Consider the following 115,343-nt stretch of genomic DNA (forward strand, 5'->3'; position numbering starts at 1 on the left):
TGTCACCGTCATCCCACGAGACGAGCCTGCCCGCATCGTCATAGCCGTACGAATTCCGCCCCGCACCAGCCACACCACTGGTGTCCTTCGACCTCAGCCGCCCAGCCTCGTCATAGCCATAGGCGATGGAGCCGACTTCGCCCTCGCCGGTGGTGAACTCGTCAGCGACCAGCCTGCCCGCCTCGTCGTAGGCGTGCGAGCGGGTCACGCCGCCGTAGTCGATCGTGCTGACCCGGCCTGCGTCGTCGTAGCCGTACGAGGCCGCGGCACCCGACACCGGGTCGTCGGCCGTGGCCAGCCTCCCCGTGGTGTCGTAGGAGTAGTCGGCCCTGCCCGCCTCGGTGGTGGCCTGAATCAGGTAACCGGCGTCGTCCCAGGCGAACTCGGTGACACCCGAGGGCCCCTCCGCCGAGATCAGGTTGCCCCGGTCGTCGTAGTCGTAGACGTTGTCCTCGCCCGGTGCTGAGGCACGGACCGTGCGGCCCGCCTCGTCGTAGGCGAATTCCCGGTCCGGGGTTTCCGCCTCGGCGCCCTCTGCCGTCTGGGTTGTCACGTTGCCCAGCGGGTCGTAGGTGTTGCTGATCTCCACCCCGCCCGGCTTGGCCAGCGTGTCCACATTGCCCCGCGCGGTGTAGGACACCGTGTAGCTGCGGTCCGCCACCTCCGGGGTCTCGTCGGTGGCGGGCTCGATCGTGGACTCCGGCAGCCCCCAGGAGTTCACCGTGAACACCGTGGTATTGCCGTTGCCGTCGGTGGCCCTGGTGATGTTGCCCGCCACGTCATAGCCGTAACCGCTGGCGATCGACGTGTCGTCGTCCACCGGGCGGGTGATCGACCGCAGCTGGTCGTGCGCGTCGAACTCGTAGGTGGTGGTGTTGCCCAGCTCGTCGGTCGCGGCGACGCGGTTGCCCGCCCCGTCGTAGTCGAAGCTGCGGCTGGCCAGCTTTTCACCATCGGAGTCCACATCGGTCTCCGAGAGCACCCGGCCGGCCAGGTCGTACTCCAACCTCGTCGTGGTGCCCGCCGGGTCGTGCAACTCCACCGGCCGCCCCACCCCGTCGTAGGTGGCGGTGGTCTCCACCCCTGCCGGATCGGTGATCGACACCGGGTCGCCCAGGTCGTTGTGCTCCAGCGTGGTGGTCCGCCCCAGCGGATCCGTCTCGCTGGCCGGGTTGCCGAGCTCGTCGTAGGTGAACTCGGTGGTGAGGTAACGCTCCTGCGGCTGACGTTCCACCACGGTCTCGGTGATCTGCCTGCCGAACCCGTCGTAGGTGGCGTGGGTCTGAGCCCCGGTCGGGTCGGAGACCAGCAGCCGCAGCCCGGTCGCCGTGTAGTTCGCGATGGTGGTGCCACCGGCCTGACCCGTCACGCTCGGCGGGTCGGTGACCCTCCGCAGGTGGCCCAGCTCGTCGTAGCCGTAGGTGGTCTCGTGCCCGGCCGCGTCGACCTCGGCGACCACCCGGCCCGCGTCGTCGTACTCCCTCGTGGTGGTGGCCGTGATCGGCTCGTCGGCACCCGGCGGCGTGTAGTCCGGGCGGGTTTCCGACACCAGCCTGCCCGCGCGGTCGTAGTCGTAGCGGGTGACGTTGCCGTTCGGGTCGACGTCGGCGACCACATCGCCGAAGGTGTTGTACCCGGTCTCGGTCACCGGCCGGGTGCGCTCCGGCTCATCACCCTCCGATTCGACCTCCACCGGCGGCGCGATCTCGCGGATCTGCCTGCCGAAGCGGTCATAGGCGAACTCGACCGTGTAGTCGGCCGCATCGGCACCGTCGGCGCCGCGCGGGTCGGTCACGGCCAGCCGCAGCCCCCGCTCGTCCCGCTCGATCTCGGTGTGCAGCAGGTCCGCGCCCTCGGCCACGGACTCGCGTGTCACCCGACCCACCGGGTCACGCTCGTACTCGATGTGTTCGAGCAGGTTCCCGTCACCGTCGAACGTGGCCTCGACCAGAATGTCGTCCACCGCGTTGAGGTTCTTCCTGGTGGTGCGCAGCTCCTCGTCACCGTCGTAGTCGGTGATCCGGTCCGCGCGGCCACCCGGGTCGTAACCGATCTCGGTGGTGTACCGGCCGTCGCCGGTGATCTCGGTGTTGACCTGCCCATCCCTGGTGTAGCCGTAGGCGGCCACCTGGAAGTCCCGCGTCTCGCCGGTGGCCGGGTCCTCGTAGTCCAGCAGGTGCTCGGTGGCCAGCAGGCCGTCGTTGTAGTAGCTGTACGCGGTGGTGTTGCCCATCGCGTCGGTGACCTCGGCCAGCCTGCCCGCCGGATCGTAGGCGCGGGACTCCAGCACCACGTCGCGCTCGCTACCGTCGCCGCTGAAGTCGTGCACCGTGGTGGTGGCCGGGCGGCGACCGGCGTCGGTGTAGGTGTAGGTGAACCGGGTTCCCACCTCGTCGACGCGCTCGACGACCTCGCCGAACTCGTCGTAGGTGACGGTCACGGTGCCACCCTCCGGTCCGGTCTCGCCGACCTGGCGGCCCAGCTCGTCGTAGGAGTACGTGGTGGTGCGGGACGGGTCGTCCCCGGCGATGTCCTCCACCGTTTCCGAGGCGAGCCTGCCGTCGGCGCGGTAGGCGCGCACCGTCCGCTGCTGGTGCTCCTGCCCTGTCACCGGGTCGGTTTCCGGTGAGCGGGTCTCGGTGAGCTGCCTTCCCGCACTGTCGTAGGTGTAGCTCGTCTGCGCGGCGTAGGCGCCTTCCGAGGACTCGACCGTCTCGGTGACCACCCGGCCGATCTCGTCGTGGTTGTACCGGGTCACCTTCCCCGCCGGGTCGGTCTCGGTGACCAGGTCCCCGGCGCTGCTGTAGGCGTAGGTCTGTTCCTCGCCCTCGGGGTCGGTCACCGAAGCCAGCAGACCCGGTGGTTGCGTACCGCCGTCCGGGGCTTGCTCGCTACCGTCGGTGTAGGCGCGTTTCTCGGTACGTCGCGAGTCGAGGTTCCGTCCCGGTGAGGTGACTTCGGCCAGCTGGCCGTCCTCTGTGTAGGAGTACTCCGTGAGGAAACGATCATCCCCCGCTGAGGCAGACCGTGCGCTGCGATACTCGGTGACCTTGTCGTTGCGCGGGTCCAGCGGGTCGTCCTCGTTGAGGAAGTACGACCAGTAGCTCGCGTGGCACGCCTCGGTCCCGTCCGTGCGGCACCGCATGCGGGACAGCATGTTGCCCCGCTCGTCGTGCGACATCCACGTCACGTTCCCGTTCGGATCCGTCACGGTGTGCACGAAACCGCCGGTGTCGTAGCCGTAGACGGTGGTCGCTCCCGCCGGGTCCGTCTTGGACACCAGCCTGCCGCCGCTGGTCGGGTCGTAGGTCCGGGTGGTGACATTGCCGTCGGGGTCGATCACATCCACCGTGTGCGCGGCCACGCTGGCCGCGTAGTGATCGGAGATCTCGCCCGGGGCGATACCGCGTTGGTAGACGGCCACGTCGGCGATGTCGCCGTCGAAGAATCCCCAGTCGTCCTCGGGACGCGCGACCCACTCGCCACCGGACAGCGTGAACTTGCCGGTCCCGACGAAGTGGTGCCGACGCTTGCTGTCGATCTCCCCTTCCTGCGTGCCGACCAGGCTGCCGTCCAGGTAGAGCCACTGCCGCGTCCGGTCGGCCCGCAGCACCACGTGACGCCACTCGCCGTCGTCGACGCGCCCGTCGCTGCTGATGGGCTCGACGCTGCCGTTCCAGAACTGCCCGTGCAGCTTGCCGTCGGTGCCGACATACAGGATCGGCATCGCGCCAGGCGTCTCGGTGTCACCTGGCAGCGAATCCGCGTTGGCGAACAGCGCGCCACCGTCATCCGATGTGGTGCGGAACCACATCTCGACGGTCTTGCGGGTGCGGTTCTGCACCAGGCTGTCCGGCAGCCGGACGTACGAGCTCTCCCCGTCGAAGCCCACGGCACCGGACCCCGCCATCGGCGGGGTCACGTCGTGGTCGACGTCGTGATACTCGCCTTGCGACAGCTGCGGATCGGAATCCGCACGGTGTGCCATGCCGTCTTCCTCGAGACCCCACAGGCCTGCCGGGCCGGACTCGCGCACCGTCTCGCGGTAGCCGTCCCGGTCGTCGCGCGCCCCGTAGTGGGCACCGACCTCGTCCCCGGTCACCGGGCGCTGGTACAGCGCGACGTGGCTGATCGCGCCGTCGAAGTGACCCCAGTCGTCCGCCGGCCGCGCGGGCCAGTCCGCCGTGGTCAGCACCCCGGTAGCGACATAGTTGTACCGGTAGTCGGTGCTGATCTCACCGGACTGGGTGCCGACCTGCTCGCCGTCCAGGTACAGCGTCTGGTGGTCGTTGGTGGCCGAGAGCACCACGTGGTGCCACTCGCCGTCGGTGACGGCGTCGTCGGTGACGATGCCCTCGACCTCGCCGTTCCAGAAATGCCCGTAGAGCTTGCCGTCGGTGCCGACGTAGAGCACCGGCATCGAGCCGGTGCCCTCCAGCTCGTCGTCGCGGGTGAAGTTGCCGGTGGAGAACAGCACCCCACCGTCGTCGGATGTGGTACGGAACCACATCTCGACGGACATCTCGTTGTTGGAGATGGTCTGGTGCATGGGAAGCCGGGCGTGGCTCGACTCCCCCTCGAACTCGCGGGCGTGCGATCCGGGGAACGGGCCGTCCACCCGACCGCCGCCCGCGCGGTGGTACTCGCCGCGCCGCAACTCGGGGTGACCGTCCGCGATCACGCCCTCCGACTCGTCCAGCCGCCAGAACGCGTCGGGCCGCGCGTCGGTCACGGACTCGCCGTAGCGGTGGCCGTCGCCGCTGATCTCCGGCTCGGAGATGCGGTACGTCCCGCCGTGCTCGTCGGTGTGCTCGGCAACACGCGCGGTCGCGTCGTCGTAGGTGATCTCCGCCAGCGGTTCCTCACCGGGGCCGGTGACACCGGTCAACCGCTCCGAGGCCTGCCGGGCCGCGTAGTGCTCGGCGACGGTGAGCTCACCGAGCGGGCGGTGGTGGACCGCCACCTCGGCGATGCTGCCCGAGAAGTGGCTGACCGGCTCGGAGCCGGGCTGGCCCGGCCAGCCCTCCACCCAGGCGGCGCCGATCTGATTGGACGTCATGTCCAGGTGGTCGATGGCGCCGCTGCGGCTGCCCACCTCGACACCGTCCAGGTACAGCGTCTGCGTGTCCCCCGCACCGGAGAGCACCACGTGGTGCCATTCGTCGTCGGTGACCGCGACATCGGAGGTGATGGGGTCGTCGTCGCCCATCCACCACTGGCCGCGCAGCTTGCCGTCGGCACCGACATACAGCGCGGGAACGTAGCCGGTCTCCTTGCCGTCACCCAGCCGCCAGTTCTGGTAACCGAACAGCGCCCCTGGCTCGCCGGTCCGGAACCACATCTCCACCGAGAGGTGGTCCCGGCCGTGGATCACCTCATCCGGGATGCGCACCATGCTGGACTCGCCGTCGAACCCGGCTGCGCCGGAATCGGCGCCCTGGATCGGGCCGTCCTTGCCGTGCTCGATGTCGACCAGCGTGCCGTCCTTGCTGGACCAGTAACCCGGCTGCTCGCTCTCGGCTGTCTCGCCCTCATCCTCGGCCAGCCGCCAGTAGGCGTCGGGGTTGGCGTCCAGCACCGTGGTGCGGTAACGGTCACCCAGCTCGTAGTCGTACTCGGTGCAGACCCCGGTGGGGTCGCACGCCTCGACCAGCCGAGGCCCGTCGTAGGAGTAGGTCCAGGTGGTTTCCGGATCCGGCCCGGTGGTCACCTCGGTGACGTTCCCGTTCGACCAGCCGAAGTCCAGGTAGCGGCCGGATGCGTCGTCGGTGGCGCGGACCAGCCTGCCCTCGTCGTCGTGGTCGAGCCGCTGCTCGCGACCCGCCGCGTCGATGATCTCCACGAGCAACCCGTCACCGTCGAAGCGGTACCGGCTGCCGCCCTGTGCGCGTAGCACCCACCCGTGGCCGTCGTCGACCAACGTGGCCGCCTGACCAGCTGGGGTGGCGTAGCTGCCGTCAGGGTCCTTGCCGTAACGGGCCTGCTTGCCGTCGGGGTAGGTCACGACCACGTTGCCGGATCCGTCGTCATCCGGCACCACGCGCATGTCCCAGCGGGTCGTCCACCCCGCGCCGAAAGCCAGGTCGTCACGAGGATCCAGGCTGTTGTAGGTGCGGCGCACCGACAGCGACGGACCCACGGTACTCACGTCGGCGTCGATGGCGGCCCTGGTGTAGTTGCCGACCGCGGGATCGACCTTGCCGTCCTCTTCGGACGCCGAGGCCAGCCTGCTGGTGATGGCAGGCTGCGCCACGTGGGTGCTGAGGTACGAACGCTCGGTCCACGGGCTGGCGTCCTCGGTGTCGCTGATGCGGCCCTGCCAGCTGTAGGTCTCGCCCCAGGCCAGCGTGCCCTCCGGCACCGACCACCGCGACGTGGATTGCCAGTCCGAGGTGGTGCAGTCGTCGCCGGATGCGTCACAGATCCGGAACTGGTACCGCAGACCGTCTCCCGGCCACTCGTCCGGGTCGCGCCCCTCCAGCATCAACGTGGGGGTCACCGTGCCCGATTCGAAGTTGCTCGGCGGGGACATGGACTCCACCACCGGCTTCTGGTTCGGGATCGTGAAGGTCACCGGCGCCGAGGCCGGGATGTCGGCGCCCGAGTACCAGCCGGTTCCCACCTTGGCCATGTCCCAGCGCAGCGTGTACTCGCCGGGCGGCAGATCGCGGATCTTCGCGTCGAGAGTGACGGTGTCCCCGGTCTCCACCGTGGTGGGCATGTCGGTGAACTCGGTGTACTCCCGCCACGGCAGCTTGTTGCCGTCGGAGTCCCAGAGCTGGTAGCCGAGCTTGTAGTCGTTGTCCGGGGTCCAGGTGTCCTTACCCTCGTTGGTGACGGTGACCCGCAGGGAGCCGGGATCGGTGCTGGTGACCATCTCCGTCATGTCACCGACGGAGTACTCGGCCCAGTGCCGCATGTAGGTCACGTCCAGGTACGGCGGGTTGGCCGAGGCCGCGCTGGAGAACTTCTTCCAGCCGAACGAGTCCGACATGGACGCACTGATCCGCAACCCGTGGTTCGGCTCGCCGCGCACCCATCCCTGCACCAGGTCGCGGCCCGCGTCGTCGAGGTCGAAACCGACCCAGCGCGAACTACAGCTGTCGCTGTAGCCGTAGGCGAAGCTCGGCTGCACCAGCACACTTCCCCAGTCGGGACCAGGGAACGACTTGTTGCCGGACACCGACCACGACTCGGTGATCGGACGTACCGTGATCCGGCGGCTATTGCACGAGTACGACCAGATGTTGTGCAGGTTGAGCCGCGCCCCCAGGATGTACATGCCGTCCAGGTCCCTGGTGACGTCATCGAACTTGATGAGCGACACCGCCCGGTTCTCGCCACCGTTCCAGGTGCCGACTCGCAGTTCCGGCTCTCCCGAGTAGTCGTTGTGGTACGGGTGCATGACGAACGTGGATCCGTTGGTCTCCTTGCTCACCACGGTCGGATCCACATAGACCGGCCACTCCCGCTCCTCGTCGGCCAGCCACTCGGCATCGGCCGACACGTGAAGCACCTGATCGCCCGGCTCGCCGGTGAGTTCGTAGTCCACGTCGTAGGAGCGGACGCCGTCGCCGGAACGCTCGTCGACGTTCGAGTCCTCCATGAACCCGGGCGGGATCGCGCCTTGCACCTCGCCGTCGCCGCCGAGGAGCTCGACGGCACCGTCGTCGTTGAGCTGCGCGGTGAGGCCCTTCAGGTCGAGCGTGAAGGACCACTCCGTCGGCGCGTCCTCCGAGTGCAGCACCATGACTTCCTTGACACCGACCGGCGTGGCCTGGAACTCGAGGTCGGCGTCGGGGCGCACGTCGGGATAGGTCACGGTGTCCCCGGAGACCTCGCCCACCGACGGCTGGGCATCCTCCAGGCCGAAGCCCACCGAGTGCTCGTCGTCCAGGTCGACCCGCACGATGGTGTTCGCCCTCGCCGAGCGGGCGAAGCGCTTGTCCTGCGAGTCGGCGGCCGCGCTCCAGCCCTGGCCATTGCGTTCGAGGTCGGTGTCGATCGGCTGCCAGTCGCCGTCGGCGTCCCGGAAGTGCTTGCGGCCCTGGTAGTGCCGCACGGTCATGGTGCCGTCGCCGTTGTCGAAAACGGCGCGGCTCTCGTCGCGCTCCTCGAGGACCTCCTCGCTGCGCTCCGGGTCGAAACCGAGCGCCTCGGCATGCTCCGGCGGCTCCGGATCGCCGACCTGGACACCGGCCTCATCCTGCGGATCCCCACCCAGCCGGGGAACCGGATGCCGCTCATCCGCGTCGAGCCCGTCCGCCAGCTCCGCGTCGTGCTCCCCGGCCAGGCCCGCTCGCTCCTCGGTCGCCGAGGACGGCACCTCGTGGGAACGGCCCTCGGCAGAGCCTTCCCGCTGCTGCGGTATCTCGCCCGGATCGGCCACGGCCGGGCGCGGATGGTGCGCCAGCAGCCCCGCCGTCACCACCACCGCCAGCAGGATGGACAGCAATTGAGCAGCGCGAAGCAAGCCGCCGCGCGGCATGGACATCCCCTCGCAATCCCCCGGCCACCCCGTGAACCGGATCAACCGTACAGAAGACGCTTATCGGTTGTTCGACGTTAATCAGACAGATCGTGACGAAAACACGAAGAGGCAACCTAGCTCGAAAGTGTGATGATCGGCAAGGGGGCTGGTTGCGATCTTCGGGTGTGAGGAATCCCAACCGGGTCACCCTGGGTAGCATCCTCGACGGCGCTACTCCGTACGCAGCAGGACCATGGAGCGCGCAGGGCAGCGTGTCCACTAACGACTGTTATCCCGTGCGGAACCTTCCGTGCCGGTTACGGGAATGACAGCAGGCCGCGGAAGTGGCCATCACCGGAACATGGGCATCGCACCGGCTGCCGTGCACAGTCCGATCACGCCGGACCACCGAGCCTGCGAACCTGCACCAAGGCGACAACGCAGGGAACGAGCAGTGCGACTGTGGCCACCACCATCAGCGTGACCTGCACCGGGAAACGGTCGGACAGCACCATACCGAGAAGCGCGCAGAAGGTCACAGCGCTACCCGCGAACTGCCACGGGGCGTTGGCGTGATGGACCTGGTACCACAGCTGGCGATCCTCCAGTGTCCGCGGCGTGCGGATACCGACCACGGCGTTGGGCTGCAACGCACCCTTGCGTCCCAGCCAGGCCACAGCGGCGAGCAGCACGGCGGCCACACCCAACGCGACAACCACCACCGCGAGCCCAGCCGGATCGAACGACTCGGGAGCCGCGACCCACAGCACCCCCAACTGTCCCTCCCACAAGAATCGTCACCGCGAATCGTCACCGCGCGCGGCGTGTGACCACTGATCAGCTACCCGGCCGGGCCGGCTCAGGCCTCGTCCCGACCCTCTTCCCACTCGCGTTCGGCCTCATCGACCGCGTCGGCCTCCTCCGTGCGCGCACGAGCGATCTCCAGCGCGCGCTGGGCGGTCTCCCTGTCCGGGTACGGCCCGAGGCGGTCGATGGCACGCGACAGCTCGCCGTGCTCCACTTCCCCGGTGCGGGTGTTGTAGTACCAGCCCGGGTCCGGCTGCGGATCCTTGTCACGAGCGGTCATGCCCCCAGTATCCCGGTTGCGGATCACTCACGAAACCGGAACGGCCGCTCGATCGGTTCACCGGTCGGCCCGAAGTCGGTCGCCTCCTCCCGCGGAGTGGACTCACCTTGGTGCTGTTCACCCGCATCAGCGGAGGTGCCCGCCGACGGCTCCGCGGTCTCCTCCGCGGTGTCGACGAACCAGTCGTCGGGCCGCCACCCGGCGGCATGACGACCCTCCTGCTGCTCGGGACGGCGACCTTCCCGCTGGGGTTCCCACACCGGCTCCGGCCCGACGTTCATCGGAGCGGGCCCGCCAGCCCGGGGGCTGGGCTCCCTGCGCTGCGGCGCCACCCGGCGCGCGATCGGGTCGAGGCAGGTCACCGGCACCGTCGTCGCCTCGGGGTCGGCCACCACCCGCCCGTTGCGCTCGCGGTAGACCAGCTCACCCTCGGCGTCGAGCTCCACCAGGTACCCCGCCTCGGCGAGCTGCTCCTCGTCGAGGTCGGTGAGCCGCTCCCGGCGCGAGGGCAGCACCCGGTATTCCGGCCAGGACAGCCGCCGGTGCTCGTTGTGGAACTGCGCGAGCAGGTTGGTGATCTGCTGCTGCCACGGGATGGGCATCTGCTCGACCAGCGAGCGCGGCAGCACCACGTAACCGTCGGTGACCCCTGGGCCGCCCTGCTGCAGGTAGTCGGCGAGCGGGGTGCTGGACGCAGGCGGCCCCGACTGCCTGGGGATCGGGGTGGTGGCGAACTCCAGCTGCGGATCGAACGACTGGGCCTTCTTGCCCTTACCGAAGAGCCTCACCGCTGATCATCCTCCTTCTCGCGACACGCCGTGACACTCCGCCCTACACGCCGGGCCGGACGGCCTCGGCCATCAACCCGTCCTCGTCCCAGGAGATGTCCCTGGTGTGCACCGGAACGCCGGTCTGCTGCGCCTCGACGATCTCGCCGTCGCCGATATACATGGCCACGTGGTGAATGGTGTTCGGGTCGGACGTGTCGTGCGCCCAGAACACCAGGTCACCCGGCGCTGCCTGTTCCACGGGCAGCATCGCACCCGCCCGGTACTGATCCCGCGAGACACGCGGCATCGTCACCCCGGCGGCTTCGTACGCGCGCAGCAGCAGCCCGGAACAGTCGTAGGCGTCCGGTCCCGTCGCTCCCCACACGTACGGCTTGCCCCGCTCGCCGAGAGCGAAGCGGATCGCCGTCTCGGCGGCCCCGTTCGGCGGGACGGTGTTGGCGTGAGCGGCGTCCAGCTCGCCGCAGCCCGCCGGGTCGTCGACCTCGCCGAGCTCCTCGACGAGGTGAACCGCCATGGACTCCCAGTCGTGATAGCGGTCGGGAAACGCCGATCGCTCTACCGCCTGGGCCACATCCCCCGGCCTGCGGTTCTGCCAATCGGGGACGCCCTCCATGACGTCGTAGAACTTGTTGACCTGGTACGGGGGGTCCAGCACCTGCTCCGGCGTCCCCCAGCCCATGGACGGCCGCATCTGGAAGATGCCGAGCGAGTCCCGGTCACCGTAAGGCAGGTTGCGCAGCCGCGACTCGGTCATCCCTGCCTGGATCGCGATCTGCCACGCCCGCGGCGGCAGGTCACGTTCCTGACCGATCGAGATGATCAGCGACACGACGCCGAGCTGTTCCTCGTTGAGGTTCGCGGCCTGGGAGGCACCCTCGCTGCGCTGCCCCGGCTGCGTCGGCCCGATCATCGCCTCGCAGCTGACGTGGTCGATCGCGCCGATCTCGGCCCGTTGCTGGCTGGTGACCGCCGTGATCACCATGACCAGCGTCAGGACCGCCGCGCACGCGACAGCCAGCAGCGCCGTGACGAGCCATCCGATCCGCACGCCGATCAACCTGCCTGTTCATAGTGCGCGACGCGCCAGCCCGCTCCGGTATTCACCACCGTGATCCGCAGCGTCGGACCGTCCGTCGGCACCTCGGCCTCGACAGAGTTGACATACGACGTGGCGGCTTCCGGTTCGCCGGTCACCTCCTCCGCGGGAATGTTGGCCGGATCGACCGACTCCATGACAGCCAGGTACTCCTGCGTGGTGTACGGGCGGAGCCCGGACAGCCACTCCTCGACCGTGTCCCCCTCGGAATGATCCACCCACGCCTCGGCCCACAGACCGGCGATCTCCAGTGCCTCCTGGCTCGGCTCCGCCGGAGTGGGACTCTCCCTGGGCTCGGTCAATCGCGGCGGGGCGGGCTCGGCGGCACCCTGATCTTCGGGCCCGGCCGTGCCACCAGGATCGCCCGCCGCCCCCTGCCGCGTGTCCGAATACCCGTCGCCGGAACCGCCTGCGTCGCCGTCATCGTCGGCCAGCACGTACGGCACCACGAAGCCGATGGCCATCACGACCACGATGCCCGCCGTGATCGTTGCCAGCAGGTGCTTCGGCGACCGCATCGGCGCCCCCCAGATGCGCCGGTACACGGCAGCCCGCCCACGATGCGTCCGGATCGGCATCAGCTCACCTCACCACGGTGTCCGTGTCCCGGTTCTGCTGCACTTCCAGGCCTCGGGACGGCCGGTACAGCACCCGTACCGGGCGCCCGCCGACCACCTCGGTGTCCGCGCGGCGCGCGGCATCGGACTCGTGCCGCACCGGCGGATGCACCGCCCCCGTGGGACGATCCCGCAGCGCGGGTCCGCTGTCGATGCCGCCGCCTGCTTCCGGCGTCGTCGAGGTCCGACCGATCTGGGACGGCACCACCACGCCTTCCGGAGCCGGGCGCGCACCCCCGTCCATGCCTGCACGCGGCCTGCCGTCGCTGCGCGCCGCGTGGCGCTGCTCGTAGCCGCTGCCGCCGCCCGCGCCGCCACCGCGCGCGGCCGACCCGCCGTCGGTGCTGCTACCGAGACCACCAGCCGGGCTGTAGCCGAGACGCGCGGGGTTGGCCGCGAACGGCGTCCGGTCGCCGTCCGCGCTCACCCCGCCGGAGCCGGCCGCACCACCCGCACCGGCGGGCTGCCAGCCACCGGCCTCGCCCGCTCCGGGCGCTCCGGCAGGCCCTGCCCTGTCGAGACGCTGGGCGGTCGCCGCGACCGGGACGCTCGCCTCGGGCCGCACGCGGCGACCGGTGTTCGATCCGCCCGCCGGTTCGCTCTGGTCATCCTCGCGGACGTTGCGCCAGAAGTGATCCTGCGGACCCGGCTCGTGCTGCCTGCGCCGGAAGCGGGAGAACAGTCCTCGCGACGGCGCGGGCAACGCCCCGCCCACCGTCCTTGTGGACATGTCGACCATCTGCCACAGCCGCCGCGCCGGTTTGCCCACCACGAACAGCAGGATCGTCACCAGCGCGGCGATCGCGATCTGCGCCATCATCGACAGCGCCGGTCCCGCGTTGAAGATCGCCTGCAACAGCAGCGCGTGCACCCCGGCCAGCACAGACAGCACCACCAGGTTGAACACCACCGCGCCCGCCACCTTGGCGACCTTGCGCAGGATGTCGTTGTGCAGCATCGCCGCCAGCCCGATGAGTGGCGCGGTCAGCGTCAGCAGCCGCACCACGACCTGCGCCAGCAGGATGGCCGCCTTGGCGAAAAGCTGGAACAGCGCGTACACGATGCTCTGCAGGAACGCGAGGAACCCAGCGCCGGTGCGGCTGCCGTCCTCACCGGTGAAGTAGCCGGTGGCCGGGCCGAGCTCCTCGGCGATCCGCTCGTACTCCTCCTGTTTGGCGGCCACGACCTCCTCGTCGGCGTCGGCTCCCTCGCGGATCTCGGCCCAGGTGAACGCCTGCGCGTCCAGCAGCCGCATGCCGTACTCCTCGGCCTGCGGCGCGTCAGGGGAACCGAACGTCCCCCGCAGCCAGTTGTTGTAGACGATCTCGGTGTGCAGCGCGGTGGGCAGCACGTCCCTTGCGACCCGATCCTCGTCCTCGTCGACGAACCCGGCCTGGATGTTGGTGGTGGTCTGCACGATGGCGCGGTCGATGTCGTCGTGGAACCGCAGCATCGCCAGCGAGGACGCCGCCAGCCACATCGCAGCCAGTGCGAACAGCAACCTCTTGGACACCGCGGGCAGGTCACCCCGCCAGATATGGCGGAACATCATGATCGCCATCAGCAGCGCGACCAGGCCGAACAGCTGGGCGTAGATGTTGTTGTAGACGATCTCCGCCCCGGTCTCGATCGCATCGTGCAGCGGCGCGAACAGCCCGCCCTCCATCACGGTGTAGTGCAGGGCGTTGGTCGCGCCGACGATGTTCTTGCCGAGGTTGAACAGCTGGTTGCCGGTCCAGGTGTCGATGGTGCGGTTCGGGTCGCCGATGCCCGGCAGCGGCCCGCAGTCCATCTCGTAGACGTGCCAGACCATGCCCGCGTAGTTGTAATCCAGGTAGGCGCTGCCGTCCTCACCCCTGCCCTCGGCGGGATCGATCGCGCCAACCATGCCCGAGCCGGGCCGCTCCGGGTTCGGTGGCTCGCACGAGTCCTGCGCCGCCGCCGTCGGGGTCATCGTGAGCGTGGCGACCCCGGCGATCGCGACGACCAACAGCATGGCAGGGCCGCGTCGCGCGCGAGCGCCGCAGGTGACCCGGCGGCGCCGGGCGCGCACCAGCAGCACGGCGGCCAGCGCTAACGAGACCACCAACAGGATGCTCATGCGGCATCGCTTCCCGGATTGTGTCCCCGCGGCGCGGCACCCTGACCGACGCTGCGCGCCTGCTCGGCCACCTCCCTGTCAACCGTGGTGCCCTGCTCACCGGCGAGCGGACCGCCAGCAGCTGCTTCCTCGGTCAACCCGAGCTCCAGCTCGGCGGCCAGCTCGAAATCGTCGCCTACTTCGGCCGGACCGGGCTCGGCGGGTTCCCGTCCCGTCTGCGCGGCATCAGCGGACCCGCCTGCACCCGCCGCCGGGTCGCTGGCCTGCCGCGCGCCCTGGTCGCCCTGCTCACCGTGCCCGCGCCTGCTCCCTGCCTGCTCGGCCTGGGTGGAGCCGGGCGTGGTGTCCAGCACATCCCGCAGGTGTTCCAGGTGCGGGCCGGAGAAGTCGACGGTGATGCGCTCCACCCCGCCGCTGCCGTCGGCGAAGATGAACTGTCGCGGTTCCCGGTCGCGCTCCTGCACGTTGCGCTGCGTGCCGGGGCGCGTTCCGAGCGAGGACACCACCTGCTCGTAACCGACCCCGACCGGCACCTTCAACAACCGCAGCGCGTCCGCCTGCGCGTCCTCGTCGTCCAACCTGCCGATGAACACCGAGTCGAGCAGCGACACGAAACCCTGGATCCGCAGGAAGTCTGCGGGGATCTGCGAGGACAGCAGCACGCGAACGTTCCACTTGCGAGAGTCACGCGCGAACCGGTTCATCAGCACGCGACCGGTCGGCACCTCGGAGAGGAAGAACGCCTCGTCGATCCACACGCCCTTGCGCTCTTCCTTCGGCCGCTGATACACGGTCCGCTGCGTCAGCCAGGCCGCGAGGTTGAGCATCTCCACACCGAGCGCTTCGGCATCGGTCCAGTGTTCCCTGCTCACCCCATCCTTCGGCAGCGTCAAGCCCGCCATGGTCAGCACGGTCAGCCGGTCGTCGCGACCTTCCTGGTACGGATCGGAGTCCTTGTCCGGGATCAGCAACGACATCCGCTCGCGCATCTCGTCGAGGAAGTCGGCGACCACCACCGCGTGCTCGTGATGCTCGCTGGCGTCCCGCCGGAGCGCGTCGATCACCTGCCCCGGGTCGGCATCGCTGCGCCCGCCGACGGCGCGCACCGCGCGTAGCAGCACGATCCTGGTCTGCGGCAGCCGCGCCACCTCGTAAGGCAGCACCCCGGCGAGCACGTCGAGCACCAGCCTGCGCCGCGTCGCTCCGGCCAGCGCGCACTCCCTGCGCCAAGCGCGTTCCGGGTCCTCCTCGTCGGTGAAGTGCTCCAGCCGCGGCTCGGCGACCACGCGGTAAGGGTTGAGGATGCCCGGCTCGGCGTTGAGCAGGTTGATCGGCCGGGCGTACGGCCGCAGCTCCGGCAGCTCGCACAGCCGGGAGAGCGGGCCGGACGGGTCGAGGATGGTCCAGTGCGAGCCCGCCCTGAGCGTCTTGTACACGATGCCGCCACCGAGGAAGGACTTCCCGCCACCGAGGCCGGCCACCATCGCGGTCAACCCGGAGCCGTCCCTGATCTCCTGCGCCATCCAGGGATCCCAGGCCACCGGTTTGCGGGTGGCGGTGCAGGTGTCACCCAGCAGGATGCCGCGCCGGTCACCGACCTCGGCGGTGGCGGTCGGCACCGCCGAGGCTGCCCAGACCACCGAGCCGCGCCGCATGTGCGCGCCGGAGGCCACCGGCTCACCGGGGATGAACTCGCGCGCCAGCGCGTACTGCGCCTCCGGGTGCTCGATCGCGACCTTCGGCTTGTACAGCTCGAGCAGCTGCTGTGCCGTGCGCAGCGCCTCCCGCTCGCTCGGCCCCGACACCGCCATGCGCCACCAGGAGCGCACCCTGGTGGCCAGCGCGGTGAACCCGGAGGTCATCTCGTCGTCGATCTCCAGCACGCGGGATGCCTGCCTGGCCAGCGACTGCGGCGGCTCCAGCTCGTGCTCCTCGGTGTAGTGCTTGACCTGGGAACGGACCTTGTTCATCTGCCTGCCCAGCTCGCCTGCCACCTCCTCGGGGCGGCGGACGTAGATCCGCGCGGACCACTCCACCGGGGCTGGCAGCCGGTCCGAGTGCTGCACCCACGGGTCGTCGACCTCCGGGATCTGCAGCCCATGCATCTGGCCGACGGTCAGCACCGCCACGCTGCGACTGACCCCGGCGTTCGAGCCGGTCCGTCCCCGCACCGTGACCGTGGGGGCGTACGGCTCGGCGTACATATCGGCCACGTCGGTGAACGAGGCGAGGTCCTCCGGCTCCCAGGTGGAGGTCGGGACGGCGGGCATGCTGCGCGGTGCGGGCAGGCCGAGCGCGCACGAGCGGTGCATCAGCCACGACATCTCTTCCGCCCCGGCTGGACGGCCGTCGAGGCCTGCCGAACCCATGATCTGGTCGAGGTGTTCGATCTCGGAGTCCAGCGCACTCAGCTCCGCGTCCACGGCCTCGGGCAGCACCTTGCGCAGCAACGGGGCGGCTGTCTCCACCGCACGGTCGACCACGCTGCGGGTCTGCACCTGCACCCCGAGGTAGACCTCCTTCTCCGCCATGGAACGGCCGAGCAGCTGCTCCTGCTCACCGATCAGGTAGTCGTCGAAGGTCAGCGCGCCGTGGGTGTCCGGCAGCGGGTTCCGCGCGTTGTGCACGTGGGACTCGGCCCACATCCGGATCGGGTACGGCCGGTTGGTCACCCGCAGGTGCAGCCACCTGCCCTGTAGCTCGGCGTACTGCCCCGCAATCGCGGCGATCAGGTCACGGCGCTGTGAGTCGGAGCGGAACGACCACCGCTGGGGGGAGAGCCGGTACCAGGCGTAGACCTCGCCGGTGGTCCGCAGCAGATGCCCGTCGATGCTGCGCGCGGCGATCGACGGGATGTAGGCGGGCATGGCCTGCTCACCGGGCAGGCGACGCGAGCGTTTGCCCGCCCGCACCTCCTTGTCGGACCGCGGCTTCGCGGGTGAGCCAGGCACGGGATCGCCCGGCTCCGTCTTCCGATCGCGGTGACGGAACAACGACACTACCTCCGCGCTGGTTCGCGAGTCGGGTTCGGCACTTCCGGCGGGAAGCCGGTCTGTCGCGGCGGGGTCCGCCGCTGCGGGCGTCTGCCCACCGCCTGCGCGGCATCGCCGGACGCCTCGCGCCCCTTCGATGCCTTGGGCCGTGGGCGCTGCGCACGGACCCGTATCTTGCTCGCGCTCGCTGCTCCCCCGTCGCCCACGGTGCGCTCCCGCGGCGCGGTCAGCTCCCGGTACCACATGGACAGCACCGAACCCAGCGGGCGCTCGTGGTTGATCTTCGCGGTGATCAGCTTGGTCACGATGACGGTGATGACCAGCGCCCACGCGGTGCTGAAGAAACCGAAGCCGATGCCCAGCTGCCGCTCGATGGTCAGCACCAGCAGGAACACCGCGAAGCCGACTCCCCATGCCACGTAGCGCACGCGCCACGGGAAAGTCGCGCGCGGCGGGCCGAGCCACACCGCGTCGACGCGATACACCTCGTCGTCGGTGCGGATACGCACGGTTCAACCAGCCCTTCAGCCAGTGAACAGGCTCGACAGCCAGGTGCCGACTTCGACACCGGCGCCAGACAGGGCGAGCCCGATCACCGCCAGCGCGATTACCACGCCACCGACTCGGCGCATCACCCCTGCGTTGTCGCCTTTGCCGCCACCGAGCCAGAGCAGCAGCACAGCCACGGCCAGCAACAGCAGCGGAATGATGTTATCGACGAGCCAATCACGAAGGCCGCCCGTGGTGATCGGCTGCTCCTGCGCGAGTGTGACAACGGTCAAGGTGGTCATCGTGGACTCCCGGAGGTGAGGAGCTTCCTGGACTGGGGGATCGACTGGGGCATGGCACGCGTTTCGTCGTCGGTCGTATCCATCGGGGCGTCACCTAGCGTAGCGTTCATAGCGCGTTCTGTTGAGTCCTAGCTCGTTGCCAGTCGCAGCGTACGGCTTCATGTGCAGCACGTCTGCGCACCTGGGCATCATGACCGAACGTTACCCGGTGGCCCTCACACTTCCTGGGGAACCATACAGCGACTACCTGCTTCTCACCTGCGACTCAGGCTCACTCACATGCGTTGCAGTACGCCCGAGTGGTCCGAAATGCCGTCACCCGACGCAACAACCGCGAGGACAGCTCGTCCGATTGGGGAATTTCGCTCAGCAGTGCAGTACCGCCGGGACGCGCAAGAGATTGATGTGATTCTCGTCAAAGAACAACCTGAATGGAGCAACGCGAGACCATCCGGCGCGGATGGACGGGCTGTGAGTCACGTTCACAGCGGTCGCTCCCGCAAGCAGCGGGGATCGCCCCGCAGGCATTCGGGGGTGACGACCGGCAGCGGCACCACCGCCACACGCACCCGGCAGCGCCAGCAACGGCGCATACCGCACGCGAGCCAGCTCATCCTGCCGCTATCGCAGCTAGACAGGCCAGCCCGAGCTCGCGCGGCGCTACGGGCTCAACCGGACATCCATCAGCCAGGCGATCGCTCTGCTCGAATCCGAAGGTCTCATCCGCACCGAACACGGACGTGGCCCCTTCATCCGCATCCACGACGGCACTGCACTGCTGGACCCGGCTGGTACCGCCGACAGCGGCCGACCCCACGCGTGACACTGCGCCCGGAGTGGCCAAGCGAGCCTCCCCTCGTATCAAGGGACGGCGCTGGCCCTGCGGTGAACTCGACGCCCGCCGACCGGTGGTCGGGGCGTGGAGCGCGGGCGAGCCGGCATGTAAGCCGGATTCTGTCCCGTGACCGGTGTCACGGTGGCGACCATCCATCTAGGCCTGCCGTTGCCGGCAGGCTCCAGCGGCCTACCCGCAGGCATCGGGCGGGCCACCCTCGAACGCCTGCGCAGGAGCGTGACGCTCCCTCTTGGCCTTGCTCCGGGTGGGGTTTGCCGAGCCACCCCGGTCACCCGGGGTGCTGGTGGTCTCTTACACCACCGTTTCACCCTTACCGCGCGATCCCGCGCGGCGGTCTGTTTTCTGTGGCACTTTCCCTCGGGTCGCCCCGGGTTGCCGTTAGCAACCACCCTGCCCTGTGGAGTCCGGACTTTCCTCGAGGATCACTCCTCGCGGTCGCCCTGCCGACTCGCCCACACCTTCCAGGGTAACCCCTGATGACCGCGGTGATCACGCAAGGTAGGAGGTGTCGTTGACCAGGCGCACCGAGGCGTTGCCGTCCGGGTAGAACTCCACGATCGACAACGAGGCCAGATCGAGGTGGATGCGGTACAGCAGCTCAGGGCCGCCAGCCAGCGCCAGCCGCAACACCGACTTGATCGGTGTGACGTGCGAGACCACCACCACCTCCTGGCCTGCCCGCGCGTCGAGCAGCTCGTCGAGCACGCCGCGTACGCGCCGGTGTACCTGCTCGAAGCTCTCCCCGCCGGGCGGCTCGATGGTCGCGTCACCAAGCCACGCGCGGTGCAGCCGCGGATCGCGTTCGGCGGCCTCGCTGAAGGTCAACCCTTCCCACCGGCCGAAATCGGTCTCCAGCAGGCCGTCGTGGGTGCGCACGCTCCCGCCGAGCATGCCGGTCACCGCTTCGGCCGTGGCCACCGCGCGGCGCAGCGGGGAGGCAATCACCGACACGGACCCGCCGGATTCGCCCGGCAGCAGCCCCGACAGTCGCTTGGCCGCCGCGCTCGCCTGCCAGGCGCCCAGCTCGGTCAGCGGCACGTCCCCGCGCCCCGAGTAGCGGCGGTCCGCCGACAGCTCGGTCTGGCCGTGCCGCAGCAGGTACAGCCGTGTCGGCGCGCCCGCCGCCCCGCTCCACGTCGCAGGCGCGGGCTTGACCGCCCGATCGGTCCCGCAGGTATCGGCGAACAGCGCACCTTGCCGCGCCTGGGTGTCGCCCTCGACGTCGCCGCCTTCGCCGCTGCCGCCCGCGGGCTGCTCACCGGACGTGCCTGCCTCGCAAGGCGCACGGGCGTCGCCTGCTTCGTCTGCCTCCGGCTGCGCACCGTCGGCCTGCCGGTCCATCGCCTCGTTCGCCAGCGCGTCGGCGCGGGTGTTCCGCTCCCGCGCGATCCAACTGTAGGTAACCCGCTCGAAGCCCGCCGCCAGCTCGGCGGCACGCGCGGCGAGCGGGCGCAGCGTCTCGTTCTTGATGCGCCAGCGGCCGTTCATCTGCTCCACGACGAGCTTGGAGTCCAGCCGAACGTCCACGCTGCCCGCCCCCACCTCGGCCGCCGCGCGCAGCCCCTCGATCAGCCCGGTGTACTCGGCCACGTTGTTGGTGGTGGTACCGAGCCCGCCCTGACGCTCGGCCAGCACCTCACCATCGGGACCCAGCACGACCGCGCCGTAGCCCGCGGGTCCCGGGTTGCCGCGCGCGCCACCATCGGCCTCGACGGTGACGTGCCTGCCTGCGGTCACAGTCCCGACTCCGCGGTGCGGACCAGGATCGCGCCGCAGTTGTCGCAGGTGACGACGTCGTCGGCGGCTGCTGCCTTGATCTCCGAGAGCGCGACCCGGTCCAGTTCGAGCTGGCACGCTCCGCAGCGGCGGTAACGCAGCAGGCCCGCCCCCACTCCCCGGGACTGCCGCACCCGGTCGTAGCGGGCGATGAGATCCTCGGGCAGCTCCACGAGCAGCGCGGACCGCTCGGACTCCCGCCGCGCCCGCGTGCTGTCCAGCTCGGCAAGCGCCTCGTCCCGGCGCGCGGTGATCTCGGCGACCGCCTCCTCCTTCGCGGTCACCTCGGCGGCGGCGCGCCGCTCGTCCTCCTCGGTGGCTTCCCTACGCTCCATCAGCTCGAGCAGGTCCTCCTCCAGCGCGTTCTGCCTGCGCTGCAGTGTCTCCAGCTCGTGCTCGACATCGGACAGTTGCTTAGCGGAAACCGACCCGGACTCCATCAGCTTGCGATCCCGCTCGGCACGCGCGCGCACCGACTCGACCTCGCGTTCCTGCCGCTCGACCTCCCTGTCCAGGTCGCCGAGCGCCGTCTTGGCCGCCACGTGCGCGTCCCGCTGCGCCTGCACCGCCTTCTCGGCCTCGGTGAGCTCGGCGTGTTCGGGGAGGTTGCCGCGGCGATGCGCGACGCGGGACAGCTCGGCATCGATCTCGGCGAGGTCCAGCAGCCGTCGCTGCAGTGCGGGATCAACTTTCACGACGTCGCTTCCTCCGGTGTCGCAGCGGTGGCCCTGATCGACCACGGGTCGGTGCACAGGCGGGACACGTGCACGTCGACCGTACCGAGTCGCTCACGGAGGATTCCCGCCACCTGGTCACACCACGGCCACTCGCTCGCCCAGTGGGTCAACCCCACCAGCGCGGGCGCGTCGCGGCCGGTCTCCAGATGCTCGCTCGCGGGATGGTGGCGCAGATCGGCGGTGACGTAGGCGTCGACCCCCGCCGCCGCCGCGCGTGCCAGATAGCTGTCCCCTGCGCCGCCTGCGACCGCCACCCGCCGCACGGGTCGCTCCGGATCCCCCGCGCCAGCCACGCCCGGCTCGGTCTCGGGCACCGCGCGCGCCACCCGCCTGACGAAGTCCCGGAACGGTTCGGCTACGGGCAACTCGCCGATCCGGCCGATGCCGGTGGCACCCTGCTCGTGCGGTGCCAGCGGTTCCGCCACACGCAGCCCGATCGCCTCGGCCAGCGCATCGGATACCCCCGGCCACGCCGCGTCGGCGTTGGTGTGCGCGCAGAACAGCGCCATGCCGTCGCGGATCATCCGGTGGACCAGGTGCCCTTTCGTGGTGTCGGCCGCCACGCCGTGCACCCCGCGCAACAGCAGCGGGTGGTGGGCGATCACCAGCTGCGCCCCGAGTTCGGCGGCCTCGGCGATGGTGTCGCCGACCGCGTCGACGCAGACCAGCACACGGTCGACACGGTCGGCGGGGTCACCACACACCAGACCCACCGCGTCCCAGGACTCGGCGAGCTCCGGCGGGTAGGCCCGCTCGAGCACGCCGCGCACGTCACCGACCGTGGCGGGGGCGTGGACATCCGGCATATCCGTGATCCTCGCACAGCGCACAGCCTGCCGTGCTCCCGGAGGGGCGGCGGGTTGCCGCCTGCTCGTTAGGCTGTGTGGCGTGCATGTCAGCTTCGTGTGTAGCGGCAATATCTGCCGCTCCCCCATGGCCGCGAACGTCTTCCGCGAACACCTGCGCCGCGCCGGTCTCGACGGGCAGGTACGTGTCACCAGCGCCGGAACCGGCCCGTGGCACATCGGCGAACCCGCCGACGAGCGCGCGGCAGCGACGCTGCGCAAGCACGGCTACCCGGACGAACACGTCGCCGCACAGGTCAACCCGGAACACCTGGAAGCGGATCTGCTGCTGGCTGCCGACGCCGGGCACCTGCGGGTGCTACGCAGACATGTCGAGCCCGACCGGGTAGTGCTGCTGCGCAGCTTCGACCCTGCCGCGCCGGAAGGGGCGGAGGTGCCAGACCCGTACTACAGCGGCGGGTTCGACACGGTGCTCGAGATGATCGAAGGCAGCATGCCTGGACTGATCGAGTGGGTGCGCGAGCGGCTATGAGGGGCGCCGACGAACCACACGAGGCCGCCGAGCGCCTGCTGGGCACCGCTGTCAGCCGCGTCGGCCCGCTCGGCGGGTCGCTGTTCGCAGTCACCACCGCCGACGGCGAACAGCTCGTCGCCAAGCGCGCCCCTGGCCCGAACGCGCACGATGCCGAGGCCGCGGGCCTGCGCTGGCTCGCCTCCTCTGGTGATGTCCCGCTGCCGGAGGTACGCGGCCACGACAGCGACTGGCTGCTCATCGAGCGGATCGGTGGGGGAAGGCCCTCGGCGACCGCGGCCCGCGCCTTCGGCGCCGGGCTGGCTGCCCTGCACCTGCGCGGCGCCCCCGCCCACGGCGCACCTCCGCCTGGTGGCCCGGTCGAGGCGTGGATCGGGCTGGCTCGCATGCGCAACGAAACCGAGGCGGACTGGCCCACTTTCTACGCCGCGCATCGGATCGAGCCGTACGTGCGTCAGGCCCGGGATCGCGGGCTGTTCGACACCGGGCAGGCAGCCGTGTTCGACGACGTCTGCGAACACCTCCCCGCGATCGCCGGGCCAGCGGAACCACCAGCACGGCTGCACGGCGACGCCTGGTGCGGCAACATCCACTGGGCTGAGGCCACCGACGGCCGGGTATGGCTGCTCGATCCCGCGGCCCACGGTGGCCACCGCGAAACCGACCTGGCCATGCTGCGGCTTTTCGGCGCTCCCCACGAGGCGGAGATCCTCGCCGCCTACGCGGCGGCAGCCGAGGCCGCTGGGGCGCCACTCGCCGACGGCTGGCGCGACCGGGTGGGCCTGCACCAGCTGTTCCCGCTGCTGGTGCACACCGTGCTGTTCGGCGGCGCCTACGCCGGGCGGGCACTGGCCGCAGCGCGCTCGGCACTGGCGCTGCGCTGACACCCGGTGACGCCTGCCTCAGCGCCGAGCACCGGTGCCCGGCGCACCGGCACCGATGTCCTACCGTGGAGCCGTGCGGTGGAAGCTCCTGCTCCGGCCTCGCTGGCTGGCGTTGACGGCCCTGGTGTTCGTCTTCGCCGCGGCGTGTTTCACCATGCTCGGGCCGTGGCAGTTCGACCGCCACGAAAGCCGCTCCGCCCAGAACGAGGCGGTGCAGGAATCGCTGGAAGCCGAGCCGAGCCCGCTGGACGAGACCCTGCCCGACGGGACCGCACCGGACGAGCGGACGCAGTGGAGCCGCGTCACGATCGCCGGCGAGTACCTGCCCGAGGACGAGGTGCTGGCGCGGCTGCGGACCGTGCAGGGCGAACCCGCCTACGAAGTCCTCACCCCGATGCGCACCACCGGCGGTGAACGCGTACTGATCAACCGTGGCTACGTCCGGCCCGAGCAGGGCTCGGTTCCCCGCTACGACCCACCACCCGACGGGGAGGTCACGGTCATCGCGCGCGCCCGCGTGGACGAACCACCACCCGGTGACCGCGAGGCCATCGACCGGGCGGGCTCGGGGCAGATCGAGGTCTACAACGTCTCCTCGGCGACCGTCGGCGAGGCCACCGGCCTCGACCTGCGGCCCGGCTACTTCCAGCTGGACAACGACCAGCCGGGGGAGGTCAACGCGCTGCCGCTGCCGCGCACCACCGCGGGACCGTTCTTCTCCTACGCATTGCAGTGGTACGCCTTCGGCGTGATGGCGCTGGTGGCGTGGCTGTACTTCACCCTCCGCGAGCTGCGCCCCGGCGGGGCGCTACGCGACGGGTCCGGCCGGGCGGGCTCCGGCGGCTCCGACGGCTTCACCGGCACACGCCGCAAGCGCAAGTCGGTCGCCGAGCTTCTCGCCGAGGACGAGGAGCAGGATTCCGGCAGCGCCGCCGGCGCCGGGCACGCCGCCCCGCAGCCAGAGCGAGCAGCGCGGAACTGACACAGGCGACCCACCCGACGACACGCGACAGCTCGACGGCGCGCGTCACGTGTTCCCCATCGGGGACACGCTCGAAGGCGGGCAGCCGCCGCGCCGCCCCGGCCGGGAGCTGCTCACCCGTATCGTCGGCCCGCAGCCCGAGCGCCCCGGTGAACGCGGCCTCGACCCGTCGCGTGGCGCACCCGGCGCCCGCACCACCGGCCGCCCGGCCCACGGCCAGCCGGGCCCGGCTGCCGGAACCACCCACCACCCACGCACACGCCACGGTGGCGGCGACCGCGCAGTGCGCGGGCAGCTCCTCGACCGGCACCATAGCCCGCACCACCATCGCCGAACCCGGATCGCCCCGCCGCGTTTCCCGCTGTGCTTCCCGCAGCGTGCGCAGCAGGCTGTGACCGAGTATCCCCGGGCTACCAGCGACCGCGCCTGCCAGCAGCGGGGCCACCACCACAGTGGCGGTGCCAGTGGCCACCGACCGCACCGAATCCCGCGCCGCGCCTGCCGGATCACGTGTGCCGAAGCGGGCGCGGACAGCTCCGGCACGCTCCAGCTCCGCGGCCACCCGCAAGGCCCGCGCCGCCACGACGGCGCCGCCGAGCGCGCCCCAGGTCGCCAGCGCCATCCCCGCGGCACGCACCAGGAACCCCGGCGCGCCCTCGACGCGCCGCCCGAGCAGCTCGACCGCCGTGCCCACCACGGTGGCCACCTCCCCGGTGCAGGCGTGCGCCCGCGGGCGCACGCCCCACGCGGCGTCCGCCACCGTGCCCAACACGAGCCCCGTCGCCCTGCTGGCGCTCATTCGCCATTCCCCATAGTTACCCCAGCTGCTCCCTCACCCCGCCCGGCACCCGCGTCCGCCGCCCAGCGGTGCGACGGGCACAACGAGAATAACGGTACGGTGACGGTGCCACGACACCGGTATCACGGTCCGTGAGCCCTGTGCGGCCCGTCAGTCAGGCAACGGCCCAGTCGAACAGCATGACCCGCGCGATCGACGAGTTCCCCGGCAGCCGCAGCTCGCCCTCGCCGTCGAGCGCGGCAAGCACCTGCCGCCTGGTGAACCAGCGAGCGTCGGCGATCTCGCCCGCAGCGGGAACCACGGCCTGCGCGGCATCGGCGCGCGCCGCGAAGCCGAGCATGATCGAGCGCGGAAACGGCCATGGCTGGCTGCCGAGGTAGCGCACGTCCCGGACATCCACCCCCACCTCCTCGGCTACCTCCCTGACGACACACCCCTCCAGCGACTCGCCGGCCTCGACGAAACCGGCCAGCACCGAGTACCCGCCTTCCGGCCAGTACGGCTGCCTGGCCAGCAACACCCGTTCGCCGTTGACGCCCTCGTCATCGTGTACCAGGCAGATCACCGCCGGGTCGGTGCGCGGGTATTCCTCCCTGTCGCACGCGGTGCACCTGGCCACCCAACCGAACTTGGCGAGCTCGTTGGCGCCGCCACAAACCGCACAGAACCGCGTCCGCCGGTGCCAGTTCCGCAACGCGAGAGCGGTGGTGAACAGCCCGGCCCCCGCGTCGTCGAGCAGCGCCCCGTGCTCCCGCAGCCCGACCCACAACTCCCCGTCGGCGAGGACGTTCTCCACAGGGACACCGAACCGACCTGGCATCGTCACCGTCCGGCCATCGGCGGCGTCCCTACCGGTGAGCGCCCAGTAGTCGATGCCGCGGGAGGTGCCCGAGCCGGGCTCGGTGCCGAGGAAGATCGCATCGTCCGGCGGGGCGCTGCCGAAGCTCGTCGCGGGCCGCAACGCCAGCGTGCCTGCCGCGCTGCTGCCGTCGTACGGCACAGGCGCCCTGCCCCTGCTGTCCAGCGGCAGCACCCGTGCCCGCGACCAGCGGGACCGGAGCCGCTCGGTGTCGCCACGCAGCCCTTCCTCCCTGTCCACCGCCGCGCGCGACAGCGCGGGCAGGCGGGACAGCCGGAACGGGACCGCCATCAACCGCCCTCGTCGGCGGTGACCCCGTCGGTGCTGACCCCACCGAGAGCGAGCAGCCCCGGCCGCAGCGTGTCGGGATCGCCCACGACGACCCCGGTGAACCGCGACGGCGCGAAGAACTCCAGGGCCGCCTCGGCGACTTGCTCGGCGGTGACGTCGGCCAACCGTCGCGGGTGCGCGGTGAGCCAGTCGGCGCCCAGCCCGACGTCGGCCAGCGCCACCAGCTGATTGGCCAGGCCAGCCTGCGAGGAGGTGCCGATGAGCAGCGACCCGATCGCGTACTGCCGCACCGACTCGATCTCCGAGCTCGACGGCGGGACCAGCCCGAGACGGCCCAGCTCGTAACGCGTCTCCAGCAGCGCGGCCGCCGTCACCTCGCTGGCGGTGTCGGCGTCGACCACGAGCGTTCCCGTGCCGCCGACGAAGTCGAAACCGGAATGCGCGCTGTAGGTGTACCCCTTGTCCTCGCGGATGTTCTCCACCAACCGCGACGAGAAGTACCCGCCGTAGGCGAGGTTGGCCAGCTGCAGCGCCGCGTAGCGTTCGTCGGTACGCGGCACCGCCTGCGCCGACAACCTGATCTGCGACTGCACCGCCCCGTGCCGCGCCACCAGTTGGATATCGCCGCCGGAGACCTCGGGCACCGGCGGAACCGGCGTCGCCGCGGACTCCGCGTGCCACCCGCGCAACGACCGCTCGACCTCGCCGATCACGGCATCCGGGTCGAGGTCGCCAACCAGCACGAGCACCGAACCAGCAGGCAGTACCGCGGCGTCGTGCAGCGCGCGCACGTCGGCGGCCGTCACCTCAGCGACCTCCTCGGCGAGCGGCACCTCGCGGCTGACCGGGTGATCCCCGTACCGCCTGCGTTGCAACGCCTCCCGCGCGATCACCCGGGGCTGGGTCCTTGCCACCGCCAACCGCTCGGTGAGACGGTCACGTTCCCTCGTCACCTCGATATCGGGGTAGCTGGCGCCGGTGAGCACATCGGCGAGCACGTCAAGCAGCGTGGGCAGCCCGCTGGCCAGCGCGTCACCGCGCAGCGCGAGGTGCTCCGGATCGACCCTGGTGTCGAGCTCGCCGCCGATCAGCGCCAACTCGGTGTCGATGCCCACCCTGTCGCGCCGTGCCGTGCCGGTGAGCATGCTCTCCGCGAGCACCTCGGCGCGCGCGCTGTGCGCCGGGCCCGCACCGCCGAACGGGATGTGCAGTCGCAGCTCCACCATCGGCACGGTCGCCTTGCGCACCGCCAGCACGCGCAGGCCGTTGCCGAGCGTCGTGTCGGTGACGTCCAACCCGGCGCTGGCCACCTGCTCACCGAGCGGCGGCAGCGACCGCGGGCCCAGGTCGGTTGTGCCGATCTGCTCGGCGCTGCGGTGCGTGCCTGATCCGTTGCTGCCTGTACGGGTGCCTGTCGGGGTCGCTGTCACTGCGCTCCTTCCTCGGGGTGAGCACCGCCCTGTGCGCTCGGTTCGACCAGCAGCACGGCACGCGAATCCGGCCGGAGTGCCTTGGCCGCAGCCGCGACGTCCTCCGGGGTGACCGCGCCGAGCCTGGCCGGGAGGTCGTAGATGATCGCGGCATCGCCGTAGAGCAGCTCGAACGCGCCGAGTGCGAGGGTGCGGGAGACGATGCGATCGTGCTCGCCGTGCAGCGCCGCCGTCCACCGGGCGGTGGCCTTGGCCAGCTCAGCCTGCTCCGGCGGGTGGGTAGCCAGCGTGTCCAGTTCCTCGTCCAGCGTGTCGAGCACCCGCTGCGCGGGCACGTCGGTGGGGTGGAAAGCGGTCACCACGAAGGTGTCCGGATCGCGCGCCTCGAACGGCCCGAACAGGCCCGCTTCGGCGTTGATGTCGGAGACCAGCGCGTCGGAGTGCACCAGCCGCTGCTGCAGTCGCGCTCCGTCACCTTCGGTGAGCACGCTGGCCAGCACGAGATTGGCCAGGTAGCTGTCCAGCTCGGCCACCGGATCGGTCATCCGGTAGCCCACCGCGATCGCGGGCAGCGGCGCGTGCGGATCGGGCTGGGTGTCCCGCTTCTCCCCCGCAGGGCGGGGCTCGGCGAACGAGGGGCGCCGCGGCACCTCGCGCGCCGGGACGTCACCGAAGTGCTTGGCGATCAGCTCGCGCGCGGTGTCCGGCTGGAAGTCACCGGTCACGGTGAGCACGGCGTTGGCCGGAGCGTAGTAGGCGTCGAAGAAGGCCGCACAGTCGTCGAGCGTTGCCCGCTCGAGATCGGTGAAGTCGCCGTACCCGTTGTGCGCGTTGGGGAAGGTCTCGTACAGCACCGGCGGGAGCAGGATCCACGGGAAACCACCGTACGGGCGGTTCAGCACGTTCAGCCGGATCTCTTCCTTGACGACGTCGATCTGGTTCGCGAGGTTCTCCTCGGTCAGCTTCGGCGCGCGCATCCGGTCGGCTTCCAAGAACAGCGCCCGCTCCAGCGCCGCAGCGGGCAGCACCTCGAAGTAGTCGGTGTAGTCGGGGTGGGTGGAACCGTTGAACACCCCGCCGCTGCCCTGGATATGCCGGAAGTGCGCCAGCTTCGCCAGGCTCTCACTGCCCTGGAACATCAGGTGTTCGAAGAGGTGTGCGAAGCCCGTGCGCCCCTCGGGCTCGGACCGGAATCCCACGTCGTAGTGCACGCTCACGCCGACCACGCCGGTGGTCGCGGCATCGGGGGCGAGCACGACGCGCAGGCCGTTGTCGAGTCGGAATCGATGCAACTCTCCTGCTCCCATGGCACCCACCCTACTTCGCCGCACACTCGGCACGACGTGCCGTGCCACCCGCCCGGCGACTGGCGCGGCACCTCGGCACCACAGGGCGATACCCTGGAATCCGTCCGACGCTGACCGCGACCACGCCGAGGAACGAGTCGATGCCGAGATCGCCGAGATCGCGCCACGGCAGGCACAGCCGCCGCACCACGACCGGCAACCGGTGGCGCGACCTGCTGTCGCGGCAGCCGCGTTACGGGCTCGCGCTCGGCGCCTGCCTCGCACTACTGGCTTCCGGCGTGGTCGTCGGTGTGCTCGGCGGCGAGGACCGACCCGCGGCGGAGCGGGCGGTACCCGAGGACGGTCCCGTCGAGGCACACCGCGCGCCCGGCGACTCCGGATCCGGCGCCGCGGGGTCACCACCCGACGACGCGGAACCGGTCGAGAAACTCGACGACCACCCGTTGCTCGCCGATCCCGACATCGGCCTACCCAACAGGAAATGCGAGCTGCCCGGCTGGCAGAGCACGCCGGAGGCGGCAGAGGAGTTCTTCCGCGCCGCGACCGAGTGCCTGAACGCGGCGTGGGAGCCGGTGTTGCGGGCGCACGACCTGCCGTTCGAGTCGCCCTCACTGGTCTTTCCCGACAGCTCGCGGTTCACCAGCGAGTGCGGCCAGGTCACGGTCAACGTGGAGACCGCGGCCTACTACTGCAAGGGCGAGATCTTCCTGCCGTTCGAGGGGCTACAGACCCAGCAGTACGGCGACCAGGCCGGTGTGTATCTCGCGCTGCTCGGTCACGAGTACGGGCATCACGTGCAGGAGCTAGCGGGGATCATGGACGCGGTCTGGGACGAGATCTACACCGTCGGCGTGCACAGCGAGGCAGGGCAGGAGATGTCCCGCCGCAAGGAGCTGCAAGCGCAGTGCTTCTCCGGTATGTTCCTCGGCTCGCACGTCGAGCTCGGGTCGGTCAGCCGCGACATGTACGAGCAAGCTTGGGCCGACCAGGAAACTCGGGGCGACGACACCTCCGGCGGTCGCGATCACGGCAGCAACGAGAACTACGCCACCTGGTGGCGGGACGGCGCCCAGCACAACAGCATCGCAGGATGCAATACGTTCACCGCGAGCAGCGAGGCGGTCAGCTGACCGAGCGCCGCGTGATCAGCAACGCGTACACCGCACCGCCGAGGCAGCTCAGCGCCACGAGACCGAGGCCGAGCGGCAGGTACCAGCCGGGGTAGCCAGCCACCGCGTCGGCGCTGTGCACCATCTCGCCCGACTCGGGAACCGCCACCTCGATACGTTCGTCCTCGCCGTGCCCACAGGCGTTGAGCGGCGCCTCACGCTGCTCGGCGCCGTCGCTGAACCGGACCGTGGCCGTGGCTTCCGGCTCGGTGCATGGCGCGGGCTTCACCACCGTGGCTTCCACGACACGATCGCCACTTGCCGTGGGCTGGCCAGCGAAGAGCCCGGGGCCGACCCACCACACCGCGAACACCACGGCGAACGCGAGGAAGCCCGCGGCGAGGAACACCCCGCCCCGCACCCCGCTCTCCTCGCGTACCGCCCCCTCGTCACGCTGCTGCCGATGCACATCCACGATCCTGGCAGAAAACCGGACGCGGCGCCCACTCAGCGGCCCACCTCGTCCTGCCTGCTCACTCGCGTGGGGGTGTGTCCCAGTCCTGCACGTCCTTGCCCGCCTCCCGAGCGAGGATGTCCAGCGCCGCCGTCGCACCCGCCCCCGCGGAGATGATCGCCTGGCTCCGGGTGGGCCGGGTCAACCGACCCGCGGCGTAGAGCCGGTCGGTGGTGGTGCGGTACTCGGTGTCGACCACCACGCGATCGCCGTCGCACTCCGCTCCAAGCGCCTTGGCGAGCCCGCTCGCCCGCTTACCCGCCGCCAGCAGCAGGTAGTCGACTTCGGTGGTGCCTGCCGCGGTGGTCACCACGAACCCGTCACCACGCCGCTCGATGCCGGTGACCTCCTCGTCCCGCAGTTCGGCGCCGAACGCCGCTGCCTGCTCCCGTGCCACGAGCTGGAAATCCGAACCGCTGATGTCGCGCAGCCCGAGGTAGTTGTGCAGCTGCGCGCTGTGCATCGCGGTCTTGTCCTGGCCGTAGACGATCGCGCTGTGGTCGTTCTTGGCCAGCAGCAATGCCGCGCTCAATCCAGCCGGTCCGTCGCCGACGATCGCGATGGTGCTCATCCGTCCTCCATTACGTCCACGTCTCGCGGGGTCCTCCGCAAACCGTAGTAGGTGCCGCAGACGGCGGCGGTGTCACATCATCGACACGCCCACGCGGGCGTGGTTGGATGTCCCGGAACACACACCGGCACGATCTCGGCTTGGGGGCGATGGCACATGCCCACTCGGAGCGGCAAGACGTTGCTGGCCATGGGGGCCGCCGCGGCCCTGGTGTTGGCCGCCTGCAACGGCGACGACGATGCGGAGGGCACAGGCGAGCCAAGCGGTCTGGCCTGGGCGACCTCCGACACCGGATCGGCGGGGCACTCGGCACTGGTGGCGTTGGCGTCGATGCTCAACGACCAGTGGGACGGCCCCGAGATCGACGTACTGCCCACCGCGGGCGCGGTGCAGAGCGTGAACGGCTACGCCATGGGTGAATTCGCCGGGTACTACGGGGCGGATGTGGCGTTCGAGGAGATGGCAGGCGATACGGGCCGCTTCGAGGACTTCTCGGACCGGGCCGAACGCGAGCCGGTGCAGTCCTTCTGGGCGTACCCGATGGAGACCGGTCTCGCGGTGCACGCCCGCGACGCCGACGAACTGAGCGGCTGGGGCGACCTCGCGGGTGAGGAGGTGTTCACCGGCCCACGACCCTGGGATGTTCGCGCCAACCTGGAACGCGCCATGGACGCCGTCGACGTCGGTCACTCCTATGTGGAGGTAGACAACGATGTGGCAGGCAGCGCCCTGGAAGGTGGCGATGTGCGGGCCATCATCGCCTACACCGCAGGCGAGTCCGACCCGCCACCGTGGCTGACCGAGGCCGAGTTGCAGACCGATCTGCACGTCCTCAACCCCGACGAGGGTGAGGTCGACGAGCTCGAACGGCAGGGCTTCGAGCTCGTCGAGGTGGACGCGAGCGTGTTCGGCTCCGACGTCGGCGGCGACACCGCGATGCTCGTGCCGTTCTTCTACGGCTTCCACGTAGGGGTCGACGAGCTCGACGAGGACGCGATGTACGAGAAGCTGACCGTCATCTCCGACAACGTCGAACAGCTCGCGCAAGCGGACGGCTCCTTCGACATTCTCGCCGAGGACATGGCCGAGATGCAGCGGCGAGGGGTCGAGGCGGCGATCGACGACGTGGAGGTCCACCCGGGACTGGCCAGGTGGATGGCCGACGCGGGTGTCTGGGACGAGGCGTGGGACGACCGGATCGCGCAGCCGTGACCGCGACGGGCTGATCCATGCCGGAGCAGGCATCGGCCACTGCGCCGCCGCGGTGGCTGGAGCGGGCGGCGTCCGTCGGGTTCTTCGTGGTCGCCACCGGCTTCACCCTCTACCTGCTGCAGTACTACGCCACCGCGGCAGGCGGGCCGGTCAGGCTCGCAGTGGCACTTGTCCCGGTGGCCTACATCATCGTCACCCTCGACGACCTGCGGCACGGCGCGCTCTACCCGCGGCTGCCACCAGCGGCGCAGGCCGCACTCGCCGTGGTGCTGACCGGCGTGGCCGCCGCGGCGTGCCTGTACCTGCACCGCGAGTTCGACGCGATCCGCGAGGTCAGGGTCGGCTTCTGGAACACAGCGGACCTCGTCGCCGGTGCCGCGCTGATCCTGCTGTTGTTGGAGCACAGCCGGCGCAAGTACCTGCCGCTGTTCGTGCTCAACCTGCTGCTGGTCGCCTACGTGGTTTACGGCGACCAGGTGCCTGGCCTGTTCGGGCACGCGGGACTCCCGTGGGAACGTGTGGTCAGCTCGATGAGCCTGGAGACCACCACCGGTATCTTCGAGCGGCTGTCCCAGCTCGCGCTCACGCTCATCGGCTCGTTCATCCTGGTGCTGGCGGTGCTGCGTGCCTTCGGGGCGATCGATTCCATCCTGGCTGGCGCCTCGCGGCTGGGTGCGCGCTCGCCGCATCTGCTCCCGCAGGCCTCGGTGGTCGGCTCCTTCGGTGTCGCAGCCGTGAGCGGCAGCGGGGCCGCGAATGCCACCACGACCGGTTCGGTCACCATCCCGGCGCTCATCCGGGCCGGATTCCCGAAAGTGCGCGCCGCGGCCACCGAGACCGCGACCTCGCTCGGCGGCCAGCTGATGCCGCCGCTGATGGGCATCGCGGCGTTCCTCATGGCCAACTACATGGGGGTGAGCTACTTCGACGTGGTCGCCCGCGGCTTCGCCCCCGCGCTGATCTACTTCGCGGGCGTCAGCTTCGCGGTCTACCTGGTCTCGCGCAGGCTGGTCGCGCACCACACGACCAGCGGCCCGGCTGGGCACTCGCCACCGGCTCGGCTGGACGTGACCGACCGGATCAACCTCGTCGCCTACGTCGTGGCGATCGGCGGTCTGATCTACCTCATGGGCGTGGCGCACCGGCCAGCCATGCAGGCCGCACAGCAGGTGTTCGTGATGCTGCTCGCCGGGTTGACCGTGCTCCTGGTGGCGCGCGCGCTACGCACCCGGCCGGGCTGGCGAGCGCTGCGGCAGCCCTACACCGGCTTCGTGGCCACGTTCGCGCGGATGACCTCCGAGCTCACCGTGTTGCTCGCGGTTCTCGGGCTGGTGACCGCGTCGTTCACTATCACGGGGGTCCCCACCAAGGTGGGCGTGCTGATGCTGGATGCGGCAGGCGGGCACGTGGCGCTGATCGCGCTGCTGGCGTTCGCGTTCGGTTACGTGGTCGGCATGGGGCTGCCGCCCGCACCGACGTACATCGTCGTGGCGGTGGTCATCACCCCGGTCATGGCCGAGGCCGGTCTGGATCCCTGGGTGGCGCACTTCTTCGCGTTCCTGATCGCGGTCTTCGGTGAGCTCTCCCCTCCCACCTCGCTGACCGCCGCGGTCACCTCCCGTATCGCCGAGACCTCGTTCCTGCGCACCATGGGCCGCGCGCTCGAACTGTGCCTGCCCCTGTTCGTGCTGATGGTCGCCCTGTTCACCTGGCCGGAGGTGATCGTGGAACCGGGCAGTGCGCAGCTGCTTCCCGCGCTGCTGGTCGCGGTCGCCACGATCGGCCTGATCGCCAGCGTGCACGGCTCGTTCGGCGAGCGCGCCACGACGAACCGCATGCTGAAGTTGGTGCTGGCAGCCCTGGCGGTCGCGCTGCTGTCTGGTCCACCGGTGACCCTTGCGCTGGTACTCGCCGCGGCGATCGTGGCGCTGACCGTGGCCGGGTGGTGGCGGACCCGCGCGCTGACGCCATCACTCGCTGCGACCACCGGATAACCACACGTTCAGGCGAGCCCGTTACTCGTTGCCGTGGGTATCTTTACCCAGTTTTCACCCGAATGGGTGTGTGCGTACTTCGCCTGATGGAACACTGCCGGGCATGAACCCAGCACATCGTGATATTCCGCACAAAGCACATGTGAGCAGGCGTGGGTTCCTTTACGGAACTGCGGGGGTGGTGGGCAGCAGCGCGCTGCTGTACGGCAACGCCCGTGCCGGTACCGCGATCACCCCGCATCGCAAGGCACGCACGACCGACAGCAGGTTCTTCAGCAGGCTCTTCGACCTGCCGTCATTCGCCGAACCCACCGACGAGGTGACCAACGCCTTACGACAGCTGGGTGCGCACGGTGGCCTGATGGACGCCGCGGACCCGCTGCACCTGCCGCCAGAGGATCTGATCACCGAACCGGAGCACAGCGAGAACAACCCGGACAATCCGAGCCACACCGCGGGCACGACGTTCTTCGGGCAGTTCATGGATCACGACATGACATTCGACGAGACCTCGGAGCTCGGCAAGCCGACCGATCCGGAAACGTCGCCGAACACCCGCACCCCGTCATTCGATCTGGATTCGATGTACGGGCGGGGCCCCAGCGGCGACCCGCAGTACTACAACCCGCTGGATCCGATCACCTTCCGCATCGAATCGGGTGGCCGGTTCGAAGACCTGCCGCGCGACGACCGCATGGTCGCGATCATCCCGGACGGCCGCAACGACGAGAACATCATGATCTCCGGGCTGCACGTGGCCATGTGCCTGTTCCACAACCGGGTGGTGGAGTGGATCCGGCTACGCAGGCCCGGCGCGGGGGACGAGGAGGTGTTCGCCGAGGCCCGCAAGCAGGTGACGTGGCACTACCAGTGGCTCATCCTGCACGAGTTCCTCCCGCTGTTCGTCGGTCAGCCCATGGTGGACGACGTGTTGAGCAACGGCAGGCAGTTCTTCCGCCCTGATCGGCCGGTGATCCCGGTGGAGTTCCAGGCGGCCGCCTACCGGTTCGGGCACAGCATGGTGCGTCCCTCCTACCTCGCCAACGACGACCACGACCCGGACAACCCGTTCTTCGGGTTCATCTTCGAGCCCACCAACAGTCCGGGACAGGACCCGGAGGACCTGCGTGGTTCGGCACGCGCGCCGCGCCGGTTCATCGGTTGGCAGACGTTTTTCGACTTCGACGACGGCGGGGTACGGCCGAACAAGCGGATCGACACCAAGATCTCCACCCCGTTGTTCCGGTTACCGCTGCTCACGATCCCGCCGCAGGAGCCACCGATCTCGCTGATGGAACGCAACCTGCTACGGCACCTCACATGGGAGGTGCCGTCGGGACAGGCGATCGCCGAGACCATGGACGCACCCGAGCTGCCACCCTCGCAGCTTCAGGATCTCACGCAGTTCCGCGTGGGGTTCGAACGCCACACGCCGCTGTTCTTCTACATCCTGCGGGAGGCGGAGTTCTTCGCCGACGGGCTGCACCTCGGCCCGGTCGGTGGGCGCATCGTCGCGGAGGTGATCATCGGCCTGCTGGAGACCGATCCGGACTCCTATCTCTCGCAGGACCCCAGCTGGCGCCCGGAACTGCCCAGCCGGAATCCCGGCGAGTACACGATGACCGATCTGCTCCGGTTCGCCGGGGTGCACCCCCGCAGGTAACCCCCTGCGCCGTTGGCGGCGGCTGTGCCCGCTGCCTCGGTACCTCGCGTTGCCACGCGGGCACCAACCAGGACGGCGGGATCCAGTGCGGACGACCGTCCGTTCCCATGCGGATCTCCCACTCGGAGTGGTGGATCAGCCGATGGTGTTCCGTACACAGTAGAGCGAGATTCCGTGTGTCGCTCCGCCCTCCGCGGGCCCAGTGTTCGAGGTGATGCGCCTGGCACCACCGCTTGGATCGGGTGCAGCCGGGGAAGGCACAGCCCCCGTCGCGCAGCAGCCAGTGCCCGCCGCTGGGCCGGGTCGCGCTCATCGCGCGTATCGCCCTCGGCAGGCTGCGGTTGGGCCAGCGGGCTCAGCACCGATTCCAGTGCCTTGCCTGCCTCGGCGTCCAGCGTGCCCGTCAGCCCAAGCCGCCCGTCACGGCGCCAGGACAGCCGCAACTCCCGTTCCGGGCGAGTCAGTTCCCGATCGCCCTCGGGTGGCGGTGTGCCGTCCTGGTCGAAGGAGTTCACGATGTGCCGCCCGGCCTGCCGCAGCGCGGGAGCCGTCCGCGATTCCGCCAGTGCCAGCAGCTTCGCCTCGCTGTCGCGCCGGTCGGAGTCTGTTACCCAGCCCGGTAGCTCGGCCATGGTCTCGCCGATGGCGTCGAGCTGGCCGTGTCCGATCCCTCCCAGCCGGAAGGCCTGCCCTGCCGCGGGGGCGAGGGCGGGCTTGTCCCCCAGCGCCCCGCGTACCGGGTTGCAGGCGGTTGCCCGGCTGATCCGCCGGGTGGCCTCCCGCCGGTCCAGCCGAAGCGTGTCCCGAAGCAGAGCCTGCGGGCTGCCGTAGCCGTACTCCGCCAACGCCTCCCGCGAGGAGATCTCGGCGAGGATCTCACCTTGGACGGCAGCGGCCTGACGCTGCAACACCTCCAGCGTTTGTAGCTGCTCGATCAGCGCCAACCGGTCTGCCCGCCACCACTCGGTGCCGGGGTCCGGAAGCGTTGCTGCGACCCCCGTGATCATCGTCGCCATGATAGAACATATATTCGACCATCGTTACGTTCGAGACCGGCTGGACTGGCGTGGCGGTCCGGTTGTGGCGTGCAATGGCAACATGGCCGCGCACCCGGATCCCGAGCCCGCCCAGCACACCTTCGTGTTCGCCGATCTCGCGGGCTTCACCGCGCTCACCGAGGTACACGGCGACCGGCAGGCCGCCGAACTCGCCGCTGAGTTCAGCGCGATCGTCGCACCCGCGCTGCCTCGATACGGGGCCGAGCAGGTCAAGACCATCGGCGACGCGCTGATGTTGCGCACCGGTGATCCGAGCGCGGCGGTGGATCTCGGGCTGCTGATCGTCAGCGACCTGCTGGCCAGGCACGGCTACCCTGCGGTGCGGATCGGGATGCATCACGGCCCCGCCGTACGCTCCGGCGACGACTGGTTCGGGGGCACGGTCAACCTGGCCGCGCGTATCGCCGCGCTGGCATCCGGTGGTGAGGTGCTGCTCAGCGAAGCGGTACGCGCCCGAGCCCGGCACAGCGAGGAGGTGGTGTTCGAGCACCGGGGCCAGCAGCGGCTGAAGAACGTCACCGAGCCGGTCACCGTCTACGCCGCCTACCGGCACGTCGCCAGCCCCATCGCCTGGCGCACCGACCCGGTGTGCCGGATGGAGCTGCACCCGGCGCTGTCCGCCCAGCACATCAGCCACGGCGGGACCGTGTACCACTTCTGCTCCGCCGAGTGCGCCACCCGCTTCGCCGCGACCCCGGAGAACTACACCGCCCCGGCAGGAGAGCACCGGTGAGCGCGGATTCCGCGCGATGCGGCGCTCAGGCGTCGCACGCGCCGCCCTTGACGCTCGCTAGGAAGGCCCGCCATTCCGCGCGGGGGTAGACGATCACCGATCCCCGGGGGAAGTGGCTGTGCCGCACCGCGACGCGTCCGCTGCCGTCGCGCAGCGCGCCCGCCTCGACACAGCTCCCCCCGGCATTGTCACTGTGGCTGCTGATATGCCAGGTGATCCCGGCGAGTTCCCGCGCGGTCAGCTCCTGCCGGGTGGGCATGTGCTCACTCCACGTCGTCGACCTCCGCCGCGATCCGCTCCGCCGACTGCTGCGGGCTGAGCGCGGCCTGCACCAGGCCATCATAGGCGGCGCGGAACCGCTCGGTGTTGGGCGGTTCGACGTAGAGCGCGCCCGCGATGGTCTCCACGTAGCCCACCTCGGGATACGGTTCGGCCATCTCGAAGATCTTGAACGATCCCGGCACGCCGGGGTGAGCCCCTGCGGTGAACGGCAGCACGCGTACCTCGATGCCCGGCCGCTCCGCCAGCGCCAGCAGGTGGCGCAGCTGGCCCGCGCGCACGGCCGCATCGCCGATGCGGCGGGTGAGTACGGCCTCGTCCAGCACCGCCCGGATGCCCGGCGGTTGGTCACGGTCGAGCAGCTGCTGGCGGGTCATCCGCAACCCGACCCAACGTTCGACCTGCTCGGCGGTGGCGTGCGGCTCCGCTCCGGAGATCACCGCGCGGGCGTAATCCTCGGTCTGCAACAACCCCGTGACCAGGCTCTGCTCGAAGGCCTGCATGCCGGTGGCGCGTTGTTCCAGCCACATGAAGTCCACGAACTTCTCGTCGACATCGCCCGCGTAGTCGTCCCACCAGCCGCGCTGCCAGGATTCGCGGTGCAGCTCGAGCAGCGCTTCGCGTTTACGCTTGCCGGACACCCGGTACAGGTCGATCAGCGCCAGCAGGTCGGGGCGGCGGATGGGGTACTCGCCGGATTCGAACCGGCCGATCGTCGAGCCGTCGCGCTGCAGGTACTCGCCGACGTCCCGGAGCTTGAGACCCGCTTCGACCCGGAGCTGGTGCAGGTGCTGGCCGAGCCACTGCGCGCGAAGGGTGGGACCTGACTTCGAGGGCATGCCGGTATCTTCCCCAACCCCGCCTCCTCAACCAAATGTCGTCACACTATCGGGTGCTACACAAATTTGTGGCTCGCAATCGGAGAGGGCTCGTGTCAGAGTCAGCACACGTCGTCAGGTGCTGTAACGCACACCGCTGCCATCCATCACGACCACGGGAGGGAACCGATGAACCACGACACGGCCGCCACGGCGCCAGCCACAGAGGACACCGCAGCCACGGGCGCCCCACGCCTGTTCGCGCTCGCGCCCGCCGGCTCCGAGCTGGAGGCCGGCGACGCCGTCTTCTGGGGGATCGCGTTCGGCGACCACGCCATGGCCTACCGCCGCGACCCCGACACCGGCTTCCGCGAGCAGGGGATCTGCGAATCCGCCGAGGAAGCACGCAGGTTGTTCAGTTCGGGAGAGCCCGAGCCGCTCCGGCTGATCTGGTTCTGACCACACGCGATGGTCTCCGGTATCGCTACCGCTGCGGCACCGATCGCAGCAGGTCCCGCAGGCCCTCGGCGTCGTGCAGGTCCACCGGCCGCACAGTGCGGTTGTGGCGCACGTAGTGGAACGCGGCGCGCACCTTCTCCAGCGGGGCCCCCGCCAGGCCCGCCCAGGCCAGACGGTAGGCGGCCAGCTGCACCGCCGCGCTGCGCAGTGCCTCGGTGCCGGGAACCGCCCCGGTCTTCCAGTCCACCACGGTCCATCCACCGTCCTGATCGGCGAAGACGGCGTCCATCCTGCCCCGCAGCGTCACGCCGTCAACGTCACAGACGAACGGCACCTCGACATCGTGCGGTGTCCTGACCGCCCACTCGCTGGCCTCGAACTCCCGTTGCAGCCGGGCCACGTCGGCGTCCTCGTCGGCACCGGTGTCCGCCGCTCCCGGCAGGTCGTCGAAGTCGAACAGCGTGCCCCCCGCGAACCGCCGCTCCAGCCACGCATGGAACGTGGTTCCCCTGCGGGCGACCGTGTTCGGTGGGGCGGGTAGCGGCCTGCGGAGCTTGCGAGCGAGCGCGCCCTGATCCTCGGCCAGCTCCACCAGCCTGCTCACCGACAGCTGGCCGGGCAGCGCCACCTCCGTCGTCGCCGAACGCGCGCGCTCGCGCTCGGCCAGCAGCGCGTCGGTGTCGGCGATCCACCCCTCCGGGTCGTCGTCCTCGCCTCCTTCCGGTTCGGGTTCCCGGCCGAGGTCCGCCAGTTCCGCCCGCACCAGCGCGGCGCCCTCGGTGACCGCCGCACGGCGCTCGCCGAGGGGGTCGACCGGCCACCGCGCCTCCCGCGCCGACTCCACGAACGGGTTGCCCTCGTCCTCGGCAGGGGCCTCGGCCCACCGCACGATACTGCCCGCGGGCTCGCCCCGGTCCCGTGCACTGGCGAGGAACTCGGCGATCTCGGTGAGGAACGCCGAGGGGCCGCGCGGTGTCGTACCGGTCTCAGCCCACCAGTACCCGGAGGCCAGCAGCGCGTGCTCGGCGCGGGTCAGTGCGACGTAGCACAGCCTGCGTTCCTCCTCGGCATGCCGCTCGGCGAACTCCTCCTCGTGGCAGGCGAGCGCCTCCTGGACTTCCTTGCGATCGGCGCATCCGGACAGCGACAACCGGGGCAGATCGGCGGCGTCGCCCCGGATCTCAGCGGGGAGTTCGGTCGGCGTGCGCAGCCAGGAGCTCGCCATTCGCTTGCCGGGGAACACGCCCTGCACCAGATGTGGCACCGCGACCACCTGCCATTCCAGCCCTTTCGCCGCGTGCACGGTGAGCACCTGCACCCGGTCCTCGCTGACCTCCACCTCGCCCGGCTCGAAGCCGTCCTCGGCCCGTTCCGCGGTGTCAAGGTAGTCCACAAACGACAGCAGCGTCGGGGTGTTCGCGTGCTCTGCGAACTCGCTCGCGACCTCGGCGAAGGCGTCCAGGTGGGCGTGGCCCGCACCGCCTAGCCTGCTGCTGGCCTCCACATCCAGCCGCATCGTCCGCTCCACATCGGCTACCAGCTCAGCGAGCGGCTGGTCGAGCCTGCTGCGCAGCGCGGCGAGATCGGCGGCCAGTGCCCGGATCCTGCGGTAACCCTCGGCGGAGTAACGCGCCGGATCGCCAGGGTCGTCCACCGCGTCGATCAGCCCGGCCGACTCGGCACGTTCGGCCACCAGCGTGCCGGGCTCGCCTGGGTCCTGCCCCCTGTTGTCCGCCGACAGTTCCGACGCTCTGCTGGACAGCGCGGCCAGGTCGGCCGCCCCCAGCCGCAGGCGCGCCCCGGTCAGTAGCCTCGCCGCCGCGCTGCCTGCCAGCGGCTCGGCAAGCACCCGCAGCGTCGCCACCAGGTCGGCCACCTCGGGTTCATCGAGCAGCCCACCGAGACCGACCACCTCAACGGGCAGGCCCCGCTCCCGCAGCGCCGCCGCCATCTCGGCCATCCCCGCCCGCCTGCGCATCAACACCGCCGTCGTGGGTGGCGTGCCGTCCTGCTGACCCTCGAACCAACGCCTGGCCAACTCATCGGCGACCCACTCGCGCTCGGCGCGCACGTCGGCAACCAGGGCACAGGCGATATCGGCCTCCGGCGCGCCCTCTCGCGGCCGCAGCGGCGCGACCGAGTCGCCGCCACCTGCTCGGCAGGCGCCGCGCAGCGGCCCCGAGAGGGTGTTGGCCACCCGCAGCACCCCCTCGGGATTGCGGAAGCTGGTCAGCAGCCCGTACTCGCTCGCGGGCACCAGCTCGCCCGCCTGGCTGCGGGGGAAGTCGGTGACGAACCGTGGCAGGTTCGCCGCGCTCGCGCCGCGCCAGCCGTAGATCGCCTGCAGCGGGTCGCCCACGGCCGTGACCGGCAGCGGTGGTGCCCCACCGAACAGCTCCCGCAGCAGCACCCGCTGCGCGTGACCGGTGTCCTGGTACTCGTCGAGCAGCACCGCGCCGTAGCGTTCCCGTTCGGTCGCGGCGACCTCGGGGTGATCCCGCGCCAGCCGGGCGGCCAGCGCCATCTGGTCGGCGAAGTCCAGCGCCCCTTCGGCACGTTTGCGCCGCTCGTACTCGGCGACCAGCGGCAGCAGCTGGAGCCGGAAACGCTGCCGCTCGCAGATGGTGACCAGGTCGTTCGGCAGTGGCTCGCGTTGCCCCTTCCCCTTGGGGGCGTTCTCGATCGCGCCGAGCACGCGTTCGGTGCAGGCGACGAGCTCCTTCCGGTCGACGAGGTGCTCGGCCAGCTCCCCTGCCAGGCCGAGCACCCGCGCGGTGACCGTCGCCGGGACCGCGTCGGTGTCCAGGTCGTCCTCCCAACCAGCCACCACCCGGTGCGCCAACTGCCAGGACGCCGTCTCCGGCAACAGCCGCGCCCCCGGCTGGATGGGGATGCGCAGCCCGTGCTCGGAGATCAACCTGCCCGCGTAGGCGTGGTAGGTCAGTACCGTGGGTTCACCCGCCTGCGCCACGGCGGTGCGCTCGCCGCTCGGGTCGAGCCGGTCCAGCAGCCCGGAACCGGCGAGCCTGCGTAGCCGCGCGCGGACCCGCTCGGCCAGCTGCCGCGCGGCCTTGCGGGTGAACGTCAGGCCGAGCACCCGTTCCGGGGTCACGTAGCCGCTGGCCACCAGCCACACCACCCGCGCGGCCATCGTCTCGGTCTTGCCTGCCCCGGCACCGGCGGTGACCAGCCCCGGCTCCGGTGGGGCCGCGATGACCGCGGCCTGCTCCTCGGTGGGCGCGGGAAGTCCCAGCGCGCTCGCCACCTCGGTCGGGCTCACCTCCACCGCACGGTGTGCCGCTGCCTGCTGCGCTGCCTGCCCGGGCTGCCCGGTCCATACCGCCTGCGAGGCCATCACACCGTCACCTGCCTTCCTTCCGGTTGCAGCGGGCAGCACGGCCGTACGGGGCAGCGCGGGCAATCCGGGTTCTCCCTGGCGACGTACTCCGGTCCCACGCTGGCCACCGCCGCAGTGCGGACCACCTCCAGCCAGTACGCGATCGCGTCCTCGTCGAGCGGTTCCTGCGCACGCTGGGTGGCGCCGGTCTTGGTGTGCGGCTTCGCCGGGTACACCAGCCGCGCACCGCCCGCCGGTGCGCGTTCGGACAGCGAGACAGCCAGCTGGTAGCTGGCCAGCTGCGGGTGTTCCTGGGTGTCGGCCACGCTCACCGGTGTCTTGGCTGACTTGATGTCCACGATCACCGGCCTGCCGTCGCGATCCCGTTCCAGCCTGTCCACCCTGCCGCGCAGCCGGACCTTCGGCGTGCCTTCCTCGTCTGGCAGTTCGAGCGTCAGGTCCGACTCGACCGCGTCCTGGGTCAGCTCGTCGCGGCTGCGCTCCAGCCAGGCGGTGAAGGTGTCCACCATCGCCGCCACCCGCGAGCGCTCGCGCCGCCAGAACCACGGCGCTCCCGCGTCGACTCGCGCCCACGCCTCGTCGAGTGCGGCGCTTAGCTCCTCCTCGGTCGCACCGCCCGCCGCTGCGTGCGCGAGACCGTGCACGATAATCCCCGCCGTAGCAGGCAGTTCGGCGGGGTCGGTGCCGCCGTGCCGCTCCACCAGCCATCGCAACGGACACCGAACCAGAACATCCACTGTAGACGGCGAGACAGTGACGACTTCGCCCGCGGGGTGCAGCGGCTCGACCGTGGACACCCCGGCGAGGCCGTACCAGGAATCGGGGTGCGCTCCCGGCACGCCGGCCTGCGCGAGCCGTGCCAGCTGCCGGGCCGCACGCCGGCGCCGACCGGGGTCGGCGTCGGGGTCGCAGGCGGCAACACGCAGATCCCCAACGAGCCGGGACAGCACGAGCGGCCGCGCGACCTGCCCACCTTGCGGTTGCGCGGGCACCGCCGCGTCCGCCGCTGGCGCCAGCAGGTCGAGGAACCGGGACGGCTGCTCATCCTCCCCGCTGACCGCGCTCGCGACGAGCTTGCACCGGGTCCGGCTCGCCGCGACGTAGAGCAGCCTGCGTTCCTCTGCGAGGATCGGCGCTACGGCCGACGTAGCATCGGTGTCCACTCCGGACAGCACGTCCACCATCCGCTCGACACCGAGCAGCGAACCCCGCAGCCGCAGGTCCGGCCAGCTTCCTTCCTGCAGGCCGGGAACGGCCACGACCTGCCACTGCCTGCCCGCGGCGGCGTGCGCGGTCAGCACCTCCACTCCCTCGCTGCGTTCCGCGGTCGGCGCGAGGCTGTCCCCGGCAATGTGCTGCGAGAGCAGGTAGTCAGCGAAGCCCGTCACCCCGGCGTGGGGCAGCCTGTCGACATAGTGACCGGCAGCGTGGAACAGCGCCACGACCGCGTCGAGATCGTTGTCGGCCTGTCTGCCCAGCGTGCCGCTCCGCTCGGCCTGCGCCACCCACCGTTGCTGCAGGCCGCTGGCTTCCCACAACCGCCACAGCACCCACTCCACGCTCCCGCCACCGCGCAGCGCCTCGCTGCCAGCGGCGAGCACGGCGTTGATCCGGCGCAGCGCCCCTGCCTCCGACTCGGCGAGCGCCGCCAGCGGATCGCCCGAGCGCAACGCCCCGACGAGCAGCTCGTCGCTGCCCCGCTCGCCGCCGGAAGCCGTCTCCAACCGCCGCAACCCCCGGCGTAGCCTGCGCAGTGCCAGCGGGTCCGCGCCACCGAGCGGCGAGGCGAGCAACTCCTCGGCGACGTCGTTGTCGATCACAGCGGGCTCGGCGACGACCCGCAGGGCGGTCAGCAGCGGGCGGACGGCATCGTGCCGCGCCAGTGGCGCGTCGCGCCCCGGCGTGACCACCGGCACGCCCGCAGAGCGGAACGCGCGCAGCAGCGCGGGCAACATCCTGCCGACCGAGCGGGTCAGTACCGCCATCTCGGACCACGGCGTGCCATCGGTGAGATGCGCCCTGCGCAGCTGGTCCGCGATCCAGCTCGCCTCGGCGGCCGGGGTGGCGAACCACCTCACCACCACGCCGTCGCGCTCCCCAGCCCCACGAGGTTCGTCGCCCGCGCCCGCCTGCCCGCTCACCTGCCTGCCAGCCGCACCCGGCCGGTGCGCCCCGGTGCCGGGCAGCGACTCGGCGATCCGCACCACCTGCTCGTGTACCGGCGCGGGCATCCGGTGCCAGCCGCGCAGCACCACGGTGCGTTCGCCACCGGGATCGGCGTCGGCCAGCAGTCGCGGGTCGGCGCCCCGGAACGAGAACACCGCCTGGTCGGGGTCACCGGCCAGCACGAACTCCCGCGCGGTGTCACCGAGCATGCCGATCAACCGCCACTGCAGTGGATCGAGGTGCTGCGCGTCGTCGACCAGCAGGTACCGCACGTTCTCCCGCATACCGCCGAGCAGCTCCGCGTCGGACAGCAGCGCGGAGACCGCGGCGGAGACGAGCTCCGCGGCATCGAGCGCGGGCGATGCCGGGGCTGCCAGCGCGCTCCCTCCGGCATCGGACAGCAGCGTGACTTGCTCGTACTGCTGCCAGAAGCGCCCGGCGGCCACCCATTCCTCGCGCCCCTGATCCCTGCCGAGCGCGGTGAGATCGTCCGGGCCGAGGCCCCGCTCGGCGGCACGCAGCAGCAGGTCGCGCAGCTGCTCGGCGAAAGCGGGTAGCCGCAGCGCGGGCCGCAGCTTCTCCGGCCAGTACCCGGCACCTTCCTCGACGTCACCAGCGAGCAGGTCGCGGATCACGGCATCCTGTTCCGGGCCGGACAGCAGCCGTGGCGGCGCCATCCCCGCCTGGTTCGCCTGCGCGCGCAGCACCCCGAACGCGTAGGAGTGCACCGTGCGGACCAGCGGCTCCCGGACGGTGCGCGGTACGCCGTCCGCCTCCTCGCCCGCGGTCACTAGCCGCGTGATCGTCTCGCGCAACGCGTCCGCGGCGTGCCGGGACGCGGTCAGCACCAGCAGCCGTTCCGGATCACGGCCGTGCAGGATCCGGCGCGCCGCCACGTCCGCGAGCAGCGAGGTCTTGCCGGTGCCTGGCCCGCCAAGCACCCGGGTGAAGCCCTCCCTGCCGCGCAGCACGTCGGCGGCCTCGCCCTCCCACCGGTACTCCGGGACGGCCCGTGGGGTGCGGACCAGCGTGGGTCGCTGCGTGGCCATACCCGTGATCGAACCATCCACCACCGACGGCGCGAGGCAGGGGCACGGGTGTCCCTTACGCTGACCGCGTGAACGAAGAGGAGCACGAGCGGGTGCGCGAAGCCGTGGCCGCGATCCCGGCGGGACGGGTGGCCACCTACGGCGACATCGCGGGCCGGGTAGGGCTGCCTTCGGCGCGGTTGGTTGGCCGCATCCTCCGGGAGGACGGGGTGGACCTGCCGTGGCACCGCGTGCTGCGAGCGACCGGTAAGCCCGCCGAGCACCTCGCCACGGAACAGCTCACCCTACTGGCCGCCGAGGGCGTCATAGCCCGTGACGGCCGCGTCGATCTGCGGCGCTATCGCTGGGAAGGGCCGTGAACGCCTCGCCGAGCACCCGGCCGTCGTAACCGCCATCCGGTTCGGCGATGCCGAGCAGAGCGCCCACGGTGGGGGCCACATCCGGGGTCACCGCCCGCCCCGGCGCGGCGACGCCGGACCGCACGATGGGATCCCCGCCGGAGATCACGAACGGGATCGGCTCGGTGGCCGGATGGCCGTGGTTACCGGGGATCGGGTTCGACCACGGCCGGGGGTCGCTGAACCGCCACCCCGCCCGGCAGAACGCCACCACCTCGCCCGCCTCGGGTCCCAGCGCCAGCTCGGCGGGCTCGTGCACCGACAGCACACCGTCGACCCCGCCTGCGAGCTCGGCCATCCGCCGCCTCGCCTCGGCGCGCTCGCGCTCCGGCCCGGTCCAGTACAGCAGGTCGGCCCCACCGTTCTGGCTGATGACCACGTTGCCTGCCAGCATCGGGTCCCGATCCATGACGGGTTGCAGCGAGATGAGCGCCCACGGCGAGGACCAGTCCATCGAGTGATCGGCGAGCACCATGACTACGGACTCCTGCCAGCGGTCGGTGGATCGCAGCCGGGAAGCCAGCGCGCCGAGCGCCTGATCGGCCTGCCACACGGCGGCGGAGCGCACCGCCTGAACCGTGGTGCCGGTGAGGTCGACGTGCCCCGCCCGGTCACAGTCACCCAGACTGCAGAACACCAGGTCCGGATCGGCCTCGTCGATCATGGCAAGCAGCGCGTGCCTGGTGAAGACGTCGGGGGCGTGGTCACTGACGGGGATGATCGGTTCCGGTTCCCAGCGGTAGGTGGCCCTTGTCCCGAAGATCCCGTACAGGTAGTCCTTGGACAATACGCTTCCGCTGGTCAGCCCGGCTTCCTTGGCGCGATCCAGCATCGTGGGACCGCGCAGGTCGCTGGCGCGCCCCAGAGTGCGCACCTCTCCCTCGGCGGCGTCGTATGCCGAGTTGCCCGGCACTCCGGTGCGGTTCGGGTACCGCCCCGCCGCCATCATCACGTGGTTGGGCAGCGTCTCGGCGACGGGCAGCGCACGCGCGTTGGCGAACCGGGTTCCCTGGTCGATGAGCTCCGTCAAGTTGGGCATCAGCCCGCCGGTGATCTCGTCGTTGCGCAGCCCGTCCACCACGATGACGTAGACCCGGCGTCGGTGACCACCCGGTGACCGTCGCGCAGCGAAGGCCGTACCCGCAGGCGCCGACAGCACGATCGACCCGCCTGCCACCGTGGCCGCGCGCAGGAACCTGCGCCGGTTCATCGCTTCCCGCATGGTTCCCACCCCCGGTCGGTTCTCGCGGATCTCCGACCTCTCATTGGACATGAAAAGGATTCGTAACGCTAGGGGTGCGCGGGATCAACCCGACCGCACGACGGGGAGTTCGGCGGCGATGAGCTTGACCAGCGCACCGAGCCGCTGCCGCTCGGGCTGGCTCACCGGGATCCCCTCGGCAACCAGCGGGGCCGCAGTCACCGGCCCGACACAGGCGCACAGCACCCGTTCCCGCAGCGCGGTACGCAGCTCCTCGTAGCGACCGTGCTCGGCCGCGAGGGTGAGCAGGTTGGCCGCGGCGGGCGCGCTGGTGAACGCGATGGCATCGAGGCCGCCCGCCACGGCCGCATCGATCATGCCTGCCACCGCCGTCACGTCGCGGGGGCGTTGCCAGCGATACGGCTGCAACTCGATCACCTCGGCGCCCGCACTGGTCAGCGCGCCGACGAACTCCGGCAGCGGCGCTCCGTGCAGTTGCACCGCGGTGCGGAGCCCGGACACGCCATGGCGAAGGAGGTAGTCCAGCACGTCGGCGTTGGTCTCCTCCGGCGAGGACCACTCCTCGGTGAGCCCTTCCCCGCGCACCGCCCCCTTGGCTTTCGGGCCGCGCACCACCAGCCGCGCCCGCCCGAGCGCGGCACGCAGCCGGTCGTCGAGCCCCCACTGCCCGGCGGCCGAGAACCAGCCGCGGAAGCCCTGCCCCGTGGTGATCACCGCGAGGTCGATCGACAGCCGCAGCACCTCCTCAGTCGCCGTACGCAGCTGCTCGTCATCGGGCAGCGGGACGATGTGGATCGTGGGCGCGTGCCACACCGTCGCGCCCTTGCGTTCGAGCGCGGCACGGAACTCGTCGGACCGGCGCTCGGCGGTGATCCCCACGACACGGCCGCGCAGCTCGCTGCCCTCGGTGGAACTCATACGACCATCCTCCCAAGCCGCCGCGAGGCGGCCGGAGCGACCACCGGTGCCTGGTGGTCACCCGCACCGTGGCACGCCGCCCGGTACCTGCGCTCGATCACCTCCACCAACCGGGAGGGGATATCCACGGCACCACCGGGCGGCAGCGCGCACAGCGGATCGGCGACGGCATCCGCCTCGCAAGCCGCCAGCGCGCGCTGGAACAGGCCGGGCGCGAGCAGCCACGACGCCACCGCCACCCGGCCCCTGCCCCGCTCCTGCCGCACGAGCTCGGCGATCGGTGGCCGTGCCGTGGCGGCGTAGCCGATCCGCACCGGTGTACCGAGCCGGGTGGCGAGCAGGTAAGCCATATCATGGGTACTCGCCAGCGCGCGCGGGTCGCTGGACCCCGCGGCAGCGAGCACGACCCGGTCCCCTGCCCGGTAACCGACGGCAGCGAGCCGGTCGAGCAGCACCCCAACCAACTCGGGTGCGGGCCCCACCGGCGCGGCCAGCAGCGCCCGATCGTGGCCACTCGCCGCGATCTGCGCCGGGATGTCGGCCCGCACGTGGTAGCCGCTGCCGAGAAACGCAGGCACCACCACGGCGCCCTCGCCGTCCCAGGCAGCCTCGGCGAGCACGTCGGTCACGCTCGGCGCGCGAACGTCCGCGTAGGCCACCCGCACCCCGACCGGGTCGATCCGCCGCCGCACCTCGCGAGCCAGCGCGGTGATCGCTCGCGCGCCCGCCGGGTCCCGGCTGCCGTGCGCCACCAACACCAGCACGCCCTGTCACCCCCCGGGTTCCTCGACCGGCGCCGTCGCCGAACAGGCCGAGCCGGGTGACGCGTCACTGGAGGGCCGCGTCACCCGCAGCCGGTATCCCCGCTTGACCACCGTCTCGATCATCCGGCTGTCGCCGAGCGCGGACCGAAGCCTGCCGACGGCGGTCTCCACGGCGTGCTCCTCCCCGCCCTGCGGCAGGCAGTCGAGCAGCTCCCGCCGCGGGACGACGGCGCCCGGCCGCGCAGCCAGCGACCGCAGCACCGCCATGGGGGCGGGTGCGAGCTGGCGCAGCGAGCCGTCCACCACCACGGCCTGGCCCCGCACCTGCACGGAGTGCCCGGCCACCCGGTAAGTGGGCGAGCGACCGGCAAGGTCGGCCGCGAGGCGGTGCACCATCGCCCCCAGCCGCCACCGGTCCGGCCGCACCACGGAAACCCCCACCTCTTCCAGCGGTCCCGCCGCGGCGGGACCGACGGCGGCGACCAGCACCCTGGAACGCATCGCCGCGGTCAGCTCCCGCTCGCGACCGCCCCGCCGCGCGATACCGAGCGTGCCCTCGGCGGCCGCGGCGCTGGTGAACGCCAGCGCATCGATCGCACCGTGCACGGTGTCCTCGACGAGCCGGTCCACCGGCTCCCTGTCGGCCAGCGGCAGCAGCCGGTACACCGGGATCTCGACGGCCTCCGCACCTGCCGCCCGCAGCGCCGCGAGGAACGACGGCACCGGCCTACCCGGCGGCAGCACCGCCACGCGCCTGCCTGCCACGCCCGCGCTCGACAGCCGGTCGAGCAACTCGGCCATCGACAGCGGGGCGGGCCCGGGAACCACTTCCAACCCTTCGGCGGCCGCTGCGGCGGCGGTGGCCGGCCCCCGGCAGTGCACCTCGGCACCTCGCAGCGCGCCGAGTAACGCCCCGGCCATCCCCCAGCTGGCCGCGGCGTCCACCCAGCCCCTTACCCCGGTCGCGGTGAACGCGACCAGGACCTCGGCAGGCCGTTCGATGAGCCCGTCGATGCCCGCGCGTAGCTGTTCTCCCGAGGTGACAGGAGCCGTCCGCAGTGCGGGGGCGTAGCGGACCTCGGCGCCCTGCCGCACCAGCAGCGCGCCGAGCTCGGCCGCCCGCCGCGAGGCGGTGATCCCGATGCGGTAGCCCGTCAGCGGGGTGATCCCGGCCGCGGCGGCGGGTGCCTCGCCGATCACCGGCGCCGCCCGCCCACGGCGACGATCCCACCGTCGATATGCACCTGGTAGCTGGCCACCCGTACCGACTCGTCGTCGAGGCACCGCCCGGTCCGCAGGTCGAACTGCTGCTTGTGCAGCGGGGAGGCCACAGTGGGGATGCCCAAGGTGTCGCCGACGATGCCGCGCGCGAGCACTGCCGCCCCGCTGAACGGGTCGATATGGGACAGCGCGTACACCTCGTCGCCCGGCAACCGGAACACCGCTACCTGCTCACCGCCGGGAAGCAACGCGGCCACGCCGCCGTGCTCCTCGATCTGTTCCAGCAGGCAGACGGGCGTCCAGTCCCGCTCGTCTGTACCGGTCTCCCCGGTGGCGCTGCCCGCTCTCGTGGTGTTCATGCCTACCTCACCTCCGGGCTGGGAAGCAACACGGGAACCGGCTGCTCCCGCTCGGTGCGAAAGGAGATGGTCGGGTCCGGCGCCTCGGGCGCGTTCACGAACGACGTGAACCTGGCGAGCTTGTCCGGATCGGACAGCACGGCCTGCCACTCGTCGACGTAGTTGTCGATGTGGGCGGCCATCGCGGCGTCGAGTTCGTCGCAGATACCGAGGCTGTCGTCGACGATTACCTCGCGCAGGTGGTCGAGCCCCCCGTCCATCTCCTCCAGCCAGCGAGCCGTTCGCTGCAGCCGGTCCGCGGTGCGGATGTAGAACATCAGGAAGCGGTCGATCAGTCGAACAAGCGTCTCGTAGTCCACATCGGATACCAGGAGGTCGGCGTGCCTCGGCATCATGCCGCCGTTGCCCGCCACGTAGAGGTTCCATCCCTTCTCGGTGGCGATCACGCCGAAGTCCTTGCTCTGCGCCTCGGCGCACTCCCTCGCGCAGCCGGACACCGCGGCCTTGATCTTGTGCGGTGCCCGCAGGCCCCGATACCGCAGCTCCAGCTCGACCGCAAGGCCGACCGAGTCCTGCACCCCGTACCGGCACCAGGTGGAACCGACACAGGACTTGACGGTGCGCAGTGCCTTGCCGTACGCGTGGCCCGACTCGAACCCGGCGTCGACGAGGCGACGCCAGATCGCGGGGAGCTGGTCGACGGTCGCGCCGAACAGGTCGACACGCTGGCCACCGGTGATCTTGGTGTACAGCCCGAACTCCCGCGCGACCTCCCCGATCACGATCAGCTTCTCCGGGGTGATCTCCCCACCGGGAACCCGGGGCACCACCGAGTACGTACCGTTGCGTTGCATGTTCGCCAGGAACCGGTCGTTGGTGTCCTGCAACGTGGCCTGCTCGCCCTCCAGGATGTGCCCGTTACCTTGCGAGGCCAGGATGGAGGCGACCGCGGGTTTGCAGACAGCGCAGCCCCGTCCGGTACCGTATCGGGAGATCAGCTCGCCGAACGAGGCGATACCGGTGGTCGCCACGATCTCGAACAGCTCCGCGCGCGACTGCTCGAAGTGCTCGCACAGCGCCGTGGACTGCTCCACGCCGCAGGAGTCGAGCAGCTTGCCGAGCACCGGCACGCAGGAGCCGCACCCGGTTCCCGCGCCGGTGCACGCCTTGAGCTCCGGCACCGTGCAGCAGCCACCTTCGGTGATCGCGTCGGTGATCTGCCCCTTGGTGACCGCGTTGCAGGAGCAGACTTGCGCATCGGCAGGCAGGGCGTCGACACCCACGCCCCCGCCGGATCCGGTCTCCGGCGCGAGGATGCCGACCGGATCGCCAGGCAGCGCCCGGCCGACCAGGGTGCGCAGCGAGGTGAACTCCGCGGTGTCCCCGACGAGGACCCCGCCGAGCAACGTCGCGCCCCCGTCTCCTGTGGCGCCCGTGCCGCCGGTGTCGGAGACGACGAGCTTCTTGTAGGTCCCGGCCACGGGGTCGTTGACCACCACCTCGAGCGCGTCCGCGCCCTCGCCGTGCGCATCGCCGAAACTGGCCACATCCACGCCGAGCAGCTTGAGCTTGGTGGCGGTGTCGGCACCGGCGAACGCCGCGACCTCCCCGGCGTGCTCGTCCCCGCCAGCGGTGAGCTGCGCGGCCACCGCCTCGGCCATCGCGTAGCCTGGTGCGACCAACCCGTAGCAAGTGCCGTCGACTGCCGCGCACTCCCCGACGGCGTACACGCCAGGCACACCGGTACGGCAGTGGTCGTCGACCAGAATGCCGCCTCGCTCGCCGGTGGCCAGCCCGGCCTCGCGCGCCAGCTCGTCGCGCGGCCGGATCCCCGCGGCGAACACCACCAGATCGGTATCCAGCTCGGTGCCGTCGGCCAAGCTCGCCAGCAACCTGCTCCCGTTCCGGTCGATCGACGCGACCGACGTTCCCGTGTGCACCGACACGCCGAGCCGACCGACCAGCCGGGCCAGCAGGGCACCACCGCCCTGGTCGACCTGGAGCGGCATCAGCCGTGGCGCAAGCTCCACCACGTGCGGCGACAGCCCCAGCTCGCGCAGCGCCTTCGCCGCCTCTAGCCCGAGCAACCCGCCACCGACCACCACGCCGGAGGCACGCCCCGCACCACTGCGGGCGGCCCCGGCGGCCCGCCGGATCTCGTCGAGGTCGTCGATCGTCCGGTACACGAAACATCCAGGCAGGTCGCTCCCGGTGACCGGCGGGACGAACGGACGTGATCCGGTCGCGAACACCAGCGCGTCGTAAGGCTGGACTACGCCGCTTGCCGTGGTCACCAGCCGGTTGGCCGTGTCGATCGTGGCAGCGGGGTCGGCCAGCCGCAGCTCGACACCGCCATCACCCGCGTAGTCGGAACCGGGCAGGAGCAGCGCGTCGGGATCCCAGGAGTCCACATACGACGACAGCGCGACCCTGTCGTAAGCGGGTCGATCTTCCTCGGCGAGCACCACGACCCGCCAGCCCGCACCGCCCTCGCTCGCCCGCACGGCCTCGACGAGGCGGTGTCCCACCATGCCGTTACCGATCACCACTAGTGTGCGACTCATCCATCACCTCGGTGCTCAATCGTCGGCGCATGTCCAGCCGTTGCCACCCATGCTGTCCGCCTGCCGTGTCCGAGCTGCTTCCGCGATGTTTCACCGTGGTTACCGTTCGCTCGCCCGCGCGGCGCGACGGTGTGCACCGCATGGCGGCCTGCCACCACCAGGGGTTTCGCTAGATGTCAGCGTGGGCCAGGTTCGGGGCGCGGTCGACGGCGAACCGGCGCCGCAGGTAGTACCACCAGGTCAGCGCGATACACACGGCGTAGAGGGCCAGCAGTGACAGCAGCGCGGGGGTCAACGTGCCCGCACGGTCGAGCGAGGCGCTGAAGGCGAGGTTGACCAGCACCCCGCCGAAGGCGCCCACGGCGCCTGCCACCCCGACGACGGCACCCGCTTGCCGCTTCGCCGCCGCGAGCGCGGCATCGCGGTCGCCGCCTCGCGCGGTGTCTCCCACCTGTGCGACGAAGATGCGCGGGATCATTCGGTAGGTCGAGCCGTTACCGATCCCGGCGAGGACGAACAGCACCACGAAGGTCGCGAAGAACAGCGGGAAGCTGTCGGTGGCCACGCTCAGCACGACCGTCACCGTGCCCAGTGCCATTCCTGCGAACACCGCCAGTGTCACCCGGCCCCCGCCGAGCCGGTCACCGAGCCAGCCACCGACGGGCCGCGCCAGCGTGCCGATGAGCGCTCCGAGGAACGCCACGCCGACGAATCCGCCCGCGCCGTCGAACGCGATACCGATCAGCGAGGGGAAGGCGAACGAGAACCCGATGAACGACCCGAACGTCCCGATGTACAGCAACGACATCACCCACGTCTGCCGGTTGGCCATGGCGAGCCGGTACGAGACGCCGTCGGGGCGTGCCGAGCTGATGCTGTCCATGAAGAACCAAGCGCACGTCGCGGCGAGCACGATCAGCGGGAGCCACATCAGCGCCGCGTATGCGAGGTTGATGCCGGTGCCGAGGGAGATCGCCACCGGAACCGTCAGCTGCGTCACCGCGACCCCGAGGTTGCCTCCTGCGGCGTTCAGACCCAGTGCCAAGCCCTTCTCCCGTTCGGGGAAGAAGAACGAGATGTTGGCCATCGAGGAGGAGAAGTTGCCGCCACCAAGACCCATGGCCGCCGCGGTGAGCAGGAAGAACCAGTACGGGGTATCGGGGTTGGACACCGCGTAGGCCAGCATCACGCATGGGATCAGCAGCATGCTCGCGCTGAAGGTGGTGAATCCCCGACCACCGAAGACCGGGATCGCGAACGTGTACGGGATCCGCAACGCGGCACCCACCAGGTTGGGCACGATCAACAACCAGAAGATCTGCCCGACACCGAAGTCGAACCCCACCGAACCGAGGTGGACCACCACGATGCTCATCAACACCCAGACGCTGAACCCGAGATTCTCCGCGAAGATCGAGCACACCAGGTTCCTGCGCGCGATCCGCTTTCCGGTGCTCTCCCAGAACCGCGGATCTTCCGGATCCCAGTGATCGAGCCACCGCCCCTTCCGTCGTGCGGGCTCCCGGCCGCGTTCCGGCGCCTCGAGCACAGCAGTCACCCTGAACCTCCCCGCCTGTCGGCCCCGTCCCGCTGCGCGGGCCACCGCGGCGGGCGGGCCGGTGTTCACGTGGTACGTGCGGGCCGCTGGCGCCCCGCTGCCTGCACACGCTAGGAAGCGACGGTTTCGTCCGGCCGTAGCAGCGATGGCGTCCCTGTTACTTCATCCGCACAGCGGGGCGAACCGGTTGTGCGAGGGAGCCGCGCGCGGATCGGTTCCTACCGGGAAACAACGCGCGGCGCGATTTCTTGTGGGGCGGTGAACACTATCTCGTGGTCCGGTGAACACTGTGGCGGGCACCGCGCGCGAGCCGGTAGTCTCCCGCCCGGTAGTCCGACACAACGGACCACCTGCGGCTATGGGGGAGACACGACCTGCCCCGGTCGCCCGCGATGCGAAAGGGGGGCAGGCATGCGCCTGCGATCGATCGTCGTCTACGGCAGTGCCATCGGACTGGCACTGGGGGTCGCGTTCGGCGGAACCGCTCTCTCGGTCGGCGCGGCCGATGCCGGTGAGCGGACCGCGGTCGAGCGCGCGGACGGCGAGGCGGAACCGGAACCGACCGGCACGAGCGAACCGGACAGCCCGCAACCCTCGGACACCGAGACCTCGGAGCCGGAACCCACACCTACCGGCACCTCGCAGCCGGAACCGACCGAGACCGGCACCACCGAACCGGAGCCCACCGAGACCGGCACCACCGAACCGGAACCGACCGAGACCGGTACCACCGAGCCAGCACCCACACCCACTCCGACCGCGACGTCCGAACCGGAGCCAACCGAGACTGAGCCCAGCCCGACGGCGACCGAATCCGAAACCGAGTCCGGGTCGCCAACCGAGCCGCCCGAGCGCCAGAACCCCGAGCCCTCGGCTACGGAACCGTCCGGGAGCGCATCCGGGGATGACGCGAACGCCAACGGCGCTGGCGGGGGAGGCGGTAGCGGCGGCGACAGCGCCCCGGCGCTGGAACCCGAACCGTCGGCACCGGCCAACCCCGCCGAGCCGCCGGAATCCGAGGGATCTGACGCGAGCCGCGACGGACCGGACGGTATCGACCTTCCCGAAGGGACGCCCGAGATCACCCACGTCCCGCAGTTCGGCATCCTCGGCCACGAGAACCGGGAGGAAGAGCAGAGCCCCACCGAACGACCAGGCGAGGTCGCGGCAGTATCACCCGCGGGGCATTCCGAGGTCGGCGGCGTGGAACTCGCCGCTGTCTGTGCCCTCGCCGTGGTCACCGGGCTCCTCACCCGGGCGTGGGTGCTGCGCCCGCTGCCCCGGCGGTCACGCTGACCTGCGGCTCACCGCGGAGGATGGGGTGGCCGCCGGTGGTCGCCGTCGACGCGCGGGATGATGCGCGTCGGTCGCTCGTCCCTGACGACCCCACCGTCAGGGTCGTGCCTGGGCCACTCCACCGGCTGCAGTTCCTCTTGGCTGCTGCGGACCCGCGCTGCGATGGCGGCCACGCTCGGGCCGCCACGTCTCCCGCGCCTGCGCCGTCCCCGCCGCACCAGGTAACCGGCGGCGAGCCCGAGCGCCCACAGCAACGGTGCGCCCAGTATGGGCAGCACGTAGAGCCAGGCACCGGTCACGGCCGGACGCCGAATGGGTACTGAGCGAGCAACCTGCCTCCCGATCCCGCACACGACTGCGGGTGCCGTGTCGAACACGGTCGATGCGCGTAGTGATTACCCTAGGTGTCCACCCTGCTCGACGAGCGTGAGGTTCGGCCGTCACGGCACTAGGGACGTCGCAGGTGAGTACCGTGGGGCACCGGACACGGTGATCACGACCGTCACCTCACCGGCGAGAAAGGACAGGGCCCGTGGAGTACGTATCCCTCGGCAGCAGCGGTCTGAAGGTCTCCCGCATCTGCCTCGGCATGATGACCTACGGCAGCCCTGAGTGGCGGGACTGGACACTCGACGAAGCATCGGCGAAACCGATCGTGCGGCAGGCTGTCGAGCAGGGCGTGATTTTCTTCGACACCGCCGACATGTACTCCCGAGGGGTGAGCGAGGAGGTCACCGGGCGGCTGCTGCGTTCGTTCTTCCCCGCACGGGAGGACTACGTGCTGACCACCAAGGTGAGCTTCCCGATGAGTGACGGACCCAACGACCGCGGGCTGTCCCGCAAGCACATCATGGACAGCATCGACGCCTCGCTGCGCAGGCTGGGCACCGATCACGTCGACCTGTACCAGATACACCGCTGGGATCCCGAGACACCGATCGAGGAGACCATGGAGGCCATGGCCGATGTCGTCCGCGCAGGCAAGGCCCGCTACATCGGCGCGAGCAGCATGTACGCGTGGCAGTTCGCGAAGGCGCAGTTCACCGCGCGGCTGCACGGCTGGCCCCGCTTCGTGTCCATGCAGAACCACTACAACCTGCTCTACCGCGAGGAGGAGCGGGAGATGAACCCGTTCTGCCTCGACCAGGGCGTGGGCCTGCTGCCGTGGAGCCCGCTGGCACGGGGGTGGCTCACCGGCGGCAGGAGTACCGAGGAGAGCAGGCAGGCGAGCGTGCGCGCCGGTTCCGATGACTACGCGCACCGCCTCTATGGCGAGGCGAACCTGGAGATCGTGGATGCCGTGAACCGGATCGCGGCGAACCGCGGGGTGCCAGCCGCCCAGGTGGCGCTGGCATGGTTACTCAGCAAACCCGGGGTGGTCGCTCCGGTCATCGGAGCCACCAAGCCGCGATACGTCGACGACGCGGTCGCCGCACTGGAGCTCGACCTCACCGGCGAGGAGATCGCCGAGCTGGAGGCGGGCTACCGCCCGCAACCCGTCCGCGGCCACCAGTGAGGGCGCGAGCCGAAGGGCTCCTTGGGTACACGATATGTACCGAACGAGTCCTTCGGCTCGCACCCCCGGCGGGGTCGGTCACCAGCAGACGTCCCCAACCTCATCCGTCAGGCAGCTCGTAATACGTTCCCTTACGCTCGCCTCGTTTCACCAGCTTGCCCTGCCCCGCCAAGCGCCGGAGCAACCTGCTCGATTGCTCAGGGGCGATCGCGCACAGATCCGCAGCGCGAGCTCGACTGATCCAACCGTGCGCCCGAACGTAACTCAACACCATCTGCTCCTGCTGCAGCGGTTCGAACCCGCGTACACGGACATAACCGGACGAGGATTCAAGCGCACGATACACAGCGGCAGAAAGATGCCACGTTCGTCCTTTCTTTTCGCCACGCGCCTGCACCCAACCGTGTTCGACCATACGGGACAGCAGACTTCGAGTTTCGGGTTCTGTGCGCTGTGTCAGCTCCGCGAGCTCGTGGGTGCTCGAACGTCGTTCACGCAACAGTTCCGACAAGATCTGGAGCTCCGGCAGGCTCAACGGGCGCTCGCTGACCTGCTCCTGCTCCAGCACCCAGCGAGTAACCGCCATATTGGCGGGCCCTCCCGGAAGAATCGCCACGACCTGTTGATCAGTGGTACGTCCGAAGTCGGGAGCGGCTCGCCCCACACGGAGCTGCTCGGCAAACATCCGGTTGATTCCGCGCCCCGTGCGCTCCACAAGGCCCGCTCGCTTGAAGGCGTCCGCAAGCAACGGACTCCTCGGGTGCGGCGGAGCAACCAGGAGGTTGTCCAAGCGAATCCCTTCCGGGAACCCCCCTGGACTCGATACCTCGAGCTGATCTTCGGACCATTGAACATGCACCGCCCCTCGGCGCGTGTAATCACGATGGGTCAAGGCATTGGCGAGCACCTCACGAAACGCTGTTGCCGAGTATGCGGGTACTGCCACACGGAATAGCCCGGTCTGTATCTCCTCCTCGCGATTACGTGCCGTGAAGCGCGAATACATCTCTTCCGCCAGCCGGAACAACGGAAAGTGGAAGAAATCGTTGACCTCGACCTCGAGCCCGCGCAGGACCTGAAACGCCGCCTCGTGCGTGGGAACGAATCTGCGCAGCGCAGCCACTCGACCGAACAACAAGAGCGAACCGATACTGACTTCCGTATCGGCTGGAACCAGCCCCATAGCCCGCGCGATCTCATGGTCCGACAAGTCAGCGAGCACACGATCGGCCCGGTCACCCGATTCCGTAACCATGCGTCGCACCCGTTCGAACTCGAGCGGATCAAGATCATGCCATGATGCTTCCCGTACCGGCAAGGCCGCATAATCGACAGAACCCCGATCGATTTCGCTGGATAGCATCTCGTGCGCGTGATACGGGACGCACATCGGCCGCCCGTCGCCACTGATGGCTCGACGCAGATACGTCCCCCTGCCGGTACCGACAACGCGCGTACTGTTGGGCACCTCTACGACAAGAACTGAGACACCGTCCACCTCCACCACGTCGACCCTGGTGGTGACGGGTGGCTGCGTATTGTTCGCGATAGTCGCCTGCACCCGCAGTGGGTTCGTTGTGCCATGCTCATGCCGCGGACGCGCGCCCGTCGGGGTCCCGTCATCTTCCACACCCACTACCAAGGCCCCACCAGAGCCGTTGGTCAGGCAGGTCACGACCTCGACCAGGTCGCGATCGTTCAACGGACCTCGCCGCTCGCTCTTGAACTCCACTTCGTAGCTCTCACCAGCAGCAAGCCACTGGCGAACACGCCTCACCAGGTCGTTGACCTCGGAATGCACATCTCCATCCTTATCAAACCCGAATGCGTATAATTATGCTACACAGTAACACGCAAGTTCGAAGTGTTCGATAAATATACACACTTGCAGTGATATCAGGCGGTGGATTCCAGCCACGAGGCGATGCCGCGGACGGCGCTGGTGCAGCTGCCGCAGCCGGTGGTCGCGCGGGTGGTCTCGGCCAGCTCGCCGACCGTCCGGGCCCCGCCGCGCCAGGCGTCGACGATGCGGGACTTGGGGACGTTGTTGCACGAGCAGACGGTCGTCGAGCCGGGCATCGTCGCCGGGCTCGACGCGGGCACCTGTTCCTCCGGCAGTGCCCGGCCGAGCAGGAAGGCGAGCCGGTCCGAAGGCGCGGGCGTGCGGTGGATGTAGTGGTGCGCGATCGTCGCGGCGGCGTCCGGCACCCCGAGCAGGACCGCGCCTGCCACTCGGTCGTCACGCAGCACGAGCTTGGCGTAGCGCCCCCGCGCCGGGTCTGTCAGGCACAGCACCTCGGCGTCGGCAGAGCCGGGTTCGGCGGTGACGTCCCCGAAGGCCGCCAGGTCCACCCCGCTAGCCTTCAGCCGCGTCACCGCGGCGGTCCCTCGGTAGCGCGCGCCGCTGTCGGCGCCGGTGAGCAGCTCGGCGAGCACCGTGGCCTGCTCCCACGCGGGCTGCACCAACCCGGCAACGGTGCCGGGGTGTTGCGCGCAGTCGCCGATCGCGTGTATCCGCGGATCGCTCGTGCGCAGCCAGTCGTCGACGACGACACCCTGATCGACACGCAGTCCCGCCCGCTCGGCCAGCGCGGTCTCCGGCCGCACCCCGGCGGCGACCACCACCATGTCGGCAGGCACCCAGCTACCGTCGTTGAGCTTCACCCCGTCGCCAGGCACGTAGCCTGCCGCGGTGGTGCCGAGCCGGAACTCGATGCCGTACCCGGCGAGCGTTCCCGCCAGCACTTCTGCCGCACCACGGTCGAGTTGTCGCTCCATAATGTACTCACATGGATGGATCACCGAGACTCGGCAGCCGCGACCGGCCAGCCCCCGCGCCGCCTCGAGCCCGAGCAGGCCACCACCCAGCACGGCGACCGGGGTTCCCGCGCGGGCGCGGGCCACGATCGCCTGGCAGTCGGCGAGCGTCCGGAACGGCAGCACACCCTCGGCAGGCGAGCCGTCCTCGGTCACCAACCCGTCGGCAGGCGGGATCCAGGGCGCGCTGCCCTGCGCGAGCACCAACGTGTCGTAGCCGAGTTCCTCCTGCCCTCGCGGACCGTGCAGGGACACCGTCCGTGTGGCGGTGTCGACCCCGGTGACCGTGGTGGCTACGCGCACGTCCACCCCCCGCAGGCAGGCCCAGCTCTCGGAGTGCAGCCGCACCGCGTCGTCGCCGAGGGTGCCTGCCACCACCGAGGACAGCAGCACCCGGTTGTAGGCATGATCGGGCTCGGCGCCCACCACCGTCACGCCGACCCGGTCGCCACCGGGGTCACGAGCGGTGATCTCCTCGGCGAGGCGCGCACCGGCCATGCCATACCCGGCGATGACCACTTTCCGCTTCCCACTCATCCGACCTCCCGCGCCGCGAGCTCGGGATCGTGCGATCCGTCCGGTGTGCTCGGTGCTTGTTCTGCTCGCTCGGTTCCTGCCGGAGGCTCGCTCGGCTGCTTGTTCAGCTGGACGGCGCACACCTTGAACTCCGGCATCCGGCTCGTCGGGTCGAGGGCCGGGTTGGTGAGCAGGTTGGCCCGCTGCTGTTCCGGGAAATGAAACGGCAGGAACACGGTGTCCGGCCGGATGGACGGCGCGCATCGCACCACTGCCACGGTGGTGCCGCGCCGGGAGGTGACCTCGGCGACATCCCCGTCGGCGAGGCCGAACCGCCGGGCGGTGTCCGGGTGGACCTCCACGAACATCTCGCCTTGCGCGGCCATCAGCTCCGCCACCTGCCGGGTCTGCGCGCCGGACTGGTACTGCGCGAGCAGCCGCCCGGTGGTGGCCACCAGCGGGTACTCCTCGTCGGGCACTTCGGCGGGGCCCGTGTGGGTCACCGGAACGAAGCGCGCCCTGCCGTCGGGGTGGGCGAACCCGTCCAGGAACGGCCGGGGGGTGCCGGGGTGCTCGGCATGCGGCACCGGCCAGTGCAGCTGCTCACCGCCGCGGAGCCGGTCGTAGCTGATCCCGGAGTAGTCGGCGAACCCACCTGCCGAGGCGCGCCGGAGCTCGTCGAACACGACCTCCGGATCGGCGGGGAACCGTTCGGCCGGTTGCCCGAGCCTGCTCGCGAGCCCGGCAAGCACGTCGAGATCGCTACGCACCCCCGCGGGCGGGTCGACGGCCTTGCGCCGCAGCAGCACCCTGCCCTCCAGGTTGGTCATCGTGCCGTCCTCCTCGGCCCACTGGGTGACCGGCAGCACCACATCGGCCAGCGCGGCCGTCTCCGAAGGCACGACATCGGCCACGGCGAGGAAATCCAACCCGGCGAGCCGCCGGGTGACGTGCTCGGCCCGCGGTGCGGACACCGCGATGTTGCTGCCGAACACCAGCAGCGCCCGCGGGCCGGTCTCGCTTCCCAGCGCGTCAAGCAGCTCGTAGGCCGAGGGCCCCGGACCCGGCAGGCTGTCGCTGTCGATTCCCCAGACACCCGCGACGTGCTCGCGCGCGGCGGGATCGGTGATGGGCCGGTAGCCGGGGAGCTGATCCGCTTTCTGGCCGTGCTCGCGCCCACCCTGGCCGTTACCCTGCCCGGTCAGGCAACCGTACCCGGATCCGTGACGACCGGGTAGCCCCAGCGCGAGAGCGAGGTTGATCCATGCGCTCACGGTGTCGGTACCGGTAGCGTGCTGCTCGCTACCGCGCGCGGTGAGCACGTATGCGTTGCGCGCCCGGCCGAGCAGCGCCGCGACCCGTCGTTGGTCGGCGGCAGCCACGCCGGTCACCTGCTCGACGCGCTCCGGCCACCAGGCGGCGGCCTGGCGCCAGGCTTCGTCGAAGCCTGCGGTGCGGTCGGCGAGGTACGCTTCGTCGACATAGTCGCCGGTGACGGCGGCGTGCAGGATGCCGAGCGCCAGCGCGAGGTCGGTGCCGGGGGCCGGTTGCAGGTGCAGGCTCGCGCGGGCGGCCGTTGCCGTGCGGCGTGGATCCACCACGATCAGCCCGCCACCGCCCGCTGCGGGACTCAGGTGCTGCACGAACGGCGGCATGGTATCGGCAGGGTTCGCGCCGACCAGCAGGATCGCGTCCGCGTTCGCGAGGTCGGTCACCGGGAACGGCATCCCCCTGTCCATACCGAACGCCCGGTTGCCTGCAGCCGCCGCCGAGGACATGCAGAACCGGCCGTTGTAGTCGATGACGGACGTGCGCAGCGCCACCCGAGCGAACTTGCCGAGCAGGTAGCACTTCTCGTTCGTCAACCCGCCACCGCCGAACACCCCCACCGCGTCCGGGCCGTGCTCGGCCTGGATGTCGCGCAGCGCACCGGCCACCACGGTCAGCGCCTCGTCCCAGCTCGCCTCGTGCAGCCGCCCGTGACGCCGCACCAGCGGGGTGGTCAGCCTGGCGGGCGCGTCCAGCACCTCGGCCGCCGTCCAGCCCTTCTGGCACATCCCGCCGCCGTTCGTCGGGAACGACCGGGGCGCCACGGTGACGCCCGCGCCGTCCGCGTCCGCGGTGATGTGCATGGCGCATTGCAACGCGCAGTACGAGCAATGGCTCGGCGTCGCCGTTGACGGGACGTCACCGGTTCCGGGCTGTGCGGCGTCGACCATTCGCACCTCCTGATCCGGTAGTCGACGGTAGCCGCCGGTTGTTACAAGAAAGTGCGACCAGGTTTCGAGCGGTTGACATCTCGCTCGCGTCTCGCGCGGGCCCGTCGTGAGGCGGCTGCGCGTTCCTGGAGCTCCGGCCGACCCGCCGCCGGCTAGACGAGCTCGCTGACCAGTGCGCCCGCGCGCCGGAGCCCGTCGAGGGGTGCGGGGTCGGCCGCAGGTTCGATGGCGTGGCTCGCCAGCCGGTACAGCACCGCGCGCAGCAGCATCTGCGACCATTCGGGCAAGTGTGACCAGCTGTGGATGAGGCCGGTTCCGGCGCCGCCGCGTGCCACGGCGTCGACCACCACCAGGGCCGTCGCCCACTCGGCAGGTCGGTAGAACGGCACGAAATCCACCACGAGCGGGCCCTTGCCCGCCACCCAGCGCACGCTCCGATACAGATCACCGTGCACCACCTGGTCGGGAAGGGTAACCGGCCGTAGGGATGCGGCGAGGATCTCGAACCACCGCCCGCCCGCGGTCTCGTCCAGCTCGATCTCCGCCTCGCCCCACGCGAGGCGGTCGGCTGTGGCGAGCGTTCCGTAGCGGCGTTGCAGGAATTCCGGGCAGGGGATGCCTGCCAGCGCTTGGTGCAGCTTGACCGACGCGAGCACCAGGTCGTGGAACCTCGGTGGGGACGGCTGCGCGGCGGGATCGTCGTCGAGTCCTCGGTAGGCGATCCACCCGCCGATGATCTGCCTGCCGTCCGTGGCCCGCACCGGACGAGCCAGCGAAACGCCGGGCACGTCGAGAGTGCGTACGGTACGCGCGAGCCACGCCGTCTCCGCCTTGTCGCTCACCGGCCGCAGCACGATCGATCCCGCCTGCCATTCCGCACCGCCGGCCGCGGGGCGCAACGCTTCGGCGTCGACACCGAAAGCCGCACAGACATGATCCGGCGGCCGGGGTGCGGAAGGCACTTGCTGCGAGGGTGTGTCGCGCACCCCCAGCACTCTAGCGGTTGGGCAGCGACTCCAGTGGGAGCGTCAGTAGGTCGGCAGGCTCGGGTCGACCTGGTTGGCCCAGGCCAGCACTCCACCACCGAGGTGGGTGGCGTCGCCGAAGCCTGCCTTGTGCAGCGCGGCCAGCGCCTCAGCCGACCGCCCTCCCGACTTGCAGTGCAGCACGATCGGCTTGTCTTGCGGGAGCTCGGCCAGCGCCTCGCCGGAAAGGATCCGGTCCTTCGGGATCAGCTTGGCGCCCTTGATGTTCACGATCTCGTACTCGTGCGGCTCGCGGACGTCGATCAGCTCGAAGTCCTCCGCAGCGTCGAACTTCGCCTTCAGCTCGGCCGGGGTGATGGTGTGGTCGGCCGCGGCGTCGGAGGCCTCCTGGCTGACCGCACCGCAGAACGCCTCGTAGTCGATCAACTCGGTGATCTTCGGGGTATCCGGGTCCTTGCGGATCTTGACCTCGCGGTACCGCATTTCCAGCGCGTCGTAGCTGATCAGCCTGCCGAGCAGCGGCTCGCCGATACCGGTGATCAGCTTGATCGCCTCGTTCACCATGATCGAGCCGATCGAGGCGCACAGCACACCGAGCACGCCACCCTCCGCGCAGGAGGGCACCATGCCGGGTGGCGGCGGCTCCGGGTAGAGGTCGCGGTAGTTCAGGCCCTGCCCGTTGGGTGCGTCCTCCCAGAACACGCTGACCTGACCCTCGAACCGGAAGATCGAGCCCCACACATAGGGCTTGCCGAGGATCACGGCGGCGTCGTTGACCAGGTATCGGGTGGCGAAGTTGTCGGTGCCGTCCAGGATCAGGTCGTAGTCACGCAAGATGTCCAGCGCGTTGTCCGAGGTGAGCTGCTCGGTGTGCAGCACGACGTCGACGAACGGGTTGACCTCGGCCACCGAGGACTTCGCCGACTCCGCCTTGGACCTGCCGATATCCGACTGGCCGTGAATGATCTGGCGTTGCAGGTTGGACTCGTCGACCACGTCGAAGTCGATCACGCCGAGCGTGCCGACGCCCGCCGCGGCGAGGTACAGCAACGCCGGGCTGCCCAACCCGCCCGCACCGATTACCAGCACCTTGGCGTTCTTCAACCGTTTCTGACCCTCGACCCCCACATCCGGGATGATCAGGTGACGGCTGTAGCGGGCCACCTCGTCCTTGGTGAGCTCTACGGCGGGCTCGACAAGCGGCGGCAGTGACATTCGGTTCCTCCACACGGCCCGCACCGCGCGGGCACTCACTCGTTTAGGGGCTTAACGCGCTCTCTGGTGTCTCCAACAACCGTAAGCGGCTGCTTGTTCCTCCGGGCGGGCCTCCCACATGCTGGACCCGCCTCCTGCGATCCGGTTACGCCGTCGCGCCCGTCTACCGCGCGGCTCAGCCGTCGGTGTTGGCTTGGGGGTTGGGCCACGCGTTGGGCCGGCAGGTGTTGCCGTCGGCGGCCACCGTGTCCTGCTCACCGGGAACACCTTCGTTCAGCTTGGCGACGTAATCGTTGTCGACGCCGAAGCTCTGCTGCATCATCACCGGCGCGAGCTCCCCGTCGTCCGCGCATCCCACGTGACCGAGGCCGAGCACGTGACCGACCTCATGGTTGATCAAGTACTGCCGGTACATGCCGATATCGGCATCGAACGCCTTCGCGCCGCGAACCCAGCGCGCCAGATTGATCACGACCCGATCGATGTCGCGGCGATAGCAGGAGGCCTCGTACTCAATCGTATAACCGCACACGTCCGGGTGACGTGCGGTGGCGGGCGTGGTCAGGCTCACCCGGAAGTCGGGCTCCACCTCCGAACCGTCCACACGCTGGAACGTCACGTCACCACTGCCGATCCAGCTACGCGGGTCGGCAAGGACGGCATCCACCGTGCGGGCGAAAGCATCATTGCCGCCGTACTCCGCCGGATCGATCCCGTCTTCGATTTCCACGGTGTAGGTGTAGTGCTCGGCGCCATCACCGACCGGCTCCCCGGATCCGTCCACCACGGTCCAGTCGTGTTCACCCTCGCTGGTGAAGTCACCCCCGTCGGGGAGCTCGGCGCTCGGCACGTCGACGTCGCCCACCTCCGCGGGAATCTCGGCCACCGGGGGTTCCCGCTCCTCGGCGCCCTCTTCGCCCGCCGCGCCACCGGCCTCGGAGTCGGACTGATACGCCGAAGCGCCACCGCGCTCTCCCCCGACATCCTCGGCGCCCCCACCAACATCGAGCACGACCGCCATGGTCACCACCACCAGGGCGGGCAGTGCGTACATGCGCCAGCCGAGGCGCCGGATCCTGCTCGCCACCGGGCGCCGACGAGACCGCCGGTGGGACTGCGCGTCGGGGGCGACCGGATCCCAGGATGCGCGCAGCGGTTCCGCACGTGCCGCCGCGCGCCGCTGCTGCTCGCCACGGCCGGGAACACGCGGGTCCCGCTCCTCGCCAGGTCGCCGTGGTGGTTGATGCACAACCCCAGCGTGCCACATCGGATCGTCGCCGGAACCGATCACGGGCGGTATCCGGTACCGGTCAACGACCAACGGCGGTACGCACCGGGGTGTGGCCGGTCACCACCGACCCGTTCGTTCCGCTTGCCACAGTGCCAGCGTCGCCGAAGCCACCGTGGTCGGATGCTCCATCTGGGCCACATGCCCGGATTCGCGGAGCATCAGCAGCCTGCCTCGCTGGAGCGCATGCACCGTCGGCGCGGCGCGGCGCGGTGACACCACCCGGTCGTCGGTTCCCCACACCACCAACGTGGGAGCGGTCACCCGTCGCAGCGCGGCGCGCAGCGATCCCCGACCGATCCGCAGCCAGCCACGCAGCAGCTCGACACCACTGCGCGTCAGCGACGGCATCGCCCACGGCAGGTCCATCCGCGCCGTGTGTTCCTCGACAATCTCGGCGAACCGGTTCGGCGGGAACCCGTCCGGATCGGCGCAGCACAGCTCGATGATCTGCCGAGCGCGCTCGCGTGGCCCGAGGGCGGCGAGCTCGCGGCGCATCCGCTTACCGATCAGCGGGAGCGGGGTAAGTAATACGCGTGGATCGGAGATGCGCCAGGGATCGGGCCGAAAATCGGGCACGGCCGGGGAGATCAGCGTCAACGTACGGACCAGCTCCGGTCTACGCGCGGCGAGCAGGATCGCGACCGTGCCGCCCATGGAGTTGCCCACCAGATACACCGGCCCGGCTCCGAGGTCGGCCACATACCGGGCGATCCTGTCCGCCTGGGACGTCATGCTGAGGTCGAACCCCTCGTCCGGCTCGGAGAAGCCGAACCCTGGCAGGTCGACGGCGATGCCGTGCGCCCACGACGCCAGCTGGTAGCCGAGGTCGGTCCAGTTGGTCGAGGAGCCGCCGAGCCCGTGCAGGTACACCGCGACATCCCGGGTATCCCGCTGCTGCGACGCAGGCCACGAGCGGGCATGATCCGTCCTGCGTACGTACAGTGACCAGCCGTTGCCCCGCTCGTACGAACCGGGCCACGGCGGCAGCGAGAGATCCAGCGGCGGCAACGACGCCACCGTGGTCGCCGGCCGTCCGCCGCTTTCCGGTAACCGTGAGTGCGACATAACCTCCAGCATGCCTGGCTTGACCTGATCGTCCGTAACCACCAGCGTCCTCGTACGGTTAACGTAGAAAAGCACGGAAACGCTTGCCGATAAGGGGCTACTCACCGGTAGTGTCCCGGTAGTGCCATGAGTGGTCCAGATCCATGAGTGGTCCCGACCGACGGCAGGCAGGTGCCGGGGTTACCGGTGGCACCGGCGGCAGCACGCGATGGAGGAAGCATGACCGAGATGGCGAGGCGGGTTGGTGCCACGCATCTGGCGCCACGCGCCGGCCACGACGCCGACCGCTCGACTGGCGCCGAGCAAGGGGGCGACGAGTTCGAGCTCGGCCGGGGCACCCGGCTGCCACGTGACAAGCGCCGCGCGCAGCTGTTGACCGCTGCCCAGGAGATCTTTTCCGCCAACGGCTACCACGCCACGGCGATGGACGAGATCGCCGAGCACGCAGGCGTCTCGAAGCCGGTGCTTTACCAGCACTTCCCCGGCAAGCTCGAGCTCTACATCGCGCTGCTCGAGGTCCATGTCGACGAGTTGATCTCGAACGTGCGGGCCGCGCTGGCCTCGACACCCGACAACAAGCACCGGGTCAATGCCGCGGTCGGTGCCTACTTCGACTTCGTCAACGGACGGACCGGCGCGTACCGCATGGTCTTCGAATCCGATCTGCGGGGCGAGGAGCAGGTGCAGCGAGCCGTGGAGCGGGCGACCACCGACATCGTGGACGCGCTCACCGACACCATCACCGCCGACGCCGGGCTCGGCGCCGCACAGGCACGGCTGCTCGCGGCGGGTCTGGTCGGACTGAGCCAGGTCAGTGCACGATTCTGGATGGAGAACCACAGCGCGATCGACCGCGACGAGGCCGTTGGCCTCATCGCCACCCTGGCATGGCGCGGCATCGGCGCCGGTTTCCCACTACAGCAGCACCCCTGAGCCCACCGGCCGGTGGGCACACTGGCCGCCCCTCGCAACTGCCAGTTTCATTATTTCGTGAAATGATGAAATATCCTGAAAGCGAGAACGGCGCGCACGAAGCGAGGTGCGGGTAGTGGCCACACCGAGCGAGACACAACGGGACGGCGACGGTGCCGACGAGACGTTGCTGCGGTTCGTCGAGCGGTTCGCGATGGTCCTGTCCGGCTTCGGTCTGGCTCGCATGCCTGCGCGGGTGTTCGCCTACGTACTCGCCGACGACGCCGACCGTTACTCCGCTGCCGAGCTCGCACGGGCGCTACGGGTGAGCCCGGCAGCGATCTCGGGCGCGGTGCGCACGCTGGTGGACGCTGGGCTGCTCGGCAAGGAGCGGGAACCGGGCGCCCGTGTCGACACCTACCGCATCGATGACGACGACCTGTGGGCCACGATCGTCGCGCAACGTATCGACATGGTCGAGCCCTTCGAGCGGATCGCGGCCGAGGGCGTGGAGCTGCTCGGTGCCGACACCCCGGGAGGCAGGCGGCTTCGCGAGACCCAGGAGTTCTACGCGTTCATGCGCGCCAAGTTCCCCGAGATCATCACTGAGTGGCAGGAGCACAAGCGCGCGCTGTTCGGCGATGGCGACCCGGATCACCCCGCGTGACACGCTGACGGCACGGGGCGGGTACGAGCCGAAGGGGTCCTTCGGTACATATTTGGCACCGGAGGAGTCCTTCGGCTCACTCGGCGCTCAGACGTCGGGAACCAGGCCGTCACCCCGGCAAGGCCGGATCTGCTCGACGGGCGACAGTAGCGCATACAGATCATCGCGGGTGGGTGCGAGCAATAGCGGTCCGGTACTGACGCAACCACGCATCGCTTGGAGGTCGGCGTCCAGCTCATCGAGGACCTCGCCGTTGAGCGTGGCGGGCGCCTGTTCGCGGGCGGCGTCGATCAGGTCCACCAGTGCTGTGGACACCTCCATCACACCGTCGACCGTGGCATACAGCTCGGCGACCTCCGGTGGGTGTGCACGGAGCGCGTCCCCGGCGTTCGCGATCCGCTGCCGCGCCTCGGCCAGCTCACCTCGCACGCGCTGGGTCCTCACCTCAGTCATGAACCATCACCCCCTTTCCGCTGCCTGCCACCGGACACATCACCTACCGTTATTTGCAACGATAGACTCAATTTTTGTGTTCCTAGTGCTGCAACTTGTCAGAACCTGCGGGTGATGATCACGCCGGATGGGTGAGCCGAAGGGGTCCTCGGGTGCACATCATGTACCGAAGGGGCCCTTCGGCTCACCACCCCCACCTACGGGATGAGGTCGTTGAGGTGGTCGGCGACTTCGCGCGGGCGCTCGTAGGTGAGCATGTGTCCCGCACCCGGGTAGAGGATGTAGTCGGTTCCCGGCAGCTGGTCGGCGATAGCTTGGGCGTGTGTCACCGGACACAGCCGGTCCCGTTCCCCTGCCAGCACCACGGTGCGGATGTCGCGCAGCGCGCACAGCGCGACCCTGCGGTCGTGCGACCGGATCGACTCCCGGAAACCGGCGATGCTCGCCGGGTGCGCGCGCAGCGCTTGTCGGGTCACGTCGACAACGTCACGCTGCCTGGCTCGCTTGCCGAACACCAGCCAGCGGGTAATCGGGCTGAGCAGTTTCGGGTCGCCGGGGAGCACGTCCTTGCGACGCTTCTCAAGCAGGGTCTGCAACACCCTCTCGCCCCGGGTGACGCCGCGTGCCGCCATGCCGGGCAACCCCAACGTCAGGCGGTCCATCTCGCCGGAGGAGGTAGCCACGAACGCGGCCCCGGACACCCGCTCGGCGACCAGCTCGGGATACCGCTCGGCGAGCGCCATGATCGTCATGCCGCCCATCGAGTGTCCGGCCAGGACGAGCCTGCCCCGCGACGCGCGGTCGGCGATCAGCTCCGCGAGGTCGTCGGCGAGCTGCGCGATCGTCGCCGTGCCGACAGCCGCGGGCGCCGAGGCACCGTGCCCCCTGTGGTCGTACCGCAACACCCGCACACCCCGGGTGAGCCGCTCCACCACCGGGTCCCAGCAGGTGTTGTCCTGGGTCCAACCGTGGACCTGCACGAGCGTGACCTCGGCATCAACCGGGCCGGAGTCGCGTACGTGCAGCGCGGTGCCGTCGCTGGTGACGAAGCGGTGGCGGGCACTGGGATCCCAGGGCGAGGGGGCGCGCCCCGCGAGCGCCCGCTCGGGCGGCTGTTCCAGCACGCTCACGCCTTGCTCCCGCTGTCGCTGAGCAGGAAGGACTTGCGCCACCAGTACATCCCCGGGGCACCGACCAGCCCGTTCTCCTGCAGGAACGGCATGATCTTCTCACCGGAATACCGGATGGTTTCCTGGAAGTGCGGGTTCCGCAGCGCAACCTTGTGCCCCTCGGCGGGATCGATACCCACCGCGGAGTACACCCGGGGATTGATCAGGCTCCGCGTGATGTGGAAGGACACGAACGCGATGAGGAAGCGCTGATAGGCAAGTTCGGCCTTGCGGAGCTTCGGCATGCCGCGAGTGACCTCTTCCCGGGCGAACGTGACGTGCCTGGCTTCCTCCAGCACGTGGATGCGGTTGACCATGCGCATCAGCGGCTGGATGTTCGGGTCGTTCATCTGCTCGCGCTGCAGCCGGTCGAGGATCTCCTCGGCGACCAGGATCGCGCCGTACAGCGCGGGACCGTAACCCACGACCGGCAGCACCTTGCCAAGCTCGTGACGCCAGCGCACCGGCCCGTACGCGGGCACACCGACGCGGCCGGCGAGCCGCGCGAACATGGTCGAGTGCCTGCACTCATCGGCGATCTCGGTGAGCATGTACTGCGCGCGGCTCGTGGTGGGGTCCGCGTCGTTGACCTCCTTGAGCAGCATCTGCATCAGCAGCACTTCGAACCAGATGCCGTTGGTGGCCACGCTGACGCCCTCGTGCTTGGTCAGCTCGATACGCTGCTGCTGAGACAGGCGGTCCCACAGGTAGGTCCCGTAGAGCGATACCCGGTGCTCGGGGATATACGGCTTGCCCTCGTCCAGCGGTGCGTCCCAGTCGATGTCCACGTCCGGGTCGTAGAACTTGCTGGCCGAGGATCTCAGCAACCGTTCCGGCGTCTTTTCCCGGTCATCCGCCTTCAGCGCCCGCGTCATTGCCAGACCGCCTTTCTTCCCCACAAACAGATTCACCCGCTAGCATGTAACCTGCAGTAACGGTTACCTCTTGGTAGCATGACCACCATGCCGGACGATGTCAAGCGCAACCGCAAGCAGCCCAGCAAGCAGGCCAGGTCAGAGGGAGACGCACGGCGAGATCGGTGGAAGAAGCACCGAATCGAGCGACGGGCCGAGTTCGTCGAGGCCGCGTTACGCGCGCTGGACAAGCACGGCCCGGAGTTCGGCATGGAGGACGTCGCCACCGAGGCCGGGGTGACCAAGCCGGTGCTCTACCGGCACTTCACCGACAAAGCCGATCTGTATGTCGCACTCGGCCAGCACGGCACCAAGATCCTGTTCAACCGGCTGATGCCCGCGCTCAACGAGGAGCTGGCTCCTCTCCCGCGCATCCGCTCGGTGATCGACGCTTTCTTCACCACGATCGAGGAGTACCCGAACCTGTACCGCTTGCTGGCTCGGCCGGCCCACACCGTCGAGCGCGCCCCCGATTCCGACATCGTCGGGGAAGACAAGGAAGTCATCGCCACCGCCGTCACGGCATTGCTCGGCGACTACATGCGCACCTTCGGGCTCGATTCCGGCGCGGCCGAACCCTGGGCGTACGGTGTCGTCGGCCTTGTGCAGAACACCGGCGAGTGGTGGCTGGAGCGGCGCTCCATGGGCAAGGACAGCGTCGTCGAGTACACCACGCAGATCATCTGGGCGGCGATCGACGGAATCCTGCGCCAGCAGGGCGTGATCATCGACCCGAATCGCCCCCTCGAAGTCAACAAGGTGATCCAGTTCACCCGGCAATCGCAGCACCAGGACGAGGCGGCCGAGTAACCGGCGCATCCGAAGGCCCGTCACCGGGACCGAACGCCCGGCGGCGCAGGCAGAGATCGGTAACGGTGGAAAGGAGCAGCAGCCATATGAGCGAGCACGACCACGACGAGGACGCCTACGTCGGGCGGGCGAGCCTGCGCCTACACGGGGAGGAGGAGACCACGGTCTCCGTGGATGTCCGGCTACGCGGTCACTTCCAGCCGATCGACGGCTACTACCGGTGGTACGGGCGCATCGCGGCCAACGACGAGCTGGACGCCGCCGCGGGCGGTAAGAAGAAGAAGGTCACCATCACCACCAGCCAGGGTGAAGCCTCCGGTGAGATCTCCGACCCGGATCCGTGGAACCGTTACCGGATCACCGGCACGAGCACGCCCCCGTTCTCGGTGGTGACCTCGCTCGCCGAGATCGAAGGCGCGCAGCACTGACGCACCCGCGAGCCGGAGAACCCCGTGCCCCTAAGCGGTCAAGCAGCGGGGTCTCCGGCCCGGTTCAGCGGCTAGGTGTCTCCCACGAAGCCGACCCGGCGCGCTTCGGCCGGGGTGAGCTCGACGTACGCGAGTTTGGTCACCGGGACCACCACGGTGCGTCCCTTGTCGTCGGTGAGTCGCAACAGGCCGTCGTCCGAGCGGAGAGCCTCGGAGATCAGCTTGTCCACCTCGTCCTGCGACTTGTTACTCGACAGCACCAGTTCACGGGATGCTTCCTGAATGCCGATCTTGATCTCCACGCATGCCCTCCTGCACTGCGAGTATGACGGTGCGCTTGCTGTCGTCTCAGGCTATCCCAGCCTGCACCGGCGCGAGCACCGACGGTGAGTACCCCCACCCCCGGGGACGCCGTCAGCCGAGGCCGAGCGACCGCATCCGCTTCCCGTGGCTCTGCTGCAACCGCCGGAACAGCCCGGCGATACCGGACAGGTCACCGGAGCCTGCCACGATGAGTTTGGCCAGTCCGTCCCGCTCGGCTACCACGTACTGCGCCTGGGTGGTCGCCTCCCCGAGCAGCCGCCGCCCCCACAACGTGAGCTTGTCCCGGAGCACCGCGTCGTTCTCGACGGCGGTTCCCACCTCACGTTTGGCGAACGCGGAGTGGCCGGTGTCGTCGAGCACGCGAAGCACCAGGTCGCACGTGTCCGCATCGAGCCAGTGCGCGATCTCGCGGTAGAGGTCGGCAGCCAACCCATCCCCGACGTATGCTTTGACCAGCGACTCCAGCCACGACTTGGGGGCGGTGGAGACGTGGAAGGCCTCGAAGTGGGTCACGAACGGCCGCATCGCCTCCTCGACCGCGACATCGTGTTCGGCGAGGTAGTCGGCGAGTATCCGGTAGTGGCCGATCTCGGCCGCCGCCATCTCGGCAAGGGCGGCGCGCCCGCGCAGGTCAGGAGCCTGCCGGGCGTCCTCGGCCATCCGGTCGAAGGCGGACAGCTCGCCGTAGGCCAGCACGCCGAGCAGATCCACGACGCCCTCGCTGAGGCGCGTCGCTACCGGCGCGCCCGCGACCTCTTCTCGCTCCTCGGACACACCGAACACCCTAGCGGTTGGTCCGCCCGCCCTCGGGCGGACGGGGCCTCCCGATAGGGAGGTCGCGGCTGCCGGAACACCATCCGGCGGGCGGACCAGAGCAGGGAACACACCGTCTACGCACCGCTGCCTGTGAACTCGACGGCGACGGGGTACACTCCATAGCGATTGTGAGAACGAGCATCGCCCTAACACGGAACCGCGGCCCTGCGCCTATGCTGGGGGATGGCGCCGTGTCGCCGCGGGCGCGGGTGCGCTGCGGTGGAACCGTACGGCGATGCACAACGTATGGTGCGTGCACATCCAGGGGATTTCCCCGCCCGGCGAGCAGCACCGCCCGACATTCCGCGACGGTGGGATGGGTCACGGGCGAGATGTGGCAGTGGTACTCCACGGTATTCCGCGGGTGCAACCGGCCAGGGTTGCGATTGTGCGCGCTGGAACGAGAGAGGCGATCGCACTGACCGCGACAATGAACAATACACCTGACCCTCATACCCCGGAACACAGCACATCCGGCGCTGCCGAACCCGACCCGGCACCGTCGCTCGAGGCGAGCACCGAGAGCACCGAGGACGCTGTCGAAGCACCGACGTTCGCCGAGCTCGGTGTCTCCCCCGAGCTCGTCAAGGCACTGTCCGAAACCGGCATCGAGCGCACCTTCGCGATCCAGCAGCTGGCGCTGCCGCTGGCGCTTCGCGGCGAGGATGTGATCGGGCAAGCGCGCACCGGCATGGGCAAGACCCTCGCCTACGGCGTGCCGGTTCTCGAGCAGCTGGAGCTGCCCGGCGACGGGACCCCGCGGGCCCTGGTCGTCGTCCCAACCCGCGAGCTGTGCCTGCAGGTCACCCACGATCTCACCGAGGCGGGCAAGTATCACGACGTCCGCACGCTGGCGATCTACGGCGGTAGGCCGTACGAACCACAAATCGAGGCGCTCCGCGAGGGCGTGGACATCGTGGTCGGCACCCCCGGCAGGCTGCTCGACCTCGCCGAGCAGCGCCACCTGGTGCTGGGCAAGCTGTCCTGTCTAGTACTCGACGAAGCCGACGAGATGCTCGATCTCGGGTTCCTCCCCGACATCGAACGCATCCTGACCATGGTGCCCGAGAAGCGGCAGACGATGCTGTTCTCGGCGACGATGCCGGATCCGATCATCACGCTGGCCCGCACGTTCCTTGACAAGCCCACCCACATTCACGCCGAGCAGGGTGAGACGGCTGCGGTGCACGAGCGGACCAAGCAGTTCGTCTACCGCGCCCACGCGCTGGACAAGCCGGAGCTCGTCGCCCGCGTGCTGCAGGCGGAGGGCCGCGGCCTGACCATGCTGTTCACCAGGACGAAGCGTACCGCGCAGAAGGTGGCCGACGACCTGTCGGAACGTGGCTTCGCCGCGGCGGCCGTGCACGGTGACCTCGGACAGGGCGCCAGGGAGCAGGCGCTGCGCGCGTTCCGTTCCGGCAAGGTGGATGTGCTGGTCGCCACCGATGTCGCGGCACGCGGCATCGACGTGGACGACGTGACCCACGTAATCAACTACCAGACCCCGGACGACGACAAGACCTACGTCCACCGGATCGGGCGCACCGGCCGGGCAGGCAAGACGGGCGTGGCCATCACGCTGGTCGACTGGGACGAGGAAACCCGCTGGAAGCTGATCTCCGACACGCTCGGTCTCGGTATCCCACAGGCGCAGGAGACCTACTCCACCTCCCCTCACCTGTACGCCGAGCTCGGGATCCCTTCCGATGCCACGGGGAGGTTGCCGCTGTCGGCCCGTCACCGTGCGGGTCTGGGAGCCGAGTACTCCGACGACGACGGGCGCTCCCCCGGCGCAGGCAAGCGTGCCGACGGCGGGCGCGGGCGTCGGCGCGGCAGGGGCGGTGGACGCTCGGCGGGCTCGGCCACGACGGAGCAACGTGACCAGGCCACCGGCTCGGCGGATGACGGTTCGTCGCGGCGGCGGCGCCGCACACGGAGCGGATCCCGGAACGGTGGCGGTGCGGCGAGCGCCCAGTCCACGTCACGGGACCGCGCCGAAGGTCACTCCTCGGCGGCGGGGAGCAGGCGGAGGCGTCGCCGCACGCGGAGCGGGCAAGACAACGCGGCACCGTCGACACGATCGACCGGGTCCACCACGGAGTAGCGGTGGCACGACCGCGCTCGCGCCGCTCCCCTTGGACCCGGCCGCGGGACAGGGTGGCCGCCGTGGCCGTTGCCGTGCTGGCCGCTGCCGCGGCGGGCGTGGTGTGGATCACCAGCGACAGCGCCGCGACGGAGCAACGCACCGCCACCGAACCAGCCCCGTCGCTGGAGGAGCCGGAAGCCGTTCCGGATTCGTTCACCGAGCTATGGAACGCATCGAGCGGAGCCACAGTCGAACCGGTGGCCGTGGGTGGCACCGCCATCACCGCAGGTGACGGTGTCGTGGTCGGCCGCGACGCGCGGACAGGGGAACACCGCTGGAGCTACCGGCGCGACCTGGCGCTGTGTTCGGTGATCGCGGTCGACGGCGAGGTCACCGCCGCCTACCGCAAGGGTGAGCACTGCAGCGAGGTCACGCAGCTCGACGGGCGGACGGGGAACAGGACCGCGCAGCGCACCGGCGAAGCCGACAGTGAGATCCGGCTGCTCAGCGACGGTTCCCATCTGGTCGCCGCGGGACCCACGCTGTTGAACGCGTGGTCGCAGGATCTGGTGCGCACCATGGAGTACGGCGACGTTCCCGCCCCTGCCCATCCCGGAAGGCAGCCGCGCCCGGACTGCCGCTACGGCTCGGTCGCCGTCGCTGCAGGCCAAGTGGGCGTCGTGGAGCGGTGTCCCGAGGACGATGCGGAGCGCCTCACGCTGGTCGCCACCACTCATCAGGTGGACGACGAACTGCGCAGCGAGGAACCGGACGTGCTGTTCAGCGAGCTCCTCGACGGCGAGTCGGCCCAGGTGGTCGCGCTGTCGGCTGCCGAGGCAGGCTGGACGGCCGTCGCCGTCGGCGAGCACCAGCGGTTGGTGGTGTACACCCCAGACGGCGAGCGGCACGCCGAGTACGAGCTGGAACTGCCGGAAGGCGATCTGGCGGGCGATCCGCACGGTATGGCGGCGGCGACGGCTCGCACGGAGGCAGGCGTGTACTGGTTCACCGGCTCGGGCACCATCGCGCTGACCGAGCACGAGCTCGAGCCACGCTGGACACTGCCGGGCACGCTCGGCACGGGCACCACGTTCGCCGGTGAGCTGCTGGTACCCATCGAGGGGGGACTCGCGGTGATCGACGAGGAGACCGGCGAGGCCACCCGCACGATCAACGTCGACAGGGGCGCCTACGCCGGCCCCGTCCGGTTGGCCGCGACCGGACCGGTGTTGCTCGAGCAACGCGGGGACGAGCTGGTCGCGCTGCGCTAGGCGTCGTGACGCCTGTGCGGGCTGCCACGCACGCGGGCGGCGAGCACGCTAGCCGAACCAGGCCACACCCACGATCAGCGCCACGATCACGATCGATCCCGCGGCGGCCAGCTGGGAACGCGGGCCGTAGGTGTACTCGGCGAACACCGCCGTCCCCAGCGCGACCAACCCGCCCACCAGGTGCGCCGCCAGCATCGACGGGCGTAGCTGGGACACCCCCGGGGCGAGATCGGCGGCGTCGACCAGCACGAGCGCGATCCCCAGCAGCAACAACCCGGACGCCAGCGTGCCTGCCACCGCGCGCAACGGTTTCCACCCCCCAGCGCTCGCATCCGGGACGTCTCGCCTGTCGAGCTCACCCTAGCCGCACACCGCCCCCGGCTCGACGGACGGGGTTACAGCCGGACGCGGCCGCATCACCGTCGGATCCGCGCTCACGCGCCGGTCACGAAGCCACGTACCGCATCGGCGATCAGTTGCACGGCGATCGCCGCGACCAGCAACCCCGCGATCTTGGCCACCAGTGTGATCCCGCTTTCCTTGATCAACCGGATGATCACCCCGGAGTAGCGCAGGCACAGCAGCAGGATGATGTGCACGGTGACGATCGCCAGCGCCAGCGCGGTGTAGGCCGCGAGAGCTCCCTCGGCCTGCCGCACGAACACGATGGTCGCCGCGATCGCGCCAGGGCCTGCCAGCAACGGCGTGCCCAGCGGAACGAGCGCGACGTTGACGTCCTCCGAGGCCTGTGGTTGGGCACTCTCCCTACCGGTCAACAAGTCGAGCGCCACCAGCAACAGCAGCAGGCCACCCGCTCCCTGCAGCGCGGGGATACCGATACCGAGATAGCTGAGGATCGCTTGCCCCGCCACCGCGAACACCGTGATGACCACCAGCGAGACCAGCGTGGCCTGCCATGCCGCACGGGCCCTGGCCGACTGCGACTTCCGTCCCGTGAGGCTGAGGAACAGCGGGATCGTGCCCGGCGGATCGATGATCACGAACAACGTGATGGTGGCGGTCGCGTATATCGTCAGGTCGATGACCTCGAGGTTCACCGCCTACCCTCCCCCATGCTGACCGTGCTGCCACGCGCCAGGCTACACAGCTCCGCCAGCACCGCTGGGTCGGTGGTCTCGGCACCGATCGGGATCGGCTTGTTCGCGCCGTGGTAATCGCTGGAACCGGTCACCAGCAGGTCGTGCTTGGCGGCAAGCGCACGCAACTCCTGCCTGGCTTCGCCGTCGTGATCCGGGTGATCGACCTCGATGCCGGTGAGGCCGAGCGCGGCGAGCCCGGTGATCGCGTCCGCGTCGATGGTCGGCCCACGCCGGTACGCGAAAGGGTGCGCCAGCACGCTCACACCCCCTGCCGCGGCCACCATCTCGATCGCCTGCTCCACCGGGGTGTCCTCGCGAGGCACGTAGTACCGGCGGCTGCTGGTCAAATAGCGAGCGAACGCGTCGTCGATCGAGGTCGCCACCCCGGCGTCGACCAGGACCCGCGCGAGGTGGGGTCGTCCAACCGGGAGGTCGGCGTCAAGCTGGGTGAGCAGCCGCTCCGGATCCACCGGCAGCCCGTCGTCGGTCATCCGCGCGGCCATCGTGTGCAGCCTGCGCCTACGTTCGGTGCGCAACCGCCGCTGCTCGGCGAGCATGGCATCCGCCGAGGGATCGAACAGGTAGGCCAGCAGGTGCACGCTCACGGCACGACCGGTGCGGTGGTGCCACGCGCATGACCACTCCATGCCCGGTACCAACGTCAGGCCAGCGGGCACGCTGGCCCGCGCTGCTTCCCAGCCTGCCGTGGTGTCGTGATCGGTCAGCGCGACGACATCAAGACCAGCTGCCGCAGCGGCGTGCAGCAGCTCGCTCGGGGTGTCGGTGCCGTCGGAGCAGGTGGAGTGCGCGTGCAGATCGATACGGAGGTCGGAGTGGGTCACGCAAGTAGTGTCCCCGATCGTGGGGAGGCCGCCTCAGCCGACCAGCTTCTTACCGGCCGCCAGCCGTTTGGCTTTCGTCATCGAGAACGACTCCGCCTGCTTCTTCTTGTCGCCGAACACCAGCTCGGAAATGGCGTCGTAGAACTCCTCCGGGTTGGGGAGGTAGTCGATGTGGTTGAGTGCCTGGATCTGCCCCGCGGACTCCAGGATCATCGTGCCGTACCCGAACATCCGTCCCGCGGGTGAACGCTTGTAGGTCAGGTCGGTCACCTTGCCGATCGGCATCATCAGCACCTTCGTGGTGATGATGCCCCTGGTCATGATGAACCGCTTGTCGGTAACGATGATGTTCTCCGCCCACCAGAGCATGATCTGGTACACGAAGCGCAACACCACGAACAGCGCCGCGTACCAGAGGACGTTGTGCACGTAGACGGCCCATTCGGTGGGCGGCAACACGTACGAGATCATCACGGCGACGGCGAGCAGCGCCGCCGCCTCGAAGCTGTCCCAGATCAGCGATGCCCAGTGCCGTCGAACGCGCACGACGCGTCGCTCGGTGTCGAGCAGGTACTCATCCGGGTCGCGAGGCGAGAACATAGATATGTAGTGTCTCAGATCACGGACTGAACACCGTGCTGACGAACGTGATCAGCGATTCGGCGGCGCTCTGGAGCATGCCGAGGATGCTGTGGACCATCATGGCGGCGCTGCCTGGCTGCGACATCACGAAGAACAGCACGAGTAGACCACCAACGATGATTGCGACCTTCTTCGCTTTCACGGCGATCGAACCTCGTCTCTCTCGTCACACGTGGCTAACGGAGCAAACAGTATCGTTGTACCGCACTCAGCGGCTGCACGGGAGGAAAGTCCCGCGCTTGGGGCAACATCTCCCACGATCAATCCCTGCTGACTACTCTCTGTTTTTACTATGATGCATGATGCCATCATCCGCTGTGTCGGCGGCGTTGTCTACGACGACACGGGCAGGATCCTGCTGATCAAGCGGGCGACCGACCCGGGCGAAGGGCTGTGGTCGGTCCCCGGCGGACGCGTACACCCCGGTGAATCCGACGCCAAGGCGCTGGTGCGGGAGCTGCGCGAGGAGACGGGGCTCGACGTCTGCCCCGGCGCGCTACTCGGCACCGTGACCAGGGGTCAGTTCGAAATCGTCGACTACGTCTGCCGCCGCACGGGCGGGCTGCTCCGTGCGGGCGACGACGCCGCCGACGCACGCTGGATCTCCGCAGCCGAGTACCGACGAATGGACCGGGACGGCCTGCTCGTCGACGGCCTGACCGACGCCCTACGTTCCTGGGATGCGCTCCCGCGGGGGTGATCGACCGGCAGCCGCGAACCGCAGTCCGCGCGTTGACCGTACCCGTGAGGAGGGCAACCGTCCCAGGCTTACACAGGCTCCAGCAGCCAGGTCATCCGCTGCCCGTGCGGCGCCGTCGTGGCCAGGATGCTCGCCCGCGGGGAGCCGCCGGACCAGCGCACCACGCCCAGGGTGCACTGCGCGGTACGGTCATAGGCCAGGTCTTCGCGCTGCCCACTGACGTGTTCGAGGCCAACCTCGTAGTTCTCCTCGCTGACCCACCACAGCGGGCGCTCACCTGCCAGCCGTGTCAGCTCGGCAAGGAACTCCTCGCGCCGCTGTTCCGGGAGGTAGGGCAGTGTGTGACTGGTCATCACCACCAGCGGCAGCTCGGCGGGCAGGCGTGCCGCCGTGGCGCCCAGATCGGCCACCGCGTCCCCGGCGACGAGCTCGACGGGGTGCTTGCGTTGCTCGTGGGCCGCAGTGCGGAGCAGCCTGGCGCGTTCCGGCTGGTCTGCCCAGACGCAGGCCTCCAGCCAGGCCAACTCCTCCTCGTCTGTGGCGTCGACAGGATGGCTGTCCAGCCCGATGCGCGCCCCGATGCGCAACTTCTTGGGCAGGTGCGGCATCCCGGCGCTACCGAACTCCAGCGAACAGTGCAAGCCGACGCTCGCCTTCGCGGGTCCCGCGGTGAGCTGCTCCCCGCCGTCGCACAGGTATCGGTAGGAGAACCGGTCCATCCCCAGCAGCAGCCCCGCGCTGCAGCCCACCTCGAGCAGCGCCACGGGACCGCCTGCCTCCTTCGCCGCGAGCGCCACCGCGGGGTAGAGCAGGGCGGCCCTGCCCACCTCGTTGGTCTGCGTGCGCCGGTGCGCTATCAGCTCCCTTGCCCGCTCGGCGCGCTCCAGCAGGAACTCCCGGAACAGCGGCCACGTCTCCCGATCCACCCCGTCGAATCCCCCCAGTGTGGGGTAGTAGCGCGACAGCGGGTGCAACGGCTCGGCCTGCACCAGCCGGTGGGCGGCCGCGAACAGCAAGGTGGGTCGGGCCTGCTCCGCGGGCGCGGCGGTGAGCAGCCCGGCGATGTCCTCGTCGTCGGCGGCCTGCGCGGCGAGGTGCTCGTACAGCGGGGACCAGCCTGCCGCTTCGTTCTCGGCGAACCGTCGCAGCCGCTCGGCGAGCTCGGCGAGCCGCTCGCTACTCATGGGGCACCGGCCGTCCTGGCTGCTCCCCACCACGGGCCTCGCCGTAGGAGCGCTTCGGCACCATCACCTTGCGCTGGAAGGTACACACCACGGTGCCGTCCTGCTTGTACCCGCGTGTCTCCACGGAGATCACACCCCTGTCGTCCTTGGAGCTGGAGGGCGTCTTGTCCAGTACCTCGGTCTCGCCGTAGATCGTATCGCCGTGGAAGGTCGGTTTCAGGTGCTTCAGCGAGGCGACCTCGAGGTTGGCAATCGCTTTGCCCGAGACGTCGGCCACCGACATACCGAGCAGCAGCGAGTAGATGTAGTTGCCGACGACGACGTTCTTGCCGAAGTCGGTGGTCTCTTCTGCGTAGTTGGCGTCGAGGTGTAGCGGATGGTGGTTCATGGTGATCAAGCAGAACAGGTGATCGTCGTACTCGGTCACCGTCTTACCCGGCCAGTGCTTGTATACCGCGCCGACCTCGAACTCCTCGTAGTAACGACCGAACTGCACGCCATTGCCTCCTTGCTCGTCGGTGGCCGATCGCCCCATCATGCTGCCCGATCCGATCACCACAGCGCCCGGCCCGCCCCGAGCTGCGAGCGAGGTCACGCCACGCCGGGAGCCGCACGCGACGGCGCGCTCAGGTTGGCCCCTGTGGTCGGATCGAAAAGCTGAACCGCATCGGCATCGAACCACAGTTCGGCGACCTCCCCCGCCCTCACCCCCGACGAGCCGGGCAGCCGGGCGACGAGCTGCGTGCCCTGCCGATCGATTCTCGCCGTGCCGGTCTCGGCGGCGACCGGGGCCGCCGGACCCGGCTGCTCGGGAAGCTCGACGTGCGCGTACTTGTCCGAGCCCACCGTCTCCACGACATCGACCGGGGCCGTGAGCGTCACCGCACGCCGCAGCACCTCCGGATCCGAGGGCGCGTGATCGGCCAGGTGCTCCGGCCGCAGCCCCACAACGACCCCCGCTGCACCCCGCGCGGGATCGCGCCGCTCGGTCGCGGCGCGTAGCCTGCCGGTCAGGGTGACACTGCCGAACGGACCGTGCAGCGCGCCGTCCGCGAGCTCGGCAGGCATCAGGTTCATCGCGGGCGAGCCGATGAACCCTGCCACGAACAGGTTGGCTGGGTGATCGTAGAGCTGCTGTGGGGAGCCGATCTGTTGTACGTGACCATCCCGCATCACCACCACCCGGTCCCCGAGCGTCAGCGCCTCGGTCTGGTCGTGAGTGACGTACAGCGTCGTCGTCCCCAGCTTCCGCTGCAGACGGGACACCGAAGTCCGCATCTGCACCCGCAACTTGGCATCCAGGTTGGACAGCGGTTCGTCCATGAGGAAGGCTTTCGGATCCCGGACGATGGCCCTTCCCATGGCCACCCGCTGGCGCTGCCCGCCCGAGAGGGCTGCGGGCTTGCGGTCCAGGTGTTCGGACAGGTCGAGGAGCTCGGCGGCCTCGGACACCGCGCGCCGCACCGTCGCGTCGTCGCGCTTGGCCAGCCGCAGCGGGAAGGCCATGTTCTCCCGCACGCTCATGTGGGGGTACAGCGCGTACGACTGGAACACCATCGCGACGTCCCGGTCGCGCGGCGCGCGCTCGTTCATCCGGACACCGTCGATCCGCAGCTCCCCTGCGGAGATGTCCTCTAGCCCCGCGACCATGTTCAGCGTCGTGGACTTGCCACACCCCGACGGCCCGACGAGGATCACGAACTCGCCGTCGGTCACCTCGAGATCGATCCCGGACACGGCCACCGCGCCGTCGTCGAACCGCTTGGTCACCCGGTCCAGCTCGATCGTCGCCATCGTTGTCCTACCCCTTCACCGCTCCGGAGGTCAGCCCCGCGACGATGCGGCGCTGGAAAGTCAGCACGAACACCACGATCGGGATCGTGATCACGACGGCGGCGGCCGAGATGGTGCCGGTCGGCTCCTCGAACTGCGCCGCTCCCGTGAAGAAGGCCAACGCAGCCGGAACCGTCCTGGCCGCCTCCGTCGAGGTCAGCGAGATCGCGAACAGGAAGTCGTTCCACGCGAAGATGAACACCAGGATCGCCGTGGTCACCATCCCCGGCGCCGCCAAGGGAACCACGACCTTGCGAAACGCCTGCGCGGGTGTGGCGCCGTCGATCATCGCCGCTCGTTCCAACTCGCGAGGGATCTCACGGAAGAACGCCGACAGCGTATATATCGCCAGCGGCAACGCGAAAGTCACGTACGGCAGGATCAACCCCGGCCAAGTATCGAACAGGCCGAGCCGGCGCTCGATCTCGAACAGCGGCGAGATCAACGAGACCTGCGGGAACATCGCGATCAACAACGAGACCCCGATCAGCGCCCGCTTGCCGGGGAAGTCGAGCCGTGCGACCGCGTAGGCGGCCATCGCGCCGATCACCACCGCGATGGCCGTCGCGATCCCAGCGATACCGATCGAGTTGATCAACGCACGGGTGAACAGCGTGGTACTGAAGATCTCCACGTAGTTGTCCAGCGTCACCTCACGCGGGACGAAGTTCCCGTCCCCGAACGTCGCCGGGGTCTTCAACGACAGCGACGCGATCCACAGCACGGGAACCAGCGCGTAGGCCACCACGGCGATATCGATCAGCGTCCAGCGCACCTTCCTCCCGGCAGCGCCCGAGAGCCACGGCGCCGTCATCGCCCGGCTCCCCGACCGCTGCCCGGCGCCGCGGTACCGAACAGCTTGATGAAGGCGAACGCGATGATCGCCACGGTGAGAAACACCAGCACCGACATGGCAGAGCCGATACCCAGGTTCAATCCGGCGAGCAGGTTCGTGTACGTCAGCATCGACACCGACGCGGTGTCGTGCTGGCCACCGGTCAGCACGAAGATGCTGTCGAAGACGCGGAACGCGTCGAGCGTGCGGAACAGCAGCGCCACCAAGATCGCTGGCTTCATCACCGGCAGCATCACCTTGGTGAACCGCTGCCACGCGTTCGCCCCGTCTACCGAGGCAGCCTTGAGCAGGTCGTCCGGCACCAGGGCCAGACCGGCCAGCAGCAGCAACGCCATGAACGGGGTCGTCTTCCACACCTCGGCACCGATAATGATCACCAACGCGGACCAGAAGTCGGTCAGCGGAGCCGCGTCCGGCCCCAGCAGCCGTGTCAGGTAACCGGTGTCCGTGTGCCAGGCGAAGTACCAGGAGAACGCGGCCACAACGGTGACGATCCCGTACGGCACCAACGCCGCGGTACGCACCACCGCGCGCCCGATCACTGCCTTGTGCATGATCAGCGCCAGCACCATGCCCAGCACGAAGCCGATGGCGACCTGCGCGACCGTGATCAGCATGGTGACCCCGAAGGCCGTCCACCAGTACCGGTTGCCCAGTACCGCGACATAGTTGGTCAGGCCGACGAACTCCCGCTCCTCGGGGAACCGCAGGTCGTACTGTTGCAGTGAGAGCCAGACCGAGTAGATGATCGGCCAGGCCGCCACCGCCAGCATGACGAGCACCGCCGGGGCGCACAGCCAGAACGCGAGCCTGCGTTCCGCCCGCTTTCCCGCGCCGAGTTCCGGGGTTGGATGCACGGCCGACCCGGTACGATCCCCGCCCTGCCGTGGCTGCTCGCTGGCGAACCGGCGGGTGCCATGGACAGTCACGGCAGGACCCCCCGCAGCTCCAGCGCGTCGGACAGCTCGTCGTTGAGGCGCTGCGCAGCGGCCTCCGGGTCCAACCTGTCCACAGGGGAGAGGATGCGCGACGTGACGGTGGAAACGTTCTGGTACGCGGGCGTCAACGGGCGCACCGCCGCGTCCCTGAGCGCCTCGAGAATCGTCTCGCGCATCGGGTACGCGGTGGCCATGCTGGGGTTGTCCGCCTGGTCGACCGGGCGGCTCGGATCCAGCGGCGTGTCGTCGGTGTAGAGCGCCTCGATGGTGGGCGGCACGCCGTCATGGATCGCGGAGAACTTCTGGTTCTCCACGTTACGCAGGCACAGTGCTGCCTCGAACGCCTCGTCGGTGTGCTGCGAGAAGGAACTGACCGCGATGTGGTACCCGCCGATAGTGGTCCGTGCGGGTTCACCCTCGCGGACCGCGGGATAGGTGGTCCACCTCATGGTCTCGAAGCGCTCCGGATTGCCCTCCCGCATCGCCGCGTAGACGTACGGCCAGTTCATCTGGAACGCCGCCCTGCTGTCGGTGGCTTCGAAAGCGTGCCGCACGTCCTCCTCCTGGGCGGTGATCAGCGCGGGATGGGTGAGGCCGGACGAGGCCACCCTGGCGAGCAGTTCGAGGCCCGCCACCACCTGCTCATCCATCACCACGCGCCTGCCGTCCTCGGAGATGATCCGTCCCCCTAGGGACGCCACGATCGTGTTGAACTGCACCACCAGCCCTTCGTACTGGGCCCCGGTGAACAGGATCTGATGCGGCTCACCCCGTTCGGCGAGCTTCGCCGACATCTTGAGCATCTCGTCCCAGGTTTCCGGCGGCTCCGGGGTGAGGGCCTCGTCGTACCAGAGCAGCTGCACATTGGTGTTCTTGGTGGCCGCGTACAGCGCGCCGTCCCATCGCGCGGTCTCCAGCGGGGCATCCAGCACGCCCTCGGTGGCACGCTCGGCATGATCGCCGGTCCACTCCTCGATCCACTCGGCCTCGGCGAACTCCGGGACCCAGGTGACGTCCAGCCCGAGGATGTCGAGATCGGAGTCGCCCGCCGCGAGCCTGCGCACCAGCTGCTCACGTTGCCCGTCGGCGTCGCGCGGCAGCTGCCGGTACGCGAGCTCGTACCCCTCGCCCAACGCGTCCGCGCACCGCTCGATGACGGTCGGGAAGTTCTCCTCGGGGGCGTAGTACACGGTGATGCGGTGTTCCGCGCGCGTCGCACACGCCGCCACGATCGCCGCTGCCGTCACGGTGACACCGAGCACGGCGCACCACCGGGTCCGGGGCCGCGCTCGACCGGGGAAGCTGCCCTGCCGGTACATCCCCACGCAACCTCCCGGTCCGGCTCGCGCACCCCACGCCCATGGCGCGGGCGGCCACCGGCCGCGCCACGCCGTGCCTCACCGACGTCGCACCGGCATGTCACCGGCGCTCAGGAGAGTGAAATCTAGTTCCGCCGCGCACCCCGCGCAACCGGGCCGTGGCGACAAGTAACCGGATGGCGCAACGCGCCACGCTCGGTCACGCCCGCGGTGGGGCCGACGGCCCGAGCGCTTGCCTGGCGAGCAGGTCGCGCCCCTGCTCGGCATGCCTCGGCTGGCACAGCACGTCGTAGCGAGCGGCCACGAGCTGGCTCGATGAGGAGAAGTTGCGCCGTCCCTTGGTGGAGACGTAACTGATGGCCGCAAAGGTGAGCCCGAACAGCACGCCCGCGGTCACGCCGACCGCCAGCGGGGTGTAGTCCACCCCTTCGGCGGCGCCGAACAGGCTCAGCAGCAACCCGATGAACAAACCGAACCACGCACCGGTCATCGCGCCCGTTCCCAGCACCTTGACCAGGGAGAGCTTGCCGACGATGCGCTCGACCAACATGAGATCCACACCGACGATGGTCACATCCGCGACGGGGAAGTCGTTGCGCGCGAGGTAGTCGACCGCGCCCTGCGCTTCCTCGTACGTGTCGTAACTGCCGATCGGCCACCCCGTCGGCGGCGTCGGCAATCGTGGGTGTCCCGCGGGCGTGCGCCCTGCGGGCGAGAACGGGTTCGTCACTGCATCACCTCTTGCGGCGGTTGAGGCCTGGCAGCCAACACACCGACCTCCACCTGGTTATCTACCCCTCCTACCGAGCGTAACTCGACTCGACAGGCGGTCACGATGTCGACACCATCACTCCCGCGGGGCATGCCCCGCACGTTCGCATGCTCACACGTCGTCACCTCACCGCGAGCAGCACCCGTACCGGCTGCCCGGCTTCGTCCGTCGCGCCGTCACCCTCGGCGACGACCTCGGTGTTCAGCCGCGACTCCGCGACCCCGTGTTCGGCCAGCAACCCGGCCAGCGAGGACGCGCGCAGGTCGGCGAGCCGTTCATCGGCGTCCACCGCGACCGCAACCACCGTCACCTCGGGCTCGCCGTCACCGCCCGCGACAACCGTCCCGGCCAGCTCCTCGGCGACCGCAACGGCCTGCTCGGTGGGCTCCGGTTCCTCGTCGGCGAACAGCTCGGGCGCGCCGGCGATCAGCTCGTCGAGCTCGCGCTGCCGCTGCGCGAGCACATCCTCGTCCACCGCACCGGGCTCGCCTGCCTCACCCCCTTGGCTGTCATCGATGTCCTCCCGATCGGCAGGTGCGGTCGCGTGGGCGGTGAGCTCGGCATCACCCGGATCCGGGCAGCCGCCCGTCGCCGTACCGCACGCGGTGACGAGCAGCGCGACCGACACGGTGAACACGCCTGCGAGCGCGCCACGCGCAGTGGCCGTCTCAGCCTCAGCTGTGCGACGTGTGCGCACCATACTCCCGGAGCAACCCCCTGCTGATGATGGTCTTCTGGATCTCGCTGGTGCCCTCCCCGATGAGCAGGAACGGCGCCTCCCGCATCAGCCGCTCGATCTCGTACTCCTTGGAGTAGCCGTAGCCACCGTGGATACGGAACGCCTCCTGGGTGACCTCCGCGCAGTACTCGCTCGCGATGAGCTTGGCCATGCCAGCCTCGACGTCGTTGCGCTGCCCGGCGTCTTTCATCCGGGCGGCGTTGACCATCATCTGGTGCGCGGCTTCCACCTTGGTGGCCATCTCGGCGAGCTTGAAGGCGATCGCCTGGTGCTCGGCGATCGGCTTGCCGAAACTCCGCCGCTGCTGCGCGTACTCGATCGCCAGCTCGAACGCCCGGATGGCGATGCCGCAGGCCCGCGCGGCCACGTTGACCCGGCCGACCTCGATGCCGTCCATCATGTAGGCGAACCCCCGCCCGGGAGCCTGCCCCAGCACGGCATCAGCACCGATCCGGTAGCCGTCGAAGTACGCCTCGGTGGTGTCGACTCCCTTATAGCCCATCTTGTCGATCTTGCCGGGAATCGTCAGGCCAGGGGCGACCTCGCCATAGCCCTCTGGCTTTTCCACCAGGAACGTCGTGAGGTTCTTGTGGGGCTTGTCCGCGCCCTCCTCGGTCCGCGCCAGCACCGCAACGAGGTTCGCCGTGGCCCCGTTGGTCAGCCACATCTTGCTGCCGTCGATGACGTACTCATCGCCGTCGCGTCTGGCCTTGGTCTTGATCGCCGCGACGTCGGAGCCCAGGTCGGGTTCGGACATGGAGAACGCGCCCCGAACCTCGCCGGTGGCCATCCGCGGCAGGAACCGCTGCTTCTGCTCCTCCGTGCCGTACCGGGCGATCATGTGCGCGACGATGAAGTGAGTGTTGATCACGCCGGACACGCTCATCCAGCCACGCGCGATCTCCTCGACCGCGAGCGCGTACGTCAGCAGCGATTCCCCCAGCCCCCCGTACTCGGTGGGGATGGTGAGCCCGAACAGGCCCATCTCCTTCATCCCCTCGACGATCTCTCCTGGATAGCTGTCCGCGTGCTCGAGCTCCTGGGCATGCGGAATGATCTCGGCGTTGACGAAGTCCCGCACCGTGGCGAGGATCTCGGACTGCACCTCGGTCAGTCCTGGGGTCTGGGCAAGGCGGGCCATCTGCACTCCTCGTCGACGTCGGCTCGGCTACCGTGCAGTATCCCGCGCCCGCCGATGCAGGCGACGTCGTGGGGGTTGGTCAGCGGGCGTGCCGCCCGTCACGCCCGCTGTTCCACCTGCTCGCCGTGCTCGCCCCCGGTGCTTGCCTGGCTCGCCGACTCCGCCCGGCCCTCTGGGCCGTCGCCGGATGCGGGTGACGAGCCCTCCGCGTCACCGGAGGTCGCCGACGACGTCAGGGACCGCCCCTTGCCCGCTGCCTGGGACTCACCGCGCTCCAGCTGCTCGGCTGCCTGCTGCGCACTCTCGACGGCCTCGCGCAGCGCCGTGCCCGCCTTCGAGTCACTTCTGGTGTTGGACTCCAGGAAGCGCAGCAGCTCGACGGGGAACGGCAACACCAACGTCGAGTTCTTCTCGGCAGCCACCTCGACCACCGTCTCCAGCAGACGCAGCTGCAACGCTCCAGGTGTGTCGGCCATCTGCGCGGCGGCCTGGGACAGCTTCTCGGAAGCCTGCAGCTCGCCTTCAGCCGAAATGACCCGGCCCCTGCGCTCCCGCTCGGCCTCGGCCTGCCGGGACATGGCCCGCTTCATCGTCTCGGGCAGCGACACTTCCTTGATCTCGACCCGATCGATGTGGATACCCCATCCCACGGCCGGGCTGTCGATCATCAGTTCCAGCCCCTGATTGAGCTCCTCCCGCCTGGACAGCAGGTCATCAAGGTCGCTCTTGCCGATAATGCTGCGCAGGCTGGTCTGCGCCACCTGACCGACCGCGTAGCGGTAGTTCTCCACACTCACGACCGCCTGGACAGGGTCGATGACTTTGAAGTACACCACGGCGTCGACGCGGACGGTCACGTTGTCCCGGGTGATGCCGTCCTGGCCGGGAATCGGCAGCGTGACGATCTGCATGTTGACTTTCCGCATGTGATCCACGCCGGGGATGATCGCGTGCAGTCCCGGCTGCCGCGGCGTCCCGTTCACCCGGCCGAACCGGAACACCAGTCCACGCTCGTACTGCCGCACGATCCGCAGTCCCGAGCTCCCCACCAGCGCGAGCCCGAGCACGACCAGGATCACCGTCAGAAACACTGTCTCCATCGCGGTCACCCGCTCTCCGACGAGAACGTTCCGTCGCCCCCGATGCTACGCCGCTTCGGACGGGTACCGGCTACTTTTTCCGCCATCGGCCGCCGAACGGAGCACGATCGATCGGGCATCCCGTGCCCGGCCGGCACCTACCCCGCGACGTGCGGCGTGACGTGGTGCACGTGGCGCACGCCTGCGGCGATGCCGGGCCGTGAACCCGTAGCATGGGAGCGAGGACGTAACCAGGCAGACACCCGAGCGAAGAAGGTCCTTCCCGTGACCACCACGCAACAGCTACCCACCGACGAGGACGTGCGCGGCGCGCTCGCGACCGTGCAGGACCCCGAGATCAACAAGCCGCTCACCGAGCTCGGCATGGTCAAGGACATCGACGTGGCCGCCGACGGCACGGTGACGGTGGGCATCTACCTGACGGTGGCGGGCTGTCCGCTCAAGGAGAAGATCACCAACGACACCAAGGAGGCCGTCGGCGGGCTCGACGGGGTCCGTGACGTGCAGGTCGAGCTGGACGTGATGACCGACGAGCAGCGTGCGGAGCTGCGCCGCTCGCTCAAGGGCGACGCGGCCGAACCGGAGATCCCGTTCGCCCAGCCGGGCTCGATGACGCGGGTGTATTGCGTGGCCTCCGGCAAGGGCGGGGTCGGCAAGTCCAGCGTCACGGTGAACCTGGCGGTCTCCATGGCCCAGCGTGGCCTGTCGGTCGGCGTCGTCGACGCCGACATCTACGGTCACTCCATCCCGCGTATGCTCGGTGCAGGGGAGAAGCCCACCAAGGTCGAGGACATGATCATGCCCCCGCAGGCCCACGGGGTAAAGGTCATCTCGATCGGCATGTTCACCCCAGGCAACACGCCGGTGGTGTGGCGCGGGCCGATGCTGCACCGTGCGCTGCAGCAGTTCCTCGCGGAAGCCTTCTGGGGTGACCTCGACGTCCTGCTGCTCGATCTGCCACCCGGTACCGGCGACATCGCCATCTCGGTGGCGCAGCTCATCCCCAACGCCGAGATCCTGGTGGTCACCACGCCACAGCAGGCCGCGGCGGAGGTCGCCGAGCGCGCTGGCGCGATCGCGCTGCAAACGCGCCAGCGGATCGCCGGTGTGATCGAGAACATGTCCTGGTTCGAGGCCCCGGACGGTAGCCGTATGGAGCTGTTCGGCTCCGGTGGTGGGCAGTCGGTCGCCGACTCGCTCACCAAGGCCGTCGGCGCCGAGGTCCCGCTTCTCGGCCAAGTGCCGCTGGACCCGAGGCTGCGTGAGCAGGGCGACTCCGGCACCCCCCTGGTGCTCGCCGAACCGGAAGCCACCGCCTCGGTGGTGCTGCGGGAGTCCGCCAAGGCGCTGTCCACCCGTGCTCGCGGCCTCGCTGGGAAGATGCTGAACCTCTCCCCCGCGGGCAACTGACACCGTGTCCAGGGCCTGAACACGGGCGTGGTGCGCGGGAGTGCGCGCTACGGCACGCACCAGCCGCCGGTGAGGTGTCTACGTCGCGTCCGGATCGACCGGGGGACGTTCCCCCTGCTCCAGCGATTGCGCGACGCCGCGGCTACCGCCGTTGCTCCCGCTCACCGCCGGTGAACGCGTCGACCTGCCATCGGCGCGATCCAGCTCACGCAGACCGAGCGGGTCCGAGTCCCCGTCGAACAGGTGCTGCCGCACCGCTCGCTTGGGGTGGAAGTTGCGCAGTTCGTTCAGCTCCGCCAAGGGCTTGCGGAACTCCTCGAAATCCGGCCCGAGATCGCGGCGCAGCTGCTCCCGCGCGCCATTGGCAAACTCCCGCACCTTGCGGACACCGCGACCGAGCCATGCCATGGCTTCCGGCAACCGCTCCGGGCCGAGCACGAACAGGCCCACCACGAGGATCACCAGGATCTCGCCCCAGCCGATGCTGCTGAACACCCGAACTCCTCCTGCCGTGCGTCGAGCACAGCCTACCGCGACGGGTGCGAACGTTTCCAGCGGTCAGCGCACTGGCAGGTGTCGCTGACGGATCAATCACTATCGAGTGTGACATCGACCGTGAGCTGACGGCCGTCCCGCACCAGCGTCACCGGCACCACCTCGCCCGGCTCGTACCGCCGCACCGCAACCACCAGCTCGGCCGCGTCCCGCACGGTGCGGTCACCGACCTCGACGATCACATCCCCTTCGGCGATCCCCGACTCGGCGGCGGCGCTGTCACCATCGACCTCGCGCACCTGCGCACCCTGCGAGCTGCCCGAGGACACCGAGCCGGCACGCACGCCGAGCTGGGCGTGCGTCACCGCCCCGTCGCTGATCAGCGACTCGGCGATCGCGACAGCGTCGTCGACCGGGATGGCGAAGCCCAGCCCGATACTGCCGCCCTCACCCTGGGTGTCGCTGGTACGGATCAGCGAGTTGATCCCGACCAACGCCCCGGTGGAATCCACCAGGGCACCGCCGGAGTTTCCCGGGTTGATCGCGGCATCGGTCTGGATGGCGTCGTAGGTCACCGGTGGATCCCCACCCTGCCCCGGTGCCGTGATGGGCCGGTTGACGGCGCTGACGATCCCCTGCGTAACGGTGTTCTCCAGGCCGAACGGCGAGCCCATCGCGATCACGCTGTCGCCCGGCGTCAATTCCTCCGACCGCCCCATCTCGATGACGGTCGGGTTGCTCACGTCGACCCTGATCACGGCGAGATCGGTTTTCGGGTCGCTGCCGACCACCCGCGCCTGTCCGCGCGTACCGTCCGTGAACACCACCGTGACGTCCTGGTCCTCGTCGTCGACGGCGGCGGCGATGACGTGATGGTTCGTGATCACGTACCCATCGGGATCGATGACAACGCCGGAGCCGACCCCGCCTGCGGCCCCGGCGGTGACCTCGATCGACACCACCGCGGGCGCGACGCGCTGCACGATATCGGCCACCGAACCCGCAGGCCGTTCTTTGCCCGCGTCCGCCTCGGCGATGGTCACCTCTCCGGTGAGCTCATCGCCGGTGGAGGCAAGCCACCAACCCACACCACCGCCGACCGAGCCAAGCACCAACGCGAGCGCGCTGAGCACCGCCAACGCCGCGGGTTTCACCCGCCTCCCGAACAGCACCTCGGACAGGCTCAGCATCCCACCGGCAGCGCGTCCGCCGTCCGCGCCGCCGCGCGTCTCATCGGCGGGCAACGCGGGTCCGCCGAGCGCGGCCGCGGATCCCGGATCACGCCACGGATCGCCGAGGTGGGACCAGAGCGGTTCGGGTGTCGACCCGACCGCGCCGTTCCCGTCACCGTGGCGCGTTTCGTGCGGGGGGCGCTGCAACGACACCGTCTCGTCGTCGCCCTGCTCCCTGCCGAAGGCTTCGGCCAGCGGCGCGGCGGGCGGCTCGACCGCCCGCGTAGCCCCGTCCGGCGATGCCGTGGGCTTGCGTTCGGTGTCGAAACTGCCCTGAACCCCGTCCGGCCTGCCGAACACGGCTGCCGCCTGCGGATCGACCTCCGGCTTGTGCAGCGGACGGGGAGGCAGCCGCGGCTCGCCGTCCCGCTCCTGCGGGTCCCGCCCGTCCGAGCTCGGCTGCTGGTGATGCGGACTGTCGCTCATCGCTCCCCGGAAGACGCTACGTGGCCAGGACGCCGGTACACGGCAACACGCGGGATGCGTCCCCGCATCCCGCCGCACACTTTAGTCTCTCCCCGTTGGGGTGAAGTCAGCGTTTCCCGTCGGCGGAGCGTCCTTGGCCGATCGGCCGGCCGCCCAGCCCGTCGCCGGCGCCGAGCGGAGCGCTCGATCCCAGCGGCGCCGAGCCGAACGCGGTGCCGCGCTCGGGCCGCTGCACGGTCACGACCTGGCCATCCTCCGATACCGCGATGTTGTCCGGCCCGGCGGGAAGCTCCGCGCGTTCGGGAATCGATCGCAGGTTGGCCAGCAAATCCGCGGGCGCGGCTGGGGTGTCCGCGTCGTGAACGGCGCTGCGCGCCTGGCGCTGCGCGGCGACCTCGCCCGCGCAGCTGGCACACTGCGCGACATGCGCGGCCGCCCGCTGATGCGCGCCGAAGGACAGCTCACCGTCGACGAACGCGACGACCGCGTCGGGCAGCAGATGGGACTCGGGAAGCTGCCAGCCGGAGCCCAGCCGCGACGCCGAGGCCGGCAGTCGCATCCTGCGATGCCACCCTCGTCCAACGCCACTTCCTAGCCCAGTCATTCCGTCACCCTCGACTCATGTTCCTTGCCTGCTTTGCGCCGTTCCAGTGACGCTCGCAGTGCCTGCCTGCCACGGTGAATCCTGCTACGAACGGTACCGAGCTTCACCCCGAGGGTCGCGCCGATCTCCTCGTAGGAAAGCCCTTCGACGTCACAGAGCACGACGGCCGCCCGGAACTCCGGCGGCAGCTCGTCGAGCGCGGCCTGCAGGTCGGGGTCCAGGTGCGTGTCGGAGTACACCTGTTCCGGGCTCGGGTTGTCACCGACGACGCGGTCGGTGTCCTCCGGCAACCCCTCCATCCGCACCCGGGAGCGCCTGCGCACCATGTCGAGGAACAGGTTGGTAGTGATGCGGTGCAACCAGCCCTCGAACGTCCCAGGCTTGTACGACGCCAGCGAGCGGAACACGCGGATGAACGTCTCCTGCGTGAGGTCCTCGGCATCGTAGGGGTTGCCGCTGAGCCGGTAGGCCAACCGGTACACCCGGTTGGCGTGGGTACGCACGACCTCGTCCCACGTCGGCGGGGTCCATGTACCGTCCGCCAGCGTGTCGAAGTCCGCCACCCCTTCGGCCGCGGCCGCGGTCGCCATACCAGGTGTCGTACCCGACGTCGACTCCGTTGCCATGGTGTCCGTCGTATCTCCGTTCGTCGTCCGACCAGTACCGGTGGGATCCGTGGGTAGCCTCATCACGAGTACTCCCTACTGCCGTATGTAACGCGGGTACACCGCCGGTTGTTCCCGAGCGATCCGATTCGAGTCTGCCCGCGGCATCTGGGGTTTCCCGTAGAGCAAGCTGATAAACCCCTGAGAACGGCGACCTCGGCTGCCTCGTTCGACGGTCGGGTGGGTCTGCGCCACTTCGCGCCGTGATGCCGCTAACCTCGACGTGTGAACCCCCGGACCCCCGCAACCGGTATCGCCGGTCTCGCTGAGTACAGCGAGGGCTACCCGACCGAGGACGACGTGCTCGCCTCGGCGCGTGCCGCGGCCGACAACCTGGGATGCCCGTGCACCCCGTCACACGCGGGTGCCACACTGCGGTTCTTGGCCACGGCGCTGTGCGCGCGCGCCGCCGTCGAGGTCGGCACCGGGGTCGGGGTGAGCGGGCTGTACCTGCTCCGGGGCATGGCGCGCGACGGGGTTCTCACCTCGATCGACATCGAACCCGAGTACCATGCGGCTGCCCGTGCCGCGTTCACCAGGGCGGGCTTCCCGACGAGCAGGGCACGGCTGATCGCAGGGCGGGCGGTCGACGTATTGCCCCGGCTCGCCTCCGGCGGCTACGACCTGGTCTACGTCGACGCCGCTAAGGTCGAGTACCCGCACTACTTCGAGCACGGTGTCACGTTGCTGCGGCCCGGCGGAATCATCGCCTTCCACGGGATCAACGCGAACGGCCGGTTCGCCGATCCCACCGTCCGTGACCCCGGCACGCAGGCACTACGCGAACTCGTCCGTACGGTCGCCGAGGACGAACGGCTGGCACCCGTGCTGCTGCCCGTGGCAGACGGCCTGCTCGTGGCCTCCCGCGCGGGCGACGGCTAACGCGGGCGGTCCGCTGGCACGGCCGCACCCGACCGGTGAACCGCGGTGACGGCCAGCACGGCACAGGCCAGCCACGCGGCGACCACGGCGACGAGCGCGCGCCAGCCCGCGACGGCGAACACGACGCTGCCCACCGTCCCACCCACGGTGCTGCCGAGGTAGTACGCGAGCGTGTACAGCCCGGAGGCCTGTCCTCTGCCTCCTGGGCGAGCCTCGCTCGCCGCCCAACCGCTGGAGACCGCGTGCGCGGCGAAAAAGCCCCCGGTCAGCACCACGAACCCGGCGATGACGACGCCGATGGAGCCGCTGACCGTCATCACGGTTCCCGCCGCCATGACCGCGACCGCGCCAACCACCGAGCGGTACCTGCCGAAACGCCCGACCAACCTGCCAGCCAGCGACGACGACACCGCGCCCATGGCGTAGGCGAGGAACACCAGCGAGGCGACCGCGGGCGCCAGACCGAACGGCGGCTCGGTGAGCCGGAACGCCGCGGCGTTGTACAACGCCACGAAGGCGCCCATGCCCAGCAGCGCCACCGAGTACTGCGCCAGCAGCACCGGCCGCACCAGCGCCGCGCCCAGTCCCCGCAACGCCGCGGCAGCCGAGCCCGGCGCACTGCCGCCGGTGGCACGCTGCGGACCGTCGCCGATCCGCCCCAGCGCCAACACCGCTACACCCGCACAGACGAGCGAGAGCAGCGTGGAGATCGTCAGCCCGGCCCGCCAGCCGAGCCAGTCGGCGTTCATCCCGGTGGCGAGCCTGCCAAGCATGCCCCCGATGGTGTTGCCAGCCACCATGGCTCCCACCGCTCCCGCCACCGCCCTGGCACCGAGCCGCTCGGCGAGGTAGGCCGCGGCCACCCCGGGGAAGCCTGCGATGGCCACGCCCTGCAGGGCACGCATGACCAGCAGGGCGGGATAGGTCGGGGCCACCGGGATGAGCAGCCCGAGAAGTACCGAGCCGATGAGCGAGGCCACGATCACGGGACGCCTGCCGACGAGTTCGGACAGCATGGCGATAGGTAACACGGCCACCGTCAACCCGCCGGTCGCGGCGGTGACCGCCAGCGATGCCGTTCCGGGATCAAGCGAGAACTCCGCGGCGATCTGCGGCAGCACCGGCTGCGGCGCGTACAGCAGCGCGAACGAGGCCACCCCAGCGGCGAACACCGCCACCGACACGGTCCGGGGACGTACGCCGGTCCCCGCTCGCGCGCGTGCGCGGCTACCGTGCCTGGCCTGGAACACCACGAACGTCGATGGTAAGCGCGGCACCGGCCGGCGCCGCCGTGATTGTGGGGGACCAGACACGGTGGGGTGAGCCGAAGGGACCCCCGGGTACCGCATACGCACCGGAGGAGGCCTTCGGCTCGCCCGGCGAGCCGGGTACGCGGTTACGCGTAACTCGCGGCGAACTCGACAAGGGTTCGGGCGCCGAAGCCGGTGCCACCCGGCACCACCTCGCGGTAGCTGTCCTCGGCCCTGGCCGGTCCGGCGATGTCCAGGTGCGCCCACGGGAGGCCGCTGGTGAACTCGCGGAGGAACAGCGCGGCCGTGATCCCGCCCGGCCCGCTCGGAGTCTGCTTCACGTCGGCGACCTCGCCGGTGACGGCATCGGCGTGCGCGTCGAGCAGTGGCATGCTCCACCAGGACTCGCCTGCCAGCTCTCCCGCATAGCACACCCGCTGCGCCAGCCCACTGTCGGTGGCGAACACACCGCCGGTCCGCAGACCGAGAGCCACCTTCATCGCGCCGGTCAGCGTTGCCACATCGACCACCGCGTCCGGCGCGAACCGTTCGATCCCGTAGGCGAGCGCATCGGCGAGCACGATCCTGCCTTCGGCGTCGGTGTTGCCGATCTCGGTGGTGCGGCCGCCGTAATGGCGAACGACATCGCCCGGCCGGTACGCCGAACCGGACAGGTGGTTCTCGGCGGCGGGCACCAGCGCGGTCACACGGACGGGCAACCGCAGCTCGGCGATCGCGCGTACCGCCGCGATCACCGCACCGCCCCCGGCCATATCGGTGCGCATGAGGTGCATACCGTCGGCTGGTTTGAGCGAGATCCCCCCGGTGTCGAAGGTGATGCCCTTGCCGACCAGGAGGAGGTGCGTAGCCGCTTGCGGAGGTTCGTAGGTGGTTTCGATCAGGCGTGGCGCGCTCGCGGATCCCCCGCCGACGGCGAGGACACCCCCGAAACCGTACTCGGCGAGCCACCGCTCGTCCCGCACGGTGACGTCGAGCGCGACCTCGGCGAGGAGCTCTCGCGCGGTGCGGGCGAGCCAATCCGGGGTCTTGATGTTCGACGGGGCGTTGGCCAGGTCGCGTGCCACTCCCGTCGCCGTAGCGAGCCGCTCGGCGCGGCGCACCGCCTCCCGGTAATCCGCTACGCCGTCACGGTCACCATCATCGTCACCGGGCAGGAGCAACCACACCCCGGGTACCGGAGCGGGGTCGGCCGCGCTAACCCGGTAGCGGTACGACCCGAGCATCACCCCGTAGACGAGATCGGCCACCGCGTCCGCCGCCAGATCGTCCGGCAGCTCGACGGCGATGTCCGGTCGCCACCGATCCCCGGGTACGGCCTGCGCTTCGGCGTCGGCCACCACGGCACGGATCAATGCCGCGCCCGTCTCGCGGTACTCGTGCCGCCTGCCGTCCCCGGTACTCACCAGCCAGCGCGGGGCGACCGAGGGGTCACTGACCCGGCGCACCTCGCCCGCCTCGCCACGGGCACCGAGACGAGCCATGATCGTCGGGTAGCTGCGCGCTCCACCGTGCTCTCCTGACGGCGCGGGTACCTCAACCACCTGCGTACTGTCCCCACCGTCCGACTCGCGCGTCTCGGCGATCGCGGCCCCTGCGACCAACGCCGCCAATGGCATCGCGTCCGCGTCACCACGCGCCGCGGTAACGCGGACGGTGGGTAACGCGGTCGGCACCGGGGGGACGACCGTATGCGAACTCGACACCGTCGCCCTTCGTTTGCCTATGCCGTTGTCCTGCCGTGTTCCCGGGACCCTATGCGTGCTCGGTTACCCCGTTGCCTCCTGCAGGGCGACACAGAGGTCCTTGGCCTCCTCGGCCGTAATCTCGACCACGAGCCGGCCACCGCCTTCCAGCGGTACCCGCATCACCAGACCACGTCCCTCCTTCACAACCTCGAGGGGACCATCTCCGGTCCTGGGCTTCATGGCCGCCATAGCGTGCTCCCTCCGTATCAACCAGCGCGCCCGGATCGCGCTCGCCAAAGCAAACCGGGTCGACGAGGCTCGGTGAGCGGACGGGGCCAAGCCGGTCCGCCCGCACCCACGCGCACCCGCCAATGAAACCTCACTACACCATTGTCCCCTATCGTCGATCTCGCTGCGAAAGTGGATGGCCCCAACCGGTCCATATCGGTGCAGGTATGCGGCTCACAGTCGGCGCGGGGAGGGCTGGCCCGGGACAGGAGTTTCCCCATGGACCCGCGATGCGGCAAGCTGGCAGGCGCGAGACGCGCGATCGCGGGGGATCTCCGGGCAGTGTTACCGGCGGTCACCTGCCCTCGCACCGACCACAGCTAACCCGACAGGAGGGAACAACGTGACAGCCGAGGCGGGCGCCAGCACCAATCCGGATGCCGACGTCGTCACGACGGCCGACGCCGAGGGGGTACGCACCATCACGCTCAACCGGCCGGCCTCCTACAACGCGCTGAGCGTGGCGTTGAAGGAGCGGCTGCTGGCCGAGTTGACCGCGGCGGCGCGCGACGACGACGTGCGTGCCGTGGTGCTCACCGGCGCGGGCGCGGCGTTCTGCGCGGGCCAGGACCTCAAGGAGCACGTCAACCTGCTGCTGGCGGATGACCCGGCCCCGCTGCGTACCGTGTCCGAACACTACAACCCGATCGCTACGGCGATCGCGACGATGCCGAAACCGATCATCGCCGCGGTCAACGGTTCGGCGGCGGGTGCGGGAGCCGCCTTCGCTTACGCGGCCGACCTGCGTATCGCGTCGAGCTCGGCGAACTTCGTCATGGCCTTCGCAGGCGTCGGCCTCGGCTCGGACTCCGGCGCGTCGTGGACACTGCAGCGGCTGGTCGGGTACGGCCGCGCGCTCGAGCTGATGCTGCTCGGCCGCAAGGTGCACGCCGAGGAGGCCGCGCGGATCGGGCTGGTTTCCGAGGTGGTCGACGACGGCGAGGTCGTCTCCCGCGCCCAGCAAGTGGCGGCACAGCTCGCGGCGGGGCCGGGCGTGGCCTACCGCAAAATCAAGGAAACGCTGGCCGCGGCCAGCGGCAGCACCTTCACCGAGGCGCTGGCCGCCGAGGAGGCAGCGCAGGCGGAACTGGGCGCTACTGCCGATCACCGCGAGGCCGTCGACGCATTCGTCAACAAACGCAAGCCCACGTTCAGCGGCCAGTAGGTGGCGCATCGAGGACGAGCCGAAGGACTCGTTGGGTACATATCCGGTACCGAAGGAGTCCTTCGGCTCCCCCATCCGAGCGGGTCTACTCCGCCAGCCAGCAGCCCTCGACATGGTCGTCGACCATGCCGGTGGCCTGCATGAGCGCGTAGCATGTCGTGGGGCCGACGAAGGAGAACCCCCTGCGTTTGAGCTCTGCGGCCATGGCGCGGGAGGCCGGGCTGGTCGAGGGCACCGCGTCCGGGCTCGTGGGTCGGGTGTGTTCGGCAGGGTCAGGGGCGAACGACCACAACAGCTCGTCGAGTGAGAGTTCGAGCCCAGGGATCAACCGAGCGTTGGCGATCACCGCTTCGATCTTCGCGCGGTTGCGTACGATCGCCTGGTTCTGCACCAGCTCCTCGACGTCACCGGCGTCGAACTCGGCGACCCGCGCCGGATCGAACCCCGCGAAAGCACGCCGGAACGCCTCCCGTTTGCGCAGGATCACCAGCCACGACAGGCCGGATTGGAAGGACTCGAGGCACAGCCGCTCGAACATCGCGATCTCACCGGTCAGCGGGACACCCCACTCGGTGTCGTGATACACCGCATAGTCGGTGGCGCTGTTCGCCCACGGGCACCGTGCGAGACCGTCCTGTCCGAGCAGCAGACGGTCGTCACCGGCGACCTCGTGCGACTCGTCCTCGCCAGCGGCCGCCTCGACGGCCACCGCGCCCGACCCGTCCACCTGCCGGTCGCCCGAATCGCTGCCCGACTCCTTGCCTGACACCCGCCGCGCCCTTCTACTGGCCCTGCGTCTCCTGGTCGATCGGCACGCCCGCCTCCGAGCACCGCCGCTCCAGCATCGCCACCCTGTCACGGAGCTCGTCGAGCTCGTGACCGAGCCGCTGCATCACCCAATCCACCTCGCTCATCTTGTACCCACGCAGCACCACCTGGAACGTCACCCCCGCGACGTCAGCGCCGGTGACGTCCTCGGCTGGCAGGCGGGTCGGCGACGTACCCGGCGGCAGCGGTTCCAGCTCCTCGCCCCTGCCGAACACGACAGCGGCCAGCAGGAACACCACCGCCCCGACGAGCACCATCACGAGCAGGTAGATGAGCATGGTGGTCACGCGACGATCCTGGCATACCGAGCGTGACACGGTGCAGCGACCGCGTACCACGCCGGTGGCGCGCTACCGGCGGCCAGCTCGCGCGCGGTACCGGCACATGGGCGGGCGGTCCGCGATGGTGACCGTGGTGTCTTTCGGCAACCACTCGCCCGCGACCTGGACGAACTGGGTCAGCGTCGCCTCCCGGTCCTGCTGCCAGCCGGTGACATCACCCGGCACGCATCGCGCCACGACCGTACCGAGGATCTGCCTGGCCATCACGCCCAGCTGCAACAGCGAACGGTTACGGTGCTTGCGCACCCCCAGGTTGACCTGCGCGAGGCAGCTGACACCGTAACGCTCCTCGGCATCGAGCAGCAGCCCGATCTCGACGCCGTACCCCGCGGCGAACGGAACCGATTCCAGTAGCTCGCGGGTCGCCGCGTACTCACCACCGAGCGGTTGGATCAACCCACCGAGCGCGGGCCGGAAGACATCCAGCGCCGGGCGGGCCAACAGCTCGGTGACCCGTCCCCCGCCGGAATCCCGCTCCTCGTTCTCCAGCCGGAGCGGCCGTCGGTAGAAGCCCTTCACCATGCGCACCCCCTCGTCGCACAGCAGCGGACCCAGCAGTCCCGGGACGAAGGCCGGATCGGGGTCGACCAGGTCGGAGTCGAGGAACACCAGGATGTCCCCTGTGGTCGCCGCCAGCGACCGCCACAGCGCCTCACCCTTGCCAGGGACGGGCTCGACGTCCGGCAGAACCTCCCGCCAGTCCACCACGCGCGCGCCCGCCGCTGCCGCGCGCTCCGGCGTGCCGTCCGTCGACCCCGAGTCGAGCACGATCAGCTCGTCCACCAGCGTGCCAAGCAACGGCAGTACCGAGGTGACCACGTCGCCGACGGTGTCCGCCTCGTCGAGTGCGGGAAGCACCACCGAGACCGTGCGACTCCCCTTGGCACGCTCCAGCTGCCACCGAGACCACGGCTGTTCCTGGTAGGTGCGGGGGGCGTTCACGACCCCGCCTTCACTCCGCGGCACCGTCCGGGCGTGCCTGCGCGGCGCCCGCGGTGACAGCGCGCAGCAACCCGGAGGGTTCGCGGTCGACGGCGAGCGCGTCGCGGTTGGCCGGGTCCAGGAATCCCTCTGCGACCATATGGTCAACCATGCGCAGCAACGGCTGGAAGAACCCGGCCTCGTCCAGCAGGCCGAGCGGCTTGCCGTGCAGCCCCAGCTGCCGCCATGTCCAGATCTCGAACAGCTCTTCCAGCGTGCCGATCCCCCCTGGCAGCGCGATGAACGCGTCGGCCAGACCAGCCATCATGGCTTTGCGCTCGTGCATCCCGGCGACGATGTGCAGCTCGGTGAGCGTGCGGTGTGCCAGCTCCCTGTCGACCATGCTCTCCGGGATGACCCCGGTGACTTCGCCGCCTTCTGCGAGCGCGGCATCGGCGAGCACACCCATGGTCCCGACGTGTGCCCCGCCGTAGATCACCCGGATGCCCTCCCGCGCGAGCAACGTGCCCAGCTCGCCCGCCCGCTCGGCGTAACGCTGCTCGGAACCCGTGGCGGATCCGCAGAACACACAGATGGCATCGATTCCCGTCTCCACACCCCGGAGTGTAAGCACCGGCCAGGACAGCCCAGCCGCGCAGGGCGGGCGGGTGCCTTCGCCCCACTGCGGGTGGGGCGTTCCTAGTGGGTGGCCTCCCAGCTCCGGTAGGCCTCGCCCACCACGGCGACCGCGTCGGCGAGGTCGTCGGTCAGGTGGAGCAGCTTCATGTCGGACTCGCTGATCTTGCCGTCGGCGCACACCGTGCGCTCGATCCAGTCGTACAGCCCGCCCCAGTAGTCCGAGCCGAACAGCACCACAGGGAACTTGGTGACCTTCTTCGTCTGGACCAGCGTCAACGCCTCGAACAGCTCGTCAAGGGTGCCGAACCCACCGGGGAGGCAGATGAACGCCTGCGCGTACTTGACGAACATGGTCTTGCGGGTGAAGAAGTAGCGGAAGTTGACACCAAGGTCCACCCACGGGTTGAGCCCCTGCTCGAACGGCAGCTCGATACCGAGGCCGATGGACAGCCCACCTGCCTCGGACGCTCCCCGGTTGACGGCTTCCATCGATCCCGGCCCGCCGCCGGTGATGACCGCGAAGCCCGCGTCGACAAGGGCGGCACCGAGATCCTGGCCGAGCTGGTACTCGGGCTCGTCCCGACCGGTCCGTGCCGAGCCGAAGACGGTCACCGCCCTCGGCACCTCGGCCAGCGCGCCGAACCCCTCCACGAACTCGGACTGGATCCGCAGCACCCGCCACGGGTCGGTGTGTACCCAGTCCGTCGGCCCCCTGCTGTCCAGCAGGCGCTGGTCGGTGGTGGTCGCCTCCACGCGCCTGCTACGGCGGAGGACCACCGGCCCCCGGTGCTTCTCCCTGGGGTGTTCCGGGTAGTCGAACCCGGCGTCGGTGTCGTGATCAGCCACGGCCGTCACACTAAACGCTCGTGCCCGTCCGGTGCGAGGAAGTTCCGCAGGACGTCGGCGACTCTGGTGATCTCCTCGGCCGCCACGTTCTCCTGCCTGGTGTGCGCCAGGGTCGGATCCCCTGGGCCGAAGTTCACCGCCGGCGTGCCGAACGCGGCGAACCGCGCCACGTCGGTCCACCCGAGCTTGGCCACCGGGTCGGCGCCGGAGGCACGGACGAGCTCGGTCGTAGCACTCGCGCCGAGCCCCGGCATGGCCGGTGGCGACCTGTCCACCACGGTGAGCTCGTAGCCTGCGAAAACCTCGGCCATGTGCTCCTCGGCCTGCTCCACCGTGCGGTCAGGCGCGAAACGGTGATTGATCGTCAGCACCGCCTCGTCCGGAACCACGTTGCCGCTGACACCTCCTCCGATCCCCACCGCCTGCAGCCCTTCGCGGTAGCTGAGCCCGTCGATGGTAACCTCCCTCGGCCGGTACTCCGCCAACCGCCGCAACGGCTCACCCAGGTCGTGGACGGCGTTGTGCCCCATCCAGGCCCTGGCGGTGTGCGCGCGTGTGCCACGGCAGCGCAGCTCGAACCGCAGCGACCCCTGGCAGCCGGCCTCGATCACCGCGTTCGATGGTTCACCGACCACGGCGAGATCACCGCGCAACCATTCGGGCCGGTGACGTTCGAGACGGCCCAGCCCGTTGCGGGCGGCGTCGACCTCCTCGCAGTCGTAGAAAATGAACGTCACATCGAACCGGGGCTCGGTCACGGTGGCCGCCAGGGACAGGAAGACCGCGTCTCCACCCTTCATGTCCACCGTGCCCAGCCCGTGCAACCGCAGACCGTCCGGGCCGTGCTCGCGACGCACCGGCAGGTTGCCGTTCTCCGGCACCGTATCGAGGTGGCCGGCGAGCACCACCCGCGCGGGCCTGCCGAGGTCGGTCCGCCCCAGCACCGCGTCGCCGTCTCGCACCACCTCGAGGTGACCTGCCTGGTCGCGCAGCGCCGCCTCGACGGTGTCGGCAAGCAGCCGCTCCTCGCCCGAGACGCTCGGGATGTCGACCAGCGCCGCGGTGAGGTCCACCGGATCGGCATGGAGATCGAGTGTGGCCATGACCGCAGCGTACCCGCGAGCGGCGCCCGGCCTGGTCGCGCACACACCCCGCGCCACCGGCACACCGTGCCGTCCGCGGGGTCCTTCCCACCCGCAGCCCCGGTCGGCCCGCAACGCCCGCCGAGCGCGCGCTACCGTATGGGGGTGCGCATGCGAAGCATCCTGGTCACCGTCGGCGTCCTCGTTGCCCTGGTACTGACCGCCTGCGGGCCGGACGTCCCGGACGAGGGGGAGATCGACGACCACGTGCCCGGCGAACTCGACCTGCTGCGGACCAAGTTCGGCGCGCTCACCGCGGACCCCTGCCACACCCGGCCGACCGAGCAGGAACCGCACACCTGCGAGAGGTTCGTCACGCAGGTCGGCAACACCGCGGGCACCATGACCGAGAGCGCTCAGCAAGGCCACCCCCAACTGTCGGAATCCGCCGAACGGATGGCCTCCCGGGTCGCGGTGTACCGCGACAACCGGTGCGGATCAGCCGACGCCGGTGCCGAGCAGCTCTGCGAGGACACACTGGTCGAGCTCGCCGAAGCCGTCGAGCAGGCACAGCAGCAGATGGAGCGCGAGCTGCCCTGACCGCCGCCGGGACCGCCGCTGCGGTTCAGCTACGGTGAGGCCGTGAGCAGTGAACAGGTATCCCCCTCCACAAGCACCGGCGCCACGGGCGTCGGCCTGGCGAACGTCGCCGCCGACGGCGCGATCCTCGACACATGGTTCCCGAACCCGAAACTGACCGAGCCTGGTGAGACCGGCGGGTCGCAGCGGCTGACGACCGACGAGGCCATCGAGGTGCTCGGCAAGGAAGCCGCCGAGGTTCTCGGTCACGATGCCGAGCGTGGCGTCGAGGTGGTGGCGGTCCGGACCTCGATCGGCACACTCGCCGATGCCCCTGCCGACGCCCACGACGTGTACCTGCGCCTGCACCTTCTGTCCCACCGGCTCGTCGCACCGCACGGGCAGAACCTTGACGGCATCTTCGGCCTGCTGTCCAACGTGGTGTGGACCAACCACGGACCCTGCGCCGTGGACGGGTTCGAGTCGACGAGGATGCGGCTGCGCACCCGCGGCCAGGTCACCGTGTACGGGGTCGACAAGTTCCCCCGCATGGTCGACTACGTGATCCCGTTGGGCGTGCGAATCGGCGACGCCGACCGGGTGCGGCTGGGCGCCCACCTCGCAACCGGGACGACGGTGATGCACGAGGGCTTCGTCAACTTCAATGCAGGCACGCTCGGGTCGTCCATGGTGGAAGGTCGCATCTCCGCTGGTGTGGTCATCGCCGACGGCAGCGACCTCGGCGGCAGCGCCTCTGTCATGGGCACACTGTCCGGCGGCGGCAAGGAGGTCATCGCTGTCGGCAAGCGCTGCCTCGTCGGCGCCAACGCGGGTATCGGGATCTCGCTGGGTGACGACTGTGTCGTCGAAGCGGGGCTGTACGTCACGGCAGGCACGAAGCTGGCGTTCGACGGAAAGCTCGTCAAGGCCCGCGAGCTTTCCGGCATCTCGGGGCTGCTGTTCCGCAGGAACTCCGCTACCGGTGCGGTCGAGGCGGTACGCCGGGAAGGCAGCGGGGTCGAGCTCAACTCCGCGTTGCACGCCAACGACTGAAAGGCATCACGCACGGACGTCGCCGCGCGGGCCGGAAGGCCCGCGCGGGGCGTCTCAGCGGGCGCTGCCGCCGGCCTGCGCCGCCGCGCCGAGCCGGGCGATGGCCGCGTCGACCCGCTCGTCGGTCGCGGTCAGCGCGATACGCACGTGCCGCGATCCCGCGGGCCCGTAGAACGTGCCGGGAGCGGCCAGGATGCCGAGCTCGGCGAGCCAGCCGATGGTGTCCCACGCATCCTCGTCGCGACTGGCCCACAGGTACAGGCCCGCGTCGGAATGGTCGACGCGGAAGCCGCACTCCTCCAGCGCCGGGCGCAGCAGTTCGCGCCGCCCTGCGTAACGCGCACGCTGGCTGGCGAGCGCCTCGTCATCGGCCAGTGCGGCACGCATGGCCTCCTGCACCGGCCGGGGAACGATCATGCCTGCGTGCTTGCGCACGCCGAGCAGCTCCGCCACCAGCTCCGGGTCACCGGTGACGAACCCGGCACGGTAACCAGCCATATTGGCTGACTTGGACAGCGAGTGCAGCGCCAGCACGCCGTGCAGGCTTCCACCGTGCACATCGGGGTGGAGGACGGACACCGGTTCGGCGTCCCAGCCCAGCGACAGGTAGCACTCGTCGGAGACCACGACGGTTCCCCGCTCACGCGCCCAGTCGACCACCTTGCGGAGGTGGTCGGTGCCGAGTACCCGCCCCGTCGGGTTCGACGGCGAGTTCAGCCAGATCATCGACGGCCTGGCAGGCCCGAGCGCGGTCAGCGAGTCCGCCCGGGTCACCTGCGCGCCCGCGAGCATCGCACCGACCTCGTAGGTGGGGTAACACACCTCCGGTATCACCACGGTGTCGCCCTGGCCGATTCCGAGTAGCCGGGGCAGCCAGGCCACCATCTCCTTGGACCCGATCGTCGGCAACACCGCGTTCGGTTCCAGGCCCGTGACGCCGTGCCTACGGCGCAGCGCCTCCACCACGGTCCGGCGCAACTCGGGCGTGCCGTGCGTCGCAGGATAGCCGGGCACCTCGGACCTGCTTGCCAGTGCCGCGCGCACGGTGTCGGGCACCGCGTCGACCGGTGTACCGACCGAGAGGTCGACCACCCCGCCAGGATGGGAGCGCGCTGCCTCCTGGTACGGGGCCAGCGAGTCCCACGGGAAGTCGGGCAGCGTCACCGGCGCGCTACCGGCCACGCGGCGCCACTCCGCTGGGGAGCTCACTCGGCTTGCGGGGGCAGGTCCTTGATCCACTGCGGGTCGTTGGCCGTCTTACCGACCTTGGCCGCGCCACCCGGCGAACCGAGCTCATCGAAGAAGTCGACGTTGGCCTTGGTGTAAGCCGCCCACTCGTCCGGAACGTCGTCCTCGTAGTAGATGGCCTCGACGGGACAGACGGGTTCGCAAGCGCCGCAGTCGACGCATTCATCGGGGTGGATGTAGAGCATCCGCTCCCCTTCGTAGATGCAGTCAACTGGACACTCGTCGATGCATCCCTTGTCGAGAACGTCGACGCAGGGCTCGGCGATTATGTAGGTCACTACGCACTCCTACTTCCGTACGTGCCTGTCCGTCCATGAGCAGATTACGCCGACCGCCCGAACACGCGCCGGTGAGGCCACCCTTAGCTGGGCTGGTTTCCGCTGGGCGGTACACCTTCACCATGCCTGCCGGTACCGCGACATGACAATCGGCGAACCGCGAAGTGCGCAGGTTCCGTGCTGGTCCGTGCCGCTCCTCGCCGGTCCGTGCCGGGCGTGAGCCGGCACACCGGCTGGTCACGGCAGGCACGGCCCGCGCGGCAGGCGGTGATGCCCACCACACCACCAAGCTGTGACCGAGACCTCCCCTGCGGTCTCAGCGGAGCCAACGCGCCCTCGCCCGGCGGTGACAGGGATACGGTCCGGAACGACTCCGGTCGAGGTGGTGGTTAGTGGGCGGGCGGACAACCTGTCTTGTGCAGAAGTCCCAGTACCGCCGGACCCCGGCGACGTGCGAGGATCAGCATTCGTGAAGGTTGTTGTTCTCGCGGGCGGGGTTGGCGGCGCCCGGTTCCTGCTCGGGGTCAAGTCCGCACTCGGACTTCCCGCCACCGGACCGGCACCCGAGGGTGCGGAGCACTCCGTGACCGCCATCGTCAATACCGGTGACGACGTCTGGATGCACGGGCTGCGTGTCTGCCCCGACCTGGACACCTGCATGTACACGCTGGGGGGAGGGGTCGCCACCGAGCGGGGATGGGGGCACGCTGGGGAAACCTGGACGGTATCGGCCGAGCTCGCCGCCTACGGCGCCGAGCCGACCTGGTTCGCCCTTGGCGACAAGGACATCGCCACCCACCTGGTCCGCACCAGGATGCTCCGCGCGGGATACCCGCTGTCCGAGGTCACGGCGGCACTGTGCCAGCGCTGGCAACCGGGTGTGCGGCTGCTCCCGATGACCGACGAGCGGGTCGAGACGCACGTGGTCATCGACGATCCGGACAATCCCGATCAGCACAAGGCGGTGCACTTCCAGGAATGGTGGGCGCGCTACAAGGCTTCGCTGCCCGCCCACTCGATCGTCCCGGTTGGCTCGGAGGAGGCCGCCCCCGCGGCGGGGCTGCTCGATGCCATCGCCGAAGCCGATGTCGTGCTGCTCGCTCCGTCGAATCCGGTGGTGTCGATCGGCACCGTGCTGGCGATACCGGGAACGGTGGAAGCGATCCGCTCCGCGCGGGCCGCTGTGGTCGGGCTTTCCCCCATCGTCGGCAACAAGCCTGTCAGGGGGATGGCCGACGCCTGCCTCGCCGCCATCGGTGTCGAGTCCTCGGCCGAGGCCGTCGGCAGGCACTACGGTTCACGGGCGCACAGCGACACCGGCATCCTCGACGGCTGGCTGATCGCCGAGGGTGAGAGCGCGGATGTGCCGGGTGTCGAGGTGCGCGACATCCCGCTGATGATGTCGGACGTGCCAGCCACGGCGGCGATGGCCCGTACCGCGATCGCGATGGCCGGGTGTCGCGTTGACTGAGGGGGACGGCACAGCGAGCCCACATCGCGATCATGCCGCCGCCGGTGTCGAGCTGTTCGGCGTGCCCGGCATCGGCGAGATCCGCCCGGGAGCCGACCTCGCCGAGGTCATCGCGACCGCGGCGCCGTGGCTGCGGTCCGGCGACATCGTGGTGGTCACCAGCAAGATCGTGTCCAAGGCCGAGGGCAGGCTGGTACCGGTACCGTCCGATCCCGAGGCTCGCGACGCCGCGCGCCGCGAGCTGATCGACACCGAAACGGTGCGGGTTCTCGCCCGATTCGGCCGCACGCTCATCACCGAGAACCACCTCGGCCTCGTGCAAGCCGCCGCCGGCGTCGACGCGTCCAACGTGGCCGCGAACGAGGTCGCACTGCTGCCCGCCGACCCCGACGCCTCGGCGGCGGCGCTGCGCCGCGGTCTCGACGAGCGCCTCGGTGTCGAGGTAGCCGTCGTGATCACGGACACGATGGGGCGGGCGTGGCGTCTCGGCCAGACCGATGCCGCCATCGGAGCGAGCGGCCTGCCTGTGCTGTGCTCATACGCGGGCGCCACCGACAGCGACGGCAACGAGCTGGCGGTGACCCAGGTAGCGCTGGCCGACGAGGTCGCCTCCGCCGCCGATCTCGTCAAGGGCAAGCTATCCCGTACCCCGGTGGCTGTCGTCCGTGGCCTGCCGGTATCCGACGACTCCTCCCGCGCGAGCGATCTGATCCGGCCCGCCGATGAGGACCTCTTCCGCCTCGGCGTCGACGAGGCAAGAGCGCAGGGTCACACCGAGGCGGTCCTGCTGCGACGGTCCATCCGCGACTTCGCCGCGACGCCGGTCGAACCGGAGGCGTTACGCAGGGCGGTCGGGGCGGCGCTGACCGCGCCCGCGCCACACCACACCTCGCCGGTGCGCTTCGTGTGGCTGCGCGACAGCGCGCTGCGCGGCAAGCTGCTGGATGCGATGCGCCAGGCCTGGCGGGCCGATCTGGCGGGTGACGGGCTGGCCCCCGAAGCCGTGGAGCGACGGGTGCGGCGCGGTGAGCTGCTATACACAGCCCCGGAGCTCGTGCTGCCGTTCCTGGTACCGCGCGGCGCGCACGACTACCCGGACGACCGGCGCACCGCCTGCGAGCACACCATGTTCACCGTCGCCGGTGGCGCGGCCGTACAGGCGTTGCTCGTGGCACTCGCCGCCGAGGGGCTGGGCTCCTGCTGGGTCGGCTCCACCATCTTCGCCGCTGATGTGGTCCGCCGGGAGCTGGAGCTCGCAGCGGACTGGGAACCGCTCGGGGCGATCGCGGTTGGCCATCCCGCCTCCGGCTCGCCCTCGCCCCGACAGCCACGCGACCCGGCGGAAGGGCTGGTGGAGTGGTGAACGGACCGCATGCCGACGCGGCGGCGACACTGCGCGCCTGGCATCCGGCGGCGGCGGAACAGGAGTCGCTGCGGCAGGCTTTCCTCGCCTACCTGGCCGCCCGCGAGGACGCGTGCCTGCGGGAATGCGCCCCGGGCCATGTCACCGCCTCGGCCGTAGTGCTCGACCACACCGGCGGATTCGTGCTGCTCACCCTGCATCCCCGGGTGGGGCGTTGGCTCCAGCTCGGCGGGCATTGCGAGCGCACCGACAGCTCGCTGGCCGGTGCCGCGCACCGCGAGGCCGAAGAGGAGTCGGGCATCGCCGGGCTACGGATCGACCCGGAACCGGTTCACCTCGACGTCCACCCGATCACCTGCTCGCTCGGGGTCCCGACCAGGCACCTGGATGTCCGGTTCGCCTGCCACGCCCCGGCTGGGGCCGAGCCCGCCCGCAGCTCGGAGTCCGCCGATCTGCGCTGGTGGCCGGTGCGCGAGCTCCCCGAAAGCAGCGACGACCTCGTCCCGTTGATCACCGCGGCCGCCGGGCTGGGCGAGCCGAACGTCACGTCCGTTCCGTAGAAGGCGCTGAACGTCACGTTCAGCGCCACCTCTCAGACATCCGGCGAGAAGCGGATACCGGTGTCGGGGATGGTGACGCCGGGCCACAGGCGCGCGCCGGGGATGAGCTCGCAGCGTGCCCCGACCGCGGCGCCGTCGCCGAGTACCGCGCCGTCGAGCACCGCTGCTCGCCCCACCCGGGAATCCGTTCCCAACACCGAGTCGCACACGACGGCGTCGGCGGCGACCACCGCGCCGTCGAGCAGCACCGAGCCCGACACGCGAGCGCCGCGCTCGATCGTCGCGCCCGCACCCACCGCGGTGCCACCGTCGACGATGGCGTCGGGATCCACCCGCGCTCCGTCCAGCATCAGGGACTCGCCGGTCTTGCCGGGCAACGCCGCGGTCGGCGCGATGCCACGCACAAGGTCCGCCGATCCCCGCACGAAAGCCGCAGGGGTTCCCACGTCCAACCAGTACGAGTCGTCCACCACGCCGTGCAGGTGCGCGCCCGCGGCCAACAGGCCGGGAAAGGTCTCCCGCTCGACCGAGACCGGCACCCCAGCCGGGATCTCCTCGATGACTTCGCGCCGGAACACGTAGCATCCCGCGTTGATCTGGTCGCTCGGCGGATCGGGCGACTTCTCGGTGAACCGGAGGACACGCCCGCCTTCGTCGGTCGGCACACAGCCGAAACGGCTGGGATCGTCCACCGTCACCAGGTGAAGCGTCACGTCGGCCCCTGCCGCCGCGTGCGAATCCAGCATCCTGGCGGGATCGGCCCCGGAGAGGATGTCCCCGTTGAACACGACCACGTCGTCGGCGCGCAACGCTCCCGCGACGTTCCGGATGGCGCCTCCGGTGTCGAGCGGCTCGTCCTCGACGACGTACTCCAGTTCCAGACCGAGCGCGGAACCGTCGCCGAAGTGCTCCGCGAACACCTCAGCCTTGTAGGAGGTCCCGAGCACCACGTGCCTGATTCCCGCCTGCCGGATCCGGGAGAGGAGGTGGGTCAGAAACGGCACGCCCGCGGTGGGCAGCATCGGTTTCGGAGTGGACAGGGTCAGCGGGCGCAGGCGGGTACCCTTGCCGCCGACGAGCACGACGGCATCGGCCGACCGCGGACGCGGCAATGTCATAGTTTCAGTCCTACCACTGTCGACGAGAGGGCCCCGTCATGAGGCGCACACCACCGGTGAAGCGACAGACCGGTCGATTGCCTGACGCCGTCGACCGTGAAGGCCTACCCTAGTCAACGACGGTACGGCGAGCGCGAAACGCCACAGGTCCCGGAGTGTGGTCGGATACGTGCGGGGTCGCGAGGTCGGGTCGCTGCGGGTGCGACTGCGAACCGCGGCGGCTGGTGACCGACACCACGAGCCGGTGGCCAGCCACGGGACGGACGTGCTGGGTGAGAAGGGCGGAAGTGCGATGGATCCACTCGACAAAGCCGATGCGTTGCTGTCCCGCGCCCGCGCCAGGGGAAATTTCGTGGTGACCCCCGACACTGCGGTCTCCCCGATGGACGCCTCACGCACCCTGCGGATCCACCGCACCGTGGTGAGCGATGCCGAGCGCGATGGGGACCCCGACGCGACCACGCGGCTGCCGCACGATCAAGTCAGGGCGCAGGACACCCGCCGACGCCGACCCGACAGCGCCGATGCCGCCGGCACCGCACCCGCCTGCCAACCCGCCCCGGCAGAAGGCTCACCGCACGACCCGCAGGCCGACACGCCCCCGCAGGGCGTCCCACTCCCCGCCGCATCCGGCACGGCGTCCGGCACGGAGCCGGACACGACCGGCTCCGACGAGCGACCGCCGGAGCCGCAGGAATCGCCCGATCTGGTGCCAACCGTGACCCACCCGCAGCAGTCCCGCGTGGCGCGCCGCCTCGACGGGGAGTGACCGGCGCGCGGCGGCACCACCCGCCCGATCACCGGCACGCCAGCCTGAGCCGCACCGCGAGGCCCAGTCGCACGATCGCGAGCACCGGCTTCCAGCGCCACCCCCGGTGCCGGTCGGCGAGGTAGCGGTAAGCACTCGCGTGGTGCGCGACGAGCATCAGCCGCGAGTCGCGCATCGTCGCGTGCCCCCCGAGGTGCATCACCTGCGCCGACGGGACGTAGATGTTGAGCCAGCCAGCCCTGCCGAGCCGGTCGCCGAGGTCGACGTCCTCGAAGTACATGAAGTACCGCGGATCGAATCCCCGCACCGAGTCGAACGCCTCCCTGCGCAGCAGCAGGCACGACCCGGACAGCCAGCCGGCTGGCCGCTCGGTCACCCTGTCGCCGTGCTGCAGGTAAGCGCGGGTCCACGGATTGCCCGGCCACACCCTGCCGAACAGGCCGTGCCCGATACCGCTGCTCATCGACGGCAGCGAGCGCGCGGACGGGTAGACCCCACCATCCTGGCCGGTGATCAGCGGACCGAATGCCCCACCCCGCGGCCACCGCTGTGCGGCGTCCAGCAGCTGATCCAGCGCGTCCGCCTCCCACTCCAGATCGGGATTGGCCACGACGACCCATCCCACGGTGTCGTCCAGCGCGGCGACGGCCTTGTTGGCCGCCGCGCCGTACCCGAGATTGCTCCCCATCTGCAGCAGCGATACTCCGTCACGCTCGGCGGCGAGCTCGGGAGCGCCGTCCGTGGAGCCGTTGTCGGCGAGCAGCACCCGCACCTGTCGCGTGGTGGACTTCGCCAACGTGTCGACGAACCGCTCGAGCATCTCGCCCGGCGAGTAGGTCACCGTCACAACGGCGACACCGTCGCCGTAACGACGCTGTCCGGTCGAATCGGTCACGCACGTCATTCTCCCCACCACGCACGGTCATACGACGCGCGGTGCCCGTCCGCCGACACCGACCAGCTGAACTCCTTGGCTCGCAGCTGGGCCGCGGCAC

103 protein-coding genes, 1 other RNA gene and 3 pseudogenes (1 of these 107 running past the window's edge) are annotated in these 115,343 nt (G+C 69.9%); 29 read left to right on the forward strand and 78 right to left on the reverse strand.

Features of this window, described 5'->3' with window-relative positions:
* From F8178_RS15270 to F8178_RS15315, 10 genes are all read right to left on the reverse strand, one after another.
* A partial coding sequence (locus F8178_RS15270) for a LamG-like jellyroll fold domain-containing protein (protein ID WP_317495477.1) occupies positions 1 to 8,494 on the reverse strand: 8,494 nt, incomplete at its 3' end.
* A gap of 371 nt (positions 8,495 to 8,865) precedes the next feature.
* The gene (locus F8178_RS15275) at positions 8,866 to 9,240 is read right to left on the reverse strand and encodes an SdpI family protein (RefSeq protein WP_317495589.1); all 375 of its coding nucleotides are present in this window, start codon (positions 9,238 to 9,240) and stop codon (positions 8,866 to 8,868) included.
* An 89-nt stretch (positions 9,241 to 9,329) separates the two neighbouring features.
* Entirely contained in the window at positions 9,330 to 9,557 is a 228-nt protein-coding gene (locus F8178_RS15280; protein ID WP_317495478.1) for a hypothetical protein, read from the reverse strand.
* Between the two features lie 23 nt (positions 9,558 to 9,580).
* A complete protein-coding gene (locus tag F8178_RS15285) occupies positions 9,581 to 10,345 on the reverse strand; it encodes a hypothetical protein (protein WP_317495479.1) in 765 nt (254 codons plus the stop codon).
* 43 nt (positions 10,346 to 10,388) lie between these two features.
* Positions 10,389 to 11,396: an NlpC/P60 family protein gene (locus tag F8178_RS15290; RefSeq protein WP_317495480.1), complete on the reverse strand. Its 1,008-nt coding sequence runs from the start codon at positions 11,394 to 11,396 to the stop codon at positions 10,389 to 10,391.
* A gap of 5 nt (positions 11,397 to 11,401) precedes the next feature.
* The gene (locus tag F8178_RS15295; RefSeq protein WP_317495481.1) at positions 11,402 to 11,962 is read right to left on the reverse strand and encodes a hypothetical protein; all 561 of its coding nucleotides are present in this window, start codon (positions 11,960 to 11,962) and stop codon (positions 11,402 to 11,404) included.
* Positions 11,963 to 12,026: 64 nt separating this feature from the next.
* Positions 12,027 to 14,162 carry a magnesium transporter gene (locus F8178_RS15300; protein WP_317495482.1) on the reverse strand — a complete coding sequence of 712 codons (2,136 nt, stop codon included), beginning with the start codon at positions 14,160 to 14,162 and terminating at the stop codon, positions 12,027 to 12,029.
* Positions 14,159 to 17,113 (reverse strand): ATP-binding protein, encoded by a 2,955-nt coding sequence (locus F8178_RS15305; protein ID WP_317495483.1) that lies wholly within the window; start codon positions 17,111 to 17,113, stop codon positions 14,159 to 14,161. Before F8178_RS15305 ends, F8178_RS15300 begins: the two co-directional genes overlap by 4 nt.
* A gap of 47 nt (positions 17,114 to 17,160) precedes the next feature.
* On the reverse strand, positions 17,161 to 17,664 hold the full coding sequence (locus F8178_RS15310; protein ID WP_317495484.1) for a hypothetical protein: 504 nt from the start codon (positions 17,662 to 17,664) through the stop codon (positions 17,161 to 17,163).
* 15 nt (positions 17,665 to 17,679) lie between these two features.
* Positions 17,680 to 17,946: a hypothetical protein gene (locus F8178_RS15315; protein WP_317495485.1), complete on the reverse strand. Its 267-nt coding sequence runs from the start codon at positions 17,944 to 17,946 to the stop codon at positions 17,680 to 17,682.
* Positions 17,947 to 18,598: 652 nt separating this feature from the next.
* Here F8178_RS15315 and F8178_RS20445 point away from each other — a divergent pair.
* Positions 18,599 to 18,769: pseudogene (locus F8178_RS20445) on the forward strand (hypothetical protein); the annotation flags it as partial.
* A gap of 104 nt (positions 18,770 to 18,873) precedes the next feature.
* Here the strand turns inward: F8178_RS20445 and rnpB are convergent.
* The 4 genes from rnpB to F8178_RS15335 all read right to left on the reverse strand — a co-directional run bounded on the left by rnpB (position 18,874) and on the right by F8178_RS15335 (position 22,121).
* An RNA gene (gene rnpB, locus F8178_RS15320) (RNase P RNA component class A) lies at positions 18,874 to 19,253 on the reverse strand.
* A 38-nt stretch (positions 19,254 to 19,291) separates the two neighbouring features.
* A complete protein-coding gene (locus F8178_RS15325; protein ID WP_317495486.1) occupies positions 19,292 to 20,539 on the reverse strand; it encodes a bifunctional RNase H/acid phosphatase in 1,248 nt (415 codons plus the stop codon).
* A complete protein-coding gene (locus F8178_RS15330) occupies positions 20,536 to 21,273 on the reverse strand; it encodes a C4-type zinc ribbon domain-containing protein (protein WP_317495487.1) in 738 nt (245 codons plus the stop codon). Before F8178_RS15330 ends, F8178_RS15325 begins: the two co-directional genes overlap by 4 nt.
* Entirely contained in the window at positions 21,270 to 22,121 is an 852-nt protein-coding gene (locus F8178_RS15335; protein WP_317495488.1) for a Nif3-like dinuclear metal center hexameric protein, read from the reverse strand. The genes F8178_RS15330 and F8178_RS15335 overlap by 4 nt, the downstream gene beginning before the upstream one ends.
* An 82-nt stretch (positions 22,122 to 22,203) precedes the next feature.
* Between F8178_RS15335 and F8178_RS15340 the strand changes: the two genes are divergently transcribed.
* The 3 genes from F8178_RS15340 to F8178_RS15350 all read left to right on the forward strand — a co-directional run bounded on the left by F8178_RS15340 (position 22,204) and on the right by F8178_RS15350 (position 24,519).
* Positions 22,204 to 22,653, forward strand: coding sequence for a low molecular weight protein-tyrosine-phosphatase (locus F8178_RS15340; RefSeq protein WP_317495489.1), 450 nt, complete (start codon positions 22,204 to 22,206; stop codon positions 22,651 to 22,653).
* Positions 22,650 to 23,537 (forward strand): fructosamine kinase family protein, encoded by an 888-nt coding sequence (locus tag F8178_RS15345; RefSeq protein ID WP_317495490.1) that lies wholly within the window; start codon positions 22,650 to 22,652, stop codon positions 23,535 to 23,537. Before F8178_RS15340 ends, F8178_RS15345 begins: the two co-directional genes overlap by 4 nt.
* 73 nt (positions 23,538 to 23,610) lie before the next feature.
* The gene (locus F8178_RS15350; RefSeq protein WP_317495491.1) at positions 23,611 to 24,519 is read left to right on the forward strand and encodes an SURF1 family cytochrome oxidase biogenesis protein; all 909 of its coding nucleotides are present in this window, start codon (positions 23,611 to 23,613) and stop codon (positions 24,517 to 24,519) included.
* A 953-nt stretch (positions 24,520 to 25,472) separates the two neighbouring features.
* Here the strand turns inward: F8178_RS15350 and nudC are convergent.
* The 3 genes from nudC to F8178_RS15365 are packed head-to-tail and all read right to left on the reverse strand — an operon-like array spanning position 25,473 to position 29,205.
* Positions 25,473 to 26,468 (reverse strand): NAD(+) diphosphatase, encoded by a 996-nt coding sequence (nudC, locus tag F8178_RS15355; protein WP_317495492.1) that lies wholly within the window; start codon positions 26,466 to 26,468, stop codon positions 25,473 to 25,475.
* Positions 26,468 to 27,898: a pitrilysin family protein gene (locus tag F8178_RS15360; RefSeq protein WP_317495493.1), complete on the reverse strand. Its 1,431-nt coding sequence runs from the start codon at positions 27,896 to 27,898 to the stop codon at positions 26,468 to 26,470. The genes nudC and F8178_RS15360 overlap by 1 nt, the downstream gene beginning before the upstream one ends.
* Positions 27,895 to 29,205 (reverse strand): pitrilysin family protein, encoded by a 1,311-nt coding sequence (locus F8178_RS15365; RefSeq protein ID WP_317495494.1) that lies wholly within the window; start codon positions 29,203 to 29,205, stop codon positions 27,895 to 27,897. Before F8178_RS15365 ends, F8178_RS15360 begins: the two co-directional genes overlap by 4 nt.
* Before the next feature lie 140 nt (positions 29,206 to 29,345).
* Here F8178_RS15365 and F8178_RS15370 point away from each other — a divergent pair, with 140 nt between their 5' ends.
* Positions 29,346 to 30,335 carry a neutral zinc metallopeptidase gene (locus tag F8178_RS15370; protein WP_317495495.1) on the forward strand — a complete coding sequence of 330 codons (990 nt, stop codon included), beginning with the start codon at positions 29,346 to 29,348 and terminating at the stop codon, positions 30,333 to 30,335.
* On the opposite strand, the gene F8178_RS15375 is transcribed toward F8178_RS15370, so the two are convergent.
* Together F8178_RS15375 and F8178_RS15380 are read right to left on the reverse strand one after the other, a co-directional pair.
* The gene (locus F8178_RS15375) at positions 30,328 to 30,783 is read right to left on the reverse strand and encodes a hypothetical protein (protein WP_317495496.1); all 456 of its coding nucleotides are present in this window, start codon (positions 30,781 to 30,783) and stop codon (positions 30,328 to 30,330) included. The two genes, F8178_RS15370 and F8178_RS15375, sit on opposite strands and share 8 nt — an antisense overlap.
* Positions 30,784 to 30,847: 64 nt before the next feature.
* Positions 30,848 to 31,399, reverse strand: a complete 552-nt coding sequence (locus F8178_RS15380) for an FAD-dependent oxidoreductase (protein ID WP_317495497.1) — start codon at positions 31,397 to 31,399, stop codon at positions 30,848 to 30,850.
* A 156-nt stretch (positions 31,400 to 31,555) separates the two neighbouring features.
* Between F8178_RS15380 and F8178_RS15385 the strand changes: the two genes are divergently transcribed.
* From F8178_RS15385 to F8178_RS15395, 3 genes are all read left to right on the forward strand, one after another.
* A complete protein-coding gene (locus tag F8178_RS15385; protein ID WP_317495498.1) occupies positions 31,556 to 32,611 on the forward strand; it encodes a hypothetical protein in 1,056 nt (351 codons plus the stop codon).
* Positions 32,612 to 32,628: 17 nt separating this feature from the next.
* Complete coding sequence (locus F8178_RS15390) at positions 32,629 to 34,605, forward strand: TRAP transporter fused permease subunit (protein ID WP_317495499.1); 1,977 nt, start codon at positions 32,629 to 32,631, stop codon at positions 34,603 to 34,605.
* A 178-nt stretch (positions 34,606 to 34,783) separates the two neighbouring features.
* Positions 34,784 to 36,268, forward strand: coding sequence for a heme peroxidase family protein (locus F8178_RS15395; protein WP_317495500.1), 1,485 nt, complete (start codon positions 34,784 to 34,786; stop codon positions 36,266 to 36,268).
* Positions 36,269 to 36,452: 184 nt separating this feature from the next.
* Here the strand turns inward: F8178_RS15395 and F8178_RS20450 are convergent.
* Both F8178_RS20450 and F8178_RS20455 read right to left on the reverse strand, forming a co-directional pair.
* Positions 36,453 to 36,581, reverse strand: a pseudogene (locus tag F8178_RS20450) (hypothetical protein); the annotation flags it as partial.
* A pseudogene (locus F8178_RS20455) lies at positions 36,553 to 37,284 on the reverse strand (DUF222 domain-containing protein); the annotation flags it as partial. The pseudogenes F8178_RS20455 and F8178_RS20450, both read right to left, overlap by 29 nt.
* Between F8178_RS20455 and F8178_RS15405 the strand changes: the two are divergent.
* Positions 37,283 to 38,059 carry an adenylate/guanylate cyclase domain-containing protein gene (locus tag F8178_RS15405; RefSeq protein ID WP_317495502.1) on the forward strand — a complete coding sequence of 259 codons (777 nt, stop codon included), beginning with the start codon at positions 37,283 to 37,285 and terminating at the stop codon, positions 38,057 to 38,059. The pseudogene F8178_RS20455 and the gene F8178_RS15405 sit on opposite strands and share 2 nt — an antisense overlap.
* Before the next feature lie 25 nt (positions 38,060 to 38,084).
* Here the strand turns inward: F8178_RS15405 and F8178_RS15410 are convergent, their stop codons facing one another.
* Both F8178_RS15410 and F8178_RS15415 read right to left on the reverse strand, forming a co-directional pair.
* Positions 38,085 to 38,318 (reverse strand): DUF397 domain-containing protein, encoded by a 234-nt coding sequence (locus F8178_RS15410; protein WP_317495503.1) that lies wholly within the window; start codon positions 38,316 to 38,318, stop codon positions 38,085 to 38,087.
* 4 nt (positions 38,319 to 38,322) lie between these two features.
* Positions 38,323 to 39,177 (reverse strand): helix-turn-helix transcriptional regulator, encoded by an 855-nt coding sequence (locus F8178_RS15415; RefSeq protein ID WP_317495504.1) that lies wholly within the window; start codon positions 39,175 to 39,177, stop codon positions 38,323 to 38,325.
* A 168-nt stretch (positions 39,178 to 39,345) separates the two neighbouring features.
* Between F8178_RS15415 and F8178_RS15420 the strand changes: the two genes are divergently transcribed.
* Positions 39,346 to 39,615, forward strand: coding sequence for a hypothetical protein (locus F8178_RS15420; RefSeq protein ID WP_317495505.1), 270 nt, complete (start codon positions 39,346 to 39,348; stop codon positions 39,613 to 39,615).
* A 25-nt stretch (positions 39,616 to 39,640) separates the two neighbouring features.
* On the opposite strand, the gene F8178_RS15425 is transcribed toward F8178_RS15420, so the two are convergent.
* Positions 39,641 to 42,970, reverse strand: coding sequence for an ATP-dependent DNA helicase (locus F8178_RS15425; protein ID WP_317495590.1), 3,330 nt, complete (start codon positions 42,968 to 42,970; stop codon positions 39,641 to 39,643).
* Complete coding sequence (locus F8178_RS15430; RefSeq protein ID WP_317495506.1) at positions 42,970 to 46,188, reverse strand: ATP-dependent DNA helicase; 3,219 nt, start codon at positions 46,186 to 46,188, stop codon at positions 42,970 to 42,972. The genes F8178_RS15425 and F8178_RS15430 overlap by 1 nt, the downstream gene beginning before the upstream one ends.
* Positions 46,189 to 46,256: 68 nt before the next feature.
* Between F8178_RS15430 and F8178_RS15435 the strand changes: the two genes are divergently transcribed.
* Positions 46,257 to 46,547: an MGMT family protein gene (locus tag F8178_RS15435; protein ID WP_317495507.1), complete on the forward strand. Its 291-nt coding sequence runs from the start codon at positions 46,257 to 46,259 to the stop codon at positions 46,545 to 46,547.
* Here F8178_RS15435 and F8178_RS15440 read toward each other — a convergent pair.
* The 7 genes from F8178_RS15440 to F8178_RS15470 all read right to left on the reverse strand — a co-directional run bounded on the left by F8178_RS15440 (position 46,492) and on the right by F8178_RS15470 (position 55,192).
* Complete coding sequence (locus tag F8178_RS15440; RefSeq protein WP_317495508.1) at positions 46,492 to 47,859, reverse strand: alkaline phosphatase family protein; 1,368 nt, start codon at positions 47,857 to 47,859, stop codon at positions 46,492 to 46,494. The genes F8178_RS15435 and F8178_RS15440 overlap by 56 nt on opposite strands.
* A 33-nt stretch (positions 47,860 to 47,892) precedes the next feature.
* Positions 47,893 to 48,726: a uroporphyrinogen-III synthase gene (locus tag F8178_RS15445; protein ID WP_317495509.1), complete on the reverse strand. Its 834-nt coding sequence runs from the start codon at positions 48,724 to 48,726 to the stop codon at positions 47,893 to 47,895.
* The gene (locus F8178_RS15450) at positions 48,723 to 49,490 is read right to left on the reverse strand and encodes a sirohydrochlorin chelatase (protein WP_317495510.1); all 768 of its coding nucleotides are present in this window, start codon (positions 49,488 to 49,490) and stop codon (positions 48,723 to 48,725) included. The genes F8178_RS15445 and F8178_RS15450 overlap by 4 nt, the downstream gene beginning before the upstream one ends.
* Before the next feature lie 6 nt (positions 49,491 to 49,496).
* The gene (locus tag F8178_RS15455) at positions 49,497 to 50,690 is read right to left on the reverse strand and encodes a uroporphyrinogen-III synthase (protein WP_317495511.1); all 1,194 of its coding nucleotides are present in this window, start codon (positions 50,688 to 50,690) and stop codon (positions 49,497 to 49,499) included.
* Complete coding sequence (gene nirD, locus F8178_RS15460; RefSeq protein WP_317495512.1) at positions 50,687 to 51,070, reverse strand: nitrite reductase small subunit NirD; 384 nt, start codon at positions 51,068 to 51,070, stop codon at positions 50,687 to 50,689. The genes F8178_RS15455 and nirD overlap by 4 nt, the downstream gene beginning before the upstream one ends.
* 2 nt (positions 51,071 to 51,072) lie before the next feature.
* Positions 51,073 to 53,634, reverse strand: coding sequence for a nitrite reductase large subunit NirB (gene nirB, locus F8178_RS15465; protein WP_317495513.1), 2,562 nt, complete (start codon positions 53,632 to 53,634; stop codon positions 51,073 to 51,075).
* Positions 53,635 to 53,803: 169 nt separating this feature from the next.
* Positions 53,804 to 55,192 carry an MFS transporter gene (locus tag F8178_RS15470; RefSeq protein WP_317495514.1) on the reverse strand — a complete coding sequence of 463 codons (1,389 nt, stop codon included), beginning with the start codon at positions 55,190 to 55,192 and terminating at the stop codon, positions 53,804 to 53,806.
* A gap of 411 nt (positions 55,193 to 55,603) precedes the next feature.
* On the opposite strand from F8178_RS15470, the gene F8178_RS15475 reads away from it, so the two are divergent.
* On the forward strand, positions 55,604 to 56,488 hold the full coding sequence (locus tag F8178_RS15475) for a hypothetical protein (RefSeq protein ID WP_317495515.1): 885 nt from the start codon (positions 55,604 to 55,606) through the stop codon (positions 56,486 to 56,488).
* Positions 56,489 to 56,496: 8 nt separating this feature from the next.
* On the opposite strand, the gene F8178_RS15480 is transcribed toward F8178_RS15475, so the two are convergent.
* Positions 56,497 to 56,787: a hypothetical protein gene (locus F8178_RS15480; RefSeq protein ID WP_317495516.1), complete on the reverse strand. Its 291-nt coding sequence runs from the start codon at positions 56,785 to 56,787 to the stop codon at positions 56,497 to 56,499.
* 233 nt (positions 56,788 to 57,020) lie between these two features.
* On the opposite strand from F8178_RS15480, the gene F8178_RS15485 reads away from it, so the two are divergent.
* Positions 57,021 to 58,004, forward strand: coding sequence for an aldo/keto reductase (locus F8178_RS15485; protein ID WP_317495517.1), 984 nt, complete (start codon positions 57,021 to 57,023; stop codon positions 58,002 to 58,004).
* Positions 58,005 to 58,104: 100 nt separating this feature from the next.
* Here the strand turns inward: F8178_RS15485 and F8178_RS15490 are convergent, their stop codons facing one another.
* The 7 genes from F8178_RS15490 to F8178_RS15520 form a co-directional block, all read right to left on the reverse strand.
* Complete coding sequence (locus F8178_RS15490; protein WP_317495518.1) at positions 58,105 to 59,805, reverse strand: DNA glycosylase AlkZ-like family protein; 1,701 nt, start codon at positions 59,803 to 59,805, stop codon at positions 58,105 to 58,107.
* Positions 59,806 to 59,900: 95 nt separating this feature from the next.
* Positions 59,901 to 61,358, reverse strand: a complete 1,458-nt coding sequence (locus F8178_RS15495; RefSeq protein WP_317495519.1) for an FAD-dependent oxidoreductase — start codon at positions 61,356 to 61,358, stop codon at positions 59,901 to 59,903.
* Positions 61,355 to 63,556 carry a molybdopterin oxidoreductase family protein gene (locus tag F8178_RS15500; RefSeq protein WP_317495520.1) on the reverse strand — a complete coding sequence of 734 codons (2,202 nt, stop codon included), beginning with the start codon at positions 63,554 to 63,556 and terminating at the stop codon, positions 61,355 to 61,357. Before F8178_RS15500 ends, F8178_RS15495 begins: the two co-directional genes overlap by 4 nt.
* A 152-nt stretch (positions 63,557 to 63,708) precedes the next feature.
* A complete protein-coding gene (locus F8178_RS15505; protein ID WP_317495521.1) occupies positions 63,709 to 64,542 on the reverse strand; it encodes a TIGR02569 family protein in 834 nt (277 codons plus the stop codon).
* Positions 64,543 to 64,584: 42 nt separating this feature from the next.
* Positions 64,585 to 65,757 (reverse strand): adenylyltransferase/sulfurtransferase MoeZ, encoded by a 1,173-nt coding sequence (gene moeZ, locus F8178_RS15510; RefSeq protein WP_317495522.1) that lies wholly within the window; start codon positions 65,755 to 65,757, stop codon positions 64,585 to 64,587.
* Between the two features lie 175 nt (positions 65,758 to 65,932).
* Complete coding sequence (locus F8178_RS15515) at positions 65,933 to 67,006, reverse strand: DUF3152 domain-containing protein (RefSeq protein ID WP_317495523.1); 1,074 nt, start codon at positions 67,004 to 67,006, stop codon at positions 65,933 to 65,935.
* 99 nt (positions 67,007 to 67,105) lie between these two features.
* Positions 67,106 to 68,155: an alpha/beta hydrolase gene (locus tag F8178_RS15520; RefSeq protein ID WP_317495524.1), complete on the reverse strand. Its 1,050-nt coding sequence runs from the start codon at positions 68,153 to 68,155 to the stop codon at positions 67,106 to 67,108.
* Between the two features lie 186 nt (positions 68,156 to 68,341).
* Here F8178_RS15520 and F8178_RS15525 point away from each other — a divergent pair, with 186 nt between their 5' ends.
* Positions 68,342 to 69,046, forward strand: a complete 705-nt coding sequence (locus F8178_RS15525) for a TetR/AcrR family transcriptional regulator (RefSeq protein ID WP_396345632.1) — start codon at positions 68,342 to 68,344, stop codon at positions 69,044 to 69,046.
* Positions 69,047 to 69,161: 115 nt separating this feature from the next.
* Positions 69,162 to 69,692, forward strand: coding sequence for a helix-turn-helix domain-containing protein (locus F8178_RS15530; protein ID WP_317495526.1), 531 nt, complete (start codon positions 69,162 to 69,164; stop codon positions 69,690 to 69,692).
* A gap of 87 nt (positions 69,693 to 69,779) precedes the next feature.
* Here the strand turns inward: F8178_RS15530 and F8178_RS15535 are convergent, their stop codons facing one another.
* The 3 genes from F8178_RS15535 to F8178_RS15545 form a co-directional block, all read right to left on the reverse strand.
* Positions 69,780 to 70,145: a hypothetical protein gene (locus tag F8178_RS15535; protein ID WP_317495527.1), complete on the reverse strand. Its 366-nt coding sequence runs from the start codon at positions 70,143 to 70,145 to the stop codon at positions 69,780 to 69,782.
* A 197-nt stretch (positions 70,146 to 70,342) separates the two neighbouring features.
* Complete coding sequence (locus F8178_RS15540) at positions 70,343 to 71,275, reverse strand: alpha/beta fold hydrolase (protein WP_317495528.1); 933 nt, start codon at positions 71,273 to 71,275, stop codon at positions 70,343 to 70,345.
* Positions 71,272 to 72,189, reverse strand: a complete 918-nt coding sequence (locus F8178_RS15545; protein WP_317495529.1) for a diiron oxygenase — start codon at positions 72,187 to 72,189, stop codon at positions 71,272 to 71,274. Before F8178_RS15545 ends, F8178_RS15540 begins: the two co-directional genes overlap by 4 nt.
* An 87-nt stretch (positions 72,190 to 72,276) precedes the next feature.
* Between F8178_RS15545 and F8178_RS15550 the strand changes: the two genes are divergently transcribed.
* A complete protein-coding gene (locus F8178_RS15550; RefSeq protein ID WP_396345616.1) occupies positions 72,277 to 73,038 on the forward strand; it encodes a TetR/AcrR family transcriptional regulator in 762 nt (253 codons plus the stop codon).
* Positions 73,039 to 73,124: 86 nt separating this feature from the next.
* Positions 73,125 to 73,466 carry a DUF4873 domain-containing protein gene (locus F8178_RS15555; protein WP_317495531.1) on the forward strand — a complete coding sequence of 114 codons (342 nt, stop codon included), beginning with the start codon at positions 73,125 to 73,127 and terminating at the stop codon, positions 73,464 to 73,466.
* A gap of 71 nt (positions 73,467 to 73,537) precedes the next feature.
* Here F8178_RS15555 and F8178_RS15560 read toward each other — a convergent pair whose 3' ends face one another.
* Both F8178_RS15560 and F8178_RS15565 read right to left on the reverse strand, forming a co-directional pair.
* Positions 73,538 to 73,768 carry a DUF3107 domain-containing protein gene (locus F8178_RS15560; RefSeq protein WP_317495532.1) on the reverse strand — a complete coding sequence of 77 codons (231 nt, stop codon included), beginning with the start codon at positions 73,766 to 73,768 and terminating at the stop codon, positions 73,538 to 73,540.
* 112 nt (positions 73,769 to 73,880) lie between these two features.
* Positions 73,881 to 74,564, reverse strand: a complete 684-nt coding sequence (locus tag F8178_RS15565) for a ferritin-like fold-containing protein (protein WP_317495533.1) — start codon at positions 74,562 to 74,564, stop codon at positions 73,881 to 73,883.
* Positions 74,565 to 75,036: 472 nt separating this feature from the next.
* Here F8178_RS15565 and F8178_RS15570 point away from each other — a divergent pair, with 472 nt between their 5' ends.
* Both F8178_RS15570 and F8178_RS15575 read left to right on the forward strand, forming a co-directional pair.
* Complete coding sequence (locus F8178_RS15570; protein WP_317495534.1) at positions 75,037 to 76,710, forward strand: DEAD/DEAH box helicase; 1,674 nt, start codon at positions 75,037 to 75,039, stop codon at positions 76,708 to 76,710.
* A gap of 2 nt (positions 76,711 to 76,712) precedes the next feature.
* Complete coding sequence (locus F8178_RS15575; protein ID WP_317495535.1) at positions 76,713 to 77,963, forward strand: PQQ-binding-like beta-propeller repeat protein; 1,251 nt, start codon at positions 76,713 to 76,715, stop codon at positions 77,961 to 77,963.
* A gap of 48 nt (positions 77,964 to 78,011) precedes the next feature.
* On the opposite strand, the gene F8178_RS15580 is transcribed toward F8178_RS15575, so the two are convergent.
* From F8178_RS15580 to F8178_RS15600, 5 genes are all read right to left on the reverse strand, one after another.
* Positions 78,012 to 78,269, reverse strand: coding sequence for a hypothetical protein (locus tag F8178_RS15580; RefSeq protein WP_317495536.1), 258 nt, complete (start codon positions 78,267 to 78,269; stop codon positions 78,012 to 78,014).
* A 128-nt stretch (positions 78,270 to 78,397) separates the two neighbouring features.
* Complete coding sequence (locus tag F8178_RS15585) at positions 78,398 to 79,021, reverse strand: MarC family protein (RefSeq protein ID WP_317495537.1); 624 nt, start codon at positions 79,019 to 79,021, stop codon at positions 78,398 to 78,400.
* Positions 79,018 to 79,905, reverse strand: coding sequence for a PHP domain-containing protein (locus tag F8178_RS15590; RefSeq protein WP_317495538.1), 888 nt, complete (start codon positions 79,903 to 79,905; stop codon positions 79,018 to 79,020). The genes F8178_RS15585 and F8178_RS15590 overlap by 4 nt, the downstream gene beginning before the upstream one ends.
* Positions 79,906 to 79,938: 33 nt before the next feature.
* Positions 79,939 to 80,505, reverse strand: coding sequence for a PH domain-containing protein (locus tag F8178_RS15595; RefSeq protein WP_317495539.1), 567 nt, complete (start codon positions 80,503 to 80,505; stop codon positions 79,939 to 79,941).
* Between the two features lie 19 nt (positions 80,506 to 80,524).
* Positions 80,525 to 80,689, reverse strand: coding sequence for a hypothetical protein (locus F8178_RS15600; RefSeq protein ID WP_317495540.1), 165 nt, complete (start codon positions 80,687 to 80,689; stop codon positions 80,525 to 80,527).
* Between the two features lie 150 nt (positions 80,690 to 80,839).
* On the opposite strand from F8178_RS15600, the gene F8178_RS15605 reads away from it, so the two are divergent.
* A complete protein-coding gene (locus F8178_RS15605; RefSeq protein WP_317495541.1) occupies positions 80,840 to 81,247 on the forward strand; it encodes an NUDIX domain-containing protein in 408 nt (135 codons plus the stop codon).
* A gap of 68 nt (positions 81,248 to 81,315) precedes the next feature.
* Here the strand turns inward: F8178_RS15605 and F8178_RS15610 are convergent, their stop codons facing one another.
* The 10 genes from F8178_RS15610 to F8178_RS15655 all read right to left on the reverse strand — a co-directional run bounded on the left by F8178_RS15610 (position 81,316) and on the right by F8178_RS15655 (position 91,129).
* Complete coding sequence (locus F8178_RS15610; RefSeq protein WP_317495542.1) at positions 81,316 to 82,431, reverse strand: DUF2332 domain-containing protein; 1,116 nt, start codon at positions 82,429 to 82,431, stop codon at positions 81,316 to 81,318.
* Positions 82,424 to 82,927, reverse strand: coding sequence for a MaoC family dehydratase (locus tag F8178_RS15615; protein WP_317495591.1), 504 nt, complete (start codon positions 82,925 to 82,927; stop codon positions 82,424 to 82,426). The genes F8178_RS15610 and F8178_RS15615 overlap by 8 nt, the downstream gene beginning before the upstream one ends.
* A 95-nt stretch (positions 82,928 to 83,022) precedes the next feature.
* The gene (locus F8178_RS15620) at positions 83,023 to 84,225 is read right to left on the reverse strand and encodes a sn-glycerol-3-phosphate ABC transporter ATP-binding protein UgpC (RefSeq protein WP_317495543.1); all 1,203 of its coding nucleotides are present in this window, start codon (positions 84,223 to 84,225) and stop codon (positions 83,023 to 83,025) included.
* A 7-nt stretch (positions 84,226 to 84,232) separates the two neighbouring features.
* Positions 84,233 to 85,078 (reverse strand): carbohydrate ABC transporter permease, encoded by an 846-nt coding sequence (locus tag F8178_RS15625; RefSeq protein ID WP_317495544.1) that lies wholly within the window; start codon positions 85,076 to 85,078, stop codon positions 84,233 to 84,235.
* Entirely contained in the window at positions 85,075 to 85,977 is a 903-nt protein-coding gene (locus F8178_RS15630) for a sugar ABC transporter permease (protein ID WP_317495592.1), read from the reverse strand. Before F8178_RS15630 ends, F8178_RS15625 begins: the two co-directional genes overlap by 4 nt.
* 68 nt (positions 85,978 to 86,045) lie before the next feature.
* Positions 86,046 to 87,377 (reverse strand): ABC transporter substrate-binding protein, encoded by a 1,332-nt coding sequence (locus tag F8178_RS15635; protein WP_396345620.1) that lies wholly within the window; start codon positions 87,375 to 87,377, stop codon positions 86,046 to 86,048.
* A gap of 199 nt (positions 87,378 to 87,576) precedes the next feature.
* Positions 87,577 to 88,107, reverse strand: coding sequence for a general stress protein (locus F8178_RS15640; protein ID WP_317495546.1), 531 nt, complete (start codon positions 88,105 to 88,107; stop codon positions 87,577 to 87,579).
* 163 nt (positions 88,108 to 88,270) lie between these two features.
* Entirely contained in the window at positions 88,271 to 88,849 is a 579-nt protein-coding gene (locus F8178_RS15645; protein WP_317495547.1) for a hypothetical protein, read from the reverse strand.
* Complete coding sequence (locus F8178_RS15650; protein WP_317495548.1) at positions 88,824 to 90,029, reverse strand: acyl-CoA dehydrogenase family protein; 1,206 nt, start codon at positions 90,027 to 90,029, stop codon at positions 88,824 to 88,826. The genes F8178_RS15645 and F8178_RS15650 overlap by 26 nt, the downstream gene beginning before the upstream one ends.
* 98 nt (positions 90,030 to 90,127) lie before the next feature.
* Positions 90,128 to 91,129, reverse strand: a complete 1,002-nt coding sequence (locus tag F8178_RS15655; RefSeq protein WP_317495549.1) for a slipin family protein — start codon at positions 91,127 to 91,129, stop codon at positions 90,128 to 90,130.
* Between the two features lie 264 nt (positions 91,130 to 91,393).
* Here F8178_RS15655 and F8178_RS15660 point away from each other — a divergent pair, with 264 nt between their 5' ends.
* A complete protein-coding gene (locus F8178_RS15660) occupies positions 91,394 to 92,539 on the forward strand; it encodes an Mrp/NBP35 family ATP-binding protein (RefSeq protein WP_317495550.1) in 1,146 nt (381 codons plus the stop codon).
* Positions 92,540 to 92,617: 78 nt separating this feature from the next.
* Here F8178_RS15660 and tatB read toward each other — a convergent pair whose 3' ends face one another.
* The 4 genes from tatB to sigE form a co-directional block, all read right to left on the reverse strand.
* Entirely contained in the window at positions 92,618 to 93,034 is a 417-nt protein-coding gene (gene tatB / locus F8178_RS15665) for a Sec-independent protein translocase protein TatB (protein ID WP_317495551.1), read from the reverse strand.
* A gap of 92 nt (positions 93,035 to 93,126) precedes the next feature.
* Positions 93,127 to 94,692 (reverse strand): trypsin-like peptidase domain-containing protein, encoded by a 1,566-nt coding sequence (locus tag F8178_RS15670; RefSeq protein WP_317495552.1) that lies wholly within the window; start codon positions 94,690 to 94,692, stop codon positions 93,127 to 93,129.
* A gap of 106 nt (positions 94,693 to 94,798) precedes the next feature.
* A complete protein-coding gene (locus F8178_RS15675; protein ID WP_396345623.1) occupies positions 94,799 to 95,251 on the reverse strand; it encodes an anti-sigma factor family protein in 453 nt (150 codons plus the stop codon).
* Positions 95,252 to 95,292: 41 nt separating this feature from the next.
* Positions 95,293 to 95,985: an RNA polymerase sigma factor SigE gene (gene sigE / locus F8178_RS15680; protein WP_317495553.1), complete on the reverse strand. Its 693-nt coding sequence runs from the start codon at positions 95,983 to 95,985 to the stop codon at positions 95,293 to 95,295.
* Between the two features lie 201 nt (positions 95,986 to 96,186).
* On the opposite strand from sigE, the gene F8178_RS15685 reads away from it, so the two are divergent.
* Positions 96,187 to 96,843, forward strand: a complete 657-nt coding sequence (locus tag F8178_RS15685) for an O-methyltransferase (protein ID WP_317495554.1) — start codon at positions 96,187 to 96,189, stop codon at positions 96,841 to 96,843.
* Here the strand turns inward: F8178_RS15685 and F8178_RS15690 are convergent.
* The 3 genes from F8178_RS15690 to F8178_RS15700 all read right to left on the reverse strand — a co-directional run bounded on the left by F8178_RS15690 (position 96,840) and on the right by F8178_RS15700 (position 100,048).
* Positions 96,840 to 98,096 (reverse strand): MFS transporter, encoded by a 1,257-nt coding sequence (locus F8178_RS15690; protein WP_396345626.1) that lies wholly within the window; start codon positions 98,094 to 98,096, stop codon positions 96,840 to 96,842. The genes F8178_RS15685 and F8178_RS15690 overlap by 4 nt on opposite strands.
* Before the next feature lie 143 nt (positions 98,097 to 98,239).
* A complete protein-coding gene (locus F8178_RS15695) occupies positions 98,240 to 99,595 on the reverse strand; it encodes a leucyl aminopeptidase family protein (RefSeq protein ID WP_317495594.1) in 1,356 nt (451 codons plus the stop codon).
* A gap of 285 nt (positions 99,596 to 99,880) precedes the next feature.
* Positions 99,881 to 100,048 carry a DUF3117 domain-containing protein gene (locus F8178_RS15700; protein ID WP_317495555.1) on the reverse strand — a complete coding sequence of 56 codons (168 nt, stop codon included), beginning with the start codon at positions 100,046 to 100,048 and terminating at the stop codon, positions 99,881 to 99,883.
* Between the two features lie 382 nt (positions 100,049 to 100,430).
* Here F8178_RS15700 and F8178_RS15705 point away from each other — a divergent pair, with 382 nt between their 5' ends.
* On the forward strand, positions 100,431 to 101,252 hold the full coding sequence (locus F8178_RS15705; RefSeq protein ID WP_317495556.1) for an enoyl-CoA hydratase-related protein: 822 nt from the start codon (positions 100,431 to 100,433) through the stop codon (positions 101,250 to 101,252).
* Positions 101,253 to 101,337: 85 nt separating this feature from the next.
* Here F8178_RS15705 and F8178_RS15710 read toward each other — a convergent pair whose 3' ends face one another.
* The 6 genes from F8178_RS15710 to dapE form a co-directional block, all read right to left on the reverse strand.
* Positions 101,338 to 101,901 (reverse strand): DNA-3-methyladenine glycosylase I, encoded by a 564-nt coding sequence (locus F8178_RS15710; RefSeq protein WP_317495595.1) that lies wholly within the window; start codon positions 101,899 to 101,901, stop codon positions 101,338 to 101,340.
* 133 nt (positions 101,902 to 102,034) lie between these two features.
* Positions 102,035 to 102,367 carry a DivIVA domain-containing protein gene (locus F8178_RS15715; protein ID WP_317495557.1) on the reverse strand — a complete coding sequence of 111 codons (333 nt, stop codon included), beginning with the start codon at positions 102,365 to 102,367 and terminating at the stop codon, positions 102,035 to 102,037.
* Between the two features lie 63 nt (positions 102,368 to 102,430).
* Positions 102,431 to 103,363, reverse strand: coding sequence for a glucosyl-3-phosphoglycerate synthase (locus F8178_RS15720; protein ID WP_317495558.1), 933 nt, complete (start codon positions 103,361 to 103,363; stop codon positions 102,431 to 102,433).
* 10 nt (positions 103,364 to 103,373) lie between these two features.
* Positions 103,374 to 103,946: a TIGR00730 family Rossman fold protein gene (locus tag F8178_RS15725; RefSeq protein ID WP_317495596.1), complete on the reverse strand. Its 573-nt coding sequence runs from the start codon at positions 103,944 to 103,946 to the stop codon at positions 103,374 to 103,376.
* A gap of 95 nt (positions 103,947 to 104,041) precedes the next feature.
* Complete coding sequence (locus F8178_RS15730; protein WP_317495559.1) at positions 104,042 to 104,827, reverse strand: TIGR00730 family Rossman fold protein; 786 nt, start codon at positions 104,825 to 104,827, stop codon at positions 104,042 to 104,044.
* Between the two features lie 5 nt (positions 104,828 to 104,832).
* On the reverse strand, positions 104,833 to 105,930 hold the full coding sequence (gene dapE / locus F8178_RS15735) for a succinyl-diaminopimelate desuccinylase (protein WP_317495560.1): 1,098 nt from the start codon (positions 105,928 to 105,930) through the stop codon (positions 104,833 to 104,835).
* A 144-nt stretch (positions 105,931 to 106,074) separates the two neighbouring features.
* Between dapE and F8178_RS15740 the strand changes: the two genes are divergently transcribed.
* Together F8178_RS15740 and dapD are read left to right on the forward strand one after the other, a co-directional pair.
* Positions 106,075 to 106,509 carry a hypothetical protein gene (locus tag F8178_RS15740; RefSeq protein WP_317495561.1) on the forward strand — a complete coding sequence of 145 codons (435 nt, stop codon included), beginning with the start codon at positions 106,075 to 106,077 and terminating at the stop codon, positions 106,507 to 106,509.
* 42 nt (positions 106,510 to 106,551) lie between these two features.
* Positions 106,552 to 107,541, forward strand: a complete 990-nt coding sequence (dapD, locus tag F8178_RS15745) for a 2,3,4,5-tetrahydropyridine-2,6-dicarboxylate N-succinyltransferase (RefSeq protein ID WP_317495562.1) — start codon at positions 106,552 to 106,554, stop codon at positions 107,539 to 107,541.
* Between the two features lie 54 nt (positions 107,542 to 107,595).
* Here dapD and dapC read toward each other — a convergent pair whose 3' ends face one another.
* On the reverse strand, positions 107,596 to 108,723 hold the full coding sequence (gene dapC, locus F8178_RS15750) for a succinyldiaminopimelate transaminase (RefSeq protein WP_317495563.1): 1,128 nt from the start codon (positions 108,721 to 108,723) through the stop codon (positions 107,596 to 107,598).
* A gap of 23 nt (positions 108,724 to 108,746) precedes the next feature.
* Positions 108,747 to 109,067, reverse strand: coding sequence for a ferredoxin (gene fdxA, locus F8178_RS15755; RefSeq protein WP_317495564.1), 321 nt, complete (start codon positions 109,065 to 109,067; stop codon positions 108,747 to 108,749).
* Positions 109,068 to 109,536: 469 nt separating this feature from the next.
* Between fdxA and cofD the strand changes: the two genes are divergently transcribed.
* The 3 genes from cofD to F8178_RS15770 are packed head-to-tail and all read left to right on the forward strand — an operon-like array spanning position 109,537 to position 112,461.
* Positions 109,537 to 110,538 carry a 2-phospho-L-lactate transferase gene (gene cofD / locus F8178_RS15760; protein ID WP_317495565.1) on the forward strand — a complete coding sequence of 334 codons (1,002 nt, stop codon included), beginning with the start codon at positions 109,537 to 109,539 and terminating at the stop codon, positions 110,536 to 110,538.
* A complete protein-coding gene (locus F8178_RS15765; protein WP_317495566.1) occupies positions 110,531 to 111,901 on the forward strand; it encodes a coenzyme F420-0:L-glutamate ligase in 1,371 nt (456 codons plus the stop codon). The genes cofD and F8178_RS15765 overlap by 8 nt, the downstream gene beginning before the upstream one ends.
* Entirely contained in the window at positions 111,895 to 112,461 is a 567-nt protein-coding gene (locus F8178_RS15770) for an NUDIX domain-containing protein (protein ID WP_317495567.1), read from the forward strand. Before F8178_RS15765 ends, F8178_RS15770 begins: the two co-directional genes overlap by 7 nt.
* 32 nt (positions 112,462 to 112,493) lie before the next feature.
* Here the strand turns inward: F8178_RS15770 and F8178_RS15775 are convergent, their stop codons facing one another.
* Positions 112,494 to 113,579, reverse strand: coding sequence for an NDP-sugar synthase (locus tag F8178_RS15775; protein ID WP_317495568.1), 1,086 nt, complete (start codon positions 113,577 to 113,579; stop codon positions 112,494 to 112,496).
* A 157-nt stretch (positions 113,580 to 113,736) separates the two neighbouring features.
* On the opposite strand from F8178_RS15775, the gene F8178_RS15780 reads away from it, so the two are divergent.
* Positions 113,737 to 114,348, forward strand: coding sequence for a hypothetical protein (locus F8178_RS15780; RefSeq protein WP_317495569.1), 612 nt, complete (start codon positions 113,737 to 113,739; stop codon positions 114,346 to 114,348).
* A gap of 28 nt (positions 114,349 to 114,376) precedes the next feature.
* On the opposite strand, the gene F8178_RS15785 is transcribed toward F8178_RS15780, so the two are convergent.
* Positions 114,377 to 115,243: a glycosyltransferase family 2 protein gene (locus tag F8178_RS15785; RefSeq protein WP_317495570.1), complete on the reverse strand. Its 867-nt coding sequence runs from the start codon at positions 115,241 to 115,243 to the stop codon at positions 114,377 to 114,379.
* Between the two features lie 5 nt (positions 115,244 to 115,248).
* Positions 115,249 to 115,343: the end of a glycosyltransferase family 1 protein gene (locus F8178_RS15790; protein ID WP_317495597.1), read on the reverse strand. Its footprint extends 1,036 nt past the window's final position; only the last 95 of its 1,131 coding nucleotides appear in the window; its start codon lies off the right edge, out of view; the stop codon is at positions 115,249 to 115,251.

Origin of the sequence: Haloechinothrix sp. LS1_15, from assembly GCF_033042135.1 — a bacterium.
Lineage (GTDB): Bacteria > Actinomycetota > Actinomycetes > Mycobacteriales > Pseudonocardiaceae > Haloechinothrix.

Bases quoted from the DNA above. Each gene is read 5' to 3' on its own strand.
- F8178_RS15445 (WP_317495509.1), bottom strand. From the start codon at position 48,726: ATGAGTTCCACCGAGGGCAGCGAGCTGCGCGGCCGTGTCGTGGGGATC.
- F8178_RS15365 (WP_317495494.1), bottom strand. From the start codon at position 29,205: ATGGGAGCAGGAGAGTTGCATCGATTCCGACTCGACAACGGCCTGCGC.
- nirB (WP_317495513.1), bottom strand. From the start codon at position 53,634: ATGAGTCGCACACTAGTGGTGATCGGTAACGGCATGGTGGGACACCGC.
- F8178_RS15280 (WP_317495478.1), bottom strand. From the start codon at position 9,557: ATGACCGCTCGTGACAAGGATCCGCAGCCGGACCCGGGCTGGTACTAC.
- F8178_RS15570 (WP_317495534.1), top strand. From the start codon at position 75,037: ATGAACAATACACCTGACCCTCATACCCCGGAACACAGCACATCCGGC.
- F8178_RS15525 (WP_396345632.1), top strand. From the start codon at position 68,342: ATGGCGAGGCGGGTTGGTGCCACGCATCTGGCGCCACGCGCCGGCCAC.
- F8178_RS15775 (WP_317495568.1), bottom strand. From the start codon at position 113,579: ATGACATTGCCGCGTCCGCGGTCGGCCGATGCCGTCGTGCTCGTCGGC.
- F8178_RS15370 (WP_317495495.1), top strand. From the start codon at position 29,346: ATGCCGAGATCGCCGAGATCGCGCCACGGCAGGCACAGCCGCCGCACC.
- F8178_RS15380 (WP_317495497.1), bottom strand. From the start codon at position 31,399: ATGAGCACCATCGCGATCGTCGGCGACGGACCGGCTGGATTGAGCGCG.
- F8178_RS15645 (WP_317495547.1), bottom strand. From the start codon at position 88,849: ATGGTGCGCACACGTCGCACAGCTGAGGCTGAGACGGCCACTGCGCGT.
- F8178_RS15550 (WP_396345616.1), top strand. From the start codon at position 72,277: ATGCCGGACGATGTCAAGCGCAACCGCAAGCAGCCCAGCAAGCAGGCC.
- F8178_RS15295 (WP_317495481.1), bottom strand. From the start codon at position 11,962: ATGCGGTCGCCGAAGCACCTGCTGGCAACGATCACGGCGGGCATCGTG.
- sigE (WP_317495553.1), bottom strand. From the start codon at position 95,985: ATGAGGCTACCCACGGATCCCACCGGTACTGGTCGGACGACGAACGGA.
- F8178_RS15500 (WP_317495520.1), bottom strand. From the start codon at position 63,556: ATGGTCGACGCCGCACAGCCCGGAACCGGTGACGTCCCGTCAACGGCG.
- F8178_RS15335 (WP_317495488.1), bottom strand. From the start codon at position 22,121: ATGCCGGATGTCCACGCCCCCGCCACGGTCGGTGACGTGCGCGGCGTG.
- F8178_RS15385 (WP_317495498.1), top strand. From the start codon at position 31,556: ATGCCCACTCGGAGCGGCAAGACGTTGCTGGCCATGGGGGCCGCCGCG.
- F8178_RS15475 (WP_317495515.1), top strand. From the start codon at position 55,604: ATGCGCCTGCGATCGATCGTCGTCTACGGCAGTGCCATCGGACTGGCA.
- F8178_RS15675 (WP_396345623.1), bottom strand. From the start codon at position 95,251: ATGCGACTGCCGGCCTCGGCGTCGCGGCTGGGCTCCGGCTGGCAGCTT.
- F8178_RS15670 (WP_317495552.1), bottom strand. From the start codon at position 94,692: ATGAGCGACAGTCCGCATCACCAGCAGCCGAGCTCGGACGGGCGGGAC.
- F8178_RS15610 (WP_317495542.1), bottom strand. From the start codon at position 82,431: ATGAGTAGCGAGCGGCTCGCCGAGCTCGCCGAGCGGCTGCGACGGTTC.
- F8178_RS15425 (WP_317495590.1), bottom strand. From the start codon at position 42,970: ATGGCCTCGCAGGCGGTATGGACCGGGCAGCCCGGGCAGGCAGCGCAG.
- nudC (WP_317495492.1), bottom strand. From the start codon at position 26,468: ATGGCGGTCCCGTTCCGGCTGTCCCGCCTGCCCGCGCTGTCGCGCGCG.
- F8178_RS15390 (WP_317495499.1), top strand. From the start codon at position 32,629: ATGCCGGAGCAGGCATCGGCCACTGCGCCGCCGCGGTGGCTGGAGCGG.
- F8178_RS15300 (WP_317495482.1), bottom strand. From the start codon at position 14,162: ATGAGCATCCTGTTGGTGGTCTCGTTAGCGCTGGCCGCCGTGCTGCTG.
- F8178_RS15535 (WP_317495527.1), bottom strand. From the start codon at position 70,145: ATGACTGAGGTGAGGACCCAGCGCGTGCGAGGTGAGCTGGCCGAGGCG.
- F8178_RS15605 (WP_317495541.1), top strand. From the start codon at position 80,840: ATGATGCATGATGCCATCATCCGCTGTGTCGGCGGCGTTGTCTACGAC.
- moeZ (WP_317495522.1), bottom strand. From the start codon at position 65,757: ATGTCACTGCCGCCGCTTGTCGAGCCCGCCGTAGAGCTCACCAAGGAC.
- F8178_RS15495 (WP_317495519.1), bottom strand. From the start codon at position 61,358: ATGAGTGGGAAGCGGAAAGTGGTCATCGCCGGGTATGGCATGGCCGGT.
- F8178_RS15700 (WP_317495555.1), bottom strand. From the start codon at position 100,048: ATGGCGGCCATGAAGCCCAGGACCGGAGATGGTCCCCTCGAGGTTGTG.
- F8178_RS15620 (WP_317495543.1), bottom strand. From the start codon at position 84,225: ATGGCGACGATCGAGCTGGACCGGGTGACCAAGCGGTTCGACGACGGC.
- F8178_RS15695 (WP_317495594.1), bottom strand. From the start codon at position 99,595: ATGGCTCGTCTCGGTGCCCGTGGCGAGGCGGGCGAGGTGCGCCGGGTC.
- F8178_RS15625 (WP_317495544.1), bottom strand. From the start codon at position 85,078: ATGACGGCGCCGTGGCTCTCGGGCGCTGCCGGGAGGAAGGTGCGCTGG.
- F8178_RS15345 (WP_317495490.1), top strand. From the start codon at position 22,650: ATGAGGGGCGCCGACGAACCACACGAGGCCGCCGAGCGCCTGCTGGGC.
- dapE (WP_317495560.1), bottom strand. From the start codon at position 105,930: ATGGCCACACTCGATCTCCATGCCGATCCGGTGGACCTCACCGCGGCG.
- F8178_RS15545 (WP_317495529.1), bottom strand. From the start codon at position 72,189: ATGACGCGGGCGCTGAAGGCGGATGACCGGGAAAAGACGCCGGAACGG.
- F8178_RS15440 (WP_317495508.1), bottom strand. From the start codon at position 47,859: ATGTCCAATGAGAGGTCGGAGATCCGCGAGAACCGACCGGGGGTGGGA.
- F8178_RS15405 (WP_317495502.1), top strand. From the start codon at position 37,283: ATGATAGAACATATATTCGACCATCGTTACGTTCGAGACCGGCTGGAC.
- F8178_RS15555 (WP_317495531.1), top strand. From the start codon at position 73,125: ATGAGCGAGCACGACCACGACGAGGACGCCTACGTCGGGCGGGCGAGC.
- F8178_RS15595 (WP_317495539.1), bottom strand. From the start codon at position 80,505: ATGTTCTCGCCTCGCGACCCGGATGAGTACCTGCTCGACACCGAGCGA.
- F8178_RS15415 (WP_317495504.1), bottom strand. From the start codon at position 39,177: ATGCCCTCGAAGTCAGGTCCCACCCTTCGCGCGCAGTGGCTCGGCCAG.
- F8178_RS15655 (WP_317495549.1), bottom strand. From the start codon at position 91,129: ATGGAGACAGTGTTTCTGACGGTGATCCTGGTCGTGCTCGGGCTCGCG.
- F8178_RS15635 (WP_396345620.1), bottom strand. From the start codon at position 87,377: ATGTACCGGCAGGGCAGCTTCCCCGGTCGAGCGCGGCCCCGGACCCGG.
- F8178_RS15420 (WP_317495505.1), top strand. From the start codon at position 39,346: ATGAACCACGACACGGCCGCCACGGCGCCAGCCACAGAGGACACCGCA.
- nirD (WP_317495512.1), bottom strand. From the start codon at position 51,070: ATGAACACCACGAGAGCGGGCAGCGCCACCGGGGAGACCGGTACAGAC.
- F8178_RS15650 (WP_317495548.1), bottom strand. From the start codon at position 90,029: ATGGCCCGCCTTGCCCAGACCCCAGGACTGACCGAGGTGCAGTCCGAG.
- F8178_RS15315 (WP_317495485.1), bottom strand. From the start codon at position 17,946: ATGACCACCTTGACCGTTGTCACACTCGCGCAGGAGCAGCCGATCACC.
- F8178_RS15410 (WP_317495503.1), bottom strand. From the start codon at position 38,318: ATGCCCACCCGGCAGGAGCTGACCGCGCGGGAACTCGCCGGGATCACC.
- F8178_RS15430 (WP_317495506.1), bottom strand. From the start codon at position 46,188: ATGGCCACGCAGCGACCCACGCTGGTCCGCACCCCACGGGCCGTCCCG.